Source organism: Paenibacillus germinis, assembly GCF_013141785.1.
Taxonomy (GTDB): domain Bacteria; phylum Bacillota; class Bacilli; order Paenibacillales; family NBRC-103111; genus Paenibacillus_E; species Paenibacillus_E phytorum.
The window spans coordinates 1-115,343 of sequence record NZ_WHOC01000006.1 but is presented as its reverse complement, the minus strand read 5'-3'; the positions used below and the strand labels follow the sequence as shown (position 1 = coordinate 115,343).

At 46.1% G+C, this 115,343-nt stretch carries 102 protein-coding genes, 1 pseudogene and 1 riboswitch (1 of these 104 running past the window's edge); of the genes and pseudogenes, 15 read left to right on the top strand and 88 right to left on the bottom strand.

Annotated elements, in window-relative coordinates:
- Positions 1 to 369: the beginning of a sensor domain-containing protein gene (locus tag GC102_RS00530; protein WP_246320673.1), read on the bottom strand. Its footprint begins 1,776 nt before the window's first position; the window shows 369 of its 2,145 coding nt (coding positions 1-369); its start codon is at positions 367 to 369; its stop codon lies beyond the left edge, outside the window.
- 193 nt (positions 370 to 562) lie between these two features.
- Entirely contained in the window at positions 563 to 1,087 is a 525-nt protein-coding gene (locus GC102_RS00525) for a DUF5317 domain-containing protein (RefSeq protein ID WP_171687753.1), read from the bottom strand.
- Positions 1,088 to 1,561: 474 nt separating this feature from the next.
- Between GC102_RS00525 and GC102_RS00520 the strand changes: the two genes are divergently transcribed.
- Entirely contained in the window at positions 1,562 to 2,638 is a 1,077-nt protein-coding gene (locus GC102_RS00520; RefSeq protein WP_171687752.1) for a hypothetical protein, read from the top strand.
- 160 nt (positions 2,639 to 2,798) lie between these two features.
- Here GC102_RS00520 and GC102_RS40490 read toward each other — a convergent pair whose 3' ends face one another.
- Positions 2,799 to 2,993: a stalk domain-containing protein gene (locus GC102_RS40490; RefSeq protein ID WP_376769338.1), complete on the bottom strand. Its 195-nt coding sequence runs from the start codon at positions 2,991 to 2,993 to the stop codon at positions 2,799 to 2,801.
- Positions 2,994 to 3,085: 92 nt separating this feature from the next.
- On the opposite strand from GC102_RS40490, the gene GC102_RS00510 reads away from it, so the two are divergent.
- From GC102_RS00510 to GC102_RS00500, 3 genes are all read left to right on the top strand, one after another.
- Positions 3,086 to 3,655 (top strand): FAD-dependent oxidoreductase, encoded by a 570-nt coding sequence (locus tag GC102_RS00510; protein ID WP_171687750.1) that lies wholly within the window; start codon positions 3,086 to 3,088, stop codon positions 3,653 to 3,655.
- Positions 3,656 to 3,698: 43 nt separating this feature from the next.
- A complete protein-coding gene (locus GC102_RS00505) occupies positions 3,699 to 3,926 on the top strand; it encodes a DUF896 domain-containing protein (RefSeq protein WP_171687749.1) in 228 nt (75 codons plus the stop codon).
- Positions 3,927 to 4,015: 89 nt separating this feature from the next.
- On the top strand, positions 4,016 to 5,014 hold the full coding sequence (locus GC102_RS00500; protein WP_171687748.1) for a type I glyceraldehyde-3-phosphate dehydrogenase: 999 nt from the start codon (positions 4,016 to 4,018) through the stop codon (positions 5,012 to 5,014).
- 68 nt (positions 5,015 to 5,082) lie between these two features.
- Here GC102_RS00500 and GC102_RS00495 read toward each other — a convergent pair whose 3' ends face one another.
- A complete protein-coding gene (locus tag GC102_RS00495) occupies positions 5,083 to 5,475 on the bottom strand; it encodes a GNAT family protein (RefSeq protein WP_246320667.1) in 393 nt (130 codons plus the stop codon).
- A gap of 279 nt (positions 5,476 to 5,754) precedes the next feature.
- Here GC102_RS00495 and GC102_RS00490 point away from each other — a divergent pair, with 279 nt between their 5' ends.
- A complete protein-coding gene (locus tag GC102_RS00490) occupies positions 5,755 to 6,132 on the top strand; it encodes a hypothetical protein (RefSeq protein ID WP_171687747.1) in 378 nt (125 codons plus the stop codon).
- Positions 6,133 to 6,385: 253 nt separating this feature from the next.
- Here GC102_RS00490 and tgl read toward each other — a convergent pair whose 3' ends face one another.
- The 3 genes from tgl to cysD all read right to left on the bottom strand — a co-directional run bounded on the left by tgl (position 6,386) and on the right by cysD (position 10,256).
- Positions 6,386 to 7,210: a spore coat transglutaminase TGL gene (tgl, locus tag GC102_RS00485; protein ID WP_171687746.1), complete on the bottom strand. Its 825-nt coding sequence runs from the start codon at positions 7,208 to 7,210 to the stop codon at positions 6,386 to 6,388.
- A gap of 381 nt (positions 7,211 to 7,591) precedes the next feature.
- A complete protein-coding gene (locus GC102_RS00480) occupies positions 7,592 to 9,331 on the bottom strand; it encodes a GTP-binding protein (RefSeq protein ID WP_171687745.1) in 1,740 nt (579 codons plus the stop codon).
- Position 9,332: 1 nt separating this feature from the next.
- The gene (gene cysD / locus GC102_RS00475) at positions 9,333 to 10,256 is read right to left on the bottom strand and encodes a sulfate adenylyltransferase subunit CysD (RefSeq protein ID WP_246320666.1); all 924 of its coding nucleotides are present in this window, start codon (positions 10,254 to 10,256) and stop codon (positions 9,333 to 9,335) included.
- Between the two features lie 364 nt (positions 10,257 to 10,620).
- Here cysD and GC102_RS00470 point away from each other — a divergent pair.
- Positions 10,621 to 10,926, top strand: a pseudogene (locus tag GC102_RS00470) (acyl-CoA dehydrogenase family protein); the annotation flags it as partial.
- Between the two features lie 13 nt (positions 10,927 to 10,939).
- Here GC102_RS00470 and GC102_RS00465 read toward each other — a convergent pair.
- From GC102_RS00465 to GC102_RS00410, 12 genes are all read right to left on the bottom strand, one after another.
- The gene (locus GC102_RS00465; protein WP_171687743.1) at positions 10,940 to 11,644 is read right to left on the bottom strand and encodes a PIG-L family deacetylase; all 705 of its coding nucleotides are present in this window, start codon (positions 11,642 to 11,644) and stop codon (positions 10,940 to 10,942) included.
- Complete coding sequence (locus GC102_RS00460) at positions 11,641 to 11,952, bottom strand: DUF1806 family protein (protein WP_056830839.1); 312 nt, start codon at positions 11,950 to 11,952, stop codon at positions 11,641 to 11,643. The genes GC102_RS00465 and GC102_RS00460 overlap by 4 nt, the downstream gene beginning before the upstream one ends.
- A gap of 296 nt (positions 11,953 to 12,248) precedes the next feature.
- Complete coding sequence (locus GC102_RS00455) at positions 12,249 to 12,686, bottom strand: ATP-binding protein (protein WP_171687742.1); 438 nt, start codon at positions 12,684 to 12,686, stop codon at positions 12,249 to 12,251.
- A 2-nt stretch (positions 12,687 to 12,688) separates the two neighbouring features.
- Positions 12,689 to 13,426, bottom strand: a complete 738-nt coding sequence (locus tag GC102_RS00450; protein ID WP_171687741.1) for a tRNA(His) guanylyltransferase Thg1 family protein — start codon at positions 13,424 to 13,426, stop codon at positions 12,689 to 12,691.
- A gap of 408 nt (positions 13,427 to 13,834) precedes the next feature.
- On the bottom strand, positions 13,835 to 13,981 hold the full coding sequence (locus tag GC102_RS40240; RefSeq protein ID WP_216627887.1) for a hypothetical protein: 147 nt from the start codon (positions 13,979 to 13,981) through the stop codon (positions 13,835 to 13,837).
- Positions 13,978 to 14,769, bottom strand: coding sequence for a sugar phosphate isomerase/epimerase family protein (locus GC102_RS00440; RefSeq protein WP_171687740.1), 792 nt, complete (start codon positions 14,767 to 14,769; stop codon positions 13,978 to 13,980). The genes GC102_RS40240 and GC102_RS00440 overlap by 4 nt, the downstream gene beginning before the upstream one ends.
- A gap of 29 nt (positions 14,770 to 14,798) precedes the next feature.
- Complete coding sequence (locus GC102_RS00435; RefSeq protein ID WP_171687739.1) at positions 14,799 to 16,316, bottom strand: CehA/McbA family metallohydrolase; 1,518 nt, start codon at positions 16,314 to 16,316, stop codon at positions 14,799 to 14,801.
- Between the two features lie 12 nt (positions 16,317 to 16,328).
- Positions 16,329 to 17,132 (bottom strand): carbohydrate ABC transporter permease, encoded by an 804-nt coding sequence (locus GC102_RS00430; RefSeq protein ID WP_246320665.1) that lies wholly within the window; start codon positions 17,130 to 17,132, stop codon positions 16,329 to 16,331.
- An 85-nt stretch (positions 17,133 to 17,217) separates the two neighbouring features.
- Positions 17,218 to 18,117, bottom strand: coding sequence for an ABC transporter permease (locus tag GC102_RS00425; protein WP_171687737.1), 900 nt, complete (start codon positions 18,115 to 18,117; stop codon positions 17,218 to 17,220).
- A 72-nt stretch (positions 18,118 to 18,189) separates the two neighbouring features.
- Positions 18,190 to 19,785 (bottom strand): type 2 periplasmic-binding domain-containing protein, encoded by a 1,596-nt coding sequence (locus tag GC102_RS00420; RefSeq protein WP_171687736.1) that lies wholly within the window; start codon positions 19,783 to 19,785, stop codon positions 18,190 to 18,192.
- Between the two features lie 205 nt (positions 19,786 to 19,990).
- Positions 19,991 to 21,085 carry a zinc-binding dehydrogenase gene (locus tag GC102_RS00415; protein ID WP_171687735.1) on the bottom strand — a complete coding sequence of 365 codons (1,095 nt, stop codon included), beginning with the start codon at positions 21,083 to 21,085 and terminating at the stop codon, positions 19,991 to 19,993.
- A gap of 44 nt (positions 21,086 to 21,129) precedes the next feature.
- On the bottom strand, positions 21,130 to 21,891 hold the full coding sequence (locus tag GC102_RS00410) for a DeoR/GlpR family DNA-binding transcription regulator (RefSeq protein ID WP_171687734.1): 762 nt from the start codon (positions 21,889 to 21,891) through the stop codon (positions 21,130 to 21,132).
- A 333-nt stretch (positions 21,892 to 22,224) separates the two neighbouring features.
- Between GC102_RS00410 and GC102_RS00405 the strand changes: the two genes are divergently transcribed.
- Complete coding sequence (locus GC102_RS00405; protein WP_171687733.1) at positions 22,225 to 24,066, top strand: right-handed parallel beta-helix repeat-containing protein; 1,842 nt, start codon at positions 22,225 to 22,227, stop codon at positions 24,064 to 24,066.
- 62 nt (positions 24,067 to 24,128) lie between these two features.
- Here the strand turns inward: GC102_RS00405 and rhuM (GC102_RS39220) are convergent, their stop codons facing one another.
- The 16 genes from rhuM (GC102_RS39220) to GC102_RS00335 form a co-directional block, all read right to left on the bottom strand.
- The gene (rhuM, locus tag GC102_RS39220) at positions 24,129 to 24,341 is read right to left on the bottom strand and encodes a RhuM family protein (protein ID WP_246320663.1); all 213 of its coding nucleotides are present in this window, start codon (positions 24,339 to 24,341) and stop codon (positions 24,129 to 24,131) included.
- Positions 24,322 to 24,510, bottom strand: coding sequence for a RhuM family protein (gene rhuM / locus GC102_RS39215; RefSeq protein ID WP_376769337.1), 189 nt, complete (start codon positions 24,508 to 24,510; stop codon positions 24,322 to 24,324). The genes rhuM (GC102_RS39220) and rhuM (GC102_RS39215) overlap by 20 nt, the downstream gene beginning before the upstream one ends.
- Positions 24,511 to 24,567: 57 nt before the next feature.
- Positions 24,568 to 24,756 (bottom strand): virulence RhuM family protein, encoded by a 189-nt coding sequence (locus GC102_RS39210; protein ID WP_246320662.1) that lies wholly within the window; start codon positions 24,754 to 24,756, stop codon positions 24,568 to 24,570.
- An 83-nt stretch (positions 24,757 to 24,839) separates the two neighbouring features.
- Positions 24,840 to 27,245: a restriction endonuclease-like protein gene (locus GC102_RS00395; protein WP_171687732.1), complete on the bottom strand. Its 2,406-nt coding sequence runs from the start codon at positions 27,243 to 27,245 to the stop codon at positions 24,840 to 24,842.
- Positions 27,217 to 29,964, bottom strand: coding sequence for an MrcB family domain-containing protein (locus tag GC102_RS00390; protein WP_171687731.1), 2,748 nt, complete (start codon positions 29,962 to 29,964; stop codon positions 27,217 to 27,219). Before GC102_RS00390 ends, GC102_RS00395 begins: the two co-directional genes overlap by 29 nt.
- Before the next feature lie 535 nt (positions 29,965 to 30,499).
- Positions 30,500 to 30,868 carry a mCpol domain-containing protein gene (locus tag GC102_RS00385; RefSeq protein WP_171687730.1) on the bottom strand — a complete coding sequence of 123 codons (369 nt, stop codon included), beginning with the start codon at positions 30,866 to 30,868 and terminating at the stop codon, positions 30,500 to 30,502.
- Positions 30,868 to 31,497 carry a Cap15 family cyclic dinucleotide receptor domain-containing protein gene (locus GC102_RS00380; protein WP_171687729.1) on the bottom strand — a complete coding sequence of 210 codons (630 nt, stop codon included), beginning with the start codon at positions 31,495 to 31,497 and terminating at the stop codon, positions 30,868 to 30,870. The genes GC102_RS00385 and GC102_RS00380 overlap by 1 nt, the downstream gene beginning before the upstream one ends.
- Positions 31,498 to 31,562: 65 nt before the next feature.
- Complete coding sequence (locus GC102_RS00375; protein WP_171687728.1) at positions 31,563 to 32,531, bottom strand: nucleotidyltransferase domain-containing protein; 969 nt, start codon at positions 32,529 to 32,531, stop codon at positions 31,563 to 31,565.
- Positions 32,532 to 32,603: 72 nt separating this feature from the next.
- Complete coding sequence (locus GC102_RS00370; protein WP_171687727.1) at positions 32,604 to 33,224, bottom strand: Cap15 family cyclic dinucleotide receptor domain-containing protein; 621 nt, start codon at positions 33,222 to 33,224, stop codon at positions 32,604 to 32,606.
- Positions 33,225 to 33,260: 36 nt separating this feature from the next.
- Positions 33,261 to 36,338: a type I restriction endonuclease subunit R gene (locus GC102_RS00365; RefSeq protein WP_171687726.1), complete on the bottom strand. Its 3,078-nt coding sequence runs from the start codon at positions 36,336 to 36,338 to the stop codon at positions 33,261 to 33,263.
- A gap of 15 nt (positions 36,339 to 36,353) precedes the next feature.
- On the bottom strand, positions 36,354 to 37,670 hold the full coding sequence (locus GC102_RS00360; RefSeq protein WP_171687725.1) for a restriction endonuclease subunit S: 1,317 nt from the start codon (positions 37,668 to 37,670) through the stop codon (positions 36,354 to 36,356).
- Positions 37,660 to 39,156 (bottom strand): type I restriction-modification system subunit M, encoded by a 1,497-nt coding sequence (locus GC102_RS00355; protein WP_171687724.1) that lies wholly within the window; start codon positions 39,154 to 39,156, stop codon positions 37,660 to 37,662. Before GC102_RS00355 ends, GC102_RS00360 begins: the two co-directional genes overlap by 11 nt.
- Before the next feature lie 712 nt (positions 39,157 to 39,868).
- On the bottom strand, positions 39,869 to 41,290 hold the full coding sequence (gene rlmD, locus GC102_RS00350) for a 23S rRNA (uracil(1939)-C(5))-methyltransferase RlmD (RefSeq protein ID WP_246320661.1): 1,422 nt from the start codon (positions 41,288 to 41,290) through the stop codon (positions 39,869 to 39,871).
- Positions 41,291 to 41,548: 258 nt separating this feature from the next.
- Complete coding sequence (locus tag GC102_RS00345; RefSeq protein ID WP_171687722.1) at positions 41,549 to 42,544, bottom strand: diacylglycerol kinase; 996 nt, start codon at positions 42,542 to 42,544, stop codon at positions 41,549 to 41,551.
- Complete coding sequence (locus GC102_RS00340; protein ID WP_171687775.1) at positions 42,544 to 43,329, bottom strand: sirohydrochlorin chelatase; 786 nt, start codon at positions 43,327 to 43,329, stop codon at positions 42,544 to 42,546. The genes GC102_RS00345 and GC102_RS00340 overlap by 1 nt, the downstream gene beginning before the upstream one ends.
- A 151-nt stretch (positions 43,330 to 43,480) precedes the next feature.
- A complete protein-coding gene (locus GC102_RS00335; protein ID WP_029198698.1) occupies positions 43,481 to 43,771 on the bottom strand; it encodes a YerC/YecD family TrpR-related protein in 291 nt (96 codons plus the stop codon).
- A gap of 240 nt (positions 43,772 to 44,011) precedes the next feature.
- Between GC102_RS00335 and GC102_RS39005 the strand changes: the two genes are divergently transcribed.
- Positions 44,012 to 44,650, top strand: coding sequence for an aminotransferase (locus GC102_RS39005; protein ID WP_216627900.1), 639 nt, complete (start codon positions 44,012 to 44,014; stop codon positions 44,648 to 44,650).
- Between the two features lie 32 nt (positions 44,651 to 44,682).
- On the opposite strand, the gene GC102_RS00325 is transcribed toward GC102_RS39005, so the two are convergent.
- The 3 genes from GC102_RS00325 to GC102_RS00315 are packed head-to-tail and all read right to left on the bottom strand — an operon-like array spanning position 44,683 to position 46,270.
- On the bottom strand, positions 44,683 to 45,057 hold the full coding sequence (locus GC102_RS00325) for an Asp23/Gls24 family envelope stress response protein (RefSeq protein ID WP_171687721.1): 375 nt from the start codon (positions 45,055 to 45,057) through the stop codon (positions 44,683 to 44,685).
- Positions 45,058 to 45,062: 5 nt separating this feature from the next.
- Complete coding sequence (locus tag GC102_RS00320; RefSeq protein ID WP_171687720.1) at positions 45,063 to 45,653, bottom strand: hypothetical protein; 591 nt, start codon at positions 45,651 to 45,653, stop codon at positions 45,063 to 45,065.
- Positions 45,654 to 45,673: 20 nt separating this feature from the next.
- Positions 45,674 to 46,270, bottom strand: coding sequence for a hypothetical protein (locus tag GC102_RS00315; RefSeq protein ID WP_171687719.1), 597 nt, complete (start codon positions 46,268 to 46,270; stop codon positions 45,674 to 45,676).
- A gap of 193 nt (positions 46,271 to 46,463) precedes the next feature.
- On the opposite strand from GC102_RS00315, the gene GC102_RS00310 reads away from it, so the two are divergent.
- Together GC102_RS00310 and GC102_RS00305 are read left to right on the top strand one after the other, a co-directional pair.
- The gene (locus GC102_RS00310) at positions 46,464 to 46,790 is read left to right on the top strand and encodes an ArsR/SmtB family transcription factor (protein ID WP_056829088.1); all 327 of its coding nucleotides are present in this window, start codon (positions 46,464 to 46,466) and stop codon (positions 46,788 to 46,790) included.
- Between the two features lie 157 nt (positions 46,791 to 46,947).
- Complete coding sequence (locus GC102_RS00305; RefSeq protein ID WP_171687718.1) at positions 46,948 to 48,666, top strand: SulP family inorganic anion transporter; 1,719 nt, start codon at positions 46,948 to 46,950, stop codon at positions 48,664 to 48,666.
- Between the two features lie 79 nt (positions 48,667 to 48,745).
- Here GC102_RS00305 and GC102_RS00300 read toward each other — a convergent pair whose 3' ends face one another.
- Entirely contained in the window at positions 48,746 to 49,828 is a 1,083-nt protein-coding gene (locus GC102_RS00300; protein WP_171687717.1) for a DUF3048 domain-containing protein, read from the bottom strand.
- A 422-nt stretch (positions 49,829 to 50,250) separates the two neighbouring features.
- Here GC102_RS00300 and GC102_RS00295 point away from each other — a divergent pair, with 422 nt between their 5' ends.
- Entirely contained in the window at positions 50,251 to 50,664 is a 414-nt protein-coding gene (locus GC102_RS00295; protein WP_171687716.1) for a thiol-disulfide oxidoreductase DCC family protein, read from the top strand.
- Positions 50,665 to 50,691: 27 nt separating this feature from the next.
- Here the strand turns inward: GC102_RS00295 and GC102_RS00290 are convergent, their stop codons facing one another.
- Both GC102_RS00290 and GC102_RS40235 read right to left on the bottom strand, forming a co-directional pair.
- Entirely contained in the window at positions 50,692 to 51,477 is a 786-nt protein-coding gene (locus GC102_RS00290) for a DODA-type extradiol aromatic ring-opening family dioxygenase (protein ID WP_171687715.1), read from the bottom strand.
- Positions 51,478 to 51,900: 423 nt separating this feature from the next.
- The gene (locus GC102_RS40235) at positions 51,901 to 52,872 is read right to left on the bottom strand and encodes an N-acetylmuramoyl-L-alanine amidase family protein (protein WP_171687714.1); all 972 of its coding nucleotides are present in this window, start codon (positions 52,870 to 52,872) and stop codon (positions 51,901 to 51,903) included.
- A 98-nt stretch (positions 52,873 to 52,970) separates the two neighbouring features.
- Here GC102_RS40235 and GC102_RS39935 point away from each other — a divergent pair, with 98 nt between their 5' ends.
- Positions 52,971 to 53,099, top strand: a complete 129-nt coding sequence (locus tag GC102_RS39935; RefSeq protein WP_281367107.1) for a hypothetical protein — start codon at positions 52,971 to 52,973, stop codon at positions 53,097 to 53,099.
- A gap of 20 nt (positions 53,100 to 53,119) precedes the next feature.
- Here the strand turns inward: GC102_RS39935 and GC102_RS00280 are convergent, their stop codons facing one another.
- The 24 genes from GC102_RS00280 to GC102_RS00165 all read right to left on the bottom strand — a co-directional run bounded on the left by GC102_RS00280 (position 53,120) and on the right by GC102_RS00165 (position 84,753).
- Complete coding sequence (locus GC102_RS00280) at positions 53,120 to 55,168, bottom strand: methyl-accepting chemotaxis protein (protein WP_246320660.1); 2,049 nt, start codon at positions 55,166 to 55,168, stop codon at positions 53,120 to 53,122.
- 710 nt (positions 55,169 to 55,878) lie between these two features.
- A complete protein-coding gene (locus GC102_RS00275; RefSeq protein WP_171687713.1) occupies positions 55,879 to 57,159 on the bottom strand; it encodes a CehA/McbA family metallohydrolase in 1,281 nt (426 codons plus the stop codon).
- Between the two features lie 27 nt (positions 57,160 to 57,186).
- Positions 57,187 to 57,981 (bottom strand): endonuclease/exonuclease/phosphatase family protein, encoded by a 795-nt coding sequence (locus GC102_RS00270; protein WP_171687712.1) that lies wholly within the window; start codon positions 57,979 to 57,981, stop codon positions 57,187 to 57,189.
- A gap of 21 nt (positions 57,982 to 58,002) precedes the next feature.
- Positions 58,003 to 58,887, bottom strand: a complete 885-nt coding sequence (locus GC102_RS00265; protein WP_171687711.1) for a carbohydrate ABC transporter permease — start codon at positions 58,885 to 58,887, stop codon at positions 58,003 to 58,005.
- A gap of 18 nt (positions 58,888 to 58,905) precedes the next feature.
- On the bottom strand, positions 58,906 to 59,796 hold the full coding sequence (locus GC102_RS00260) for an ABC transporter permease (protein ID WP_171687710.1): 891 nt from the start codon (positions 59,794 to 59,796) through the stop codon (positions 58,906 to 58,908).
- A gap of 91 nt (positions 59,797 to 59,887) precedes the next feature.
- Positions 59,888 to 61,534, bottom strand: a complete 1,647-nt coding sequence (locus GC102_RS00255; protein ID WP_171687709.1) for an extracellular solute-binding protein — start codon at positions 61,532 to 61,534, stop codon at positions 59,888 to 59,890.
- A 189-nt stretch (positions 61,535 to 61,723) separates the two neighbouring features.
- Positions 61,724 to 62,509 (bottom strand): response regulator transcription factor, encoded by a 786-nt coding sequence (locus GC102_RS00250; RefSeq protein ID WP_171687708.1) that lies wholly within the window; start codon positions 62,507 to 62,509, stop codon positions 61,724 to 61,726.
- Positions 62,506 to 64,242 (bottom strand): sensor histidine kinase, encoded by a 1,737-nt coding sequence (locus GC102_RS00245; protein ID WP_171687707.1) that lies wholly within the window; start codon positions 64,240 to 64,242, stop codon positions 62,506 to 62,508. Before GC102_RS00245 ends, GC102_RS00250 begins: the two co-directional genes overlap by 4 nt.
- Before the next feature lie 161 nt (positions 64,243 to 64,403).
- Positions 64,404 to 65,666, bottom strand: coding sequence for a phosphoribosylamine--glycine ligase (gene purD, locus GC102_RS00240; RefSeq protein WP_171687706.1), 1,263 nt, complete (start codon positions 65,664 to 65,666; stop codon positions 64,404 to 64,406).
- Between the two features lie 69 nt (positions 65,667 to 65,735).
- Positions 65,736 to 67,283, bottom strand: a complete 1,548-nt coding sequence (gene purH, locus GC102_RS00235; protein WP_171687705.1) for a bifunctional phosphoribosylaminoimidazolecarboxamide formyltransferase/IMP cyclohydrolase — start codon at positions 67,281 to 67,283, stop codon at positions 65,736 to 65,738.
- 418 nt (positions 67,284 to 67,701) lie between these two features.
- On the bottom strand, positions 67,702 to 68,313 hold the full coding sequence (gene purN / locus GC102_RS00230; RefSeq protein ID WP_171687704.1) for a phosphoribosylglycinamide formyltransferase: 612 nt from the start codon (positions 68,311 to 68,313) through the stop codon (positions 67,702 to 67,704).
- Positions 68,313 to 69,353, bottom strand: coding sequence for a phosphoribosylformylglycinamidine cyclo-ligase (purM, locus tag GC102_RS00225; protein WP_171687703.1), 1,041 nt, complete (start codon positions 69,351 to 69,353; stop codon positions 68,313 to 68,315). Before purM ends, purN begins: the two co-directional genes overlap by 1 nt.
- A gap of 69 nt (positions 69,354 to 69,422) precedes the next feature.
- Positions 69,423 to 70,955, bottom strand: a complete 1,533-nt coding sequence (gene purF, locus GC102_RS00220; protein WP_171687702.1) for an amidophosphoribosyltransferase — start codon at positions 70,953 to 70,955, stop codon at positions 69,423 to 69,425.
- Positions 70,940 to 73,183, bottom strand: a complete 2,244-nt coding sequence (gene purL, locus GC102_RS00215) for a phosphoribosylformylglycinamidine synthase subunit PurL (RefSeq protein ID WP_171687701.1) — start codon at positions 73,181 to 73,183, stop codon at positions 70,940 to 70,942. The genes purF and purL overlap by 16 nt, the downstream gene beginning before the upstream one ends.
- Positions 73,161 to 73,856 (bottom strand): phosphoribosylformylglycinamidine synthase subunit PurQ, encoded by a 696-nt coding sequence (gene purQ, locus GC102_RS00210; RefSeq protein ID WP_171687700.1) that lies wholly within the window; start codon positions 73,854 to 73,856, stop codon positions 73,161 to 73,163. The genes purL and purQ overlap by 23 nt, the downstream gene beginning before the upstream one ends.
- A 26-nt stretch (positions 73,857 to 73,882) precedes the next feature.
- Positions 73,883 to 74,122 carry a phosphoribosylformylglycinamidine synthase subunit PurS gene (gene purS / locus GC102_RS00205; RefSeq protein ID WP_029198287.1) on the bottom strand — a complete coding sequence of 80 codons (240 nt, stop codon included), beginning with the start codon at positions 74,120 to 74,122 and terminating at the stop codon, positions 73,883 to 73,885.
- Between the two features lie 350 nt (positions 74,123 to 74,472).
- The gene (locus tag GC102_RS00200) at positions 74,473 to 75,330 is read right to left on the bottom strand and encodes a phosphoribosylaminoimidazolesuccinocarboxamide synthase (protein ID WP_171645432.1); all 858 of its coding nucleotides are present in this window, start codon (positions 75,328 to 75,330) and stop codon (positions 74,473 to 74,475) included.
- A gap of 68 nt (positions 75,331 to 75,398) precedes the next feature.
- Positions 75,399 to 76,694, bottom strand: a complete 1,296-nt coding sequence (gene purB / locus GC102_RS00195) for an adenylosuccinate lyase (protein WP_047676348.1) — start codon at positions 76,692 to 76,694, stop codon at positions 75,399 to 75,401.
- A gap of 30 nt (positions 76,695 to 76,724) precedes the next feature.
- Positions 76,725 to 77,903 (bottom strand): 5-(carboxyamino)imidazole ribonucleotide synthase, encoded by a 1,179-nt coding sequence (gene purK / locus GC102_RS00190; protein ID WP_171687699.1) that lies wholly within the window; start codon positions 77,901 to 77,903, stop codon positions 76,725 to 76,727.
- A complete protein-coding gene (purE, locus tag GC102_RS00185) occupies positions 77,900 to 78,382 on the bottom strand; it encodes a 5-(carboxyamino)imidazole ribonucleotide mutase (protein ID WP_171687773.1) in 483 nt (160 codons plus the stop codon). Before purE ends, purK begins: the two co-directional genes overlap by 4 nt.
- A 352-nt stretch (positions 78,383 to 78,734) precedes the next feature.
- A riboswitch (purine riboswitch) is annotated at positions 78,735 to 78,836 on the bottom strand.
- A gap of 748 nt (positions 78,837 to 79,584) precedes the next feature.
- On the bottom strand, positions 79,585 to 80,880 hold the full coding sequence (locus tag GC102_RS00180; protein ID WP_171687698.1) for a dicarboxylate/amino acid:cation symporter: 1,296 nt from the start codon (positions 80,878 to 80,880) through the stop codon (positions 79,585 to 79,587).
- A gap of 28 nt (positions 80,881 to 80,908) precedes the next feature.
- A complete protein-coding gene (locus GC102_RS00175) occupies positions 80,909 to 82,333 on the bottom strand; it encodes an NAD-dependent malic enzyme (RefSeq protein ID WP_171687697.1) in 1,425 nt (474 codons plus the stop codon).
- 127 nt (positions 82,334 to 82,460) lie between these two features.
- Positions 82,461 to 83,177, bottom strand: coding sequence for a response regulator (locus GC102_RS00170; protein ID WP_171687696.1), 717 nt, complete (start codon positions 83,175 to 83,177; stop codon positions 82,461 to 82,463).
- Positions 83,155 to 84,753: an ATP-binding protein gene (locus GC102_RS00165; RefSeq protein ID WP_281367607.1), complete on the bottom strand. Its 1,599-nt coding sequence runs from the start codon at positions 84,751 to 84,753 to the stop codon at positions 83,155 to 83,157. The genes GC102_RS00170 and GC102_RS00165 overlap by 23 nt, the downstream gene beginning before the upstream one ends.
- A 116-nt stretch (positions 84,754 to 84,869) precedes the next feature.
- Between GC102_RS00165 and GC102_RS00160 the strand changes: the two genes are divergently transcribed.
- Positions 84,870 to 85,946 (top strand): DctP family TRAP transporter solute-binding subunit, encoded by a 1,077-nt coding sequence (locus GC102_RS00160; RefSeq protein WP_171687694.1) that lies wholly within the window; start codon positions 84,870 to 84,872, stop codon positions 85,944 to 85,946.
- 68 nt (positions 85,947 to 86,014) lie between these two features.
- On the opposite strand, the gene GC102_RS00155 is transcribed toward GC102_RS00160, so the two are convergent.
- The 5 genes from GC102_RS00155 to GC102_RS00135 form a co-directional block, all read right to left on the bottom strand.
- Positions 86,015 to 86,287 (bottom strand): Fur family transcriptional regulator, encoded by a 273-nt coding sequence (locus GC102_RS00155; RefSeq protein WP_171687693.1) that lies wholly within the window; start codon positions 86,285 to 86,287, stop codon positions 86,015 to 86,017.
- Between the two features lie 80 nt (positions 86,288 to 86,367).
- Entirely contained in the window at positions 86,368 to 87,831 is a 1,464-nt protein-coding gene (locus GC102_RS00150) for a catalase (RefSeq protein WP_171687692.1), read from the bottom strand.
- A 255-nt stretch (positions 87,832 to 88,086) separates the two neighbouring features.
- Entirely contained in the window at positions 88,087 to 89,010 is a 924-nt protein-coding gene (locus tag GC102_RS00145) for a polyprenyl synthetase family protein (RefSeq protein ID WP_171687691.1), read from the bottom strand.
- A gap of 8 nt (positions 89,011 to 89,018) precedes the next feature.
- The gene (locus GC102_RS00140) at positions 89,019 to 89,657 is read right to left on the bottom strand and encodes a response regulator transcription factor (RefSeq protein WP_171687690.1); all 639 of its coding nucleotides are present in this window, start codon (positions 89,655 to 89,657) and stop codon (positions 89,019 to 89,021) included.
- Positions 89,654 to 91,972 carry an ATP-binding protein gene (locus GC102_RS00135; protein WP_171687689.1) on the bottom strand — a complete coding sequence of 773 codons (2,319 nt, stop codon included), beginning with the start codon at positions 91,970 to 91,972 and terminating at the stop codon, positions 89,654 to 89,656. Before GC102_RS00135 ends, GC102_RS00140 begins: the two co-directional genes overlap by 4 nt.
- Positions 91,973 to 92,041: 69 nt before the next feature.
- Here GC102_RS00135 and GC102_RS00130 point away from each other — a divergent pair, with 69 nt between their 5' ends.
- The gene (locus GC102_RS00130) at positions 92,042 to 92,242 is read left to right on the top strand and encodes a hypothetical protein (RefSeq protein WP_171687688.1); all 201 of its coding nucleotides are present in this window, start codon (positions 92,042 to 92,044) and stop codon (positions 92,240 to 92,242) included.
- Positions 92,243 to 92,488: 246 nt separating this feature from the next.
- Positions 92,489 to 92,926, top strand: coding sequence for a hypothetical protein (locus GC102_RS00125; protein ID WP_171687687.1), 438 nt, complete (start codon positions 92,489 to 92,491; stop codon positions 92,924 to 92,926).
- Positions 92,927 to 92,997: 71 nt separating this feature from the next.
- On the opposite strand, the gene GC102_RS00120 is transcribed toward GC102_RS00125, so the two are convergent.
- From GC102_RS00120 to chrB, 18 genes are all read right to left on the bottom strand, one after another.
- Positions 92,998 to 93,975: an aromatic ring-hydroxylating dioxygenase subunit alpha gene (locus GC102_RS00120; protein ID WP_171687686.1), complete on the bottom strand. Its 978-nt coding sequence runs from the start codon at positions 93,973 to 93,975 to the stop codon at positions 92,998 to 93,000.
- Positions 93,976 to 93,996: 21 nt separating this feature from the next.
- The gene (locus tag GC102_RS00115) at positions 93,997 to 95,145 is read right to left on the bottom strand and encodes a BMP family ABC transporter substrate-binding protein (RefSeq protein WP_171687685.1); all 1,149 of its coding nucleotides are present in this window, start codon (positions 95,143 to 95,145) and stop codon (positions 93,997 to 93,999) included.
- 8 nt (positions 95,146 to 95,153) lie between these two features.
- Positions 95,154 to 95,639 carry a (2Fe-2S)-binding protein gene (locus tag GC102_RS00110; protein ID WP_171687684.1) on the bottom strand — a complete coding sequence of 162 codons (486 nt, stop codon included), beginning with the start codon at positions 95,637 to 95,639 and terminating at the stop codon, positions 95,154 to 95,156.
- Entirely contained in the window at positions 95,632 to 97,995 is a 2,364-nt protein-coding gene (gene pucD, locus GC102_RS00105) for a xanthine dehydrogenase subunit D (protein WP_171687683.1), read from the bottom strand. The genes GC102_RS00110 and pucD overlap by 8 nt, the downstream gene beginning before the upstream one ends.
- Positions 97,979 to 98,893 carry an FAD binding domain-containing protein gene (locus GC102_RS00100; RefSeq protein ID WP_171687682.1) on the bottom strand — a complete coding sequence of 305 codons (915 nt, stop codon included), beginning with the start codon at positions 98,891 to 98,893 and terminating at the stop codon, positions 97,979 to 97,981. The genes pucD and GC102_RS00100 overlap by 17 nt, the downstream gene beginning before the upstream one ends.
- Before the next feature lie 569 nt (positions 98,894 to 99,462).
- A complete protein-coding gene (locus GC102_RS00095) occupies positions 99,463 to 100,098 on the bottom strand; it encodes a nucleotidyltransferase family protein (RefSeq protein WP_171687681.1) in 636 nt (211 codons plus the stop codon).
- Positions 100,099 to 100,103: 5 nt separating this feature from the next.
- Positions 100,104 to 101,093 (bottom strand): XdhC family protein, encoded by a 990-nt coding sequence (locus GC102_RS00090; RefSeq protein WP_171687680.1) that lies wholly within the window; start codon positions 101,091 to 101,093, stop codon positions 100,104 to 100,106.
- Between the two features lie 34 nt (positions 101,094 to 101,127).
- Positions 101,128 to 102,723, bottom strand: a complete 1,596-nt coding sequence (ggt, locus tag GC102_RS00085) for a gamma-glutamyltransferase (RefSeq protein ID WP_171687679.1) — start codon at positions 102,721 to 102,723, stop codon at positions 101,128 to 101,130.
- Positions 102,717 to 103,961, bottom strand: a complete 1,245-nt coding sequence (locus GC102_RS00080; protein ID WP_171687678.1) for a (S)-ureidoglycine--glyoxylate transaminase — start codon at positions 103,959 to 103,961, stop codon at positions 102,717 to 102,719. Before GC102_RS00080 ends, ggt begins: the two co-directional genes overlap by 7 nt.
- A complete protein-coding gene (locus tag GC102_RS00075; RefSeq protein WP_246320659.1) occupies positions 103,948 to 105,240 on the bottom strand; it encodes a M20 family metallo-hydrolase in 1,293 nt (430 codons plus the stop codon). Before GC102_RS00075 ends, GC102_RS00080 begins: the two co-directional genes overlap by 14 nt.
- Complete coding sequence (locus GC102_RS00070) at positions 105,230 to 106,624, bottom strand: allantoinase (protein WP_171687677.1); 1,395 nt, start codon at positions 106,622 to 106,624, stop codon at positions 105,230 to 105,232. The genes GC102_RS00075 and GC102_RS00070 overlap by 11 nt, the downstream gene beginning before the upstream one ends.
- A 48-nt stretch (positions 106,625 to 106,672) precedes the next feature.
- Entirely contained in the window at positions 106,673 to 108,496 is a 1,824-nt protein-coding gene (gene pucL, locus GC102_RS00060; protein WP_312883127.1) for a factor-independent urate hydroxylase, read from the bottom strand.
- Between the two features lie 731 nt (positions 108,497 to 109,227).
- Positions 109,228 to 109,713 carry a nucleoside deaminase gene (locus GC102_RS00055; protein ID WP_171687676.1) on the bottom strand — a complete coding sequence of 162 codons (486 nt, stop codon included), beginning with the start codon at positions 109,711 to 109,713 and terminating at the stop codon, positions 109,228 to 109,230.
- Positions 109,714 to 109,742: 29 nt separating this feature from the next.
- On the bottom strand, positions 109,743 to 110,672 hold the full coding sequence (locus GC102_RS00050; RefSeq protein WP_171687675.1) for an ABC transporter permease: 930 nt from the start codon (positions 110,670 to 110,672) through the stop codon (positions 109,743 to 109,745).
- A 57-nt stretch (positions 110,673 to 110,729) separates the two neighbouring features.
- On the bottom strand, positions 110,730 to 111,806 hold the full coding sequence (locus GC102_RS00045) for an ABC transporter permease (protein ID WP_216627889.1): 1,077 nt from the start codon (positions 111,804 to 111,806) through the stop codon (positions 110,730 to 110,732).
- Between the two features lie 41 nt (positions 111,807 to 111,847).
- A complete protein-coding gene (locus tag GC102_RS00040) occupies positions 111,848 to 113,353 on the bottom strand; it encodes an ABC transporter ATP-binding protein (protein ID WP_171687770.1) in 1,506 nt (501 codons plus the stop codon).
- A 376-nt stretch (positions 113,354 to 113,729) separates the two neighbouring features.
- A complete protein-coding gene (chrA, locus tag GC102_RS00035) occupies positions 113,730 to 114,263 on the bottom strand; it encodes a chromate efflux transporter ChrA (RefSeq protein ID WP_171687673.1) in 534 nt (177 codons plus the stop codon).
- Positions 114,260 to 114,850 carry a chromate efflux transporter ChrB gene (chrB, locus tag GC102_RS00030; protein ID WP_376769336.1) on the bottom strand — a complete coding sequence of 197 codons (591 nt, stop codon included), beginning with the start codon at positions 114,848 to 114,850 and terminating at the stop codon, positions 114,260 to 114,262. The genes chrA and chrB overlap by 4 nt, the downstream gene beginning before the upstream one ends.
- Positions 114,851 to 115,343: the final 493 nt, after the last annotated feature.

Genomic DNA, 115,343 nt, shown 5'->3' with positions numbered 1-115,343 from the left:
TGTTTGTTTCAGAAAATGGTACAAAAAAATGGCTACGATGGCTAAAGAAGCTTGCACTTTAACTATCTTAATAATTGAAATTTCATTTAAAAAAGGAATTTTACTTACAAATTTCATGATTCCCGCACGTATGAATAAGTTAACATTCTCAAAAACAAAGGTCATACAAATAACTTGAAGAATCAGTGGTAGCTTGGTTGTAAACTGCAGAATCGCTGCTGCACACACCATACTAATAAAATACATGCCTACCGTTGAAAATAACCGATACCAGTTAATCTTATAAAATGGTTTGGTAGCTAACAAAAAAAACATTATTGTGCTTACAAGGATAGGAACTGTACTTGCTGAAATTCCCATAACATACATCAAATAAAGAATTCCTAACGTTGATCCATTGTACAAAAGTCCTTTAGACATTTTAATTGGAAATATATCAACTATAATTGTTAAGACGCATATAAGAACTATAGGTTCCCAAAATCTATTAAATTCAAGAAATTTCAGACAGATAAATGTTGTGTAAATGCCAGTTAAGAATAATATCAGAGTGTATAGATTTTTATCCTTCATGCTGCTCCCTCTTCGAAGTGGTTCCTAATAGAAATCTAATAAATCCGAAGCCTACACTAATATCTCCAATACTTATCACATGTTTGAAAAAAGGAATCCAATCTCCCAACCACCAATAACTAGAAGTATTCATTAGTTGATGTCGAGGATCGTCTGTAACAAAAGCAGAACCATTATACCCAGACATCATCAGAGCTTTTTCTGATACTGGCATTAAACCACCGTGTATACTAATGGCAATTAAATTAAACAAAGCCCCAAAACAAATAAAAATAATTCCTGGTAAATGCCTGTTCATCCATAAGCCTAAGATCATTATAGCAAACGAGAGTTCAAGTAGAATAGGATAATCGCGCCCTGTTCTATGACTCAACCAATAAATAAAAATCTGAAACGCAAAGGTACCTATCAATAAGTAAGGCATTCTGAAAGCTGCAAAGGAATCAACAATTGTCAATAAATTGCGTTTCAGGATGATACAAAGTAGAAGACCTGTAAGTATGAAGTAAATCATATATGTTCATTCCTTTATATAAAAAAATGAAAGGAACTAGGTTTTGCCTAGCTCCTTTTTTTGGGATTAAGGCCCCCAAGGCTGTGTTACAACGGATGAATAAACCATAGCTGTCAAAACCAGTGCCATAAGTACCCAATTCTTCCAATTTTTCATTTCATTTCCTCCCCTTTGATTGAAAAGAATGTCTAGTCAAATGGAAAAATCCATTAAAGAAATTATACTTTTAATGGGTTTTTTATACAATGAAATTATTCGAAATATTCAAAAATTCGCTATAAAATGACATATTAATTCGGAAGCTCCTGGTATTCACTTGAACATATAGTCGGTCTTCTAGTAGCTATAAGTTCAATTCCAATGCTTTTCCCGCTTTTCTTAATGCTTTTGTCTAGGCTTTCGGAGCCTTCTCAATTGAAAATGGAAAATATTTGGTAAAATGTGCTAATATGGTTAGGGGAGGAGTGTTAACTTATGTTCAAATTGAAAAATATAGTATTGATTATTACGGCTAATGCGTTGTTATGTACTACTGCTACTGTTTATGCGGATTCAACATCGAACTGGGATTACCCAACCAGTAGAATCGTGAAAGCTGTAAAGATTGAGAATCAACTGCTTATGACAACGAGCACGATTCAATGGAGTGCTGATCAATTAAAGTTGTTTCAAAGCGATGATGTTTTTCGTCAATTTTTTCCTGCTCTAGTGTATAAAGTGACTGACGCCGATGAATTAAGATCGAAGCTTATGTTCACCAATGCACCTGGAGCGAAATTTACCAGGAAACTTGCCACCTATGATGATGGGGAAGAAATTAAATTATCAATTAGGGATACTTCTCGTTTAAGCAATGATAAATCTTATGTATTCTATACAGCATGGCTCCATACCGTGGAAGGCGATTCCCAAATATCTTTCCGTTCTTTGCAAAGATATGCTCAACCAAATGGAACTCTAAATGACCTCCACAAAACTGACGATGAAATTGCAACCATTACGTTCGACAAGGCAGAAGTGATAGATAAGAAATATAAAGATTATTACCTTCCCGAATCGTTCAATAGTCCCTTCAAGCAATATACGTGGAGAGAAGAAACAGATGATACTAAGGTGAAGAGCTACGCCTTGATTAATTCCAAAGAAGAACTTGAATCCTATAAACACGCAGCTGCACAAAGCTTGAAATTTGCTCCTTCCGGGAATAAGGTCAGATTTGCTGCTACTTTTCGGAATAACGGACCCTCCAGAGTGGATATGCTTGTCGAAAAGTACAACTTGACTCTTTCTCAAATCTATGCGGCTGGTATCAAAGAGAATAAGGAAGAATATACGGTGAGTTGGTATGATACCGGGCTGGAAGTGATGTCTTTGATGGGCCTGCAGCAATCTGGATTTGAGAAATTCGCAATTACGGAATTGGAGGGTACGGCATACGTAGAGGATTTACAGAAAATGAGCCAGATGTCCAATATTGATGTCATTGAGATCGAGAGCCTCGGGCAGGTCCCTTCTGGATTACACTGGCTGAATGAACGTTACGGGAATTAAGCCACAAACGCAGAGCTGACTGCTTAGTTGTTGGACAAAATTTTCCCTGGACCCAGAAAAGGCGGCTAATCCCACAGAGGATTGGCCGCCTTTTCTGTTGCGGAAACACACATCGTTCGGATGCCCTCTATCTTGAAAATGCCAAAACGTGGTGACACATTCAATTGAATGCCGCGACCACAATGAAGGCTTCATTAGAGTCAATCTTTAAATTGATTTTACTACTCCCTTTACTCTCAGTAAGCGTCTGTGTTTCACCATCCCACGTAACATCTTTCCCTACGCGAAATTCCTCATCCTTTTCCTGATGATAATTGGCCCCTTCTTGTTGTCCATAAATGGAACATCGACACAACAAAATACATATTGACTTTTCACTTTATGAAGCATATTATTATCTCATAACTAAGAATCTTAATTTAAAGATATTTTTAAGGAGTTGTTGATATGTACGATATCGCAGTGATTGGCGCAGGTCCCGCAGGAGCAAGTGCAGCATTATTTGCAGCAAAAGCAGGAAAGAACACTTTACTCATCCATAATGATAAAAGCATGACAAAAAGGGCGTGGCTTGAAAATTATTATGGTATTGAAGAAATTTCCGGCCCTGATCTTATAGATATTGGTAAGAAACAGGCAGTTAAATTTGGCGCCGCAGTAAAGGATGAGAAGGTTCAAAATATCGTTAAAATAGATGTCGGTTTTCGCATTGAAACCAATATCGGACAATATGAAGCTAAATATATCATTATTGCTACAGGAGCTTTAACAGAGCTTGCGGAACATTTGGGCTTGAAAATAAAACCGGCAACCGAACCGCGAATTAAGACGGTCATTGATGTTGATACAAATGGCCAAACAAGTTTGGATGGCATTTGGGCGGCAGGTACAGCAGCTGGCGTTAGCGTCCATGCCATCATCACCGCTGGTGACGGGGCTAGAGTTGCAATAAATGTCATTAGCGAAATAAATGGGGAAAGATACGTTGATCATGATATTTTGAAAACTTCCGAATAAAAATTTACCATCTATACGCAAACCATAAAAGGAGTGGTTCACTATGCTTACCATTTTAAATAAAATTAATGTGCTTTCAAGAAAAGAGAAAGAAGTCGGATTAACTGAGATTGAAAAAACAGAACAAGCCAATCTGCGTAAAGAATATCTTCAAATATTTCGTGGTTCAATAGATAGCTTGCTCTTGAATTCTACTATTATTGATCCGAACGGAGATAATGTTACCCCTGAAAGATTAAAAAAAGAACAGGCCAAAATAGCTGCAAAATAAATGCTTCCTGAGTGATAGGAACCAAAATATGTTAAAATCGAGGCGTACCCGTAAGGAATTCATATTTATCATTCAATGGAGGTTATACCATGGGCAAAATAGGAATATTCGGATTTGGTCGTATTGGCAGACAATTATTAAGAGTGGCTTTACAGGATCAACTATTCGTTCCCGTGTCCATCTCCGATATTAAAGACGCAGCAACACTTGCCGCTCTGTTCGAAGTTGATACCAACTATAAGCGTTGGCACGAAGCCGTATCGGCACTAGAAGGTAGTATGGTGATCGGTGGACGTGAAATTCAGTTTATCGATTCATCAAAGGAAGTTCCTAATTGGAAAGAATTAGATGTAGATCTGGTAATTGACTGTACAGGCCGAGCTGTCACCCGAGCTGTTGCTCAGGTCCATTTGGATCGCGGGGCAAATAGAGTATTAGTTAGTGGGCCTAGCAAGAGCCTTGACGATTGTGATGCTGTCTTGCTGAAAGGGATAAATTTGGACAGTTTTGATCCGGAAAAGCATAAAATTATTAGTATGGCGAGTTGTACGACCAACGCATTGGCTCCAGTGGTCAAAATAGTTAAAGAAAACTTCGGGATTAAGTATGGTCTCTTCTCCACCGTTCATTCTTACACGAACACCCAGTCGCTAACGGATCAGCCTATGAAGGATCGCCGAGATTCGTGGGCGGCAGCTGAGAATATCATTCCTTCTTCATCAGGAGCTGCAAGAGCCCTTAAATTTATCTGGAATGATTTGCAGATTACTGGAAAGGCATACCGGATTCCAACGCGCACCGGAAGTATTGCTGAATTAAACCTTGTGACGGAAAAGCCATGTACGGTACAGCAGGTAAATGATATTTTCCGCAGTGCTGCTGCAGATGGTCAACTGAAGGGTGTTCTTGATGTTCTTGAAGGTGAATGGGCATCATCTCGTATCGTAGGCGACCCCCACTCCTCCATCATTGACCTTCCTTTGACCCAACTGCAGGGTGAAATCCTATCCGTTGCAACTTGGTACGATAATGAATGGGGCTACGCTTCGCGATTAGCAGAAGTTGCGGCTTTTCTGGTTAATAAGTAAAATCGCTACCTTTGAATAAGTAGGATCTCCTCCGTTTATATAGAGGTGATCCTACCTCAACTCGAGAATTAATTATACGACAACCATACGGTATTACCCACAACCTCAAAACCCTGCTTATACCAAAAATTACGCGACTTTTCTAATGAATAAACATACATTTTCTTATTAGGGTATTTCAGTTTAAGCCAATCCATGAAGAAAGCTGCATAGCCCTTCCGTTCAAATTCTTTCAGTACATCCAATGCTTCTATAAATACATAATCTGTTTTGTTCTTGATATCAATATAGAAGTCTTGTTCTAAGTATTTTTCATCATCGTTAAAATAATCTTTCTCCGCTTTCTGAATTAACTGTTTCGCACTCGTGTATTCCCAAACTACGGCATAACCCACCATCGTGTTTTCAACCTCAATGAGATATATATCATTAGGCAGTTCCGAGCTTTCCTTCTTACTCAATTCCCCTGCAGGTAGCCGGATTGCAATTCACTTAATATCGTTTGGAACTCTTGATCGAATGGCCTTGTCGTAATCGTAGGCATTATAAATCTCCTTTTCACAATGTCGCTAACGGAAGTATAACATATATCTACACCACATCCCTTATGTTGGTTAATAGTGTTAACTATAGCTAAATGTATAGTGGTTCGAGTGAAAACAAGAAAACCTAGAAGCAACAGCTTCTAGGTTTTTGTTTTAATATTTATTTACATGTACCTTGTAGGCTGCCTATAGTGGGTGGTCGGTGACTGCATTAGTTTGATTGTGAATGCGTATGATGCTGTTGGTGATGATGATGATGAGTTTGCCCAGTATGGTGGTGATGTTGTGTATGGTGAGGATGCTGAGTATGGTGTTGTGTATGGTGAGGATGCTGAGTATGGTGTTGAAGATGATGCATGGGATGATGATGCATGTAATGATGATGTGGGTAGTAGGCAACGTGGTGATGCATCGGATGGTACGCAAGATGATGCATGGGATGATAGGGATGATGGTGTTGTGGGTGATAGGCGTAATGATGATGCGGGTGGTAAGCATGGTGAGGCTGTGTATAATGAGCATGTTCGTGGTGTGGATGCGTTGGATTATGCGCTCCCGGTGCTGCTGCTATAGGCTGCTGATAGATAGGGAGGTTATCTCCCGTCAATGTCGGAGTTTGTTGAACTGGATGGTAGGCCTCCGGCAATGTCGGAGCTTGCTGAGCAGGATGGTAGGTCTCCGTCCTTGTTGCAGCTTGATAAATAGGGAGGTTATCCTCCGTTGATAAATTGCGATTTGTCATTTTCTTTCCCCTTTCTGAAGTAGGCATACGTCATCATATGCAATGTATCTCAAATAGGGCATTGTCTATATAAATTGGGCTCATTTACCATGTTTTGTTAAAAATCCAGCTTTTTCGAACATAAATCCAGTCTCCTACTTTCGCAATAATGGGTTTCTCCCGTAAACGATGCTGAAATTCTGCGAAGTAGGAGAAATCCGGATGAACATAACGATCTGTCAGAAATGCTGATTTTATACTGCCAAGCATTCTGTTTTTATTCAGGACTTTAATGACTTCTTCCCCTGAAATAATTCCGAGGCCATGTCCATGTCCATAATAAAAGTCGTTTTCCATCAGGACGACGTTTTCTCCTTTCCACCAGGGTACCGAAGGTACAAAGTCGGGGTTCTCAAAATAGAGCACATCACCAATCACAGCTTCCTCATTATATGTCCGGTCGATTAGGTGCAATTTGCGGTTGGAATGCCAATCAAATAATAAAAGGTCCGCAAACAATATATCGAATTGTCTAGGATCTATGGATTCTAATAGGGCTTTGTACAAGACGACGACGACAGCCATTGAGCATTCGAATGCGTATGAGCTGCCATTTGTAAATATATCCCGTATCGCATCTTGTGGAGCACAACCGCTATTCAGCTGGAACCTCCCTTGATTAGTTAAGTGCCAATACATCGGGTTACATAACGTTTTTTTGAAATCTGCAAAATAGACACCAGCTTTACTCAGCTCTTTCGCGGATTCCATAATCTGCGTTCGCATGTACAGTTCAAACAACAGGGTATTAACGGAATCATACCGATACTCAATAGGGCTTTTCTGCTTCTTTTGATAAATGGTTAGTTCTAACTCAGTCAGCGTACCTTCTCCAAAGGCTACTTTGCTGGTACCTTCGATTAAGATCATGGACTTCTCCTCATTATGAAAGATCTATAAGCGTGATTCACCTATTTTTATATGTGGAATTTCGAAGTTATGTGAATGCGTTAATCTCGTTAGCCGTCTGAATATCAATTTTTTACGACATTCCATTATCAGAGTGTATAAAAAAAGAGACTGCCTCTAAAAGCAGTCCCATTAAAAACTTGTTTAAACCCAAATCTCTTCCTCACATATGCAGCTGTTCCAATAAACGATACAGCAGCACAGCGGCTATGTAAACGACAGTTGGATTGATAATGGTTCCGATGCCGCGGACACAAAAAAAAGTCCCTACATCACTATTCACGGTGATGTAGGGATACTATTTTTCAAAGACTATTTCGCCTAAGTCGATTTGTTTAAGCATTAGAAATTAAGGAATTGTCCACGACTACTCTCATTGATTAAATATTTGATAATTCGTTTCACTACATAATTTGCAGCTTCTTCGATTGAAAACTTGCTTATATCGATTTCGATTTCCGGGTTCCCAGGTGTATCATTTGTGCTCGAGCTGCCTGCAAGCGGTCTGTTTACATAAACTTCAATATATTCTTTGCCAATGATGTCTCGCACGGTTTCTCGGTCGTTTTCGATCGGGGAATCATTCGATACCAATGCAATAAGTCCAGCATCGTTCATCAATTTTGCAACTTCTGCTAATCGCTGCAACGACTCTCCGTGGCCATTCCCCAGTAACATGGTATGGTGACCTGTCGATACCAAACGCTTTTCGACTTCCTTCGCAAGGGTCGATTGATCTGAAACCGAACCAGTGAACCAAAGGGTCAAAGGATTCTGACCTTTTTGCTGAGCACGAACATCTCTGGTGATTTCCGTATCTAACTGTACAGCATTGTCGGAGCTTTGAAGGATTTGCTCAATCACTCCGCAAGCAGATGTCATATTGGTGACACGATCGATCAGAATAAATCCGCCGATGCTTTTATTTTGTTCAAAAGAATCAATAACGATAGCGTCAGATAATGAAAACTCACATTTGGCCAATTCATTTTTGACAATATGATCGATTGGAACCGTTTTTCCAGTATTAACATCGATTTTATGCGTAATCGCCGTTACGGTACCTGGCAGGATTTTCGTCCCTACTTTGACCAGATAGTTTTTGCCTGGCGTCAGCACAGAATCATCCATCCAAAGAATCGTAGCACTAAAACTGTCCGCCTCTTGAATCTCACTATCCTTCGTGAATACACAGCCCCGCGAAACGTCGACTTCCCGATCCAATTGAATGGTTACTGGCTGTCCAGCATAAGCATAATCGCGATCTTGGTCTCCCACGAGGATCCGTTTGACTTTCGCCTTCTCATGACTAGGTAACGTTGTCAGTTCATCACCAACCGCGATACGCCCAGCCTCAATTTGGCCTTGGAAACCGCGGAATGTATGATCCGGACGGCATACACGCTGAATCGGCATCATAAATTGCTTCGCATTGTCGTTCTGATGAACGTCCACATTTTCCAAATATGGCAGCAAAGCAAGGCCTTCGTACCAAGGGGTATTTGGCGATTTTTTCGTAATGTTATCCCCTTCTGTGGCAGAAACAGGGATCACCTGAATGCTTTCAAAGTGAAACTCAGAGGTCAATTGCAAAAATTCTTGTTTGATCGCATCAAATGTCTTAGGATCAAAACCCACTAAATCCATTTTATTCACAGCTAAAACAAGATGTTTAATACCCATAAGTGCGCAAATCCGAGTGTGGCGCTTGGTTTGGGTAATAACCCCTTTCTTTGCGTCCACAAGAATGATAGCCAGATCCGCAAAAGATGCGCCTACGGCCATGTTACGGGTATATTCTTCGTGTCCGGGTGTGTCCGCTACGATGAACGAACGGTGGTCCGTCGTAAAATACCGATAAGCCACATCAATGGTAATCCCTTGTTCGCGCTCCGCCAGTAACCCATCTAGAAGCAAGGAATAGTCAATTTTGCCGCCGCGGCTGCCCAGTCTGCTATCCAGCTCTAACGCTCTTTCTTGGTCGGCGAATAATAGCTTGGCCTCATATAGCATATGTCCGATTAAGGTGGATTTTCCGTCGTCTACACTTCCGCAAGTAATAAATTTAAGCAGACTTTTCATTTTAGAAATAACCCTCCCGTTTACGTCTTTCCATACTTCCCGCCGCTTCTTGGTCAATTACCCGTGTTGTCCGTTCGGATGAGACCGCACCAAGCGTTTCTTCAATAATGGCATCTATCGTATCCGCCTCCGACTCGGCTCCGCCAGTAAGGGGATAGCAGCCTAATGTACGAAACCGCATCTTCTTCATTTCAATTTTCTCATGAGCTTCGAGTTTCATGCGATCATCGTCAACCATGATGAGATGTCCGTCGCGTTCGAGTACAGGTCTTTCTTTTGCAAAATAGAGTGGCACAATATCAATGTTCTCTCTGCGAATGTATTGCCAGATGTCTTTTTCCGTCCAGTTGGATATTGGGAATACGCGGGTGCTTTCGCCCTTATTGATTCTTGTATTAAAAAGCTTCCACATTTCTGGTCGTTGGTTTTTCGGATCCCAGGCATGGTTTTTATTACGGAAAGAGAATATCCGCTCCTTCGCACGCGACTTCTCCTCGTCACGTCTTCCGCCGCCGAACGCAGCTGTAAAACCGTATTTGTCCAATCCTTCTTTCAAGGCTTGGGTTTTCATAATATCCGTATACGCGGAACCATGATCGAACGGGTTGATCCCTTGATCAATCCCCTCCTGATTGGAGTGAACAATCATCTTAATTCCGAATTCTTTGGCTTTGCGATCGCGGAATTCAATCATTTCTTTAAATTTCCACGTCGTATCAATATGCATGAAAGGAAACGGCGGCTTCTCCGGATAAAATGCTTTCAGCGCCAAATGCAGCATCACGGAACTATCCTTCCCGATCGAATACAGCATTACGGGATTTTCACATTCCGCCGCTACTTCTCGTATAATATAAATCGCTTCAGCCTCGAGTTGATCCAGATGCGTCATTTCATCTATAGAATCAAGCATCAATTTTTCCATGAAAAGGTGCCTCCTTTTAATTCTTACTAAAACTATCGTCTTTCTTTATATCCTATCAGATTCTAGCTTTAATGCAAAGTGGAAGAAAGTGAAAAACTTAAGATTTCTGGCATTTCGGTCGAATTCTGTCGGACTTTTTCCGAGACTGTCACTTTTTTGTCGCAATAATCACTGTGTGACATTAAAGTACACTTTGTCTCGCCTGAACAGTGGGTTCTTTACGTTTGAAAAAGGATTGGGTCGATAAGGATTACTTTGAAGAGCTCGTAATGTAACAAAAGCATGGATCGAACCCCTGTTCATTTTTCCATGCGAACCTTAAACATTCTACTCGAAATAAATTAAAGTTTCTTCACAATAAAGAGAGATGGAAATCGAATTACGAACCGCACGCTCGCTCCTTTATGCGGTGGCGGATCGCTGGGATCGTGAGAAGGAAGACCGACCCGCGTTGAAACCAGAGCTCGGCTTGGCCAAGTATGTTGCCACCAACAACGCCATCAAAATCGTGGACTTGGCGATGAGAATTGTCGGTGCCGCGAGTTTATCCCGCAATCGGCCTTTGGAACGGTATTACCGGGATGTTCGTGCAGGCCTGCATAATCCGCCAATGGATAATACAGTACTTCATACCTTGGCTAAAGCCGCTTTAGCCGAGACACCCTTGTGATCCGAGAGAGACGCTAAAACAAATCATCGAGAGCCCGCGTCGGAGCCTCCCTATCCGCCTTCAAAAAGTATTCATATCTGCCGAATCTCGCCAGCGCCTCTTGGGTGGGCAGCCATACCCATTCGTCGATTTCGGTCTGGCAGCGGTGGGCCCGAAACGCGGCGAGCTTTGCTTCCAGATGAACATGTACGTCGATTTTAATGACATCCTTTCGGGAATACCCGTACCGCTCCGGACGCTCCATTGCGTCACCGAACGTAATGAAATATAAAGCACCCCTATGTCCTGTTCGCCCAAAAGCGTTCGTCGTCGCTTTTCCAATTGCGCAATGATCTGGGTGTCCACCTAGCGTTTCGTGAAACGTAAGCACGACATCGGGATCCACTTCATTAATGAGGGCAGCAATCCGTGCTGTCAAGCTATCCTCATCGGAAAACTCAACTGTTTTATCGCGGATATCCAAAAATAGGAGCTGTCGGATGCCCAGGCTCTCGCAGGCCTGCCGTAGTTCCATTTCACGGGCAGCCGCCATCGATTCCCGGTTAAGATAGGGTGGATTGCCCATACGTCGTCCCATTTCACCCCGCGTGGCGCTCACCAGTGTAATGTCCACCCCCTCACTGGCATATTTGGCGAGAGTACCTCCACAAATAAACGACTCGTCGTCAGGATGGGCAAACACCGCGAGCAGCTTTTTGGCTTTATCGATATTGTTCATTCTGGAAACGGCTCCTTTCCCAAGTGCAGAGCAACATTCATCCGACCTCTGTCATCATAGCCAGCCAGCAAAAGACGACCATTCCCATCTACCTCATAATGTGTGAGCGCCTCCATTCGCAGCCAGCCATGCCCATCGAATCGTAGAGCGGCACGAAAAGGGCCTTCCCCCGCTATAAAGACATGGGTAACCTTGACCTTGAAATTGCGAACGAAGACAAATGATGTCGCTTCGCTGTGGATATAAGCGTCAGTCCCGACGAATGCCTGAAGCTCGGCTTCTACTTTCGACCTGATTATTTTGATCATCGCGTTTGGCTCACTTTTCTGAAAGGATTTAATTTGGCAGTCCCATTTATCATTTCTAGGTATAACCCAATTATCGCAACTTAGTCCGTATCAAACAACACATTACTGTCATGAAGAGTCAGATTACTTACGGCTTCAAAAAGTTAAAAGTAAAGCTTTTAAAAGTAAAAACACCTGTTTTAACAACAGGTGCTCTCTAAATCTAATGGCTCCATTTTGCAAGCCTTCTATCACTTTGTTCATAACTCAACTCACTTGTACCACCGAAAAGCTTCTTGAGTTAACTCTTGTTTTCCTTAATAAAAATCCTCAACATAAAACTTCCCGTCTTCCGTTCTTACTCGATATAACGTATCAAATCCTTCACTGAAATCAGGTGTCTGTAATCTTTTCATTATACTCTTAATTCCAACCTCCGGTACTTTTTCACTCCCTGAACGCACTTCATTTCTTTTTACAGACTCAGCAAAATCAGGTTCAAAATAATAACCCACTACTCGGAACTTGTGTTCTTTGGCGAGTGATATATACTTACTCCTATCCTCAATCGTTGGATTCGTGTTGTCCACAACAAAAGGCTGCTTGGCTTGGAAGGATGCGGCTAAATATATGTTTTCCCTGTGCCTGGTTTTAAGCATATCCATGTTGATTCTGATGTGGGAATTGAAAAATCGCTCTTTAAAGAAGGTTGATTTGCCTGAGGCTTGAATACCGACAAAGATCACACACTCCATAATTACTCATTCCCATTCAGATAGACGTATTGATTGATATACTCTCTATTTTGCGAAAAAATCGGAGTATCCATATCAACATCCCACTTATTTCTTTGTGCTTCTCCTTTTAAATAGGACTGTTTTGTTATGCAAACCCCTCGTTTTTGCCATACAGGAAGATCATTCCAATTCATTCCCTTTTCCACGAATAGCTTGTCCTGAAGCTGTTTTCCATCAAGACCTTGCAGCACTTTTTGCGGGAAGTGCGCCTGAGCAATCATAGAAATGCTATTCTTCGTCGCATCCTGCTGGCGCCAGAGAAAGTAGTTCGTGACCTCATCATGCGGTAATACCCATGCTCTGCTATCAAATGTCGCCAGTTCCTTATCGGGATAATACTTTCTAATCTCCTCATTGAACTTAGCCGTGGCCATTGATGAAGACACAGATACCATTTTTTGTATGTTATTATCAAACCACGATTGAGTGGTCAATTTATCATAATTCGTGAGCAGGATTGAAATCTCGTCACTTTGGTGGTAAACCAATTTACAGCCCATTATATTTTGAGCGAGATACTTACAGGTCTCCCATAACGCTTTGGTTAACAGCTCATCAAACGGTTTGGCCATCCCTCGTGTAAAGGTGTGAAAGTGGCACCCGTCAATTCTCAGGATTACAGGCAGACGCTGCGGTAAACTGTGCCGGAACGTATTCTCGTAATTCTTCATTCGATTTCCGAAATCATCCTTATTCATTGCTGCGATCTCCTTTCCTGAGGGCAATAATGGTACTAGTTTAATCCAATTTCTCGAATATCATAACCCTGATACTCTTTGCCCTGAGAGTAGTCAACATTTACTTGGACAATAGCCATCGTTATCTTCCCCTTGGATATCAAAGCATAAAAAAAAGGCCATGGACTCAAAAGTCCATGACCGTGTAAATACAGCTCACACAGAGAAACCAGCTTTAATGACTAGTTGAATCCACGCGTGCAAACCATATTGAATATACTTTGTTCACTATGCTTGGAATTAAATAACTGTACGAATTTCATCTTTTCCTTAAGCAATAAACTCAGCCATAATCCTACTGATATCAAAAGGAGTAATCCCCTCATTCACCGCAAACACCGTCTGCGCGCTATCCACATCTTCCACGATTCAACCTCTGGCCACCGCATGCAGCATGAATAAATCGTACGGGGTAGGCTTTGTTAACGAGGTCATCGCTTTCCCCATTAGGACCATACCTTTTTCTCTGTGCTCGGCAACGATCATCAAGTTGTTCTGCCCAAGCCGAGCAATCATTCAGGATTCATCCCAAGCTTTCTTCCCACCATCACCGCATGCTGCAGAACCGTTTCCACCGGCGTATCGTGCTGATACTCCAATATAGAACGGAACGGATGCTGCATTTCCTTGAGCGCATCCCAAATCGGCTGCCATTCGATCGTTCCTTCACCGACCGGCTGATGCAAGTCGTCGATGCCGTCATTGTCGTGAAGGTGAACCGCGCTGAGCCGTCCTCCCAATGCGCGAAGGAGCTCTGGCGTATTCCAGCAATTGATATGTGCGTGCCCCACATCCACGAGCGCCGTGATCGTCGGAATATCTTCGAACAAGCGGGCAAACTCTTCCTGATTGAACAGCGCTCCATCGCGGAACCCTACATTTTCCACAGCGAGGTCGATACCAAGCTTCTGTGCCTCGTCGCCAAGACGCTTCAGGTTGTCGATCGACCGCTGCTGGGATTGCTTCCGCAAAAATAGCGGTGTGGAGTACAAACTCGGATGCAGAACCATTTGCTCGGCCCCGATATGCGCTGACCAGGCTAGACATTCCTTATACACATCGCAAGAATACTGTGCGAGCAGGTCGAACCGCGCCGAGGCGATATTAAGCTCCCAGATCGGCGAATGCACGCTTAACGGTCCCGGACGGCCTTTGAAACGACCGAATTCCGCATGCCAATTGATAGGCTCAAGCCAGTTCGGCCCGTCCATCGAAATTTCTATACCGCCGGACCACCTGTCAAGAAGCTCCTTGCAGTCTTCGATCCGGTTCATATACGGTAGCATATTGATAAAAACAGTCATGAGATTTCCTTCCTCCCTCATTCAAATAGTTATACGAGCGAATCAAGCGCAATTCCTGCTTTGTCCAGCAGCTGCCCCCATGTCAGGAGCTCATGCTCCTTCGTTCCGCTCGAAATCGGGTTCGTAAAGCAGAGCAGCTTGTCATCCGCATCGCGAATCTCCAATCTTCTCCACACATAATCCAGACCTTTCCATGAAAAGGTTTGATCGTGCACCCAGCAGTCCGTCTCAATCGGCTGTGTGTCGATAACGACGCCGTTCTCGATGATGCGCAGCTTCGCTCCCTTGGCGTCCGTCACCGTCAGTCGATAGCGAACGATGCCGTCACCGGAGCCGGCCAGCGCCTCGGTCAAATCATCCCCGAACGTAAACGTGCATCCTCCAGCTTCAATGGATGCCTCAAGCTCAGGACCGCGGGACACATACACATGCCCGGCGCGCAAACCGCTTAAGATGTCCTGTGGCGTCAGCCGGTCTGCCAGCACATAGCTTGCTGGATCACCGATCGTATCCGGCGGGCAACCCTCTTCGTAGCTCTGATCGGGCCGAAGATGCGTGTCCGAACCGCCGACGCCGGGCACGCGATATCCGTCGTTCCACAGCAAATTCCACAGCACCATTGTCTGCTCGGTCAAACCAGGTGTCGACCTCCTCGTCGGGCTGTTCCATATTTCCAGCAAATCAATGAAGCGGAGCGGTGATTCCGGATACCGCCATGCAAACCGTCCGGCCAGCGGATGGTTGAACGTACGAACCGCACCGCACGCGGCCGCCTCCTCCATCATCCGGTTCTGCCCCTCCTGCGTATGCATGCCTCCATCCTGAAGACCCGTTCCCCAACAATCGATCCAGCCGGGCAAGCCGAGAGCGTTCCAATCTCCCTTGCCGAACGAGGTAAACTCCATACCCGGGATGACCAAGGGCTTTCCCTTCGGCCAGCTTGACGGGAATACGTTATGCTCGGTAACGAAAAAGAAATCCAGCTCCCGCGCTTCCGCCTGCCTTGTCATCTCGCGCGGCGACAGCGACCCGTCGGACAGCGTCGTATGACCGTGCAGATCGCCTCTGTACCAGCGGCGTCCGGTCCCTTTGCACACGTTCCAGTCGTAACGGTTCAAGTCCCCATTCCGTCCGGCCCCTTCGCCCTCGCTCCAAATCTCGCGGTCTTCATCCCGGACGAATGCCTCGTCAAGAACCTCTCCGTCTCCGATAACCCATTCCAGTTCGAACTCCCCCGGGAAATTGCGCAGAAATTCGATCGTCCAGCGGCCCGGGATTATATCACCGGCCACGGCCGTCGCCGTCGTCAGTTCGGCATTCCGGTGCAGCAGCGCGTTCCGCGGCTCTACAACATCAAAATGCATAAAGCGTAAACGGTCGGCAGGATCGCGAATGACGAGCTGGCGCCAAGTCCGGGGCTTCCCGTAATCGAATCGCAGCCGCATCCATTCCGCATGCCGCTCCACCTCGAACGAAATCGCGGAATCGGGCGCTTCTACCCTTAATTTCGCTTTCACGCCATTCTTCGGCGATTGCTCTATCTCCATCTCATCCCCCTCCTATTCCTTCAGCGATCCGAGCATGGCGCCTTTTACGAAATATTTTTGCAAGAACGGATAGACGAGAACGATCGGCGCCATCGAGAATATAATGGCGGCAGCCTTGATCGTCGCGGGGCTGGACAGCACGCCGGAATCGACCGCGATGCTGTCCAATCCGGAATCGGCTGCGTTCGTCGCCACCATATTTTTGAGCAGCATCTGCAGCGGATACAGGTCCTTCGAGCGAAGATAAATCATGGCCCCGAAATAGCTGTTCCACGTCCCCACGGAATGGAAAAGTGCAATTGTCGCGAGAACCGGCCCGGATAACGGCAGCACGAGCCTGATGTAGATGCCGGCTTCTCCGCTGCCATCTATTTTCATCGCTTCGACGAGCTCGGACGATATGCCCTGGAAGAACGTTTTCATAATGAATACGTTATATGCTCCCACCGCTCCGGGAATGATGAGAGACCAGAGCGAGTTGATCATGCCTAGTTCCTTGACCATCAAATAGCTCGGAATAAGCGGCACCGGAAAGATAAACGTGACCAGTATCAGCTTCAGCAGCAGCTTCCGTCCCGGCATCGCCGGGCGCGTAAGCGCGTAGGCAAGCGCTGAAGTCATAATCAGGCAAAGCAGCGTCCCCAATATCGTGATATAGAGGCTCACCCCCATCGCCCGCCACATGGTTTTCATGTGCAGGAGCGATTCGTATACGTTCATCTGAAACCCTTTTGGCCATAGCACGACCAATTTGTTGTTAGCAAATTTCGGATCGCTGAGCGAAACGGATAGCAGATGAATCAGGGGGGAGACCATCGTAAAACACAACGCGGTGAAAAAGGCGGCGTTCACCCATTGAAACCATTTCTCCGAGCGTTGAATCTTCATTATGCGTATCCTCCTAGTAAATGCTTTCCCCGGTCGTTTTGCGGCTAAGCGTGTTCAGACCGACGACGAGAATGATGCCGACAAACGCCTTAAACAATCCGATCGCTGTCGTATAGCTGTATTGGCTGCCCATCAACCCGACGCGGTACACATACGTATCGAATACTTCGCCTGCTTCCCGGTTGAGCGGATTAAGGAAGAACAAAATTTGCTCGACGTTGGCATCGAGGACGTGGCCGATCCGCAGCAGCAGCAGTACGATGATGGCGGGCATGATCGAGGGAAGCGTAATATGCCAGGCTTGCTTGAAGCGCCCAGCCCCGTCCACCATCGCCGCCTCATACAGATTCGGATTAATGCCGGAGAGCGCCGCCAAATAAATAATCATCGACCAGCCTACTTCCTTCCAGATGCCGAGGCCGACCACCATCCCCATGAAATAACGGGGCTCCGTCAGGAAAGAGACAGGCTCCATGCCGAACAGGCCCAGCGCCCGATTGATGACTCCTTCATTGGCAAGCAGCTCGGTGAAAATGCCGCCTACGATGACCCACGACAAAAAGTGCGGCAAATACACCAGCGTTTGCGTCATGCGCTTGAACCAGCTTTTGCGGATTTCGTTCAGCAGCATGGCCAAAAGCAATGGGGCCGGAAAGCCGAAGAGAATGGAATACAGGCCGAATTTCAGCGAGTTTTTCAGCACTGTCTTGAATTCGGCATACTGAAACATGAATTGGAAGTGCTTAAAGCCGACCCATTTGCTTTCGAATACGCCTGCGAATATGTTATAGTCCTGGAATGCAATGACATTGCCCGCCAAAGGGATGTATTTGAAAATAAGAAAATGGGCAAGCGCCGGCAGCGCAAGCAGCAGCAGCACGATCGCATCCCGAGAATTGGCTTTTCGGAACAAACGGAAGTCTCCCTTCTGAAGAAAAGGGCCCTTTGCCTGCGTTCGCCGGAGGGCCCATTCCTTTATTTCACCTTATTTCTTGTTGAAGCTGTTGTACCAGTCTGTCGCTTCTTTGATAGCCGCGTCACCACCGCGTTTCTTCCACTCGGCAACGAAGGTGTCGAAGCCTTTGTCCAAATCTTCCTTGCCGACGACCATCTTGGCGAACCAGTCGTAGAACAAGCTGCCCGCCACAAACCCGGGGTTCAGCTCAGGACGGCCGTCCATTGCCTTGAGCGGCGGCATATACATCGCATCATTCTTCATGAGAACCGATTTGGCGTCGTCATAGCCCTTCAAAATTTTATCGCTGTTCGGCAGTACCTTAAGCGCAAGCGGATTGTTCAAGCCGTTCTCGCGGACGTTGATCGAGAGCTGGAAAAACTCTTTCTCGTTGAGCTGAGAGTTATTCGGCCCCTTCGGATCGAATTTGATCTGGCCGTTCTCTTCCGTGTAGTTGAAATCCTTGATGCCGTAAGCGAAAAACTTGTCGGCTTCCGGCGAGCTCCAAGCCCACTCGAGGAACTTGATGACTTCCTCCGGATTTTTCGTTGTCGCCGGAATGGTCCAAACGAAGTAGACCTGATCCGTCTCGGCCTGCAAGAAATTTTCCCCGCGCGGCCCCTTCGGCGGAACGGCCATCGTGATGGCGCCTTTAGGCTGGTTCGTGAACTCCTGCGCCGCGACGGCGGCGTATTGATACGTTGCGGCTCCCCACGCGGCGACAGTGCCTTTGGCGATGTCCGTTCCGCGGTCGCCCTGCTTCTTCGTAATAAAGTCCTTCTCGATGTAGCCTTTGTCATAAAGCTGCTTGTAGAACGCGATCGCTTCCTTCATTTGCGGCTGGATGATATCCGGCTCCAGCTTGCCGTTCCGCATATGCCACGTCCCCGGTCTGAGGCCGAAGGAGCCGGTGAACACATCGTTCCACGACATACCGTCCGTCAAGGAAAGCGCCCACGTATTGTTCGGGATGCCGTCGTTGTTGACGTCGGTCGTTTTGACCGCCTCGGCGAATTTCAAGAATTCGTCCAGCGTCTTCGGCACGGACATATTCACCTTGTCGAGGAAGTCCTGACGGTAGAACATGATCCGGTCGGCCGCCGCGCCGTTCAGTACCGGGATGCCGTATATTTTGCCGTTTTTGGTTACCTTCGGGCTTTTCCAGGCAGCCTCCGGAATTTTCTTCTTTAGGTTAGGCGCGTACTTGTCGATCAGCGGTCCTAGATCAAGAAATACGCCGCGATCGACGGCCCCTTGATGCACTTCCCAGTCAACGCTGGCGGTTCTGACCAGATCGGGCAGCTCGCCGGACGCGAAACGAAGCGCCAGCTGCTGGCGGAAATCGATGTCATGGCCCAAGAATTCATAGCTGACATTATACCCGGACAACTTGCTCAGCTCTTGGTAATACTTGGTTTTCTTGTCGTCCGGGCCTTTGGAGGCGAATCCCGAGTTATTATGGGATAACAGCACCTTGATGTCCTTGTTTACGGGTTTGGTGCTTGCGGCTCCTCCCCCAGAAACGGCGGGTTTGTCGGAGCTGTTCCCGCACGCCGCCAAGACGATACTCGAAAGTAAAACCGTCACAACTGATGTCGTTATCGTTTTCTTCGCTTTGTAAGCCACTTTGAATCCTCCTATTTTCATCTTTCTTTCAATAACCTTTACAAAATATTAATAAATATAAAGCGCTTTCTTCATTGCCCGCGAAAACATGTGACATCTGGAGTCACATGTTCTTGCGGGCAGTGTTTCAAATTTTCTCTCTATCGTGTACAATATAAGTGCATATATTTTTTTCTCTTGGGTACTGTGCTGTTTCATTGGTTGCTTACCATTGAAACGCCAGTACCGTTTTTTTCCACTGACGATGGGCGCTAGCCTCGTTCATGGCTTCAACAAAATGCTCGACTGCCGATACCCGGTGCCACTGCTCTGGCAGCAGCTGCCGCAGCGTAGCCTGGCAAGCCGGATTCCGCATAGCGTTTAATACTTGGATGAAATCCTCAGAAGAGCTCCGGCTGCTGCCGATTAACGTAATCCCTTTCTCCAGAACATCCCGCGTATTGATCGGAACGCGCTCCTCGGTAACGCCCATCATCAAAAGGACGCCTCCCGGATTGAGCAGCTCGATCGCCTGGTTAACCGCACTTTCGCTAAAGCGTCCGCCCGTGCATTCCACCGCAATGTCAAAGCCCGCTCCGTTACCGAAATCATAATTTTGCACCATCGCCCTGCTGGCAAACGAAAACTCGTTCAGCTTCTCTTCCATCGCGCCGAATACTTGAAGCCGGTCGCTGTTTAGCCCATAAACATGATGCAGCATCGCTGCGGTCAGAAAGCCGACCGGCCCGTCGCCGAAAACCGCTACCCGCTTTTTGGAAAGCAGGTTTTTTACCCGGCTCAGCGCTTGGCAAGAAACGGAACACAGCTCGGCCAGCACCGCGATGTCGTCAGGAATTTCGTCCGGTACCGGAATCGCGCATGCCGCAGGTATGACGAGCCGATTTTGGGCGATGCCGTCGGTTCCGCTGGCGAGAAAGTGTCCTCTGGTACAATATGTACTGCCAAGACCCTCCCGGCAAACGGGACAGCAGGTTTCCGCCGTCTTCCCGTCAAGCAAATAACCTGGGACGTTCGGTACGATCACGATCCGCTGTCCGGGAACAAGCTCTGCCGAATCACTGCGAACGACGTACCCGATTCCTTCATGGATGAGTGCCATCGGCAGCTTGCTCGCCATTGCCTCCTGCCTTCTCTGGCCGGTAAAATATCGTAAGTCCGCGTGGCAGATGCTGCCCAGCGCAGGCTCTATGACAACATGGCCTTTCGGAACCGGATGCTCCAGAATTGTCTCCTCTACTACCCCCGCTTTAATCAGCCGATAGGCCCGGGATCGCACGGTGTTATTTCCTTCCTCAAGCAACTATATCACCTCCTCTCATGCCGCCCGAGGAAATCATCCTTGTCTTACACCGTCACGACCTTTACTCCCTCATCGCGGAACGCTTTTACCTGCGCATCGGAAGACTCGACCCCCGTAATGAACTGATGCACCGAGCCGATCGGCACAACCTTGTGCAGTGACACTTTGCCGATCTTCGTATCGTCCGCTACGACGATAATTTCCTGCGCTGCTCTGATCATGCTTTGCTTGGTCGGCACGAGCTGTGCTTCCGGATGCGTAAGCCCGTATTTGGGATGGATCGCCGGCGTCCCGATAAACGCTTTCTGCACATGGAGCGTGCCCAGCGCATGGTCGGTGAACATCCCGTTCAGCATGAAGCTGGAGTGATACAGTAGCCCTCCCGTTACGATGACGGTAATGCCCGGCGCTTCCCGCAGCTCCGCGGCAATGTTGATGTCGTTCGTCACGACGGTTATCCGCGACCGGTTTTGGAGGTACTGGGCGATGTACATTGTTGTCGTTCCCGAGTCCAGAATGACATGATCGCCATCCTCGATTAAGGCAGCAGCCGCTTTCCCGATCCGCTGCTTTTGGTCAACTTGTTCATAGGCTCTTTCCGAGAAGGAGGCTTCTATGTTCGCCCCTTGATCGACCACGACCCCTCCGTGCGTTCTCCGGAGCAGCCCTTCAAGCTCGATCTCCGCAAGATCCCGTCTGATTGTCGCCTCATGAACTTGAAATTCCTTTGCCAGATCCGCTACTGTTGCAACCCTCTTCTGTTTAACGAACTCTACGATGCGCATTTTACGTTCGACAGCCAACATCGGCTTTTGCTCCTTTGCACAATAAATCGAGCCGTTTGTTCATTTTCACTCATTATTGTTCGTTTGTTAACATTAGATTAGCTTAGGGAAAAAGCAGTGTCAACAACTTTTTCCACATTGAACGTTCACTGAAATGTTTACATTTCCTTTATAAATCAAATACTCACACTCATTTATGCAAGCTTTACAAACATTTAAACCGAAGATCAACAGGAATATCTTGACAAATAAACGCGCAGAATATTAACATTATATTCGTATACACGAGCTAAAATGAGTAAATATTGTACTTTTTCGCGCAAAATATACTTATACTGAGGAGGTAGTTGAAGAATGAGCAACGAAGTCCATTCTCCACAACCAGAACCCGCAGCAAATCGTTCGATTAGCAGAAGAAAGCTGCTCGCAGCTATGGGGATGGCCGGCGCGACCGCAGTCTTGGCAGCTTACGGGAGAGGCGACAGCGCCCAGGCGGAAAGCGTGACGGAGGCCACTTATGGAAAATCCGGCAATCCTTCTCTGAAACCGAAAGATTTGATGAACTTATCCTATTGTATTCCTACTACGATTGCCGAACTCAGATTGAACGATCAACCGTCCACTTCCTTCACTTACTACGTCACTGACCAGGAGCAAGAAGGCTTTTTCTACTACGACCAAGCAGATATGCAAACCGCGGATAATACCGGTACCGTTCTCGTAAGCGTTTCAGGCGCAAGATACAAACGCGCGGTCGACGCTTATACCGTCAACGCCAGATGGTACGGCGCCAAAGGAGACGGCACGGCAGACGATACGCTCGCCCTGCAGTCAGCTCTGAATGAAGCGCTTCGCTGGCCTGCCGCGAACGTGATCGTTCCTGCGGGTACCTACCGAATGACGGCAGAGCTGTACATATTCAAAAACACCCATCTGAAAATGGATGCACAAACGGTCATTTTCCGCGGCCACGATGGCAACGTCATCCGCAACTACCGGAAGGACGATATTTTCTACGAATATGGCGGCAACGGCAATATTACGATCGAAGGCGGGATACTCGACTGCAACGCGACCAAGCAGCCCCGGGTTTGCAACGGCATTGCGCTTGCTCACGCAGAGTACATTACGCTCAGGAACTTGACAATCAAGGATACGCAAAGCGGACATGCTGCAGAGCTGACTGGCCTCCGTCATGTACTGATCGAGCGCTGCAAATTTATCGGCTGCATGTTTACGACCCAAACCTACGTCGAGGCTATTCAACTCGAGCCCGCATTGAAAGCGGGATTCGTAGGTCAAACGGCCGACCATACACCCACCCATCACGTTACGGTGAAGGACTGCTATTTCGGACCTAGCGGTACGCCCGGTACCGTTCCGTGGCCTTGCGGAGTAGGAGCGCACGGCGCTTATCCCGACGCCTATTTCGATCACATCATCGTCCGGGACAATGTGATGGAGAAGTCTACCTACTGGGCGATCCGTCCATTCAAGTGGAGAAAATCCGTCATTGCGGGCAACCATTTGAAAATGGTGGCCGGTGGCATATTCGTTTCCACGCCATCGGCAACTTCTGCCTCCTCTAAGGACGACAACGGCGTATTCCATCCGGTTCAGCCGGCCAGCACGATCATCATCGAGCATAACATCATCGACACCGCCTCCAATAACGGCATTTATGTCGAAGGGTTTCCGGAAGGCTGCGGCGAGAAAATCATTATCGCTAACAATATATTCAGGAATCTGGATGGCCAAGGAATCAGCTTGCGTTGCAATCACTGCGTTGTCACCGGCAACATTATCGAAAGCGTTAAAAAGAACGGCATTTATATGACGGACAGCAGCAATGTCATCGTCACGGATAACATCATCCGGGATACGAACTTCTACGGCATCCAAGCGAACAATGCGAAGCTGGCCGTCATCGCAGACAACTCGATCACGAATTCCGGACAGAACGGCGACAGTACCTACGACGGCATCGCGCTTACAGGAACGTGCGCGGAAGCCCGGGTCATCGGCAACGTCTTGCGCACCGAATCCGGCAAAAAGAAGCTGCGCTACGGGTTAAACGTCGCCGCAACCGTCAAACTGCTGACGCGTCTGCAGAACGACCTTCGCTGCGGGGCCATTAGCGGCAACCTGCAGGACCTGTCCGCCTCACCGAATACGTCATACGTGGATTTGGCATAGTCGGGTACGGCCCCACAAAAACAAAATGGAGGGCGGATGCCCTCCATTCTTTTGTTCAAAACCTACACACCCCTGTCAAGCAGACAGATGAAAAAAGCTACGCTGCCAGCGCGCACCGATACTTTCCCTGTGACTTGTCGTCTTTTATTGCATTTTTCGTATTCACTGGTTGCCAGCTTTTCGGCTATATCCTGAGAAATACTCCCTGCGTTAGTCAAAATCTCACGCTCATTGAACTTTAGAAATGAGTTCAGCTTATCTATCCAGTCCTTCATATACACTGGAGATTGCCGTTATATCCTTTAAACGTTCATCATCCATTGTAATCCCTTTAACAAGATACTCGTTCAGTCGCTCAGTAGCCCAACTCCTAAATTGGGTACCCCTATGGGAACGGACACGATAGCCAATTGAAATAATCATTTCCAAGTTGTAGTGTTTGATGCTTCTTTTTATTTCTCTAGATCCTTCAACTTGAACTTGTAAGTATTCCTTACAAGTTCAATCCTGATGAAGTTCGTGTTCTTCATAAACGTTCTTTATATGAAGGGTAATATTCTGCGATGTCGTTTGATACAACTCCGCTATGGCTTTCTGGGTCATCCATACGGTGCCGTTCTCGAGCTTGACATCTATTTTGGTGTTCCCATCTTCTGTCTGATAGATTAAAATGCCAGTCTTATTATCCACTTCCCAACAGCTCCTATTCCCATATAGCATCATACGTTCCCATTTTGCCATATAAAGAATCCGTGTTGTTATTTATCAAAAATCTACTCCAACCCAATCCCCAAAACCGAACTACCCAAATCCAAATGCTCCCGATCCAGCCTCACCTTCACCTTACCCACACGCCGCTTCTCACGCCAATCCCGCAATTCCTCCTCCGTCTCCAAACGCAGTTCAGAAACTTCCTTCGCCCTGCTAAGCATATAATCCGTCGTATACAAAATCCGATAAATCCCATGCCCCGCGGGTACTATAGCACTTTCTCTTCTAACCCACTCCTCCACCTCAAACACAACATAAAGCTCATCCGTCGCACCTCGACTAGAGGGAATTGCCGTTATCTCAGAGCGTGGAACAACCTTCCACGCCTTCACTCTTCCATACCATGAAATACCCGCTTCCTCCGCACCAAACAAACGAATTGACTGATACAAAGCGACGAATTCCAATCTCGTCAGGACCTTATGATCCGTAATATTCCGAAGTGGCGTATGGTAAAATCCATGCTCCAACGCAGCATCCAGTTGCGACTTCTTACTCAAAGCCCCAACCAAAACATTTTTCCCAGACAATTTATTCCCGTAGTACTCCTTCGTCCCTCGCGGTCTCGTCGTCCGTTCATAGGCTTTCTCCGGACTATCCATGATAATTTCGTCCAGGAACTTCTCCATCAAGCTCGTCGAATTCGGCAAAAATGGAAAAGCCCCAATATTAATAAGCTCCACACTTTTATAGAACTTATGCTGCTGGAACCGCTCCTCATCATGATAGGGAAACAACACATACGCCCCAAACATGCTCCGCTCGTACTCTTTCCCCTGACCCTCTGAATACACAATCGCATCCCGGTAGCGGTGCATCGTATTAATATCATCCTCTTCCGGCCCTGGCATCCGGTACCTCTCGAAGTAAGGCGTACCCTCATAAGCAGGATTAATGCGATATTTGGCATCGAAAATGTATTTATACTCCGCCGCGGCGTCGTTCTTTTTCAAAGTCAGGACATTATCTGGCCGCTGGGACAGAGTCGGACTCCGATCCCCTTTAGGCAGCGCATTATAAAACAGCGTAAAAATCTCCCCGTTCAACGGGTTTTTATACACCATCTTCGCCTGCTGGGACTTATCCAGTGTGACGAACAGTCCACTCCGATTGATTTTGATAATATCTTGTTTGAGCAGCTCATACTTTTTGCTTAAAAGATGATGAATCTTCAAGAAACACCAGTATTCATAGAGCTGAGCCAAGTCTTTCATCGATAATCGGAAAAGATCATTCTGAATCGACAAACCTTTTAACAACATTAAATAATAACGGTATACCTCTCGGTACCCCGAAGCCATTTGCAAAACCAGAGATATAGACAGCTGCCTCATTTCGCCAACATCCAAAAAATCATGCTGTAACAACCGCTGCACCTGACTCTGCATAAGATTAAGCTTCTTCGTAAGATTAGGATCTTCCACACGACTTTTTTGAGCTAAACGCGTTTTAACATCCTTAAGCTTCTGCCCAATGCGTACAAGCACCCATTTCACGAAGCGATTCTCAGCTGTATCATAATGAACATGGCGTCTAGTCTCAAGCAAATGAGTCGGTGTAAACCGCTGGCCCTCTACCTGAACGACCCCGTTCACCGGATCCTTGACTAATAGATGTGGGCGCTTGTTTAGGAAGGCAATGTTCTCTTTTCCGGCTCTTTTGACACGTGCAGCATCGACCAGACGATTCTCACTTTGAAGCTTAGAATGAGGAGATAGCTTGATTCTCTCAACAGCCTGCACAAGCTGCGTAAATACATGCTGCAAAATCGTAAAATACTCCGTCAAACTCTGGTGATTCGTTTCTTTTAACCCTGTCAGGTTGTACGTTTTACGTAGAAAATCGAAAGAAAGATTATAAATCTGTTCATTAACATCGTTAAGGATCATCTGATAGTCGTTCTTATAATCTATTTTCGATGGAAAAATCTCTAACTGGAGACGAAAAATAGCCTCACCATTCAATCGAAGCTCAAGTTCAGAGAGTCCCACTTCATTTTGAAAATTAAGAATCCCTGATAGAATCATCTTCCCCAGCGGCTTAATCGCCTGTCTCACATGGATATTGTCGTGGAAAAAAGTTAAGGCAATATCCGCCTTCTTTTCAATGACCAGTTCATAGGCCTGTGTTTCATAAAAAGTCGGCGAACACACATCGCCCGAACTCCAACTTGTCATCGCCCTGTGTCCATGAGAGAAAATAGAAATAGAATCTATGACCAACGAATCCACCAGCGGCGCAGCGTGAAAATGGGCATCTACCCACTCCTCATCCACATCACGATGGAGATTCAATGTTTCAACCGTGGGATGGAACGGCTTGCCCTGAATATAGAGATTGAACAGATTCGTCTCGATTCGCAGCAATTCCGTACTTTGATTAAGAGAGCCAGTATGAGGTAAAGCCATCTTCTTCTAACCTCCGTAGCATGAAGGCGATTTTCCTTGCGCTTTGTGGAGATTTGGACACTGCCAACGTCTCTGGAGAAAGATAGAGCTTAGAGGCATCCTCCATATACTCCGTAATAGGTAAGCTACGATCCTGAGCCACCTGCATCAATTGAAGCAAAGCTTTTTTCACAGACGAACTACTCCCTTGAATACGAGGCAAAATCTTCTGCAACAACTGCATATCGAATGCCGCTTCCTTACTGAGCAAAGCAAACCGATCATTATAAATCATGTAAAAACAGACCGCATCCCGGATCCGAAACCCTACGTGCGAATGAATCTGCTCCAAAATCCCATTGATCTTCACCAATAACTCAGTCGTCTCTTCCGTTAATTGCTTATAGTCACGATAAACATCAACCAATTGCAAATATTCGCTTCGCAATAATGAATTAGGAGGAACAGCAGCCCCTTCACTAGACGGTATCCCTTCACCCGTTGGATATTGACCAAGATCAATGTAATTAAACTCGATCGTATTGGCACGGTCTAATACCTTTTTGCTAAAAGGATGCGTCGTCTCATCCATATTCACCGTTCCAACGATGTACACATTATCTGGCAGATGTAGGTTGCCGTACACTTGCTTATCTGACTCATTTTGCAGGGAGTCTCTATGTATAAGCGGCGTAGTTACAATTCGATGGTTATCCCACTCTTGCGTCTCAAGCACACTCAGTAAATCACTGAAATAATGCTCAACCCTAGCCAAATTCATCTCATCCAAGCATATAAAATAGGGCTTATGCTGATTACTCGGCTTTGAAGCCTCAACCAACACCTCCGTTAACTTCCCTGGTCGAAAAACACCAGATAAATCCTTGTAACCCAATAGATCAGAAGGGTCGCTCCAATCCGGTCTGACTGGGATTAATGAGAATTGGCCGTTACTCGCCGTTGCTCCTACTGCCTCAGCGAATAACTTCACGAGCTTTGTTTTGCCAGTGCCAGAGACACCCGCTAGAATGACGAATGGCTTTGCTTTTAGGGATAGGAAGAAGTTCTCGATCCAGCGATCGGGATACATGAACCCTTTGCTTTCGATGAAGTTCTTGATCGTGGTTACTCGCTCGCTTACCGTTAGTGAATCCACAAGAGGTGTCTCCTCCCACTCTGTATACGTGTACTGCTGACCTGATTTGGTAATAAACTTCAAAATCTCTAGCCAGTTGAGCATAAAAATAGATCGTTGTTTTTGGGTAACTTCTCCCCAAGTCTGGAGCATACCTAGAGCATTGATAAACATTGGAGTGAAATGATCTAAGGTGAAAGATCCTAGCTCCTTACAAATCTCAATAGCTTTATTGATGCTTCTAGTAAGAGGAGTTTGTCCTTCAGCGTTATTTAACTGGTCGCGAACTAGTTTGATTTGCGTATCGCTTAAGACCCATTTATTTTCGTTAAAATGGTTTGCATACTCCTGACCTAAATCAGTTAATGAGAATTGGTTCTCATTTATAGATACTAAACCTAAATCTTGTAAGGCTCGTCCCAGATGCCTGACTCTCTCCTTTGGATGCTTTACATCATCTCCAGATAGCAGAACACTGCCCTGATTGGATATTAACTCATCTAATAAGATATTATTAGGCCCGTGATCATGTAGGTATTTTAAAATGCCTTGCCCGGCATATAAATGACTTATCGTATAGTTGAAACTGATGGATGACTCGGGCTCATCACTAGTGTTGAGCACCTTTTTTACATATTCATTGTAGTTAGTAACTGCATTGTTTAAGTCTGCAATTAGCTGTTCATCGTCAGGAAGATGCTCCAGATCGTAACGGTAATAAGCGACGGTGGATACCTGATAATCTTGGCCTAACCCACCAGGTGTTAAGTAGATGGCATCATCTTTGGTCATTCCCTCAAGTGGGAGTAGGCCACGTATTTCTTGAACTTTTTGTTTGAAATATTGGTAGGCTGCTGCTCTACCTTTTGTCTCATTAGGGATAGTTACCCCTTGATTGAATGTAAGGTAAACCGATTTCATATCTTCTGAGAATAGATAGACCAAATATTCCCCTTGGCGTGTTGTCTGGGTGATTCGTTTATCCATGACGGCAATCCACGGAATCGTAGCCCAATTGCCTTGTCCCACGGAACCGGTGATCTTTAATTCAGAGTGGATAAATGGTAATTTCCTTAGCTCGGTTGGTATCTGTTGTCTTACGAGATTTCCAAGTCTATGTCCTGCAAACGTTTCTCTTTTTGATGTTAGGTAGCTGGATAAAATATCGGAAAGTGCTTCTTTTATAGAGATGCTTTCTATCTGCTGATTATAATAGTTCTCTAACTCAGCTTGAGCGTAGGTATAAAGTTCACCTAATACATCTTCATTCCATGATTCGTATAGTTCTTTCCTAAAGCCGATAGATTCATTAGTTTGATCCAAAATGGAGGAGAGTGCTGAAATCGGTGTGGAAATAACTGACTGCACGTTATTAACAGTCAAGCTACTCCAACTCGTTCCCGCTTTCTCAGGTGGCTGGTCGATAATCAGGCCGTTTGACTCTCTCTCTTGAAGTAGCGAGAGGAAGCGTTGTTTTAAATTTAGTAGATAGACATCTTTCAGTCCGGTTGCTTGCATCTCAGTTAATAGTGCTTGAATTACCACCATTTTATAGGATTTTTGTTTGTTAGAAAATACGCCTGAAAGTTCTATAGGTAGAGTCAATTTGATCACCTTTTTGTGAAGTAGAGTTTCGAAAGAATTTATCTTAAACCTCGATGTTAGTTTTACTCATTCGACAAAAAGGGAATGAATGCCTGCTTTTCTAAGATTTAAACGATCCAGTGTAACAAAAGAGACTACCCGTTATGGTAGCCTCCTTTGTTATATTGGATTGTTTGATGACTTCAAATGAGTTATGCACTCCACATGTGTTTAGAGGGTAAAACGAATATATCGGTTATTACGGTTGGTGGAGAATAAGGGGCCTGCCCCCCTGACCTCATCGCTGCCAGGGTTTATCACCACGGTATCGCTGATTATCTAAAGGACTCGAGAGCTTTGACCTGTATGGGTTTTTGGCTATTTGCATTATTTCTGGTTTCCGCTAAATCTCGGTTAATATCTCAATTATGTTACCGGATTATTTCCGCGCACCACTCATAATGTGCAAGGGAACCCCCTGTGGAGATGAGAACGGGGAATAGGGCTTCATTTTTTGTAAATATAACTAACTCAAAGAACATTGCTTAATTATTTATTAATTGATTATGCTAAAATCCCCATTATATAGTGCTGCAGTATTCTTCCCATTTGATTTAGCATACCTAAGAGCAAGAAAAACATCACAAAGGCTAGGACCTACACCCATTGAAAAGTTAATATCATTACTATACTTCCTTATTAGTTCGAATAAATCTCTAGCACCAATATTTTGTTTTTTACAAATGATTCCGTCTGCACCACTAAAAATAATATCAAAACCATTAACAATAAGTTGATTGGATATAGAGTTTACAGCGTCCTTTACATCGTTATTGATTTTTTGCAAGCTCACCTCATCATTATTCATAAAACTCTTTTCAATCTTCAAGCCAATGTCATCACCATCAATATAGGCATACATCATTACAGAACTCCTCCGTTTGCTTTTAGTTTAGCCTCTTCAAAAAACTCTAGATACTCTTTTGAAACATTCCTTAACCTTAGTTGACCAATTGTACCGGTGTTTGTCCAAAACTTCCCATAGAACTCAGCTCTACTTTCGTTCAATGTCAACTCTAATTCTGTAGTCCCTTTTCTAATAAATTGATCTATGGTATTTACTTCCTCTTGAGAATATACGTAAACCAACTTGTTTTTTTCACTTCTCTTGTCGAGACTTAGGATTTCACTGTAAGAATTATTTTTGTATCTTTCAGTATAAGAGGTAATATGTAGATTTAAAAAATTTTGTTTAATCACTAAGGATATTTCTCCAATGTAAGTCTTATTGCTTTTAATATCTACCGACTCATAAGTCCCAAACCAAGTGCCGCTAATATTTTCTTTGTATAAAATCTTATTTAATCTGGGAATCTTCCATCCAAAGTGAAAATAAAATGCCCACCATAGAGTCAAAAAGGTGGAAATAGAGAATGCTGTTTTTACTCCGTGAATAGAAAGTAGTCTAATATTGGTAAATAAAAGCACCAACACACTAATTAAACTTAATATAAAAGTTATTAAAACAATTCTTTGCTGCTCTTCTTTATCCATATTCATTCCTCGTAACTATTATTATTAATGATATTCTCAAAACTCAAACTATAAAAATGCACAAATCAAGCCTCGGTAATATCATATTGATAATACTCACTTAACATTTTAATAAATGTTGCGTAGTCATCTTTTTGTGCGGTAGAAGTAAACAATGGCTTTACTCCATTAGCTTCTTTGTAATTCTCGAGATTTTCAAGATCATTTTTTAGATAGATAAGCAATTCATGAAATGTGTATCTCAGAAAACTATATTTTGCATAAACGGTATTTGGAATATTCCAAAGTAAAGATTCTAACCCGAAAGAGGAGATGCTTGTAGGAAGTGAATACCCTGACTCCTTTATTAAACTTTTCATTTTCTTTATTATTCTTACATGCTTCTTAAACTTGTGGTTTGTTTCATTGTTTTTTCTTTTGCCATTTTTAATATGCTGTTCTGGAAAGTTTATTATTTTTCCACCTGAATCCGGTCGTATTTCGATACCACCTACATAATTTGTTGTACTAAAATTATAATCTCCACGATAATCTCTGTATCGATATGAAGGTACTACATCTGAGTCTACTCGATAACTATTCCCATGAACCTTGATTGATTTATCATTACGTTCAATACCTTCGTTGTTAAACTTAGTTTTAAGAGCAGATTCAACTTCATCCTTTAATTGTTTAACGGTAAATGTAGCATCTGTGAAACCATAATTTTCACTTTTAATAGTTGCTCTGTACTCAGGAATAAAAGTTGATTCTAGTATAACAGCTACATCAACATCGCTCTGAGTACGAACATTTGTGTTATTCGCATATGAACCCTGTACCAAGAGAAATATTTTCCTACCACTTGTAGCATTTAATTCTAATGCATATGCAGTTGTTTCACCTTCATATTGATAGATTTCTTTGTCATTATCAGTATATCCAATTAATTTCATAGCGTCTCTAATCATTCGAATTGCATTCTTACAGCGTTCTTCCTCTGACTCACTAAGAGGAGCGGCATAAGTTAGTAATTGCTTTTCTGTAAATTTCATTTTATTCCCCCCGATGCACCATCCACTGATTCAACTTTAATATCTTTGTAATAGTAAAGTGGTGCACTATGTTTATCTTACTATGTTTTTACTTACACGTTGTAACTCAATCGTGCCAATTGTTTTTCTTAGTGTCCAGTAATCACCTTTTAATTTTATTGATGAGCCAGAATGTATTTCTAATTTAGCTGTTCCATCATGCCATGGATTATTTGCTAAAGTATCAGCAAAAGCCCTACTGCTGTATGTATAACAAAGCTCTTGTGTCTGGGTTTCCCCATCTGTTCGTATTCCGGCTATGTAGCTTTTACTTACCATTTTTGTAGTATGAATTTCCACACTAATTGATATAAAACTTTGTCTTATGAAAGCCGTGATTTCAGTTGAAGGAATTTGATTCCCTGATTCTGGGTCAACCCAACTAGATTGTAAACTTCCTTTCCATGTGCCATGAAGATTAGGCACTAGAACGATCATCGGATTTAGAAATGGTATCCAATGATATTTCCAAATCCATTTTTTAAAAGCAACATGAAAGAATAGAGTGAGCATTGTAGCGGTAGATATGCTTTTAAACACGTCTTTTAGTGTGATGTTACTAAAATCTACTCCTGAAATAAGAAATAAAAGGCAGAATACTATAATTCCCAGAGTTACTAACACTCTCGTGTAATTTTCTTGATTATACAACATATTGCTTACGTTCACTTCTTCCCTTAAGAAAGTTGATTAAATTTCATATACGCCCTTATTGTCAGCGGCTATTTGATAATTACTACGGTCAGGTTGTGTTGAATACAGATTATACTTCATCTGTAACTCCGCTTGTTTTATGACAAGTTCAGTCGCTTCCGGGATTTCATCAGGCGGGTACTTATATTTTTTAAGTAAGCGTTTGATGAGTGATCGCATGTTTGCTTTGGCATCATTTCGTTTGTACCAATCTGGTGTCTTGTTCTCAGATATAAGTTGAATAAGGTTCTTAGCCATCTCCCGAAGCACATCCGATTGATAGTGCTCCTTAACCAATTCAGGTTTTGCTAGAGCATCATAGAAGGCTTGTTCTTCTGGTGATAGATGCATATCGATACCCTCATTGATTGCTGACTCGATTTCTTGAGCAATATCAATCATCTGCGTAATCAGCACATCAATGTCTTCAGCCTGATTGTACCGCTCAACAATGTTCTTCAATTTCTCAGAGAAGAAGCCAGAGCGAACAATGTTGGTTTGCTCGAACCATTTAATTTTATCGTCGATTAACTTTTTTAGTATTGTAGCAGCGACATTCTTCCGTTTCATTGCCATGATCTTTTCTAAATTTTCGACAGACAGAAGACTCTTTTCCTTTTTAGCGGAGATGGATACAACTTCATCACCGTCTCTAATAATTGCTTGCTCAATCATCGCTGTAATTTTCTTCTTAAAAGCTTCTACATCTGGCATTCCATCACGTTCAACCTTAACGATAAACGATTTTACTGCCATGAAAAAGCTTACTTGTACACGAACGGCAAAATTCAAAGCAGTCGCACAGATGTTATAAGCGCTTTGGAGCCTCGCTACATGTTTAAGGAATACTTCCTTCGCACGCTCTTTAAGCACATGCTCTACGCCGTCTTGAATCAATTCAAACCGCTCTTTGGATGTTGAATTCATGTACTTACTGAAATCAAAGCCATGGAACATACCCTCAAGTATTTCTACTTCTGTCATGAGAATTTCCTTAGCTTTTTCAATTTCAGGAATACTGTTTTTATCACGGCTTGTATACGTGTTAAGTGCTTCTTTCAAATACTTACTAAGCCCGATATAATCAACAATCAGTCCAGCTTGTTTATCTTTATATACACGATTAACCCTTGCGATCGCTTGCATCAAATTATGTTCTTTCATAATTTTATCGATGTACATGGTATCAAGGCTAGGAACATCGAAGCCGGTTAGCCACATATCAACGACTATTGCGATCTTCATATCACTGTTATCATCTTTGAACTGATTTGCGAGCGTCTGGCGATGTTGCTTATTGCCGATGATATCTCTCATTTCCTGATTAGTGTCTTTGTTGCTATCGCTCAGCACCAACCCAATTTTGTTACCAATTTCAGGAGACTTTTCTTTGATAAGTTGATACATGCGGTATGCGATTTTGCGTGAATAGGCAACAATCATTGCTTTACCTTTGAGCATATCTTTGCGGATATCATAATGGGCGAGAATATCATCTACGACAAGATTAAGCCGGTCTTCGTCACCAATGACTGCCTCCATTGTGACAAGGTCCTTTTTCAGCTTTTCAATCTTTTCTGGTGTAAGTCCTTGTGCCTCAATACTGGCAACTTCCTTATCAATTTGATCGAGAATGCCTTCGTCCAAATGCACTTTAGCAAGGCGATTCTCGTAATGCAAATCGACGGTCGCACCGTCAAGCTTCGCCTGTGTCATATCGTATACATCAATGAGTTCTCCAAAGACACCAATGGTTGACTTATCATTAGAATCAACCGGCGTACCCGTGAATCCGATAAATGTAGCATTCGGCAGGGCATCTCGCAGATATTTGGCATAACCATAGACGAGTTCGGCTTCAAGTGTCTTTTTGTCAATTTTGATATCGGGGTCAATCCCATATTGGGAACGGTGTGCCTCATCGGCTATTACGATGATATCGTGACGATTCGATAGCAAGCCGGTTTCTTCAGTAAACTTCTGAATTGTAGTGAAAAAGATGCCTCCTATGGAGCGATGTTCCAGCAATTCAATTAAATGTTCTCTGGATTCAGCACGAACAGGGGCTTGCCTAAGAAAATCCGCTGCGTTGCTGAATGTACCATGTATTTGCTCATCGAGGTCATTCCGGTCTGTTACCACAACGATAGTAGGGTTATTCAGACGAGCAATAAGACCCGCAGATAGAAATACCATCGAAAATGACTTTCCTGAGCCTTGCGTATGCCAAACAACACCGCCGCGTTTATCACTATCAACCGCACGAACAACACTGTCTATCGCTTTATTCATGCCGAAGTATTGATGATAGCCAGAAATAATTTTCGCTTTGCCGCCAGCAAAGAAGCTGTAGTTACGGATAACATCAAGAAGCCGTTCCTTATGCAGAAGCCCTTTCATTAATGTGCCAATCTGAGCGATATGAGGTTCATCTACAATTGGAGAATGGCGATCTACCTGCTTCCATTGCATATAGCGGTCATAATCAGCCGTAATTGAACCAAATTTCGCGTTCACACCATCGCTTATGATACTAAAGGCATTATAGTGAAAGAGGGGTTTGATAATATCCTGATACGTCTTGATTTGCAAATAGCCATCCTGTATAGTCGCATCCTCGCGTACTGCTGATTTTAGTTCAATAACGACGAGTGGTAATCCATTAACGAATACTACAACATCCGGTCGTTTCTCAGCTTTGTGAATGACAGTATACTGATTGACGGCTTTAAACGTGTTGTTCACCGGATGGTCGAAATCTATTACCTTGACGATACGAGAAGGGATGCCTTCACCATACACTTCAATCCGAACGCCTTCGATGAGATATCGGTGAAACTTCTGATTGGCAGCAACCAGACTGGCATCGTCGATGTATAAAAGCTTGCGAAGCGCCGCTTCTATAATTTCATTTGACAAGTCAGGATTGAGTGTAAATAGCGCTTCACGAAGCTCCTCTTCCAGCACAACCGTATGGAAATCGCGTACTAGATCATAACCGTTCTGAACAGTATAGTTTAGCTCATCCTTAAGTAGTTCAAGAACGATCGATTCTAAGCTATCCTCGTTAAACATAGTATCACCGCCAATCTATAGTTCGATGTCAGACACGTCGAGTTCTCCTGACATAAGCTTAGGGAGGAGGGTGTCTCGGAGGCTGGAAAGTCGTGCATTTAGTGCGATATTAACCTCGTATTTAAGTCTAATACTACTAATTAATTTCTCATAATTTTCGAGAATATAATTGGAAGGTATTATAATTTTCATTTTTTTTAAACCTTGTATTGTTATAGCTTTTTGAGTAGAGCCTATGGTTATACTATCAATTTGTTTTTTTCCATCACCAAACAGCAGCCAGTAATATATAAATTTACTAAAGAATGGCTTATTAAAATTTCTAAACCAAGTAAGATTTCCATCTTTGAAGTAAAAACGTTCTTCCTTAACCAGATAAGGAACTCCCAATGTCCCTACAGAAGTTAGTAAAATGTCACCTTGTTTTGGAGAACCGTGTTTCTCTTTTATCTCATTAAACTTGTTTTCTGAAATGAATAATTCGGTTGATATCAAATTACCTTTAAACTTTTCAATAATCTCTTTAGATCTAAAAAAAGGAACACCATGGTTCTCATAATCCGACATGAAAATTCGTTTACTTGAAGTGATTTCACACAATTCATCAAGTTCCCCATATTTCCACCCTTTTGGAATTTGTTTACCAAATTCCTCGCACCATTCCATTTCACCGCTACTCGACTTGTAAGGTTCACAGTTTTCATTAGGAAACTCGAAATCAACAAACCATTGCTTGAAGATTGCTTGAGCCATCAGCTCCAAAACTTTGTTCATACGATTGTTGAGAATAATTTTATCGTCGAGAGAAGAAAGGAGTGTTGCTATAACTTTTTGTTCATCTAAACTGGGAAGCATTAAATCTATATTTTTTATCTGATTAGGACTAATATTAGCTTGGTTAGCACTCCCTCCAGCACTTGCAGCCAGATTATACCTTACTTCATCTTGAATTAAATAATAGTACAGAAAATCATGATCGCAGCTATCAGTGTCTGTTATGAATAGTTTTCCAACCCTTTGATTTAACAGTAACCTAACATTGGATAATTTAACTCTTCCAATTTTACCAACAGCTGAAGCAATTTGATTTACATTTGACCCTGTCATGGAAATCAAGATATCGTTATAATTTAAAGCATATTTATTTCTTTCAATAAATAGCTCTTCTGTAACATACTGAACATCTGTTAAATCAATTATTGGTGGCACAATATTTTTGATTTTAACAACAGGAATACCTTCATCTACAAAATCGTTGGATTTAAACGCAAAGCCACTAAGTACATCTGCAACCTCACCAAGTTTTACTTCTTTCCATCCCTCAAAACTCATACCCAATAGCCCCCAGACTCTTCTTAATCTTCTCGTCCAACAGAGAAGACTCCGACATTAAATCTGCAAGCTCGGAAACCAGCTTTTCCATTTTTTCCTCAAAAGGTTCGGTATCCTCAATCTCTTTAACGCCGACATAACGCCCTGGTGTAAGCACATTATCATGCTTCTGGATTTCTTCAAGACTAGCAGACTTGCAGAAACCGGCTTCATCCTCATAGCCGTCATTCTTTAGCCACTTGTGGTAGGTTTCCGAAATCAGTGAAATATCCGGTTCTTCCAACTCACGTAACTTGCGGCTTATCATCGCTCCCTTATCACGAGCATCAATAAAGAGAACTTCACCTTTACGCTTCTTACCCCGACGCAGGAACCATAAGCATACAGGAATACCTGTTGTGAAGAACAGCTTATCGGGCAATGCAACGATGCAATCGACCAAATCTTCTTCAATAAACTGGGCACGGATGTTACCTTCACCAGCTGTTTGAGAAGACAAAGAGCCGTTCGAGAGAACAATTCCGGCAATACCTTTAGACGGTTTTAGCTTAGTAAGCATATGAGATAACCATGCGTAGTTGGCATTACCTCTAGCCGGTACTCCCCATTTCCAGCGCGAATCCGTCAACAGACTGTCCTGTCCCCAATCACTGATATTGAAAGGAGGATTAGCAAGAATATAATCAAATTTCTCATCTTTAAATTGGTCAGCATGGAAAGTATCATCGTGAATGCTGCCAAGGTTCGCTTCAATACTGCGAATAGCAAGGTTCATAGTTGCAAGTCTGCGGGTCTCAGCATTCAATTCTTGACCGTATACAGACAGGTTAAAGGCATTACCGCCATGAGCCTTAACGAATTTTTGAGCTTGAACGAACATTCCGCCGGAGCCGCAGCATGGGTCATAGATTGTACCCTCGAATGGCTCAATCATCTCCACAAGCAATTTAACAATACTGCTCGGTGTATAGTATTCACCGCCGCCTTGACCGAGCATAAACGCAAATTTCCCAAGGAAATATTCGTATACGCGACCGAGAGCGTCTTCTTCAATAAGAAGTGTATCCGAGTTTTCAAATACCATGACGACTTCGCCAACTCTTCGTTGATCGATATCTGCACCGGAATAAATTTTTGGCAATACACCTGTCAGAATTTTATTCTCTTTCTCAATCGCGATAAAAGCTTCATCTATGACTTGACCGATATTCGGCTTGGTTGCCTGCTCAATAATGAATTTCCAACGTGCTTTCTCCGGGACATAAAACACATTGAAGCGTTCATATTCATCACGATCATCTTCAAATCCGTCACCTTCGGCAACTAGCTCGTTAAAGCGTTGGTCGAAGCGATCGGAGATATATTTAAGAAAAATGATGCCGAGTACGACATCTTTATATTTAGAGGCAGCAATACTGCCTCTGAGCTTATCAGCTGCTGCCCATAATTTGTCTTCCATACTGGTAACTAAATTTTCTTTTGCCATTCGTGTTTTGCCTCCGTTGTTTACTTCTCTGATTATAATAAAGTGCTTCGACAAACATTTGTCAGGAAATATTCGTTCTGATTTCATTTTTTCTTGTCGAAAGCTGTCTTCATAAAATAGCTTCTTCATACATTCGACCCATAAATTCTAGTTTCCTGCATTCATAGTGAAAAAGCCCTACAAAGAGAGGGCTTTAAGTCACATAAGCTCTATATGATAAGAGATGTAGTTGACATTGTAACCTGCTTATTGAGATTGGAAGTTTTTATCGGATCCTTTTAGGTCATTTAAGTAGTATTTGTAGAGCTTTTTCATACGTACTAATGCATTTTTTTCTACATATTTCGGAATATCAAAAGCTGCTGTACCCCATTTGAAATCCACATCCCCAGCAAGAAAAATTGGAATGTTCCTTTCTTCAATCTCACTCCAGACACCATAATAAGCCTCTTCATCGATAAATTGGGAGAATAGGTATACTGGCGATCTACATTTTAATATAGACTCATCCTGTCCCTATTGGGCTAGTTTTTTGTGTAGGGAACAACCCCAAAAAATATTGGCGGGGCATTACGAGCATTAATTTCGGCTAAGTAGTAATAGCTTTTTCGCTAGCGACTGGGTACAGCTGCCCTTATTGAAAAAAATGGTCAAAAGAAAAGAAGCGGGACTTATCCCGCTCCGTTGCTTATACGCCAATGCACCTCAACTATTAGTCTTTCCGAACTAACAGTGAGCAACACTCCACATGCACTGTATGCGGAAACATATCCACTGGCGTCACCTCCGCGACGCCGTACCCGCCATCGACGAGCACGCGCAAGTCGCGCGCGAGTGTCGAAGCGCTGCACGACACGTAGACGACGCGCCGCGGCTGCAGCTCGAGGATCGTCGCGAGCAGCGCCGGATCGCAGCCCTTGCGGGGAGGGTCCACCACGATCACGTCGGGCCGAACGCCCTGACGTGTCCACTCGGGGAGGACCACTTCCGCTGGGCCTGCCTCGAAGTGCACGTTCGTCATGCCGTTTAACTCGGCATTCTTCCGTGCATCCGTGATCGCCTCCTCGACGATCTCAACCCCGTACACCTGTCCCGCCTTCTGGGCGAGGAACAGGGAGATCGTACCGATGCCGCAGTAGGCATCGACCACCGTCTCGCCGCCTGTCAGCGCGGCGTACTCAAGTGCCTTCCCGTACAAGACTTCCGTCTGCACGGGGTTCACTTGATAAAACGATCGCGCGGAAATTGCAAATTTTACATCGCCGATATAGTCATAGATGACCTCGCTGCCCCATAGGACGCGAGTTTCATCCCCAAAAATAACATTGGTCTGTTTCACATTAATGTTATGGCAAATGCTCTTCACGCCGGGCAGTGCAGCTCGAATGCCCGCGACCCACTCGGCGACGCGAGGAATCTCCACACCATTGGTCACCAAAACCACCATGATCTCTCCCGTGCGGAAGCCGACTTTGACGACGACGTGGCGAAGCAGTCCGTCATTGCGCTCTTCATTATAAGCGCGAATTCCGAGACGCGCGCCGATCTCTTTTACACGAGCAACGACTTCGTCGTTCGACTCATGTTGGATCAAACACTCATCCATATTGATGATGCGATGGCTTCCCTGCGCATAGAATCCGCCGATGAGGCCGCCCTGCTCTTCCCCAAAAGGAACCTGAGCCTTGTTCCGATACCGCCACGGATCGGTCATCCCCAGCGTAGGATGAACAATGATCCCTTCATCTGAAGCACCTGCATCAAGATGACCTATTCGCGGCTCCCCCACAACCTGCAGCTTCCCAATCCGCTGCAAATTATCCACAACCTGCTGGCGCTTCACACGAAGCTGCGCCTCATAACTGAGGTGCTGCAGCTGACAGCCGCCGCATTCCTCATATATCCCACAATCCGGAACAACCCGATCCGGACTCACTTCCAGCACTTCCATAAGCGCAGCATAACCATACTGCTTCTTCAAATGCTCGACCCGCACAAGTGCACGCTCACCTGGCAGCGCACCAGCGACAAAAAGGGTAAAGCCGTTCACACGGCCTACCCCTTCGCCATCATGGCTGATCCCAATGATCTCAGCCTCATATTGCTGCCCAATCTGCACCGGCAGATCGGCCATCCAAGCCGGAGCCGCTTTCGCGACGGAATTCCCTATCTTTCCAGAACTCCCTGTATTCCCAGTCCTTCCGGAATTCCCTGTCTTCCCAAAATTTCCAGTTCCTCTATGTTTACCTGACACTGAGCCAGAACTACCTTTTGCTTTCATATGACCCTCACTTTAATCTATTAAATATTCAAAAAGGGGCAGGAGGGGGGTTGGATCGCGGATTAGAGTTAGGCTTAATCTTGCACTTAGCTTTTCCCTTTAACCTTATCCCTACTCTAGCTTCTCCTGCTCCTCATCCCCATGACTTTGCCCATTCCCTCTCAAATGAAACGGCGTAGTCAACGTCTCTAGGAACGTCTTCTTATAAATCGACTGCCCCGACTCATCCACAATAATCTGTAAATGACTCTTCAAGTTCGTCATCACACAAGGCAGCGTGCCCCCGAATTCCCCATCCAGATTCAACTGGACGTAGTCCGGCGAATTAATCTCAATATGATTCGTTTGGAAATAAATCAGATTCGGATCGCTCAAATGCTCGCCGCGCAGTGCGAGCGTAACCACTCTTATGAACTCTGCAAGATTACACTTGCGCAGAATCAGCACATCGAACAGCCCATCATTCATACTCGCTTCCGGAGCCAGCTTCTCGAAGCCGCCGACAGAGTTGGAGTTGCCGACGAGGAACATCATGACTTCCTCATGAAATTCCTTGTCGCCTGCCTTGACGTACAGCTCAATCGGCTTTAGCCTAGGCAACTTCTCGAGTCCCTTCATATAATAGGCCAACTGACCGATCATGGTCTTGAGCTTGCTTGGGACTTCGTACGTCAGCTCGGTCATCGAGCCGCCGCCGGCGATATTGATGAAGTAGCGGTTGTTGATTTTGCCTACATCAATGTCAGTTGTGTACTGCTGAACGATCAGGTCGCAGGCGTACTCCAAATTCTTAGGAATGCCTAGCGCCCTGGCAAAATCGTTGGTCGTTCCCAGCGGCAAAATGCCAAGCGGGGGCCTGCCCTCCCTCTCGGCCATGCCGTTGACGACTTCGCACAAGGTGCCGTCTCCGCCTGCGGCAATAATTAGATCAAAGCCTCGACTAACGGCATGTGCCGCCGCGAGTGTTGCGTCGCCTTCACCGATGGTAGCGTGAGTGGATGTTTCGAAACCACCGCGCTCCAGGCGCTGAAGTATTTCTGGCAAACGCTTTTTCATTTCTTCCCGGCCAGAAGTCGGATTATAGATCAGTCTTGCTCTTTTGACCATTACGTCTCATCACCTGTTTCGCCTTCTGCGATTTCTGAAGCAATCTGCTTCTCGATCCATTTGGAAATTAGCGGACTAGGCAGCAGCGCCCGTCCATTGTACCGATATTCGAACCCTTCCATGCGGGACGGGATGACTTGCGTCGTGAAATAGCCTTCACTTAGAAAAAGCGGCGCAACGACGACGGTATGATCAGGCTTCTTCTGAGCCCACCCTGTCATCTTCTGTTTCACTTGATCCGGCAAAAGCATAGCGACATCCGCCTCGTCATAGCCGCCTAACACTTTCAACCGCTCAGCGAGCAGCTCTAAGCCTTGGCGCCACTTGAGATGGAAGCCCTTCTCTTTACTTCCGTGACCGATAAGCAGGACGATTTCCTGGCTTGGCGATTCGGAAAGTTCTTTGATTTTCGCATAAATAATCTCAGCAATCACTGGGTCGTCATCAATTGGTGATGTGAAATGAATGCGCGCCTTGATATCAAAAGGTTCCATATCTGTCTCGAGCAGTGGCTGTTCAATCACACCTAGGGCGTAGCTGATTTCATCAATATGTGTACTCCCAGAGGACACGAACAGTGGAACGACGATAATATCCGTCACGCCTTGCGCCTCTAAACTGTAAATACCATCTTGAATTAATCGGCCTTCCACCAACTCTAAATATGAAGCGTAGATCGGAACATTCATTGGCATCCTGACGGCAGACACGGCATCATCGACTAGCTGAACCCAGCCCTCATCCCGAGATCCATGGCTTATGACTAGCACACCATACTCACTCATTTTGTTTTCCCCACCCGTTCTAACCATGCCTATAAATCCTATGCTAACGAATGTGTTCACACATGTCAATTGACCTGCAAATAAACAGGAAAAATCCCGCATTACGCAAGGTAACGCAGGATCTTAAATTCTTTTTCGAAAAGCGACTTCATTAACGACCTAAACGATCCAGCGTCAGCACGTAGCCGTCGTTTCCGTAGTTCAGGCATCTTTTGACACGAGAAATGGTTGCTGTTGATGCGCCCGTCTCGGCTTCGATCTGGTTATAGGTACAGCCCTTGCGCAGCATGCGAGCAACTTCAAGGCGTTGGGAAAGCGATTGAATCTCGTTCACGGTGCATAAGTCGTCAAAAAAGACATAGCACTCTTCAATATCTTTGAGCGTCAGCACGGCTTCAAAAAGCTGGTCTATTGCTTTATCATTTAATTTTTTTAATTGCATAGATTGTCAACTCCCGGTAGAAAAGCATGTTAGCTTATAAGATCTGTTTAAGCTCCTGTGTATCATTCGACACGTCACGTATAAATCCTTCCTTTAGGATTGCGAAACGTTAAAATTTCTATGCGTTAATGAGGTGAATTGTGACATTTAACTAGACCCGTGACATTCGTCCATACCAACGGTAGGCAAGTGACATATCCTGTAGGAGACAAATCTGATAATAAAGGATCGTGAATCCTAGTGAGCAACCAAAGACAAATCATTGGAAATGGCGGTAATCGTCCTGAGGTGTACACAAGAAGCTTAACTTTACCTCCGCAAATTGGTGAGGGCGGCTTCGGGCAATATCCGGGCTTAGGCGGTGGCGGTGGCGGTAATCTGTTTTCACAAGGCGGAGGAGGATTTCCTACTCCTTTCGAAGGAGGCGGCAATCTCTTCGGTAGCCCTAGCGGCGGTAATGCTGGTGGCGGATTTTTTGGTGGCGGTGGTGGAAATCCTAGCGGTGCAGGTGGTGGCGGCGGTGGCGGTTTCCTTAGCAACCTCTTAGGAGGTGGCGGTGGTGGAGCTGCAGGTGGTGCCTCGTCTAACCCACTGAGCGGCTTGAATTTGAAGCAAATCTCCGGCTTCGTTGAACGTATGGGTGGTATTGACGGCATCCTCGGCACAATGGGCAAGGTCCAGAAGTTCATGAGCACCTTTCAACAAATGGCACCTATGGTGAAAACCATTTTAAGTTCGATTGGCAAAGGAAAAGTGAATTCATCGGCTGACTTGGAAAAAATAATTAGACCCAAACGCAAACGCCGGAAGAAATCAAGCTCAGGCCCTAGAGGAAAAGGAGCTTCCAAAACCTCCTTAACCAAACGCAAGCGCCGATAAGATGATCGAAAAATGAGCAGACTGCGAACTGCTCATTTTTCTTTATATAACAGGTCCAATTCTTTCTTAACTGCTAGACTCTCTACCTTTACGTTTACTTCCACAACTCGTAGCCCCGTCATGTTTTCCACAGCTTCCCTAACGTTTTCTTGAAGATCCCGGCATACATCCTGAATCATAGTGCCATAATTGACGATGACACGTAGATGGATGGCGGCTTCTGACTCCATAACCTCGACAAACACGCCTTTTTTCGCATTTTTTCCGCTCATGCGCTTAGCAAGGCCTTCGGAGATGCCGCCTGACATAGAAGCAATCCCAGGTGTATCTAGGGCGGCGAGCCCAACTATTATAGAAATAACATCGTCAGATATACGTATAATTCCGGATTGCGCTTTCTCGAACATATGAATCACTCCCACTTACTTGATGTATATTCTTCGATCCCCTTTTCCAACTGCTGACGATAAGTTTCAAGAGCTTTGTGAAATCGGTAAAACTCGCTCGATAATGCTCCTAAATTACTTTTAATAATAGCCCTTTTATCTGGATTTTCCCCGTCAAACAGAAGATCCAAGTTACTATCGATTCTTTCTCTTAAAACAAACATATAACCTTGTTCAGGATAATTTTCAGATAATATTCTTAAATCCTCTGCAAGTTCGTGGCTAAGAAAGCGAAGGTCTCGTTTTACTAAAGTTTTTTGAAATTCAAAATAATCTGGCGTATAGTCTTCCCGATAATCCCGCCCAGGCACTTGTTTCCAAAATGAATACCATTCTTCAAGAAGATCTACTTCATAAAGAAAGTACCTGAGAAATCCACATAACCATGCCGTACAACTCGTGTTGCGAACTCTACAACCACTTTTAAAGGATAAGTTTCTGCAGCCTTTACAGCATGATCCTCCATTAGCTATACAAATGTTACATAGTTGGTCTGATCCAACATCTCTTAAGTAATCAAGACCTAGCTCAATAACCATCTGTCTAGAAGTAGTCATTAAATCAGAATCCCTCCTCTTTACACTTGAGTCGTTTTCTCTCCCCATTTGTGTAATTCAATGTTTTTTATGGCTTGCTGAAACTCATGAAAGTCTTTGATTAAATAATTGAGCCTCTTTATTAATTGAGTGGAGATATCTGAATTCCCAGCAAATTCAATCTCATCAATAAGCTCATCCAAATCACTAGCCAATACAATGAAATCGATATTATCCTTATCTCTACTCAACTTAAGTTTAAGATCATTCGCTAGCGCTTCGCCCAGTTCTCTCATCATAGGAACTTCAAGATGTGTCGTCATTTTCACCAACGGAGGGGTAAAATCCTTTCTAAAATCAATACCAGGAACTTCATCCCAAAATGTATGCCAATTTTTAATCAATCCTGCTTTGTAAAATAATAATTTTAAGTATCCGCATAACCAAGCCGTGCAGCTTGTATTTCTATTCTGACAGCCCACACGGTCTACTAAGTGATTACAACTGCGACAACAAGAACCGCCATTTTGAATGCACACTTTACAAATATGGTCTGCTCCTAATCCATTTAAATGTCGCATTCCATAGTCGATAAGATACCTTCTTGTAGCTATATACAATTCGTCACCAACGAGCATTCAGACCCAACCCTTATTCTCATAGTTTCAAATAACAATATATTTGATTTTTTAAATATTTATAACTTATACTATAACTGAAAAGTATTTAAAAACGCAAAGGATTTTGAAACTTGCTTCCATGCTTTCCAGCTTGTGATATGATATTCTATATATTCAAATGTTCGAATATTAATATTTAGGGGAGAACGCTATGTATCAAGAAATACAGCATTTTAAAGCCGATTTTTTCAAGGCGTTAGCACACCCATTGCGCATAAGAATCCTTGAAGTTTTAGTCGAAGGCGACAAAAACGTTAATGAGATACAAACGATATTGGGCAGTGAAGGTTCTGCCGTTTCACAACAGTTAGCTGTATTAAGAAATAAAAACGTAGTCCGTGGGATTAAAGACGGAACCTCTGTTGTATACTCTCTAACAGACCCATTAATTAAAGACCTGCTAACGGTTACCAAGCAGATTTTTGACAATCATCTTGTGAATGCTATTTCAATGTTAGAAAATATAAAAAATCAGTAGATCACAAAAAGGAGTGAATCGGTTGTAATTCTCGATTTGCTTCTTTTTTGTTTATTTCGCTTGTTTAACTAGAAATTTCAAATTGACACTAGATTATTTTAGATATATGATTTTATATATATTCAAATAATCAGATATTTAGGTCGGTGAATCAGATATGAAACTCTCTTTCGGTGGCAGATTCCAAGGCTATAATGGAAAAAAATTTCAAAAAGACTTGATTTCAGGTCTGATCGTAGGTATTGTCGCCATTCCATTAGGAATGGCGTTTGCAATTGCTTCAGGCGTAAAGCCTGAATACGGGTTATATACTACGTTTGTAGCAGGAATACTAATCTCATTATTTGGTGGTTCAAAGTTTCAAATTGGCGGTCCGACCGGAGCATTTATACCCATTCTATTTGCCATTGTGATGCAGTATGGGTACGAAAACTTGCTTATCGCAGGTTTTATGGCAGGAGTCATTCTGTTATTCATGGGGATTTTTAAATTAGGTGGTGTAATTAAATTTATTCCACGTCCTGTCACAATAGGTTTTACCACAGGAATTGCCGTTACCATCTTCACAGGACAAATTGCCAATTTCCTTGGATTGCATAATCTTGAGAAACACCAAGAGTTTCTTGCCAATATGAAGGAATTAGGCATTCACATTTCAACAATCAATATGTATAGTATCTTAACTGCTGTGATTTGTCTGGTTCTTATCATTCTGACACCAAAGCTGTTACCTAAAATTCCTGGCTCATTATTGGGATTATTGATTTCTACGGTTGCAGCATCCATATTCTATCCTGACAAAGTTGCAACCATCGGTTCGATCTACGGTGCAATTCCAAATAGCCTGCCCAGCATACACTTACCTGCACTCTCCATTGAACACATTCAATCTTTAATAAAACCCGCTTTTGTAATAGCCATGTTAGGTGGCATTGAATCCTTACTTTCAGCCGTAGTTGCTGACGGAATGTCAGGAAGCAGACATAACAGCAATCGTGAATTGATTGGTCAAGGTATCGCTAATATGATAACGCCATTGTTCGGGGGTATTCCAGCAACAGGGGCTATTGCACGAACCGCAACAAATATTAAAAACGGAGCGGAGTCTCCCCTCTCTGGGGTCATTCACGGTATTGTCGTCCTGTTGGTTTTGTTCTTATTTGCTCCTTATGCTTCGAACATTCCGCTTGCGAGTATGGCACCTATTTTAATGGTTGTTGCTTGGAATATGAGCGAACGCAAGGAGTTCGCGCACGTTTTAAAAACCAAAACTGCGGAGTCATTCGTTTTGCTTATTACCTTTTTTCTTACTGTGTTTACAGATCTGACAACCGCTGTTGAAGTCGGATTAGTCTTGTCAGGTATTATTTTTGTGAAACATATGAGCGGCCTGCTAATTACTGCAAAAGTCTTGCCCGACCCTTCGGATAAGAATGAAAAAGTAGCCGCACATATGGTTAATGAGCAGCATAATTGCCCTCAAATCAGTATCTACACCGTCGAAGGAGCCTTGTTCTTTGGGGTTGCGAATATGTTTGAGAAGTCCATTATGGACGAAATCCATTACAAACCCAAAGTGTTACTATTGAAAATGGGCAATGTTCCCTATCTGGACACCACAGGGGAGTCCAATTTATCAAGTATCGTCAAGCACTTTAACAAGCACGGTGGCACCGTAATCTTTTCCGAACTACAAAACCAACCACGCGAAATGCTTCAAAAAACAGGATTAGACGAATTCATTACGCAGGAACACTTTTTCGAACAAACAGGTGACGCGGTTAGCTTTGCGTTAACAAAACTTAACCCCTCTCAATGTCTTGGGTGTAAGCATTATGCGTTCCGTGAATGCCATCAACTATCAAGTTCAAAATAATTCCAAAAAAGCGCACGAGAAAGCCGCCTCGTCTTGGCTCTAAACCCAAGCAAGGCGGCTTCTCTGCGCCTATCTATGGCTATTCCATTTTCACCGCTGTGCCCTCCGGTACGATCTGAACCCAGGTGTTGCCCGGCAGCAGCGGCACTTCCTTGCCACCCTCCGCATAGGCGCGAAGCATGCCATTTTTGCGTTCCCACGTGATCTGCTGAGATTTACCTTCTTGCAGAATGAGACCTTTACCAGGTCCAAAAACATCCACCGTCCGGCGCCCCTCTTTGTCCACAATCTTATGCTTGCTCTCGAGTACGAGCAGATTTTTCGTTTGCAGCTGTTTGCCGGTCTCCTTGTCGAGATGCGGCTTGCCCTCCATGCTGCGCTTGTACACACCTTCAGCCGCATTATATTCATAGGAAGCGAAATATCCTTGAATATAAGGAATTTGAATATAATTCACGGCTGCGCCGGTAAGTTGACTTTGACCCTCCTTGGCAAAAGTGAGCAGCGGCCCGTTCCATTCGGAGCGGAATTTGCGCGCCTCGGCGCCCTGCTTCATTTTATCCACAGAGGTATAGAGATTGTGCGGTGCCTTACGATCGGTCGCGCGCCAATAGTAGGCGCCATCGCCGTACACCTCATCGAGATGGGCCAGCTTGCGGCCTGCCATCATATCCATCGCTTCCTGACTCCAGCCGGCATGAACGATAACCGCATCGAGCGCGTCGCCGATCTCCACGAAATAAGGGCGTATGCTGCGCACGGGACCAATGGTCTTCGCTGCTTGGCTCTGGAAAACGGAGACGAATCTCGTAATCTCGCCCTCTGCGAGAATCTCATAGACGATGTCTGCTTGATCTAGGCCGGTTTGAGGCCTGGCTTGCGGGGCATTTTCGACCATGACCATGAAGGGCCGGCTCTTCACTTCTTTATCGGTAGGCAAACCCGTTAGCGGGAATTTGTACGGCAGTTCTGTCTCCACAGCTGTGGCAGCAGGTTTGGTAGCTGGCGGCGATGCGGCGGCAGACGTGGCTTCAGCCGCATTCGGACTGGTCGTTGGTAAGGAGGCAGGCGTATCGCTGCAACCGACTATGGCTATGACAGAGCATCCAAGGACGAGCCAGGCGCTAAGGTTTTTGGGGCGGAATGAAGGCAATGATTTCAACAGGGCTGCACCTCTTCTCTTAATCGTTCTAGTAAATATATATGCTAGTGATGCGATAGGTAGAAGACTTTTTGTGCTAGCGGGTCAAAAGGTAGTTGGAGCCGCGACTGTGATTAGGTATAGTAGGGAGAGATATGCGTGATGGACTAGGTTGCTAGGATGCTTCTTTGGGCGCGATGGACGTGTTTAAACAAGTTAATGCATTTTGTGCATCAAATTGAGCTCAAAAAGGCGTTTTAAGCAGATTTGCTGCAAAAACTACAGCTAATTTCTTCAAAACAAGTTGAATTGGCTAAAATGGGCCATTTTTGCTGCACTATTTGCAGCTTCTACCTTTATAGACGGTCTGACCACCGGAATTAGATGCACTTTTTGCATCAACCACTCAACTATTCTCTACTCGCCAAAAAGGAGGCAATTCCATGACCAAGCTCACCGATGACCAAGCCATCGTATTGTTCGACGGGGTCTGCAATCTGTGCAGCGGTGCTGTTCAGTTCATCCTGCGGAATGACCCGAAGGGGATTTTCCGCTTCGCTTCCTTACAGTCGGATAGCGGCCAAAAGCTGCTCGAGCAGCACAGCCTGCCTACGGATATCATCAGCACGATCGTCCTGATCGAAGGCGGCCGCTCCTATACCCGTTCGACCGCTGCGCTGCGCATTGCCCGAAGGCTGCGTGGAGCTTGGCCCCTAGCGTATGCAGCCATCATCATTCCCGCTCCACTGAGGAATCTAGGCTATTCGTTCGTCGCACGCAACCGCTATCGCTGGTTCGGCAAAGCGGAGCATTGCATGCTGCCGAAGCCTGAATATAAGGCGCGATTCCTAGATTAGCGATCGGCATGGTTTTTCGATATCCGCCTACGACTTCCTCATCCCACCAAACATCCAACAGCACAAGCTCAGCGTGCCCATCTGAAAGCTATGATGCAGCAGCTTAGCCCTGCGTGTAGTGTCTGCCGCACCTAGTGCAAGCAGCAAAGGCACAAAATGCTCCGGCGTCGGAACCGCCTCACGCGCGTTAGGTGCTCTTTCATCATATCGTACGAGCGCATCCAAATTCCACGTCTCCAGTTGCTCCGCCAACCACTCATCGAATTCCACCGCCCACACCTGCGGCACAGGATTATTCTGATCTAGCCTGCGCAAATTGTGAACCGTCCCTCCGCTGCCGAGGATGAGAACATCCTCATCCCGCAAGGGGCCTAATGCCGCGCCGATGCGGTAATGCTCTTCCGCCGTCAAACGCGGATTCACAGAGAGCGCCACCACCGGAATCTGCGCATCTGGATACATAATATACAGCGGTGCCCATGCCCCGTGATCCAAGCCTCGCTCATCATCGAGCTCACAACGAATGCCCTCTTCCTGAAACAGCCGCTGTATATGCAAGCTTAGCGTCAAATCCCCTTTAGCTGGGTACTTAATGTCATAAAGCTTTTCTGAAAAACCCGAGAAATCATAAATCGTTTCCAGATGAATCGCCGAGCTAATCTTCTGCACAGGACCTTCCCAATGTGCACTGAACAGCACGATAGCTTTGGGCGCGGGAATGCTCTTGGCCAGCTTCTGCAAAAACTCGGTGTAAGCATGCTGCTCGATCGCCAAACTCGGTGCTCCATGGGCAATGAAAAAAGATGGCAGCATGGCAGATCCCCCTTCTTCCTAAATGGTAACTTTTTACCAATATACTATACATTATACGCCTTTGAGCACAAATAAAACCTGGCCGATGGCCAGGTTCTTGTCTAAAGCCTATGTTTGAGCATGGGGAACGAACTTCTCTTTGCTATCACTCGCTCGTTTAGATACCAATCCGCCAGCTGCTCGTCTGTAAAGATGAAATACATCGTTAGAGACACGATTCCACATCCCCTTGCATCTGTAACGATGAAAAATATCATTACAGCTTCGCTCAGTGTATAAAAACTGCTTTTTACTCGTCGGTAAGAATGTAAAACATCGTTACAGACATAATTCCACATCCCTTCGCGCCTGTAACGATGAAAAACATCATTACAGCTCGTGCACTTGCTATAGGTTATTGCTCGCTTTGCAAGGTATAGGGGCTCATCGGCTTTTCAAAAACTGCTCAATCCCATCTGCAATACCTAGGGCCAGCTTCTTCTGATATTCAGCTTCGGACATCAGCTCATCTTCTTCCGGATTGGTCATGAAGCCAAGCTCGACCAGCACGACTGGCACTTTGGACCAGTTGAAGCCTGATAAGTCGCTGCGTGCTGATAGTCCTCTTCCAGCCGTGTCCGTTGCAGATTTCAAATGCTTTAGAATAAAGCTAGCTGCTTCATGGCTTTCTGCTGCGATAGGCTTCACCGCTGCTGAGGTAGCCGACGGATACAACACTGAAAACCCTTTGGTCTTCGGTGAACTATCGCCATCCGCATGAATACGCACAGCCAGCGCTGCTCCTGCTTCATTCGCCATATCCGCGCGCTGCTTGTTGCTAATATCGACCTCATGCGACTCGCGGGTCATCGCAACTTCTATGCCACGGCGGACCAGCTCGTCCTTGATCAGGAGTGCAACTTCCAGATTGAGCACGTATTCCGGTTTTTTCGTTCGTACACCGACCGTGCCAGAGCTGACCTTTGGCTTAGTTTCCCGCGTGTCCGGACCTACCGACTCAGGAGCATTATTCCCATGACGCTGATGTCCGGGATCCAGCATGACGAGCCTTCCTTGTTTAGGCATGGCAGCGGTTTTGGAAGCCGCGGTCTCTGCTGTAGACTTTGTTGTAGCCTCTGCTGTAGGCTTTGTTTTAGGCGCTGGTGCAGCCTCTGTTCTAGCCTCTGCTGCAGGCAACTGCAATGATGCCTCTGCGGAAGGACTTTCCGCTACCGGCTGCATGGTCGCGCTACTCGTAACCGCAGGCGTTTCCTTGCTTACAATGGGCGATTCCTGCGGTATAGCCGATCCTTCCATTACTTGAGCCGAACAACCAGCCACGACCAGAACTAGGACCATCCATACAACAACACTCATGAAAGCCATCCACGGCTTCCGGTTTTTTGTTACCTTCACGGTTCTCCGCCTTTCATGTTGTTGCTAGCCCGATGCATGAAACAAACATCTCCTGCCAAAACTATCCTTAATGCAAAAAAATTAGAGGAGGTACTCACATGAATACCCTCTGGAGCTTCATTTCTCACCACTGGTTATCGATTGCTTTAATCGTTGGTGTACTAGTTGCCTTTTGGTACGTTTACAAAAACAAAGACAAGTATATCAGGGGCACCGATGACAAATAACTTCGGACTGTCAAAACTTATTATACCTTAAATACTTTGACGACCTCTTGGAGCTCGTCAGCCATTTTGGACAATGATTGAGATGCTGCGCTAACTTCTTCCATGGAAGCAAGCTGCTGCTCTGCTGCTGCGGCTATGCTGTGTGTGCTCTCTAGCGATTGACTGGAAATGGCACAAATCTGCTCGACAACCTCAACCATATGTTTCGAGTCGGATTGAATGAAGACAGCCGATTGAGACACTTCTTTCACATGTCCAAAAACATCCTCTACCGCTTGGAGAATAGCCAGAAAGGCCGCCTTCGCACTTTCGCTCATTAAGGTTCCATCATTGACTGCTTGAGTACCCTTATTCATGGAATCTACCGCACTGTTAATTTCAGATTGGATGTCACCGATTAAGCTGCGAATACGGTCCGCTGCTGTCGCGGATTGTTCGGCCAGCTTGCGAACTTCGGTCGCAACTACGGCGAAGCCCTTACCGTGCTCGCCAGCTCGTGCTGCTTCAATCGAGGCATTGAGTGCTAACAAGTTCGTCTGACTGGATAACGATGTAATCAACGTGATCATTTCCCCGATTTGCAGCGATTTCCCGCTGAGCTCATCTACAATCATTGAGGATTGCTCCATGTTGCGATGAATGAGCTTCATTTGTTCGGTTACCTCGCCTACTGCTCTATTCCCTTTTTCAGCTGTCTCAGCCGTTTTTTCTGTCGAATCATTTACCTTCTTAACGCCGTCCACAATCGATACAAGCCGCTTGGCGATATCGGTAACTGTCTTTTTCGACGTATCATTCATGTGACTTTGCTCATCGGCACTTGAAGCGACTTGCTGGATGGAATCTGCAATCTGCTCCGTCGCTCTCGAAGTTTCCTCTGCGCTAGCCGATAATTGCTCGGACATAGAAGCAACGGTGTGCGTGTGCATCGAAATCGATCCAAGCATCGTACGAAGCCTCTGAATCATTTCATTGAAGGAATGCCCCATTTGTCCCAGTTCGTCACTTGTTTTGACTTCCATATGCTGCGTTAAATCACCTTCCGCAATGCGACCTGCCATTGCTTTGGCTTTTCGTATTAGGTTAATAAGGTATCGACTGAATAAAATAATCACAAGCACCATAATGACTAGCGCGATCAAGCCGCCTATGCCCAAAGATATGACAAGCTTTTTAACTGGCTCTAGCAGCTCTTTCTCTGGCATAACGAGCGCAATCGTCCAGCCTGTTTCCGGTATCTTTTGATAATAAATACGATTAATTCCCTTGTCATCTGTAATGGTGGACTGGCCATTCGGCTGTGAAAGCAGCGTTGGCGCCAGCGCACTTATCGACGGGTTCGGGTCCTTATTCATACTGACCTTCATCACCTTGGACTTATCCGGCAAAGCTAGATAGTTCCCTTTGGCATCGACCATGAACGCCCAGCCTGTGCGGCCTACCTTCGTTTCTTCAACAAGCTTTTGCAAGCGAGCTAGGTTAAAATCACCGGTGACAACAGCGAGAAATTGCTTCTTTTGATCATAGACGGGTACGCTCGCCGTCACCATGGTGACTTTCGTCGGTTCGTCATAGTAAGGATCCGAGTACGCAACCGATTGCTTGGTGTCCTGAGCCACTTTGTACCAATCCCAGTGCGGATAATCATAATCGGCTGCGTTATAGTCTTGCGTTAAGTTAATTTTATCCCCTTCTCGGAACGCGTAAGACGAAAAATATTTCGTTTTGGCATTGTACTTGAACGGTTCAAAGAAAATTCCTAAACCAAATGTATCTTCACTCGTGTTCAAATCACTACTTAGTATTTTATTATAGTTGTCCAAAGTCAACTGGTTAGGTGCAAACTCAACTGTCCTTGCAAGCACTTCTCCCACTTTACGATGCACAATAAGCTTTCCATTAATGCTGCTGGTCACACTTTCTAGCTGCTGCTGCATTTTGAGCCCAATCTCGTTATTAATCAACCCCTTGCTCTTCACGTATGCGAACGCAACGATGCCAAACAGAGTAACAACAATTAGAGGAACAAGCAGCAGCATAAATTTACTTTGAATACTTTTTAGCTTCATTATCGTCATCGCCCCCACTTATCTCTATGATTACAGATTATCACTAGAAATTCCGCATTTTTTCGCCAAATACCTCTTATTTTCGACATTATTTGAGTAAATTTATTGTTAAGGTCATTCACTAGTAATCGACCTCATTAGAAGTGGTTTATCGCAAGATAAACCTAGTCTGTGACTAGGTCCTTTAAGTTTTTTGATCACCGGCTTTGAAGCACACAGACCGCTCTCTCCAATAGGAGATGAGCGTTTTTTTCTTTACAATAGAGGCATTACGAATCAAAATAAGCTTACTCAGATGAAGCTATTACGACCTGCTTCCGGTACAACTCGCATTCTCTCTTACAAGCTGTCTTGCACAACCTGGGCCTTCTACGAAAAGCAGTTTAGCTAGAAATGAATAAGCAAGCTTACCTTGCTTATTCGTTCTAATATCGGAGCATCTCGTCAGATAAGACCACAGCGCATGCTTATTAGCTGATAAACGAGACTTCCATGGTGTATTAGCCAACAATAAGCAAGCCTAGCTTACTTATGCAATCATAGCCGGGGTCATTAAGACAAATAAGCTACTTCAGTTGCCTTATCCGCACAATGAACTGCATAGATTACTCCAAAACCCAAAACATATAAATTCTTATCTATTGAAAAAACAAAAAACACAGCCTTTTAACATGCAAAAGGTTGTGTTTCTGCTTTCATTTTTTTCAAAGCTAGTCAAAATAAATCGGGTTCGTTAACGCAGCCATAAGCGTCATGTTGACCTCATCGAAATGCCGCCATACTTCGGCGCGTACAAACGTTGTTCCCTCTGCGTCAAAATGGATGGAAAGCACCCCGTCTGAGGACACTAGTACTTCCTTTTCCAATCTGATGTTGCTGAATAGTTTGATCATATCTCCGGCCATCAAATCCTCGGCTTGCAAATACACTTCTCTGCTCCGCTCTCCTGCTGGAACGATGTCTCCAACCCGATAAGAGCCGCAGTTCAGCTCCACAAAAGGCCCGTTTGGCGCATAAGTAATCACCACATGACCCAGCCCAATAGCGCTCAAAATGCCGTCAACGGTTTTCTCAGAAGCGTACACCCATGTGCATGGCATCGCATGCTTGACGTACGGATCCGGACGATGGGTATCGCTGCCGCCAACAGCTACAAGCCTTCTGCCGGAGACGAGTTGACTATGCCACCAATTCAGCGCTCTAACATTCCGCTCCGTAAAGGGGCCATTCCATACTTCTACCCAGTCATGATCTACATTGAAATCCCATTCCCACGGACAATACTCGCAGTGCGGATGATTGATCACGATTTTGGCTCCATTAGCACGGGCTTCGGCAATCTTGGCATTGACGTCTTCCTGACCCTTCACCCGAAAATCACGGATCGGATCGGTAACACCCAAGAAATTGCTGTGTCCGAAATTCGTTGTGAATTCCATTCCCGGTATCATAACAACGCTTGTATGGCGCGGATAGGTTATGTTTTGGCTGACCGTATTGTGATCCGTCATGGCGATGAAATCACAGCCGAGTTCCTCCATCCTTGCCGCATTCTCTTCCAGCGTAAAAGTGCCGTCGCTGTTCACGCTGTGCGTATGTAGATCGCCTTTCAGCCAGCGAGGTATCTTATAAAGAAATTCGATAGTCACGGTTACGGAACAACCTTCGCTCGGAACTTTGTAGGCGTTATGCAGAACCGCCCAGTTTCCAGGTGTTAAATCACCCGATAAATAGCCGGGAGTTGATTGTTCCTTTCCAAGTCGAAATGCTTTGCGAGCTCCTCCGCTCCAGCCTCTCACTCTGGCGGTGTCCCTCAGGCCCAAGTCGATTACAGCCTTCTGTTCACCGTGTGATTCGATCACGTAATTGACTACAATTTCCTCAGCATGCTTGGGCATTTCAAAAGGTACTTCGATATAATTGCTTTGCTCCGAATGAGCAATTCTTCTCGTAATTGTTGTAACTGAACGTATTCTTTCCACATGTTTCATCTGTCGCTCTCCTTGATCTGCTCCGTTTTAAGACAAGCGCAAAGAAGCAATAATCGGATAATGATCCGATGGGTAGCCCCCTTCAACCTGCCTTCTATCGACAGTCGTTTCCAGCAGTTCCACCTCGGGAGATACGAAAATATAATCAATTGGCGCCTCGTCTGCTCCACCTTTGAAGTCGTGCGCAGTTCTGCCTACATTTCCTTCTATAACGGTATAAGCGTCTTTTAGCCACCCTTTCGGACCTTCGTCCCCGTATTCCCCCCTCAAATAACGGATAGGCGGATAGCTCGGATGACTGTTCATGTCCCCCATTAAAATAACGGGTAAAGAAAGCTCGGACTTATGCGAACGAATATAATCCCAAATCACTTTAACACCAATTTCTCTAGCTTCTTGACTGTGATGATCCAAATGGGTGTTGTACACGATAAATGCTTTCTGACTGTGTTTGTCCAGGAATCGAACCCACGTGCACATTCTAGGGAACATGCTATCCCAGCTTTTGGATGCCGTTACTTCAGGTGTTTCCGAAAGCCAGAAATGACCTTCCTCCAGCACCTCAAGCTCATCCTTCTTATAAAAAATAGCGCAATGCTCATTTTCGTGTTCGCCAAACCTGCCCATGCCGATCCAATTGTATGCATCCAGCTCCCCGTGAAGCTCGGTCAGCATGTCATAATAGCCTTCCTGCGTGCCAACTAGAATAGGGTCGTGCTCTTGGATTGTATGGGAAACGCGCCTCACACGATGAGGCCATGCGTTGTCTCCATCTTTCGGCTCATTGTATCGCAAATTGAAAGTCATGACCTTCCACTCCATCGGATATGCACCTCTTTTTGTCTATTCTTTTACCGAACCGAGCATGATTCCATGTATAAAATACTTTTGCAGAAACGGATAAACGATCAGAATCGGCACCATCGAAACTACGATTTTGGCAGCGTTGAGTGTCTTATCCGATACTTTCATCAGCAACTCAAGCTTAGTCGAATCAAGTTCCAACACGTTCTGGTTGACGACGAGCTGCTGAATATACGTTTGCAGTGGATAATTTTCCGCACTGCGCATGAAGATCATACCGTCAAAGAACGAATTCCAGTGACCGACAATACTGAATAAAGTAACAGTAGCCATCGCTGGCAGCGAAAGCGGCAGATAGACTTTGACCATCATATACCACGGTCCTGCACCATCCATGTAACCCGCGTCGCTCAGCTCCTTCGGCAAGTTCCGGAAGAAGTTCATTAACAAAATAACGTTAAAAACCGGCACCGCACCCGGCAGTACCAGCGCCCAGATGGAGTTAAACATCCCTAATGATTTGACGGTCAAATATAACGGAATAATCCCGCCACTGAACAGCATCGTAAACAGCATGAACCACATATACACGTTCCGGTATGGGAATTCCTTGCTGCTTCTCGACAACGGGTACGCCATCATAACGGTCAATACGAAATTGATTCCCCCGCCCAGCAAAACCCGTTTGACAGAAACTAAGAACGCATTGAAAAAATGCGGTTCTTCCAAAATTTTGCGATACGATTCCAAACTGAAGCCAACAGGCCAGAACTTAACGAATCCCCCTGCCGCTGCCGCGTTGTCGCTAAACGAGACGGAGAACACGTGCACAACGGGCGCGAGCGACATGGCTGAGATGACTAGCATCACTAGGACTAGAGCTGCTTCGGTTATACGAGCCGAAATCGTCTTATTACGTACCACTGGCATTCACCTGCTTCATTAGAAAATTCTGTAATTCGCGTACGTATAGGCAACTCTGTAAGAAATAAAGATGAGAACGAATCCGATTGCTGATTTCAACAAACCGACGGCTGTAGCTAAGCCATATTGAGCCTGTACAAGTCCTACCCGGTACACGTACGTATCGATAATATCTCCTGACTCGTAGACAAGAGGATTATACAAATTGAAAATTTGATCAAAACCTGCATTCAAAATATTGCCTATGCTCAAAGTAGCCAGCAAAACGACAGTAGGAACCAAGCTCGGCAGTGTAATATAATACAACTGTTTCAATCTATTAGCTCCGTCCATTTCGGCCGCTTCATAGAGGGATGGGTTAATGCCAGCTAGTGCAGCTAAATAAATAATGGCAGCAAATCCGAACTCTTTCCAAATGTCTGTACTAACGACAATTCCTGGAAACAAGCTGTTTTTGGCCATAAACATAATCGGCTCGAAACCTAACGCTTTCAAGGCATGGTTGATAATGCCGTCGAGCGACAGCATATCCATCACAACACCCGCCAAGATAACCCAGGAGATAAAATGAGGCAGGTACACAACCGTCTGCACCCATCTTTTGAATATCCGGAATCTAATCTCATTGAGTAGAATGGCAAATGTAAGCGGAATGATAAGGTGCGCAATAATTTTACACACGGCAATAAATACCGTATTAAAGAAAATAACTTTACTGTCTCTCAGTTGAAACATGTACGTAAAATTTTCTAAGCCGATCCAAGGGGAGTCCCATATGCCCAATCCGATTTTGAAATCTTGGAACGCAATCGCGATTCCAAACATCGGCACGAGATGAAAAATAATGAGAAGCAAGATACCCGGCAGGAGCATCAAATGGTAGTGTTTGTAAAACGATTTTATGTTCATAAGCGATACACCTCTGTTCAAACTTATCCATTTTGATGGTAGAAAAAGCGCACCACCATTCGGTTAGGTGATGCGCTCTTTTCATTACACGTTACTTTTTGGACTTGCTGATTTCATCCGTAACTTCTTTCGTTATTTCATCGCCGCCTTGCGCTTTCCAATCGGTAACGAACTTATCAAACGAATCAAGGGGTTTCTCACCCATTACGATGCCGAAGAAAGTTTCATTCTCTAATTTTTGTAGATTAACCCATTTTCTTTCCATCGTTTTCGTATTCGCTGTAAATTCGCTGTACACCTTATTCATGTTCATTTTCAGCAAATCTGCTGGAACAGTGTACCCGAAATATCCTGACCAATCTTTCAGATCTGCTTTCGGATTAGCCTTGTCGCGAGTTGCCTTCGCAAGCAATTCTTTCATTTCCGGATTCAGCTCTTCAGGCTTGATTTGTCCGCCCATCGCCTTTTTCAATGTATCGGACTTTCTCTCCACAGCATCCGCATAATCGTAGGTGGAATTTCCGATTGGCCAGTATTCTGCGCTTACCGTAAAGTCTAAGTTCAGAGCGTCTGGATCTACTTTACGCTGAGCATTGATAAACGTGTTCGCGTAAATCATAGCCGCTTCAGGATTCTTCATCCCTTTCTTCACAACAATAAACTGTGTACTTACCGGCACCATCATCGTGTTCACAGTCCCTTTGGCATCAGGGATCAAATAAGGCACGAAATCAGCCTTCGGATTGAGCTTCATAGCATCAGCAGCCAACCCGCCGGACCACCAAGGTCCGAAGAACATACCCGCTTTACCGGATACGATATTCTCGTTCGGATCTTTGCGCAAAGCAAATTCCTTATCAATGGCACCTGCTGCATACATGTCGCGCAGCTTGCCAAGTGCTTGCTTCGTTTCGGGAAGTATCGAAGCGTAAACGACCTTGCCAGAGCTATCCTTGATCCAGTTGGAAGGATAAGCGCCGAACGCTTGGAAAATACCTTTGAAGTCACCACGTTGCGCTTTACCGCTTACCGTTAATGCTTTCTCGAATCCGGCGATTCCAATTGTATCCGCTTTGCCACTACCGTCTGGATCTTTCTCTACGAAAGCTTTGGCGATTGCAGCGACATCGTCCATCGACTTTGGCGGCTGAAGTCCCAACTTATCCATCCAGTCTTTGCGTACCCACGCCATACTTGCAGCATCCGCTTGTACGCTAATATTCGGAATACCCATCAATTTACCTTTATAGGTTGCTTTCTCGATCGCTTTGTTGTTCGTTGATGCATACAATTCCTTTGCTAATGGGGAAGCATATTGGTCATATACTTTGCTTAAGTCCTCAATTTGTCCGGCTTCGGCGAGGGAAAGGAAGATTTGCTCATTTACAAGCATGACATCCGGCAGATCGTTGCTCGCGATGGCCAGTTTCATCTTTTGCTCATAGTCCTGTGAAGCTGCATACCATAAAATTTTAAAGTTGATATTTGTTTTTTGTGAGATATATTTCATGTATTGGTTACTTTCTACGGTATCACCAGCAGGTAATTTTGCGCCTGGGCTTAAGCTTTTGAAGGTGGTCACTTCAATCGGATTCGGCATCTTAAACGGGTCCACCTTAACGTTCGGACTAGCTGCTTGCCCGCCGCCATCCTTGCTGGTCCCTACGTTATTGCTTGAACATGCCGTCATCAGAACAACCAATGCAATCATAGAAATTAGCGTTGTTTTCTTTTTCATATTGCCCCTCCTCATTAATAACCCTGCACTTACATTTTAAAGAAAATGAAAGACATTCGGGTCAGTTAATGTCTTACGTTTAGGAGCAAATCGTCTCCTAATTAGCATTCAGGGAACGTTTCAGGAGACAAAAGTGCACTTCTTTGGAGACGATTTGTGTTACTATGATCATTTTGTGAAAGCCCTAATTTAACTATGGCTCTTCCTATACTCACCGGGCAGCATCCCCGTCAACTCACGGAATACTTTGCTAAAATATTTTTCATTTGGATACCCAGCCTGTGTGGCGATCCAACTAATCGTTTTCCCTTTTTGACAAAGCAGTACTTTCGCGTGATTCACCCGCACTTCCCGGATATAATCGTTAAACGTTTTCCCGGCAATATCCCGAAAACAGCGGCTGAAATAGCTCCGACTCATATTCACCCTTTTTGCGATGTCCGGCAGAAGAAGCTCATTTTGAAACTCTTGATGAATAATGTCTACTGCCTTCCAAATACTCGCTTTCACTTCTGGCGAATACGGTCCTTCATCCTCTTCGGCAAACGTAGGAATTCCCTGGATCTCCGCTTTCGTTTCCCTTGTTCGTACATGCTGCTCCTGCATTTTACCTACAATTCTTCTTAGTATTTCGTCCATCTGCTCATGTTCAAGCTCGACCTTGGTCATATAATCCAGCGCCCCTAGGCGAAGCGCTTCCTGAATCAGTTCAAAATCCTGATGAAACGTCAATACGACCATGCTAATATCCCGATAACGTTCTTTCACACACCTCATCAAATCAATACCTGACATGACAGGCATCGCTAAATCGGTAATGAGCAAGTCCACTTGATTATTCTCCAGAAACTCCAACGCTTTTTTGCCGTTACCAGCTTCTCCAACGACCTCTAGATTATGCTCACGCCAAGGCATCATCGCGATGAAGCCTTTACGCACCAAGTGATCATCATCCACAACCATAACTTTTATCATCCGAGTAAACCTCCTATTGGAAGACGAAGTATGATCGTCGTCCCTGAGCCGATTGTGCTTTTAATTTGAAAACTCGCGGCTGCTCCGAATTGGAACTTCACCATACGGTTTACATATTGCAGCCCGATTCCCATACCTACCTTCTTTTTCTCTAACGTGTTCTCGCTCATTAATTGGTCAATTTCTTCCTCAGTCATCCCGTCACCATTGTCTCTAACTTCAATAATGACATGCGACTCGCCATCTTCTATGACACTGACTTCGATAATGCCTTTATCCTCCAAGCCGTGATACAACGCATTTTCAACAAGCGGCTGTAGAATGAACCGTGGAACCGGCAGCTCAAGCGCCTCGGAATCGGCATGGATTTTCACATCAAATTGAAAGTTATAGCGGATCCCCTGCAGCTCAACATAATTTTTTAAAGCCTCAATCTCATCTTTAATTCGGGCAGGTCCGCCTTTACCTAGATTATAATAGAGCACTTTGTTTAGCGTCGAAACCAAGCGGTCAATATCCTTCTGCCCATTGGCACGAGCCAGCCAACGAATCGTATCGAGCGTATTGTGAATGAAATGAGGATTGATTTGCGTCATTAATTTCTCGACTTCGAGAAATGCTTTGCCTTGCTCCTTCTGCTCCACCTCGCCGATTAATTCGAAGATGCGGCTTCTCATTTCTGCAAACTCTTTATAAATAACAGCAAACTCCAAGATCTGAGATTGTCTTCTCGGGAAAACCTCGTTGTTGCTTTTTACATTGCGAATATCCGTACTCAGCAGCTTGAGCGGACGGTATACCGTTCGCCAAATCAACCAGGCAATGAAGAAACTTGCAATAAGCGTTAAGACGGCAAAGAAGGCGAACTGCTTTATCCACCTATTTACTTCGAGGTTATATACCGATTTGGGGACAGCGGCCAATACTTTCCAAGATTGATTGCTGGTCTCCTCAAACATCATATATTTGCCCGAAGTGTCTTTATTCGATTGGTTATTGGCATTATGCAGCATGCCGACAGGAAAATCAGTTGAATTCTCGCTATAAACAATTTGGCCATGATTATCGACGATAAGATGTATCAAGTTGCCGCCGAATTGCTCGTTGTCTTTGAGTATGCTTTCGGCCAATTTAAAATTAGTTTCGATATAAACATACACATCGTCGCGATCCGGCAGCTCGACTTTACGCAGGATAGACAGCACTTCATTGCCGTCGATCGGGTTTAAAGAAAGATGTGGTCCCATATAAGTAAGTTTATCGAATTTGATAAGGACAGGCAGCTGCTTAAGGTCATAATCGTCACGAACATTAAAATTCTCAAATAATACCTGCTTGTCTTTCTCAAAGTAATAAAACATTAATCCAAGAGTCGGGTTCGTAAAATGAATCAAGCCTAACTCGCTTCTAATCTCGTCGTTCAATCTTTTCTTTTCATATAAATCAGCTGATAAATAGCTCTCTAGGCTTTTGCCAACCCTCCCGTCAAAGGCGAGCTGCTGAGAAGTGTGGTTTAACTGACCGAGCGTATCTTCAAGCAAAAGCCTTACCTGATGCAAATTGCTTTGGACCCCGCCCTCTGCTTTATTTTGTAATATCGCATACATGGAGAAATAGGAAATGCTCCCAATGATAATTAAGGGTGCGAGTGAGCTGATAAACAGGATCAGGATTAGACGATATTTCAACGAATGCGGCTTCGGATGTAACCCCGCAATTTTAAGTATTGTCATGATTCAGCCTCGCTTTGCTACTTACCTAATACTGCCTAGTATACAAAACATAAAAAACGCTTACAACGGTCAATTAATTACATATTTTTTACAAACGGACTGAGAAAAATGAAAAAGCACAACCCTTTGATGAACAAAAGGCTGTGCTTTATAGGCTTACGCTATTTCAATGCTTTCATTGCAATATCCGTACGGTAATGCTTCCCGTCAAAATGGATCCGGTCCGCATCCGCGTAGGCTTTCTGACGAGCTTCAATGATATCTTTGCCAAGGCCTGTGATTCCTAGAACGCGTCCGCCATTGGTGACGATTTGGCCATTCTCGATGGCTGTCCCCGCGTGGAACACAAGTGAGTCTTGCACTTGATCCAGTCCAGTAATCGGCAGCCCTTTCGGGTATGGACCTGGGTAGCCCGGTGAAGCTACAATCACACAAACTGCCGCTTCCTCGCTCCACTCGATCGGCTGGTCCGCCAACGTTCCGTTGTTGATAGCTAAGAAAATATCGAGAAGATCGGTTTTGAGGCGAGGCAAAATAACCTGCGTCTCTGGATCACCGAAACGAGCGTTAAACTCAATGGTTTTCACGCCATTCGGGGTCAAAATCAAACCGGCATACAGGACGCCTTTGAAAGGACGGCCCTCTTTTACCATCGCATCAGCTGTAGGCTGAACGATGTTCACAAGCGCTTCCTGTACAATTGACTCAGGGATATGCGGCAGCGGTGAATATGTACCCATTCCGCCCGTATTTGGCCCTTTATCGTTATCAAAAACAGGCTTATGATCCTGTGATGGCACCATGAGGCGAACCGTGGATCCATCAACAAAGGCTAACAACGACATCTCTTGTCCTGTTAGGAATTCCTCGATCACGACGCTTGCGCCAGCGGATTTACCAAATACTTGATCCACCATAATATCGCGAAGCGCTGCTTCCGCTTCCTCCATCGTTTGCGCTACAGTAACACCTTTACCAGCAGCTAAGCCATCTGCCTTAATCACGATTGGAGCCGATTGACTTCTTAAGTAAGCAAGCGCTGGCTCATAAGCGTCGAAAGACTCGTAAGCAGCCGTAGGGATGCTATATTTCTTCAAAAGCTCCTTCATAAACACCTTGCTGCCCTCAATAATCGCCGCGTTAGCGCGAGGTCCGAAAGCCTCGATCCCCTTGGACTCCAAGTGATCAACCAAACCTGCTGCTAATGGATCATCAGGTGCTACCATCACGAGGTCAATCACCTGCTCCTTCGCAAATGTACTGATCTCCTCGAATTGCAGTTCCGTAATCGGCACACATTCCGCCAATCCAGCAATCCCGCCGTTCCCCGGTGCACAGAACAGTTTGCTGATCTTCGGGCTTTTGCTGAGTGCCCAAACAATCGCATGCTCGCGCCCGCCTCGTCCTATAACTAATACACGCATCGCTTTGGTAACCCCTCTCATGGGGAATGCCCACGGTCCTGTTAATGATCGTGAGCATTCTCAATTGTTTTAGTGTTTAAAGTGACGAACGCCTGTCATGACCATAGCAATGCCATTCTCGTTCGCTACTCGGATGGATTCTTCGTCTTTGATGGAGCCGCCCGGTTGAATCACCGCTGTGATTCCCGCTTTTGCTGCCATTTCAAGCGTATCGCCCATTGGGAAGAAAGCATCGGAAGAAAGGACGGAGCCTTTCGCCTTGTCGCCAGCTTGCTCAATGGCGATTTTGGCTGCGCCAACGCGGTTCATTTGACCTGCGCCAACGCCAACTGTCATGTCGTCAGCAACGAGTACGATTGCGTTAGATTTAACGTGCTTAACTACTTTCCATGCGAAAAGTAATTGTTTCATCTCTTCAGCCGTCGGTTGACGCTCAGAAACGACCTTCAAGTCAGCTTCTGTCAGCTGGTAAGCATCGCTAGCTTGAACGAGCATTCCGCCTTCAACTGTTGTAACCACTGGCTCTGATTTACGACCAGCTATTGTATCTAAGCCGCTTACTTTGAGTAGGCGAATGTTTTTCTTTTTAGAAAGGATATCGAGTGCTTCCGGTGTAAAATCAGGCGCAATGACGATTTCCAGGAAAATCTCATGCAGCAGTTGAGCTGTCGCTTCATCAACCGCGCGGTTCGCAGCCACGATACCACCGAAGATGGACGTTGGGTCTGCATTGTACGCTTTCGTGTAAGCTTCAAGCACATTTGTACCGATACCTACACCGCAAGGATTCATGTGCTTAACTGCCACGACAGCAGGCTCGCTGAATTCTTTGACGATTTGCAGAGCTGTATTCGCATCATTAATATTGTTGTAGGATAATTCTTTACCATGTAATTGTTCAGCCGTTGTAATGTTGCCGGCAGCCGCATTCGGCTTACGATAGAAAGCCGCGCTTTGATGCGGGTTCTCTCCGTAACGAAGCTCCTGCATTTTCTCATAAGTCACTGTATAGCGCTCTGGGTAAGGCTCGCCTTGCAGGCCAGTTAAGTAGTCACCAATCAATGCATCGTAAGCTCCTGTGTGACGGAACACTTTGGCTGCTAGACGTTTACGCGTTTCCAGCGTTGTGTCGCCAGTCTCTTGGACTTCTTCCAACACCTTGGCATAGTCAGTCGTGTCAACGATAACGGAAACGAACGCATGGTTCTTAGCTGCGGAACGAAGCATCGTCGGCCCACCGATATCGATGTTCTCAATCGCATCCTCGTAAGTCACATCAGGCTTCGCAATCGTTTCGGCAAAAGGATACAAATTCACGACAACCAGATCAATATACTCCAAACCGAGCTTCTTCATGCTCTCTTGGTGCTCCACGTTGTCACGAACGGCCAGTAGTCCGCCGTGAACATTCGGATGAAGCGTTTTGACGCGGCCATCCATGATCTCTGGAAACCCTGTAACCTCGGAAATACCGATAACCGGCACCCCTTTATCCTTCAACAAACTAAGCGTACCGCCCGTAGAAATGATCTCAACGCCCAGCTTCGACAGCTCGCTCGCGAATTCAACAATTCCCGTCTTATCGAAAACGCTGATCAGTGCTCTTTTGATTGCCACTATGCTTCCTCCCAGAAAATTATATTTGTAACTTCTCCCGCTCAAGCCACCCTAGTGATGAAAAACAGCCTTAACTTCGATCAAGCTCACTCATATAGGGTAAAACCGCTGCGGTAACGATGTAAAACATCCTTAAAGTAACTATTTCCTCCGCTCAGCCCTACTTAGCGATGAAAAACAGCCTTAACATCGACCAAACTCACTCATGTAGGGTAAAACCGCTGCGGTAACGATGTAAAACATCCTTACAGTAGCTACCTCTACCGCTCAGCCCAACTTAGCGATGAAAAACAGCCTTAACTTCGATCAAGCTCACGCAATTGGCGTAAAACATTGCTACTTTAAGTGATATAAAACAGCAGCGCGCACAGCCGAGTTATCCACAAGGAACCTTAATCTCAGGAGTTACGGCACCAACCTACGACCGCACGCTAACCCTGCGGCCATCCAAGCTCACGCGGTCCTCGCGCAGCCAGCGAATCACCTGCGGCAGCAGCACATGCTCAGCCGCATGGATGCGCTCGGCCAGCGAGTCCGCAGTCTCGTGCTCGTGGATCTCCACGGCCCGCTGCGCGATGATCGGCCCGGAGTCCAACCCGCCGTCCACGAAGTGAACAGTCACGCCGGTTTGCTTCACGCCGTACTCGACGGCTTGCTCGATCGCACGCACGCCGGGAAACGACGGCAGCAGCGAAGGATGAATGTTGATCATGCGCCCGAAATACGGCTCAACAAGCACATTCGTAATAATCCGCATGTAGCCGGCCATTACGATCAGGTCAACCTGACGATCGTGCAGCTCCTTAAGGATAAGAGCCTCGTAAGCCTCACGACTCTCGTATTCCTTCGGAACAAACGTGAATACAGGCACCTTTGCCTCTATAGCACGCTCCACCACATACGCTTGCGGGCGGTCACAGACAAGAAGCTCGATGCTGACATCAAGCTTCCCCTTCTGTACCTGATCTACGATGGCCTGGAAATTCGAGCCGCTGCCCGAAGCAAAAATCGCAATTCGGTAAAGCTGCATTAAACCTCAGCTCCTTGGAACGTCACTACACGCTCGCCTTCTGTAACAACGCCTAAACGGTAAGCTTTCTCGCCTTGTGCTTCTGCTGCTGCAATAGCTTTCTCTGCATCATCCGCGTTCACGATAACAACCATCCCGATGCCCATGTTGAACGTACGGAACATATCATTGTTCGAAATGCCGCCCTCACGCTGCATTAACTCAAAAATCGGAAGAATCGGCCACGAGCCATATTGGATTTCGACGTTCACGCCTTCAGGCAGAACACGCGGAATATTTTCGATGAAACCGCCGCCTGTAATGTGTGCCATCCCTTTAATCGCAACGTCTTCAAGCATTGCCAGAACTGGCTTTACATAAAGCTTCGTTGGCTCAAGCAGTACGTTACCAAGCTTATCGCCCAGCTCATCCACATGCCCTTGAAGCGTATAACCGCCATCTTCCAGCAAAAGCTTACGCACAAGTGAGAACCCGTTACTGTGCACGCCGCTCGATGCCAGACCTAGAACCACGTCTCCAGGACGGATCGTTGTACCATCGATGATCTTTTTCTTGTCGACGATTCCAACCGTAAACCCGGCAATGTCATACTCCCCTGACGCATACATGCCCGGCATTTCCGCCGTTTCGCCACCGATGAGTGAGCAGCCAGACTGCGCACAACCGTCAGCGATCCCTTTAACGATAGCTTCGATTTTCTCTGGAATTACTTTGTCACAAGCAAGATAGTCGAGAAAAAAAAGCGGCTCCGCGCCTTGAACGATAATATCATTCACGCACATCGCGACAGCATCAATCCCAATCGTATCATGCTTATCCATTGCAAAAGCGATCTTCAGCTTCGTGCCCACGCCGTCCGTACCAGATACGAGCACAGGCTCCTCGTACTTGTCTTTGTTCAAGCTGAACAGCCCGCCGAAGCCACCGAGGTCAGTTAACACTTCAGGACGGAAAGTCCGTTTGACGTGCTTTTTCATCCGTTCTACTGCTTCGTTCCCTGCCGCGATATCGACTCCAGCCTTTTTGTAAGCATCCGACACTTCGCTTCCACTCCTTAGTTTGTCTATGTATCGGGAGGTCCTAAGACCATCCCGTTATTTCAAATCATTTTAATCGCAAGCACAACCAACCTTAGTAACATCCACAATTTCTGTTGGATAAGTATTATCGAAGCAAGCCGTACAGTAGCCGCTCTCCGCCCCTGCCGAACCTTGACCGATCGAATCCAGCAGACCTTCTTTTGTCAGAAAATGCAGGGAATCCGCATTGATCGCCTTACGAATCTCTTCGATCGAATTCATCGCAGCGATCAGCTCTTTCCGATCCGGTGTATCAATCCCGTAGTAGCATGGGTTCATAAAAGGCGGCGAAGAGATACGCACGTGCACTTCTGTTGCCCCAGCTTCTCTAAGTAAATTGACGATTCTCAGTGACGTTGTCCCGCGAACGATGGAGTCATCAATCATGACAACACGCTTGCCTTCGACGACTTTGCGAACGGCGCTCAGCTTCATTTTAACACCTTGCTCACGAAGCTCTTGGCTTGGAATAATGAACGTCCGGCCTGTGTAGCGGTTCTTGATCAGACCCAGCTCATAAGGGATACCCGTTTGTTCCGCATAACCAATTGCAGCCGATATACTCGAATCCGGCACTCCAGTCACAATATCAGCGTCAACGAATGCTTCCATCGCCAGTTTTTTACCCATCCGCTTACGTGCGGAGTGAATATTCACCGTGTCAATGTCACTATCTGGACGAGCAAAGTAGATATACTCCATCGCACAAATCGCGCGTCGGCCGCTTTCCGTGAACCGCTCCGAGCGGAAGCCGTTGCGGTCAATCACGATGATTTCCCCCGGCTGCACATCACGGAAATACGTAGCTCCCACCGCATCGAAGGCGCAGGACTCAGAAGCGAACAAGTACGCATCTCCCAGACGGCCGATCATGAAGGGACGAAGTCCGTTCGGATCGAGCGCAGCGATCAATTTGTCCTTCGTGACGATCAGGAAGGCAAAGCCGCCGATAACTTGATTCATCGCATCTTTAACCGCATCCACAATATCGTCGTGCTCCGAACGGGCAATCAAATGCGCCATAACCTCGGTGTCACTTGTTGTTTGGAAAATCGAACCCTTCCGCTCAAGCTCCCGTTTAATAATGTTTGCATTATCGAGGTTACCATTCGTCGCAATCGCAAGATCGCCCTCGCGGTATTTGAAAACTAGGGGCTGCGCGTTCGCCAGCTTGCTCTCGCCTGCTGTGGAATAACGCACATGCGCAATTGCTGTTGAACCTGTCAAAGGCGACAAATTCTCGTTAGTGAACACCTCTTTGGCAAGTCCCATCCCGCGATAGTAGTTAAACTTTTCATCTTCTACTGTACATATACCAGCGCTTTCCTGTCCGCGGTGCTGCAGGGCATGCAGCCCGTAATAGCACAGAGAGGAAGCGTCGGGATGACCATACACCCCGAACACCCCGCACTCCTCATTCAGCTTATCAAACAATCCGCCTTGGCCGCCTACACCTTCGTTGAAATACTCTCCTGTCCAAAGCTCATGCTGCCCATCGCCCACTTGGACAATAGGAGCAGCAGGAAGCTTAAGGGCCTTGGATTGTTTTACGCCATTAGACATGGAATCGCATCCTTCCAGACTTTCGCCAGCTCGCTTACCGGAGACTGGAGACGCTGTTCGTTATTGATTTTAACGGTCAGATCTGAACCTGTTACTGTTCCAATTTCTTGATAAGGTACGCCTTGTGAAGCAATCCAGTGTTTCAAAGCGTCCGCTTTATCAGGGGAAGCACTAAGCAAAATACGGGATTGTGATTCACTGAATAGCGTGAAGTCAGGACGAAGGTCAGAAGCTACATTAACATCTGCGCCTACTTTGCCACCGATACAGCTTTCAGCCAAAGCAACGGCCAAGCCGCCTTCGGATAAGTCATGCGCAGAAGCAACAAGACCTTCTTGAATTGCTTTTAGTACTGCATTTTGCAGGCGTTTCTCTGTAGCCAAGTCCAATTCAGGAGGACGGCCTTCAGTTACACCGTGAATCACATATTGGAATTCGCTGCCGCCGAGCTCCGCTTTCGTCTCGCCGAGCAGGATGATGATGTCGCCTTCTTTTTTGAAGCTTTGCGTCGTGATGTGGTCGATGTCATGAACAAGACCAACCATCCCGATAACCGGAGTTGGGTAGATCGCACCTTTGGCGTTCTCGTTGTAAAGCGAGACGTTACCGCCGATAACCGGTGTATCCAAGAAGCGGCAAGCTTCTGCCATACCATCTGTGGATTTCTCCAGCTGCCAGAAAATTTCCGGCTTGTCTGGGCTACCGAAGTTCAGGTTATCCGTAACTGCCAGCGGCTCAGCGCCGGAGCAGACAACGTTACGCGCTGCTTCAGAAACCGCGATCCGTCCGCCTACTTCCGGATCCAGGTACACATAACGTCCGTTGCAGTCGGTTGTCATAGCGAGGCCCTTACGGGTACCGCGAATGGTCACAACCGCTGCGTCCGAACCCGGACGCACTGCCGTATCTGTACGAACCATGTGGTCATACTGGTTGTACACCCACTCTTTGCTCGCTACCGTCGGAGACGCGAGCACCGATTTCAGCGCATCCGTCAATTTCGTTACCTCAGGGTAACGAGTCGTGTCGATCGATGCGCTAGCTTCGTAATAAGCCGGCACTTTGCTCGGCTTATTGTAAACCGGGCACTCGTCGACGAGTGCGCCGACAGGCATGTTCCCCACGACTTCACCGTGGTGGATTAGCTTCAGGTAACCGTCATCGGTTACCTTGCCGACTTTGGCGCAGTGGAGACCCCAGCGCTCAAAAATGCCCTTAGCTTGCGCCTCATGCTTCGGCTCAACAACGAAAAGCATACGCTCTTGAGACTCAGACAGCATCATTTCATACGCTGTCATGCCTTCTTCGCGCTGCGGAACTTCATCGAGGTAAAGCTCCATGCCGTTGCCCGCTTTACTAGCCATCTCTGCGCTGGAGCAAGTAAGACCCGCAGCGCCCATATCTTGAATTCCGAGCACGATGCCGGAATTAATTAACTCTAAGCACGCTTCCAGCACGAGCTTCTCCATGAACGGATCGCCCACTTGTACCGCTGGGCGCTTCGCTTCGGACTCCGCCGTAAGCTCCTCGGATGCGAACGTCGCACCGTGGATACCGTCGCGGCCAGTCGCCGGTCCGACGTAGAACACTGGGTTGCCAACACCTTTGGCAACACCGCGTTGAATCATGTTGTGGTCGATAAGACCCACACACATCGCATTAACGAGCGGGTTCCCCTCGTAGCTCTCGTCGAACATTACTTCGCCGCCGACTGTTGGAATCCCGATACAGTTCCCGTATCCAGCGATTCCGGATACAACGTGCTCGAACAAGTACTTCACGCGGTCGTTTTCCAGCTTACCGAAACGCAAGGAATTCAGAAGCGCTACCGGGCGCGCGCCCATGGAGAAAATATCACGAATAATACCGCCCACACCTGTCGCCGCGCCTTGATAAGGCTCGATCGCTGAAGGGTGGTTATGACTTTCAATTTTGAAAACAACCGCTTGGTTGTCTCCGATATCTACAATCCCTGCGCCTTCGCCAGGTCCCATCAGAACGCGAGGTCCTGTAACTGGGAATTTACGAAGTACTGGTTTGGAATTTTTATAAGAACAGTGCTCGGACCACATAACGCTGAAAACACCGATTTCTACATAGTTCGGATTGCGTCCAAGGAAGCCGCAAATTTTGGCAAACTCTTCGTCCGTTACGCCCATTTGCTTGTAAATTTTCTGCTCCGCGATTTGCTCGGCTGTTGGTTCATTAACGGATAGCTGCTGCGTCATGTTTTTCCCTCCAAGCGCTTAGAATTGATGTAAAGATTTTCTTACCATCTGCGGAGCCAAGAATCTCATGAACGGCACGCTCCGGATGAGGCATCATACCAACGACATTACCAGCTTTATTGCTGATTCCAGCGATATCATCAAGTGATCCGTTCGGGTTGTTGCCCGCTTCATAACGGAATACGATTTGGTTGTTTTCTTGTAATTCTTTTAGCGTAGCTTCGTCACAATAGTAGTTACCTTCGCCGTGAGCGATTGGAATTTCAATCAACTCGCCCTCCGCGTAATCACGCGTGAAAGCCGTATTGTTGTTCTCCACTTTGAGGATCGTTTGGTGGCAGCGGAATTTCATTCCGTTGTTGCGCAGCAAAGCGCCTGGCAGTAATCTTGCTTCCGTTAACACTTGGAATCCGTTACAAATACCTAGAATGTACTTGCCTTCTTCAGCAGCCTTAACTACAGCTTTCATCACGTTCGTAAATTGTGCAATCGCTCCGCAACGCAGGTAATCCCCATAAGAGAATCCACCCGGCACGAGGATGCAGTCGTATTTGGACAAGTCGCCATCTGTATGCCAAACATAATCAACCGGCTGACCAATGGTATCTTCGATCGCTTTGTACATATCGATGTCGCAGTTCGATCCCGGAAATACAAGAACCGCAAAATTCATGACGTTTTCCTCCTTCTTCTGGTATGTTACGCCAACTCGTAGCGGTAGTCTTCGATAACCGTGTTCGCAAGCAGCTTCTCGCACATTGCTTTTACGCGTGCTTCCGCTTCTGCTTTATCCGTCGTATCCAGTTCTAACTCCAAGTATTTCCCGATGCGCACCTTGCCAACTTCGTCAAAACCCATGGAATGAAGCGCTCCTTGCACCGCTGTTCCTTGAACATCCAATACGTTCTGCTTGATCGTTACGTAGACCGTTGCTTTCATGTTTAATCTCTCCTTAGCGTTATTCGCCAGAGCAGCTGGCATGGACTGGAGCCTATTTAGAAGTCCCTAAAGGCTCTTATTTCTCATTTTTCTTACTATATCCGGGGAATAGCAGCTTCTAAAGACTCTTATTTCCCAAAAAAACAACTATCTTACCGATAATCATGGAAATAAGAGGCCCTAAAGACTCTTATTCCGTAATTCACTGCTCTTTCCTTAGAAATAGGAGCCTCTAAAGACTCTTATTCTCAACCTGGGCAGGACTTGGGGAGGGGGAAGTAAGTGCCGCCATCCTCCCCCTTCATCACTACAGCTAATTTCTCAGCGAGTATTGCCCCATCATTTTTCTGCTAATCCACCAAACGGTGCAAAATTTCTTTATAACGGTTCGATGTTTCTTCCACAACAGAAGCTGGAAGCTCATCCGGCTCACTATTTTTATCCCAGCCCGATCCCGCTAGATAGGTACGTACGGGCTCTTTGTCCATCGAATCAATCTCGATATCCAGGGCGTATTTATCTTCTGACCAGTACCGCGAGGAATCCGGCGTGAAAATTTCATCAATAATAATAAGTTCACCCGCATAAAAGCCGAATTCAAACTTCGTATCTGCTAAAATAATGCCCTTTTGCTCACAAATCGCATGAGCCAACGTGTAAAGCATAATGCTTCGCTCTTGCAGCTCATAAGTCAACTTCTCGCCGACTAATTCAATCATTTGTTCCACGGAAATGTCTTCGTCATGACCGACATCATTTTTAGCCGCAGGTGTGAAAATAGGATCTTGCAAGCGCTCGTTTTTACGCAGGCCTTCAGGCAGTTTGCGACCATTAATCTCGCCGGTTTTCTCGTACTGTCTCCAGCCGTTGCCTGTGATGTACCCGCGAACCACGCATTCAATGGAGATGCGCTCCGCTTTTTTCGCTACAATAATACGTTCCCTTAGAAGCTCTCTATCTTCCGCACTCGGAATAATCGCGTGGAGCTTTTCCACGTCCGTGTGCACAATGTGATTACTCATGTAACCGCTCGTCACACCGAACCAGTATTTACTCAGCGCGTTCAGAACGTACCCCTTATCGGGAATACCAGGCTTCAACATGTAATCAAAAGCCGAAATCCGATCCGTCACCACGATAAGGAAATGTTCGCCCAGATTATACAGTTCACGTACTTTACCCTTATGAACCAGAGGAGCGTTAATCATTTCAACGGCTGAATCCACGATATTGCTTGCCACGAACCACACATCCTTCCTGCTAAAAATGTTGTTTTCTATTTCAAACCTAAGCGGTTAAAGATCGTATCAACATGTTTCAAATGCCAGCTTGGATCGAAGCAATCTGCGATCTCTTCTGGGCTAAGCACTTCTGTAATCACGGAAGCATTCTCCACGATTTCACGGAAAGAACGCTGCTCTTCCCATGCTTGCATCGCTCTTGGCTGAACCGTATCGTACGCTTGCTCACGAGCAAAACCTTTGTCGATCAGCTTCGTCATCACGCGGCCAGAGAAAGGAACGTCATAGGTGCTGCGCATGTTGCGCTTCATATTTTCAGGGAACACAGTCAAGTTCTTGATGATGTTGCCTAGACGGTTCAGCATGTAGTTAAGCAGCTGCGTCGCATCCGGCAGGATAATACGCTCAACGGAGGAGTGCGAAATGTCGCGCTCATGCCAAAGCGTTACATTCTCGTAAGCGGAAACCATGTGCCCGCGAATTACACGGGACAGACCGGAAATGCTTTCGCAACCAATCGGGTTACGCTTATGCGGCATTGCGGAGGAACCTTTTTGACCTTTTGCAAAAGGCTCTTCAACCTCGCGGAACTCACTCTTCTGAAGTGCGCGAATTTCTGTAGCGAATTTGTCTAGGGATGTTGCAACCAGTGCTAGCGTCGCCATGTACTCAGCGTGACGGTCACGCTGCAAGGTTTGTGTAGAGATCGGAGCTGCTTTCGTGCCCAGCTTGCCGCACACATACTCTTCAACGAACGGATCGATGTTCGCGTAGGTGCCAACTGCACCTGAGATTTTACCGAATTGTACGCCATCAGCGGCAAAGCGGAAACGCTCCAGGTTACGCTTCATTTCCTCGTACCAAAGAGCCATTTTCAAACCAAAAGTCGTCGGCTCTGCATGCACACCATGCGTTCTGCCCATCATAGCTGTATCTTTATGTTCGATCGCTTTATTGCGAAGGATTTCGATGAAATTCTGAATGTCTTTGTCCAAAATCTCGTTTGCTTGTCTCAGCAAGTAGCCAAGTGCCGTATCGACAACGTCTGTCGAAGTCAGACCGTAGTGAACCCATTTGCGCTCAGGTCCCAGCGTTTCGGAAACTGCTCTAGTAAAGGCGATTACGTCATGACGCGTCTCTTGCTCGATTTCATAAATGCGGTCAATGTTGAAGCTTGCGTTCTCGCGCAGTACTTTCACATCTTCCTTAGGAATAACTCCGAGCTCTGACCATGCTTCGCAAGAAAGAATCTCGACTTCAAGCCAAGCTTGGAATTTATTTTCCTCTGTCCAAATGCGTGCCATTTCTGGGCGTGTATAACGTTCAATCATGTTAGCCGTTCCTCCAATGAGTTCTTTTACTTACTTTTCCCAAATGCTTGTCTGTTCTATCCAAGTCAGTGCTTTCGCTACTTCGCTTGTCAGGAGATTGATGTGTCCCATCTTGCGCTTTTCTTTCGCTTCTTTCTTACCATATAGATGAACCTTCGCGGAAACGCCTAATTCACTGTGTTCCAGGAAATCAGGTCGGTCGATCAGTCCTTGCAGCGGTTCGATATGCTCACCAAGCAAATTGACCATCACGACAGGTGACAACAGCTCCGTAGAACCAAGCGGCAGGTTGCAAATCGCGCGAACATGCTGCTCGAACTGTGATGTCCGGCATGCTTCCATCGTGTAATGACCTGAATTGTGCGGGCGTGGCGCAAGCTCATTGACGTAAAGCTGTCCATCCTTCGTCAGGAATAACTCCACTGCGATCAAACCAATCACACCAAGCGAGTCTGCGATGCGTACTGCAAGCTCTTCAGCTTCCTTTTGCACCTGAGCAGGGATTCGCGCGGGAACGATCGATTGATGCAGGATGTTATGTACATGTATATTTTCAGCAGCGGGAAAAGCCTTTACCTCGCCACGTGGACTTCTTGCCGCAATCACGGATAATTCTTTGTCAAAATGAATGAATTGTTCGAGAACCAGCTCTGTTTTGGCGCGGCTGAGCGTTTCATAAGCTTCTTCCACCTCGTCCAGCGAGCGAAGAACCCATTGCCCTTTGCCATCGTAGCCGCCAGTTGCGGTTTTGAGCACGCACGGTGTCCCGAAGCATTCTGCCGCTTCACGCAAATCAGCTGCGCTGGTGATTTCAGCATATGGAGCCACAGGTACGCCTGCTGCTTCAATCGCTCTCTTTTCACGCAGACGATGCTGGGTCGTGTATAAAAGCTCACTTCCTTGAGGAACATAGGACTCATTCATTAATATGTTGGTCACATGCGCATCAACGTTCTCGAATTCGTAGGTGATGACGTCCGACAGGGCTGCGAGTTTTCTCGCCGCTTCAACATCGTCAAAATCCGCCTGAATTTGCTCATCCGCGACTTGACCGCAAGGCGCGTCATCCGTGGGGTCGAGCGTCACGAAGCGATACCCCATGTTGCGTCCGGCCAAGGCCAGCATTCGGCCTAGCTGCCCACCGCCTAAGATGCCGATGGTGCCGCCTGGCTTGATGACCTTATCGCTTATGTTTGATGCTTCACTCATAACAGGTCACTGCTTTCAATCACGGTCTGAGCAATTCGCTCGCGACGCGCTCTGACCTTCGCTTGCAGCTCAGGCTCGAATGCGCCCAGAATTTGCGCTGCCAAGAGGCCTGCATTCGTTGCGCCCGCATGTCCGATTGCTACCGTCGCGACTGGAATCCCGCCTGGCATTTGCACGATCGAGAGCAAGGAATCAAGTCCGTTCAGCGTGGACGTTTTGACTGGAACACCAATAACCGGAAGCTCCGTTTTGGCTGCTACCATCCCTGGTAGATGCGCCGCCCCTCCTGCTCCGGCAATGATTACTTGAATGCCGCGGCCTGCCGCCGAAGCTGCATATTCGAACATAAGGTCCGGCGTTCTATGCGCAGAAACCACCTTTTTCTCATAAGGCACTCCCAGCTCTTCCAACATGTCGCATGCGTGCTTCATCGTTTCCCAATCCGACTGGCTTCCCATTATTACACCAACACGTACCATCCTCACAAACCCACTCTCATATGGAAGTTTTAAAAGCCAACTTTGATAACGTAGTAACACAGGAAGTAATCTCAGCATCGAATCTTGAACGAAACCTGGGAAGTCCGGTACTCTCGTAGCCAGCTACGCTCCGTTCCTCCTTCACCATGTTTCGTCCAACCTTCTCGGTTCTGAAAGCTGACTTTTAAAACCTTCATTAATATAGAATCACTAAAATCAATTCAATAAAATCAAAAAACCAACCTTACTATCATGCCCTCGAACCCAAAAAACGCCCAGAGCTAGAATACATGATTCTATCCGCTGGACAGCAAAAGAACCGAATGCAAAAAGACCATCGTCTTCCTATGGTTTCCCTCATTCGCTTCCTCGTAGTCCAAAAATTCATGGTTTTTGGGTAGAAACTTTCAGGCCTTATCCCTGATTTTATACGAGTTGATTCGACATTTTCAATTAGTGCGGCTTCATTTCCCGCTTCCCTAGTTTACTACCAACTAACGTGCGATGTCAATTTCAAAAAACGAACAATTTTCGTCTAATTCTTTTGGATAGTTCGCTTTTTGGTGCATTTTCTATCATTTAAACGGTTTGCGACCTAAGATGAGATTCTCATCTTCTCTGAGACCACTTCTGTCAGTATAAATACATTCGAGAAGATGACGTTATATTTTTCGACAAGACCTTTATATATTACTTTTCTGCATAAAAATAAACAGCATACGCCCTCTTTGGGTGTGTTGTAAAAAGTGCAACAATTTCTGCCTAAATCTCGCCTATCTCCCTTCGTTGTTGCACAATGTACAACAATTTGGTCCTATTCAGGCCATTTCGTGACAAATCGGCTGAAAATGTTGTACAAACTGCAACTTCAAGTTGCAAAACAGCCTTATGGCATGTGAATTGTTGTATAAAATACAACAATGATAACCACTATAGCCCATTTGCCATCACGAAAGTTGAATGACTCTAAAACCGAATTTCAGAGTCCTGAATACCAGTTGTGAGGAGGCATAATGAATCAATCGACAGTCTCCAGGATACAACATACTTAGCTTGCCCAGAAGAAATCAAGGAAATTGTTGTATCACAAATCATTATACATACATCCACAATAATAAAAGAGGGCATTCCATTAAATGGAATTACCCTCTTTAACCCATTGTTTTTCAGGCAAATTTATCAGCCATCCTCAAAGAGTCACTCTACAAAGCCGGTGCTTCTTGTGCAGATGAAGTTTGAAGAGAAGTATCTTGATCTTTGACTTCTGGATTTGGATTAAACTGATTTTCACTTTTTGCAATGACAATTGTCGCTACGCTATTACCAATGATGTTCGTAATCGCTCTCGCTTCCGACATGAATCGATCTACCCCAATCAGAAGCGCCATGCCTTCAATGGGAATGACATTGTTCGGAATTGCGGCTAGTGTAGCCGCCAGTGTGACGAAGCCAGATCCGGTAATGCCCGCAGCACCTTTCGAAGTTAGCATCAGAACGCCCATGAAGGTCAATACCTGAATCCAATTTAGTTCTACACCATAGGCTTGTGCAATGAATAACCCTGCCATAGATAAGTAGATCGATGTACCGTCAAGGTTGAACGAATAACCAGTGGGAACAACGAGACCTACAACCGGCTTGGATGCGCCGAACTTCTCCAGCTTTTCCATTACGCGCGGCAATGCAGATTCAGAAGAAGATGTCCCTAATACAAGCAGCAGCTCTTCTTTAATGAATCTCAAGAGCTTAATTAAGCTAAACCCATACATTCTACAAATGGATCCGAGCACAATAAAGATGAACAATGCCATGGTTATATAGACGGACCCCATCATTTTACCGAGAGAAAACAATGAGTGTACACCGAATTTACCGATCGTATATGACATTGCACCAAAAGCAGCAATTGGAGAAAACTTCATAATGATTCCTACAATACGGAAGAAAATTTCATTCATTTTCTCTAAGAAATTCGTAACCGGTTTCACTCTGTCCCCAAGACCAGCCATCGCGAGGCCAAACAAGATAGAGAAGAATAGAATCGGCAGCATATCACCTTTGGAGAAGGCAGCCATCACATTATCCGGAACGATACTTGTAAGGAAATCGACAAAGCCGTGACTGCTTGCTGCCGCGTCTTTCGTATACTTCGCAACATCTGCAGCTTTCACACCAGCCGTGCTCATTCCTGCGCCAGGGCGAATGATGTACATGACAGCTACCCCGATAACCATTGCAAACGTAGTAATAATTTCAAAGTACAGCAGCGCCTTGCCGCCGATTCGACCTACTTTTTTCATATCCCCCATACCAGAGATCCCGATTACAATGGTAAAGAAAACAATTGGAGCAATGACCATCTTGATCATTTTCACGAACACATCGGAAAGAACTTTTAAGCTTTCCCCCTGGTGAGGGAAAAACTGACCGACCGCAATCCCGAGCACAATGGCTAACAGTACCTGCAGTGTTAGGTTTTTTCTAAGTTTCATTAGCATCGTATATCCTCCTTCGTCTCTATCTAAGCTAGGCTTGGACTTTCTCTTTGCGTCTTCTGGCGACCCCGTCTTCATAAGCCGCTTCTATAACTGCATCTCTCACTCGTTCCGCGACAGATTGATTAAACACACTTGGAATAATGTAATACTCATTCAACTCATCTTCTTGAACAACCGATGCAATCGCTTTGGCTGCTGCTAGCTTCATGTTCTCAGTCACTCTGGATGCCCTGCAATCCAGCAAGCCCCGGAACAAGCCTGGGAAGCACAGCACATTGTTGATTTGGTTCGGGTAGTCCGAACGGCCAGTAGCCATAACCCGCACATAAGGCTCTGCCTCTTCGGGGAGTATTTCAGGCGTTGGGTTTGCCATCGCAAAGACGATCGGATTTTCCGCCATCTTGGCGACGTCTTCTCTTTTAAGTACACCGGGACCCGATACGCCGATAAAAATATCTGCCCCTTCAATAACATCCGACAGCGATCCTTGAATCTGCTTCGGATTCGTATGTTCCGCGTACCATTGCCAAAACGGATTATCGTAAACGCCATCACGTGTGATAGCACCCTGTCGGTCGACACCGATAATATTTCGAACACCTGCAGCCATCAGCATTTTGGTGCAAGCCGTTCCTGCCGCGCCAACGCCGCAAAGCACGACTTTGCAATCCTCAAGCTTCTTGCCCACGATCTTAACGGCATTAAACAATCCTGCCAAAAGCACCACTGCTGTACCATGCTGATCATCATGAAATACGGGAATATCCAGTTCCTCGATAAGCCGTTGTTCAATCTCAAAGCATCTTGGTGCAGATATATCCTCTAGATTGATTCCGCCGAACGTCGGCGATAGCGCTTTCACGATACTTACAATTTCGTCAGTATCCTGTGTAGCCAGACATATTGGGAATGCATCAACACCAGCTAACTGCTTAAACAACATTGCCTTTCCTTCCATAACAGGCATAGCTGCTTCAGGTCCAATATTACCCAGACCAAGTACGGCAGTACCATCCGATATGACCGCGACTGTGTTGCGTTTGATTGTGAGTGTATGAGCAAGCGACGGCTTTTCGTGGATCGCCATGCACACCTTGGCAACACCCGGTGTATACACCCTGGAAAGGTCATCTCGATTTTTTATGGGGTACTTGGGACTCATTTCAATTTTCCCGCCCAAATGAAGCAGAAACGTTTGATCCGAAACATGAACGATTTTCACTCCCGCCAATTTGCGGATGGCCGCAGCAATCAATTCCGTATGCTTGTTATCGTATACATTGATCGTGATATCCCGAACCGTGATGTTTTTATCCGTTCTAACGACGTCAATCGCTATAATATCTCCACCTGCATCACTAATGGCCGTAGCCACACTGCCGAACGACGCGGTATCCTTATCCAATTCTAATCTCAAAATAATACTTGTATTAACTCCCGATGGGATTGACACGTTCTTCACCTCAAGCGATATTAGACTTTGTTGTATCTATTTCTGTTCTCATGATATCGCTTTCAAAAGAAGGCGTGAAGAATTTGACCATATTGGTACTTATGGTCTTTTTGGTCTTCACTTTGACTTATGATCTTTTATCCTCTGCCATCCATACATACCTGTTAATCGGGCGCCCAATCCCGCCATATTCAAGGTCTAACTTCACCTGCTTGTTCTTCTCTAGAAAGTCCAGATACCTACGTGCCGTAACTCTTGCCAATCCCACGCCCTCGGCTACTTCCTCAGCGGATAAGGATTTATGCTGCTGCATTAGAAACAGCATGACTTGTTTCATCGTCAGTGCTTGCAGACCTTTAGGCAAATCCATTTGCACACTAAACGTAGCTGATTCAGGAATTGGTTCTCCCCCGTTGTTACCATGTAATAATTGATCCAATTCAACTTGTGATAGTGTAGATTCTTTACCTAATCTACTCTTCATCATTCGGTAATTTTCCAGCGCCTCTCGGACCCGTTCAAACTTAAAAGGCTTCATGATATAGTCCACTGCTCCCTGATGAAGCATCCGCTGGATCGTTGGAATGTCATTAGCGGCCGTAATTACAATCGCATCTGTATTCAACTGTTCATTTCGAATCTGCTGCAGCAATTCGGTTCCATTTTGCCCCGGCATATAAATATCAAGAATAACGAGGTCTGGCTTCAAATCACGAACTTTCTCGATACCATCTATGCCATTGGACGCTGTCCCTATAATTTCAAAGCCGGGAACCCTCTCAACAAATTGCCTATTCACTTCAAGAACCATCGGATCGTCCTCAATCAGTACGACTCTGTACATGAGTTTCTTCCTCTCTTGTGTGCATGGGGAAAGTGAGAATAAAGCTCGTCCCCACGCCAACCGTAGACTCCACTTCCAGATGAGCCCTGCATTTATTCACAATATTATGGATTAAATACAAACCAATGCCCCTGCTTTCGCCTACATTTGTGGAAAAGCCTCGCTCAAACATGCGTTGTTTGGTTTCCTCACTCATGCCTTTTCCATTATCCTCGACCAAAATTGATAAGATATCATCATCCTGTTCAATGCTGATAAAGACCTCTTTCGTGCCTTCCTTCTGCTTCAGGGCATCAAACGCATTCTCAATCAGATTCCCCAAGATGACCACAATGTCGTGCTGATCCAAATTATCTGGAAATCGTATCAACCTGCTTGCTCGGTCCAAACGAACTTCAACGCCCAACTCTCTGCCGCGGCTTATTTTCCCTAAAAGTAAGCCAGCAGCGCTCTCATTGGCTATCTTGCTCGAGACAAAGCTGCTAAGCTCAGATTGCGCCTCCATCGTTTCGAATAAATAATCCAACGCCTTCTGCTTATGATCAAGTTGGATCAAACCACCGATGGTGTGCAGCTTGTTCATATATTCATGATTCTGTACACGAAGTGCATCAACAAATGCCCTTACTCCGGTCAACTCTTCAGCGATTTTCGTCACCTCAGAGCGATCCCGAAAAATAGCTACTGCGCCAACCGTTTGATGGCCTACTTTAATAGGAACCCGATTACTCAAAATATGAGCCGGACCAACATGCAGCTCTTGGTTGTAAATAGCATGATTGAGCTGTAATATTTCTGGAAGTCTCGTATCTGGCAGCACTTCCCGAATATGGCGTCCGAGTACTTCCCCTTCGACTTGAAGCATTTTTTTGGCGTTATCGTTAAATACCGTAATGTTTTCACGGCTGTCTATGGCAATAACGCCTTCATGCATCGCATTGAAAGTGGCGGTTCGCTCTACGAGCAGCTGGGCGATTTCCTCGGGTTCCAAGCGAAACATCTGCTCCTTAATGTGCCTAGAGAGCATCCACGAACCCAAAATACCAAAGAGCAAAGACAAAAATACCGTCACATAAATTTGCCCCCGCATGTCGAGAATGATCCCGGTAAGTCCCGGCACCAGCTTCCCCACCAATACGACACCTACCTGTTCGTGCTGCTCATTCATGACCGGAACGAAGGCTCTAAGCGCTGTCCCTTGTTCTCCTTTTGCCCTGGAAAGATACGTATGCTCGGCAAACGCAGCATGCTCGTCCTCCCCCTGCGAATGCTCTCCGATCCGGGAGGATGAAGGATGAGACCAACGAATACCGTTCATATCCATGACAACAATATAATCAACGTCATTAATGATCCGTAGACGTTCAGTGATCGGATTAATTTCCTGCCTTCTGCTCTGTTCCGTTAGCCCGCTGATAATTGAAGGCAATTGGGTAACCGTGCGCGCAGTAACAAGCAGTCTCTGTCCAAGCTCTTGTTCCTGTAAGTGAATCACACGGCCTATTAAAATGATACCGCCGATACATATCGCAAATAATACGATACCGAACGACAGGATCGTAATTTTCCAATTCATACGAAGACCCTTAATCTTCAAAGCCGATCACTCACTTTCTAGCTTATCGTTTATTTCTAAGATCCTCCTACATTATGTTACACTGAATTTACGATATAAAACAGCTGGGGGTCCGTATGAAAACGTTTGTCGGTATCACTATGTTTCTTTTAATCGGCCTCCTGACAGCGTTGGGATTCGGTTTCTCCTGGCAATTTAATAACGGGCCGCTCGTGGGTGATGATGAGCAGATCGGACTCGGCCGACAAACGGTCATTCGATTCAGCTTTAGTGTAGCGGAGAATACACCCAAAGGTTTAGCCGCTCAAGAGTTCGCCCGATTAGTTAAAGAAAAAACAAATGACACCATCAAAGTAGAGTTGTTTCCGAACAGTACTTTATACAATGAAACGGAAGAAGTTGCGGCTTTGCAGGGAGGCAGCATTCAAATGATTGCGCCAAGCTTCTCAAATATATCCGAGGTCGTACCTGAGTGGATGGCGATGGACCTCCCATTTGCTTTCCAAAATGAAGAGGCTGTAGAAAAGGCGTTCCGAGGCAAGATCGGAGATATCCTAATGCGCAAACTTGAAGAAAAAGGCATTATCGGTCTAAGTTTTTGGGCAAATGGCTTTCAGCAGATGACCTCGGGCCGCGGCATGCTCGTCCATCCGGAAGATTTTCGAGATTTGACATTTCGAATTCTTCCTAGCAAGGTTATTGAATCCCAATTTCGTCATCTGAATGCAAAGACAGTCCCCATTCCTTTTAACCAAGTTTACCGCAGTATGGAATCCGGTCTGGTAGACGGTGGAGAGAATACGATTTCGAACATCTACTCTAAAAAGATGTATCAAGTCCAAAAATATCTAACCATAAGCAATCATGCTTATCTAGGTTATGGCGTGCTAATGAATAAGGTATTTTGGGAGAAGCTATCCGCTGATCAGCAAAAAACGATTAATGAGGCCATGCAGGAAACGACGGTTTGGGCTAACCAAAATGCGATCGAGATCAACCGTAAACAATGGAACGAGCTGCAGAGGATTGGCCAGATGAACGTTCACCTCCTATCCAAAGAGGAACGGGATGAATGGCAGCAAGCGCTTGAACCTGTCTATGAAGAAGCTGGGTCCTATCTTAGTAAAGATCTTATGGATGCCGTGAACGAACTCAGACGCGAGAGCACTAAAGAGCAATCGGGGTTATACTAAAAAAAGGCGCTGCAGCGTGAGAAGAGACAATCTTATCTCTACTCACACTGCAGCGCCTTATCTATTATTTATGAACAAATTGCCGCTTCATATCGTAAGGAGGCACTGATAACAGGCAATTCATTAACTAAACCAAGCTGTTTAAATACATGCAAGCTGCTGTTAACCGTCATCGCATTCATATGAGGATACTTATCGATCAATGCTTCACATATGTCTTTGACCGTTGTGTAACTGCCCTGCTCATATAGAAACGTAAGTATTGCACACCGCTGCGGTGTTAAAGGTATGTTTTTGGCGCGCATTCGCTGCAGCGCTTGATTCAGATCATGTTGTACCATGATGGGAACCTCCTCTTCGTTTTATTGGCATTTAATTTATTTATTTATTTATTTATTTATTTATTTATTTATGATGACCATTAGCGGTTCAAATGTTGTAAGTAACCTGAAATATCTACGTTCAAGCCTGCTGCCAAGCTTTCTCCCAGCCCGCTATCGGCTCTGTAGAAATTGCAGATCGCCAGCAGCTTCGATTTCTCGTGAACAGAGGAGAGATCACCTACTAGATTCGAAATGAAATTGGCTTGCTCCTGCTCGCTGAAGCTGCGGAATGTGTCTCCGGCTTGTGCGAAATCATTCGTTTTCGCGATTTTTTGTCTAACAACAGTTCCATTGATGGGTGCTGTGCTGTCGCGGAATTCAGGCGCTTCTTTCGGTGCATCGGCATGACGAGTCGGCTCATAATTCACACTGCCAGGCTGCGGCTTCATTTGCATAGCGCCATCGCGCTGGTTATTTTGCACGGTTGCATAAGGGCAGTTCACCGGAATTTGCAGGTAGTTGGCACCGAGACGGTGTCTTTGTGTATCTGGGTAGGAGAAAAGCCGTCCTTGCAGCAGCTTATCTTCTGAGGGCTCGATCCCTGATACCAATACACTTGGCGCAAATGCTGCTTGCTCCACATCAGCAAAAAAGTTCTGTGCGTTGCGGTTTAACGTCATCGTCCCTACTTTTTGCAAAGGTATCAGATCTTCTGGCCACACTTTTGTTGGATCCAGCGGATCGAAATCGTAAGCATCCAAATCCTCAGGCTGCAGCAGCTGCACATGCAGATCCCATTTCGGGAATTCGCCGCGATCGATGTGGTCGTACAAATCTCTTGTCGCATGGCTGAAATCCTCGCCCTGAATGGCTGATGCTTCGGCTTTGCTCAAATTGCGAACGCCTTGATGCGGTTTCCAATGATATTTCACATACACATAATTCCCTACGGAATTAATCCATTTAAACGCATGAACACCGAAACCATTCATTTCACGATAATTCGCTGGTGTGCCATAGTCCGAGAATACCCAAGTCAGCATATGCGTCGATTCTGGTGTCAGTGACATGAAATCCCAATAGCGGTCGGGTGTCTGAACATTCGTGTCAGGCGCTGGCTTCAAGGAGTGAACCATATCAGGGAATTTCATCGCGTCGCGGATAAAGAAAACAGGCAGATTATTGCCGACTAGATCGTAATTGCCTTCTTCTGTATAAAATTTAACCGCGAAACCACGTGGATCCCGTGCTGTTTCAGGTGACCCTTGACCATGAATAACGGTGGAAAAGCGTACAAATACCGCCGTTTCTTTACCCGCTTCAGCTAGAAAGCCCGCTTTCGTATAGCGTTTCATTGAGTTCTCAACCGTAAAAGTTCCAAAAGCTCCCGCTCCACGCGCATGAACCACACGCTCCGGAATACGCTCCCGATCGAAATGAGCGATCTTCTCTAATAAGTGGTAATCCTCCAAAAGCGTCGGGCCATTCTGGCCTGCTGTCCGTGAGTTCTGGTTATCGCCTACAGGCGCACCCTGGTTCGTTGTTAGGTGGTTATGGGACATCTGCATTCTCCTTCGTAGGTAAGATTGTAATAAAATAGCACATCGCTTATTTATAATAATTATTATGTAATACCTATTTTATTTTAATTGAGAAGAGTTGTCAATAAGACTTTCTTTTCTAAGCAGTTGAAAAAAGGCCATTAAGTACACCGCACATGCAGGGAACTTAACAGCCTTCAAAACCATTTAAGCCAAAGAACCAATTGTCCACACTGCTCCCCATCAGTAATACATGAAAAGCGTGCGTTTGACCACCTAGTCCGCATCCAGAAAATCCTGATACGTCATTTGCTTAAACCTTTCTTTCCAAGGAGAGATAGCTTGCAAATTCTCATAAATCTCTTCCGCCTTTTGAATGCAAACAGATTGGACAATTCGGGCATATTCCATACATCCGGAATCATGAATCATTTGCAAAAAATCCTCTTTCTCTTCCAAAAGGAAATCTACGGTAATTTCACCCTCATAATAGGCCTTCAATTGGCTGAATGCCGTATCTTCAATGGAAAGTAAATACAACACAGGAAGCGTTCGTTTCCTTCCAATCAAATCGTTTTTCACATCAAACCGAATTAGATCTCTCATATCATTTTGAATTTGATGAATAAGGCCGATACAGTCAGCTAATTGATGAATCTGTTCAATCGTTTCTTCCGAGCATTCTAAAGAGGAATAGCCCATGAAACAGGCAAGCCGGTATAAGGAACCTGATTTCTCTTGCGTCATCATCAGATATTCATCTATGGTTGATATTGTATTGGTTACATCTTTTTGTTGGCCATTAATCGATCTCGAAATGATCTTACTTACCTCGACCAGCATCATATCTTTGACCTGTAAGTGCCCCAATTCACCTAACACTCCCATGAATAACGCCATAACAGCATTCAACGTAATGGCTTGTGGACATTGCATCCATGGCTTACTCCCTTGATCTTGATCCTGCAAATCATCCATAATATCCAAAGTGAGAATGACCAGTTCCGTCACCGCAGCAAGTCGATGAATGTGAGGCGAGTCTCCTCCTAACATCTTGTGCATGCAAATCGTGATCTTAGACCATGTACAGTTTTCTTTTTCTTTGTCATCTATAAAAGATTTAAGCAGAGTATTTAAATCTTCTACATAAATATAGTCATCAATAACACGATGCATATGCTGCTGGATGTCCTGCATCATTTCCTCCCCTAAACTTGCGTGTAATACTTGCTTTTAATAAACTTTTCTAGTGCTTCTGTTCTTGATTTGGCGCCCCATTTGTCGTAAATCTTACGTAAATAATTATCGACAGTTCGCTTGCTCATAAAGATGCGTTCTGCAATTTGATCGTGCGTCGCTCCCTTGACCAGCATGTTCATCATGAGTACTTCTTCCTCTTGTAACACACAGTCATCCTTCGTATATTCTCCACTTATTTGCATCTGGTGAAAGAAAGATAACGGCAGCATCGTATGGCCATCCAACATACAATTCACCATATTTTTAATTGTTCGTTCGCTCGACTCCTTCGATAGAACGCCGCTTACTTTGATTTCGATTAATTTATTTAAGATGCCCGTCACATCGATTCCCGTAAAAATAACAATATGCATATTCGGATAAATGTCCTTTAACTGAGCAGCGACTTCTGTGCCGGATAGATCAGGAAGTTGATAATCAAGAAATACGAGACCAGGCTGATGCAGCTCCACTTGTTCCAAGCATTGTTTGGCATTAGAGACAACGCCGATCACTTCAATCCCATCGATCTCTTCTAACAAAGATTTGGTCGCACGTGCAAATAAAGGATGATCGTCGACAACCAATGTCTTAACAACTTCAATCATGCGGAAATCACCTCCTCAGTGGGTATCGTAATGATAAACTTCGTTCCGTTTCCTTTTTGTGTATTGAGCTCAAAATGTCCACCCACGTGCAAGACTCTGCTTCTCATTTGTTCGATCCCCATGCCTGATGCGCCAATCTCCAGGTGAACTTCGTTACTGTCGTGAAATCCCACTCCGTTATCCTCATAAAATAACCAGAAACGAAAATCTATTTCCATGATATGGAACTTCACTTTGGAAGCCTGCGAATGTTTTTTTGCATTATTAAGCAGCTCTTGGACGATTCGGAATATATGCCGTTTCGTAAGCAAATCTTTGGTTTCGATGACAGCAGCATGTCCTGCTTGAAATTCAAGCTCAAATGGCGTTGTATATGACTCCTTTTCCAAGTACATCTTCAGTGTTTGAATCAGACCTACCTCTTTTAGCAAATGGGGATTTAACTCAAAGCAGCTTTGGCGAAGGCTGGCATTAATCATTTCCACAAAATTATTCATGTTTTTCAACTGTACCTGATCTTCTTGATGCATCGTTGACTTATCTGCGAGCGTGGATATTCTCCTTTTGAGAAAGAAAAGATCCTGCATCGTCGTATCATGAAGATCGCTAGCAATCCGAATTCGTTCCTCTTCCTGAAGTTCAAACATCACCTTACGAAACCATTGAATATCCTGCGCTGCGCTTTCACTAGGAAGCTGGGAAGCAAATTGGTGCAACCTGGCTGTTAACTTGCGAATCAAGTGGACATTCTCCAAGCTAACTTCCAAATAGGTCGTAATTAGCTGCAGCCACTGCCGCTCTTCCTTCGCAAGCAATGTGTTCGTCTTTTTGCGCGTCATAATCAAATAACTCGTATACTCTTCATGGCTATTCATCTCTATGCATGTATAAAGTGGATGATCGAGCAAGGATGACGAGTTTACAAGCTGCTGAACTTCTGAAGTATCTATTTCCCCTTCGTAAATGATCTCGGTATCGTTCTTATACTGGAACACAATAGCTCCACCCATCACCTGAAGTGTACCAACAATATCCACGAGGATGATCTCTTTCAACTCACGGAAACTGGAAATGGTCCCAAGATTTTTGGAAATTTTCTTCAAAGCAAATTGCAGGGCGTATTTTCTTGGGAACAAAAACGGTTCAAGCCGCGTTGTCCAATACTCGGCTGCATACAGAACCGACGAAACAAGAATAATGGAACCAATGAATATGAATAAAATTTGTTTATCATCTACTTCTTGGCCAAATAAGAAAACATACGCCCCTGTAAACAGGCTGACGGGAATGATCGCCATTAAACTAGCGAACATAAAACGCCTGATAACAAGCCCGATATCATACAACTGATTGGAAGCAATCAAATAGGCAAATGAAATGGGGAAAACCAAAATAAGCCCGCTTGTATACCTTCCATTTAAAATTTGTTGTCCCGTAATTAGTTGAGGAAGTAAGGAGAAGCAGATGGCCGGTAAAAAAGAGATCAACAATGACAACCATACACTCTTAATAATGCTCGACACGTAGGATTGTTGTTTTCGAACTTTAGCATGCAGAAATGTCAAAACACTCATATTGAAAACAAAGCCAATAATGAAAAAGACTAAGGTTACGGAGCCATCATAACGAAACACCTTGGCCATCGGAGGATAAAAGTATAGGCTTCTTATAGCAAGTGCTATGATTACGATGGCATACAAATATTTTAAAATTCGAGTTGGCAATTCCATATTGCCTTTTTCCTTGAAAAAGATAACTAAAAAATGCAAAAAGATAATCGGCAGAGCCATCATAAAGCTGGCGATCAACAGCTTTCCAATAACATCTCCCCTTACAGAGGCACCCAGACTCATATAAATGATAGCCATGGTTAGAAAAACAGCAGCGAGCAGCTTGGCTGATGGAGAACGGCGCATTTTCATAAAAAGCAAAACAGCCATGAACAGACAAACGCCTTCCTCTACTAACGGAACCATATCGTAGAAGGTAGTGCTATTCCTGTTTACCACTATTTCGTACTCAAGCCCGTCTCTTGAAATCAGTAACGAGCGAGCTTTCTCTATCGCTTTCCATTTTTGAATGGTCGGAGATTCATCAGGAAGCTTGCCATCCACTTGCTTGACGATATCCCCAAGCTTGAGGTTTAGCTTTGCACTCGCGCTTTCCGGAGTCATCTCCTGGATCACCCATTGTTGTTGTGGAGTCAATTCGACATAAACCCCGATATAAGGGAAATGAAAGGTAATGAACGAGCACCAAATCTGCAATACAATGAAAATTGACACACACAACCCTATTGCATATTTTTTTCTCATCCACCATCATCCTCCATTTATTTGCTATAATACATGTGTAGTCCAATCGTATAAGAAAGAAGTGATCCTATGCCGGTCATCCAGTTAACCCCGAAATTGCAGCAAGCCGTTCACATGTTAAAACGTAACGAATTGCGCGAAGATGCAAGCCCTTTCTTAACTGAGCTATCGTTATCTAAAGTAGAATCTGCCGCAGCGGTTAGAACCTTTAATCGTCCAGCAGAGGCTAGGCAGAAAGATCTAGTAAAACTCGCAGGTGATTGGTGGTAAACTCTAGTATTATTTTACCAAATTAAAAAAGGATTGTATAATTAGCCTCCCGCTAATCATGCAATCCTTTTTTTCGTCTTCATGCATTTCTTTTTGCATGTTTTACACAAGTACGAAAAATAGGTTGAAATCAGTGAAATGATTTATGTGATGCCCTCGAAACAAGTTAACTTTATGATAATAAGTATATATATGGAAAACCACACTTGATTCTTTGTATGGATGAGAAGAAAGGAGTTCAACGGTATGAAAGATAAAATAATGAGCCGATGGAGTACCTATGAGCCCTTCTATATCGAACTAGCTGATAAAAAGATCGTCGATATTGTCATCACAAATCATGCCCATAGTCGATGGACCACTCGTGTGGAAGGTGAACAAACAAAGCTTGAGGATATATGTAAGTATTTGTGGGATAAGCTTAAGAGTGGCAAAATAGCACCGTACTACCGCAAGGAAGAAGAAGTATACGTTATCGACGATGATTTACTAATGGTCGTACAATTTACTGAAGTAGAGAATGAAACCGATCTGACTGGCAAACCCTTACATAGAATGATTGTCATCACCTTCCTCGGATTTATGTCTAAAACCATGGAATTGCGTGACTTACGAACCTATTATTCTTGGCTGCGCCATTCCAGAAGAATGACGCTAATGAAGAATAATAGGAAAAAAAGATAATCCGGAAAAAAAGCGCTGCGACGCAGGGGAGAAGAACTACTCCCATGCGCCGCAGCGCTTTAATTTAACCCCTAAGCCGTCCCAAAGGTGACGCCCAGCTCCCGAAGCCGCTTGCGGTACGCGATGCTCAAGCGATCTGTATTCAGATGCAGCTCCGCCTGAAGATCGAGCGGAAGCAGCTCTGGCTTCTGGTTTTCGACCATCTCACGATCCTGCTCAATGAGCAGATCCTGAAATTGAACGAAAACCTCGTCAGGTTCCTTATAAGCATAGTTCCTCTGCTTCAACATGAACGCTTTGCTCATCTGCTCCGTTTCAGGCAGCACCATCAAGAACAACCGAAAGATATGATCCGTATCGCGATCTCTTTTGGTAAATGCGACACAGAGCGGACCGAACACTTCATATACATATCGACTATGTACGCCGCGCCCCGTTCCATCCGGATCGGGTTGATAGACGACGATTTCCTCTGAAGTAAGGACACCGTCCTCCTCGTAAACCTGATAATCCCCAATTTCGGCAAATTCACTATTACCAAGCAGACCTTCATGTACAAACATCAAGTGGGATACATCGAGGAAGTTCTCTATGATACGAGGTCCTGCAGCTTGCAGAATGTAAGGTCCCATGATGACTTCTTTGAAGCCGTCAGGGATATACGCACTCACTTTTGGCAGAGAATGAACCGGTGTACCTAAGCTAACCCAGATGAAACCGTGTGCCTCTACACATGGGTAGACGAACGCTTTCGCCTTGGAGGGAATTGCTCGATCCGCGGGCAGAGACGGAATTCGCGTACAAGTACCGCAGCCGTTGTAGGACCAACCGTGGTAAGCACAGACGAGTTCATCCCCCTTCACTTTGCCCAGCGATAACGGTACTCCCCGATGAATGCATAAGTCCTTGAAGGCGTGAACACCTTGCGAAGTACGGAATACAGCCACTTTTTCACCTAACACGATGACAGGTATAGGCTTTTCTAACAGATCTGACGACAACAACACCGGATGCCACTCGTCAATCAAAGCAATATCTTGTATCGTCATCGTCCTAACGTCCTCTCCTACTTATTTAGGAATGACACCTTTAATGCCCTTAACAAACCAGGTTGTACCCAAAATCTCTTCGTCTGTCATCTTTTTACCCTGTTCAAAACGCGTCTTGCCATCTTGATCCACGATAGGTCCTTGGAATACTTCGAAGGTACCGTTCAAGATATCTTGCTTCTTCTTCTCAACAAGAGCTTTAACGTCGGCTGGCACATTTTTACCTAGAGGCGCTATATTTGTAATGCCTTCTTTCATGCTTCCGAAATACGAGCTGGATTTCCAAGTCCCATCCATGACACTTTTAACAGTCTGCACATAGTAAGGTCCCCAGTTCCATTTCGGGTTAGAAATATACGTCTCAGGCGCAAATCTGCCCATATCCGAATCGTTTCCGATCCCCCACACCTTGCGTTCCGCTGCCGCTTGAATACTTGCAGGTGAATCTTGGTACGCAGCCAAAACGTCAACACCTTTATCCAGCAAAGAAATCGCAGCTTGCTTCTCTGTCGCCGGATCGAACCAAGTATTGCTCCAGACCACAGACACATCAATGTCCGGATTAACGCTTTGTGCGCCAAGGGTAAAAGCATTAATGGTATAAATAACTTCTGGGATTGGGAATGCACCGACATAACCCATGTGATTGTTCTTGGTCATTTTACCTGCTGCCATACCTACGAGATAAGCACTTTGGTATTCGCGCCCCATATATGTTCCTAGGTTAGGCAGTGTTTTATAGCCAGTTGCGTGTAGGAAAGTGACCTTCGGGTGCTTTTGAGCTACATTATACATCGGGTCCATATAACCAAAAGACGTTCCGAAAATAATATCGTTCTTCTGTGCTAACTCTTCAAAAACACGCTCCGCGTCAGGACCTTCAGGTATATTTTCAACCGTTGTCGCTTTGATGCCGAGCTCTTTTTCCAACATTAAACGGCCTTGATCATGCTCATAGGTCCAGCCTCCATCACCGGGAACTCCGATATAGACAAAGGCGACTCTAGGCAGCTTTTTTTCCACTGATGACGGTGTTGCATTGGCAGCTTGGGTTGAAGCAGGGGATGCATTAGGTGCGGTCGTGGTGCTAGTCGTAGTTGATTGTCCAGAGCAAGCGGTTAGGATCATAAGTAAGATAGCTGTTAAGGAAAACGTCCATTTTTTTGTCATAATGGCTTCTACCCCTCTCTTTTTATCGACAAACCACATCTTTCTACAGCTCTGAAAATGCCTTCATAGCCCGTGCATCGGCATATATTGCCGCACAGCGCCTCTTCGGCCTCCGCCCTAGTCGGGGTAGGATTCTTTTCCCATAAAGCCGTAAGAGTAACGATCATACCCGCCGTACAATAACCGCACTGCAGCCCTCCTTCCTCTAACATAGCTTGCTGAACGGGATGCAGTTCTTCTCCTGCCGATATTCCCTCAATGGTCGTTACTTCCTTACCCGCCGCTTGATAAGCCATGAGCAGACACGAATTAACGGGTTTACCATCAAGCAGTACCATGCAGGCGCCACATCGTCCAATCTCACAAGAAACTTTGGTTCCTGTTAAAAGCAAGTCATCGCGCAGAATATCCGACATCCGTTTGGAAGCAGGAACCGGTACCGCGACAGCCTTACCGTTAATGGAACATTCAAGCACATAAGTTGTATTAATCAATGGCCTCCACCCCTTCTAACCAGTCGATGGACTGCACGATGTTTTCCGGTGAAATCGGAAGTCGATTTACCCAAATACCCGTTGCTTGCCGGACCGCTGCGGTAATGGCCGGGGCCAAACCGACGGAACCGATTTCGCCAACCCCACGCGGGCCAAATGTATCACCCTCTGGCAAATCTTCGATCGCTTCTACCCGAATGGTATGAGGGCTATCCTTGAAGGTAGGAACTAGGTACGTGTCCAAGTTATGCCGGACGTAATTGCTGTCCTTCATGACGGCATCCTCGGTCAACGTATATCCCAGCGCCATCACGCTGCCGCCCTCGATCTGTCCGAGGAACCCCATCGGATTAATGACAGGACCTGCTGCAATGACGTGATCGGTTTGCAGCACCTTCACTCGCCCCGTCAGCATGTTCACTTCCACTTCCACGATGACGGATGCGTAGGAGTATAAATAATGAGCGCCGATCAGGCCTTCCGGCGTCGTCGGGTAGTCGAACTCCGTATGCGCGACGATCGGCTTGGCTGCTGCCTCTGCAGCCTCCGCCAACTCCGCATACGTCACAACCGGCATGCCCGATTCATCGCCCTTGCGATGAATCCCGCCTGCGCCGGTTGCCAGCTCTTCGGCTGCGAGGCCGACGAGTGCAGACGCCTGCTGAAGCAGCGCCTGCACGAACGGCGGCTTCAGCCGCTGCAGTGCGCGCCACATCATCGTGGTGGCGCGTGAAGCGGTGCTGGATCCGCTGCTCGGCACGCGATCCGTATCGCCGATGACGATGCAGATGTCCTCGGCGGCGCAGCCGAAAAAGTCTTGCAGCATCAACGTGAGCGCTGCGTAGAGCCCTTGCCCGAACTCCTCGAAGCCGAAGGAGGCCTGGATCTTGCCCTCCGGCGTAAGCTCGATGCGTCCGCCGGAGTGATCCGGGATGCCTAGGCCGAGCCCGGCGCCGTGCATCACCATAGCTGCGCCGACGCCTCGGCGGAGCCACGGGGCTTGATCCTCGCCCTTGTCATCCCGCTCTTCAGCCTGCAGCCTCTCCGCTTGATCTCGCTGCTTCTCTCCCTCGCCTTCCCGCTCCAACTTCCCGCGATTCGCCCAGAGCGGCGACTCCTTCACCTTGCTCCACACTTGGTTCGCGCCCTCGGTTTGCACAATCTTCTGCCCCATCGGTCCCGGGTCGCCTGAAGCGCGCAAGTTCAGCTTGCGCAGCTCCCAAGAGTCCATGCCTAACTTCTCAGCTAATCGCTCGATTTGGCTCTCAACGGCAAAAATCACCTGATTGCCGCCGAAGCCCCGAAACTCACCGGATACACCGTTATTCGTATATACACTCATCCCCTGAACATCTACATTCGCGATGTTATAGGGTCCTATCGCATGTTCCGTTGCAAAATTCAAAACCTCACAACCCAAGGTTGCATAGGCGCCTGTATCAGCAAGAATGCTGACTTGATGCGCGACGAGACGTCCCTCTTGATCCACGCCGGTCTTCATCCTAATCCGCATAGGATGCCGTTTGATGCCAGATATGACCGATTCACGACGTGAATTGTGCATTTTGATCGGAGATCCCGTCTTTAATGCCATCAGGGCACCGAAGGGCTGCACATTGAGCTCATCCTTACCGCCGAACGACCCGCCAATCGGACTAGATACTACCCGAATTTGCTCCTCAGCCATCCCTAGAATCCTTGACAGCTGCATCCGATCCTTGTAACCATGCTGCGTCGGCGAGTAAACCGTCAATCGGCCGTCATCCTCTGGGATAAACAAGCCGCCTTCCGTTTCCATATAGGTGTGCATTTGACGAGGTGTAAAATACGTCTCCTCAACAAGATGTGCACATCCCTCGAACGCCGTTTCTGCCTCCCCATGCTTTAAGCTGGTTCGATGAAGCAGATTGCCATCGGGATGCAGCCTAATCGCACCCGCATCTAGCGCCGTTTCTGGATCATCTACAACAGGCAATGGCTCATAAACAACCTCAATCAGGCTAAGCGCATATTCAGCGATCTCTTCCGTGTCCGCAGCTACCGCCGCCAAAGCGTCCCCAATGTAACGAACGCGATCATGACAGAACACAGGCTGATGCGGGAAGGCAATGCCGAATAAATTCATCCCAGGCACATCCTCTGCCGTTACCACGACGCGCACACCCGGTGTCATTATCGCCTTGCTAATATCGATGGAAAGAATCCATGCATGAGGGTAACGACTGCGAAGCACTTTCCCATGCAGCATGCCGGGTGCTGTTAAATCCGTGAGATATCGGAGCTTTCCGGTTACCTTCTCTTCACCGTCAGGTCGGATAATCCACTTTTTTGCATACGTATCACGACCTAGGAGCATCCGCTCCGCCCCCTTTTTGCCACGCTTTATAGCATTCAGAAACGATGAGATTAGCCGCTGTCTGCTTGCGATAAGTAACACCAGCATAATCATCAGCCACAGCATCAAATTCCGCGAATACTGCCTTATGCAGATACTTCAGAAGCTCCTTGGATAAAGGCTGGCCGATGGCAGCGGCTTCCTGCTCCTTAAACCTTGCTGGAACAGCGCTTCCTCCACCCGCAGCTATCGCAATGCTAGTAAGGGTTCCATCCTTTCCTAGAGACAGCCTTCCAGCTACCGTTACAACCGATGGGGTGAACGCTTCTCTTCGTCCCACCTTCAGATAAAACTCATACTTACTCTCCTCTTCCAACGGAACCGCCGATGGCACCACGATACCTGTCATTACCTCGTTCTGAGATGAAATAGGACTTTCCAGCCACTCGGTCAGCGCCAGTGAACGTTCATTCTGTCCATCCGAGCAAATGATTTGGGCATCCATGACAAGTAATACAGGAATGAGATCCCCCGTTCGTGACATTACGTTACCTCCGATAGAGGCTAAATTCCGTACAGAGGGCGCTGCGATCTCAGAGCAGGCTTGCACTAAGAGTCCGCATCTTTGCCTAACCAGCTCATTCTTCATCAAATCTGCTAAACAAACAGCTGGCCCTATATGAATGTGTCCAAGAGAATCCACCGTTAATCCCGATAGCGATGAGATATTACCAAGGCTAATCAGATGCTGTGGGAGCGGTGAAATACCGTTTTCCCAGCGAGTGCGGAGCCAGGTGCCCCCAGCAATGAGTACCGAGTCATCTCCCCATTTATGCTTCATGCGCATGGCTTCCGCTACACTCGTAGGCTGCCATACTGAAGGCTGCTGCTCTGGCAACTGGTAGAAAGGAACTGACATGTACAACCCTCCTTAAATCACAATAGATACGAGGTTACTGGATGAATCTATTCGCGGTTGTATGATGTTGTAAAAAGTGCAACAATTTCTGCCTAAATCTCGCCTCTCACTCTTCGTTGTTGCACTATGTACAACAATTTGGTCCTATTCAGGCCATTTCGCAACAAATGGGCTCGAAATGTTGTACAAACTGCAACTTCAAGGTGCAAAATAGCCTTTAGACGTTTGAATTGTTGTAGAAAATACAACATTGGTAACCACGATAGCCCATCTACCCTCACGAAAGCTGAATGACTCTAAATCGAACTTTGGAGTTATACCTACGTATGGCAATTCACTTGATTGCTACTTCACGCTATTTCGTTTTATTTAGACATCCTTACTTAAGAAGCGTTACTGAGTTTCCCAATACTTCGTTTTTCAAAAGCCATCCGTATATAAATTAGATATACTATAAACAATTTTCAAAAACTACGTCAACTTTCTTGACATGATTTTGTGTGTTTGTATAAAAAAATAGCACATTATTAGTAATAATGCACTCACTCCGTTTTTTATGTTATTTAAGTTCACATATATTGGTGCGAAAATAATATTTTAGCCTGTTCATACCGATCCAAGGTATCAATATCCATAAACTTCAACTGGTTTTCCTCTTCTACAACTTGACCGCGGTACGCTGGCAAGTGAAACAAGGATCGCGCTCCGGCATCCCCTTCCAATGCAGCCGCCGCCGGCCACATCCCTCGCCCCAAAATAACAGGAGGCTTCGGCATCCCCTTATCCCCGCTGGCGATATAATCATAGCCCGCTTCCTTATTAAACATATTCGTAAGGCGAATTAACATCTCTCCATCTACGAAAGGCTGATCTGCCAACAGGACTAAGATGCCATCTGCACTCATCTCTTCCGCCGCCTGGATCCCCGTGCGCAGCGAGTGTGCCATCCCGCTTTCGGCGTCCGCACATATCTCAATACGGCATCTGCCTAATAATATATGCATATGAGCTTCTTCCGGTAACCAATCCAAGGAATCACCAACACGCACGACAACAACCACACTATGCAGTTCGGAATGAAGAGCTTTCAGCAAAGCAACACCGCCAAGCCGTACGCCTTCAGCCATTTCTAACGACTGCTTCGCTGTCCCCATCCGTCTGCTGCTGCCTGCCGCCAAGTAAACACCAACGACCTTCTTCTTCACAGCGCTCACCAAGGGCGGCAGCTTTGGATATCTCGCCCCATGGCTGCAGAGGAGCCCCACTCTCCAGTCGTGCGAACACCACGCTTAATACGTATCAATTCAGCTACTATGCTGACTGCATTTTCAACAGGGCCTTCCGAGCCAATATTTAAACCAACGGGATAGTGCAGCCAATCCGGCCGCTCTAATCCTTCAAGCATCTTCTCCGTTCGATCCCTCGAACCCATGATACCGAGGTAATGCAGGCTTGATTCCATAACTCCTCGTACGAATGCTGCATCCTTCTCAAACTGGTGACTCATGACAATGACATAATCCTGCGCATTCAGCTTCAATTGTTCCACCAACTGCTCTGGAAAAGCCACGACCGTCTCCGATTCCGGAAAACGCTCCGCATTGCAGAAAGCTTCCCGCCAGTCCGCTACGACCACGCGAAACCCAACACTTACTGCCATTTGGGCAAGTGGAATTGCATCTGGATTCGTCCCAAACACAATTACCCTCGGCTTCGGCGTAAACAATGAGGTATACACAGAGTGTCGGTCTGTAGACACATCATCATTGGGATCACACAACGTATACGTTATATTCGAATACCCATCCGAGAATATGCGCAGCAGCTGCACGGCCTCCCCGCGGTCCAAGCTAGCTTTTACCACCAGCAGGTTAACAAGCAGCTCCCCGGCAACAGGCTCCAGCAGGATACGAATCAACCCGCCGCACCCAATCGTTTCACCCCAGCCGAAATCGTCTGCCGGTCTCATGTCGTACTCCACCATTTGCGGTTTTTGCGACTCCCATACAGCAGGTAAGTATGCGGATAGATCCGCTTCCAAACATCCAGGAGAAATACTGCCTAGCGAGCTTTCATCCGCCATCAGCAGCATGACTGCCCCTTGCTTGCGATAAGCATGGCCTTCTACATGAATAACCGTCGCTAATACACGCGCCTGCGCATTACTCTCCACCGCTTGCAAAATGTCATAAGCCTCCATCACTCATCGCTCCTCGCCTTATGGATTTATCGTCCTACCAGCCGATCGCTAAACCGTCACCCCGAGGATCCGCAGCGCCGCTCATGAAACCTTTCTCATCAATCACAATGCCCTGCGCTTGCCCCATAATCCCATCCCAAGGGTTCACAGGTTCAACACGATGTCCCCACCTTTTCAAACGTGCATATACCTCGCCATCCAGACGGTGCTCGAGCTTCAGCGCATCTCCATCTTCCCCCCACGTACGACCGTATACCCAACGCGGTAGCGATATGGCTTCTTGAATGGACAAACCATAATCCAGCACGCCTGTCAGTATGGAAAGCTGTGTTTGGGGCTGACCTTCTCCACCCTGTGTGCCGAAAAGCATGTAAGGCTTCCCCGCTTTGCTCACCATGGCAGGCATTAAGGTATGAAATGACCTTTTATTCGGCTCTAAGACGTTCACGCATGCGGGATCCAGTGAGAAAAAAGAGCCCCGATTTTGCATAATAATGCCCGTATCGCCTGGTACATAAGCAGCACCGAAGTCGAAATACAAGCTTTGTATAAACGAAACCGAATTCCCTTCATCATCGACAACAGCCGCATAGGCCGTATCCTGCCCGATCGCTGGTGACAGGTGCTCACTCACCTTGAGAGGTTCCGCTTGAATTTCATTCCAGAGCTCAGCAGCATAGGCTTTAGAAATCAGACGCTCCAACGGAATTTCCCGAAAACGGGGATCCGTCAAGTAAAGATCACGGTCTTTGAACGCCTTTTTGATTACTTCAGACATCATATGATAAAAATTCGCTGAGGCCCGCGGAACCGCACTAACCTCTATATTTTCCAGCATATTCATCATCATTAACGCTGTGAATCCTTGTGAATTCGGCGGCATTTGATAAATCTCATACCCACGGTAGGTTGTCGAAAGCAATTCCACCCATTCTCCGGAATAATTCCGGAAATCATCTTCCTGCAGCAATCCACCATCTCGCTGAATGCTACCAACAACCGCTTGCATCAAAGAACCCTTATAAAAAGCATCTCTACCTTCACTTTGTACTATACGCAGCGTATGAGCCATGTCTTTCTGAACAAGACGATCCCCTTCCTTCAAAAGCTCGCCGTTCGCCATATATAGGGTACTCAGCTGCTGAGAAGCCCGAATGAAAGCCTCATCCTTGCGCATCCAAAAAAGCAAATTACGTGAGATAGGAAAACCCTTTTCCGCATAAGCAATGGCTGGATCGAGCAGCTTCTCCCACGGCAGCTTTCCGTACTTCTCCCATACCTGCCACCAGGCATCGACCATGCCCGGAACGGTTATCGCGCTTAGAATTCCTCTTTGGGGAATCGCATGTAACCCTTTATTCTTGTAAAAATCAGGCGTCGCCTGCGCAGCAGACTTCCCGCTTCCATTAAAGCCTGTAAATGTGCCCGTCGCAGCATCGTGCATGAGAAAAAAGGCATCACCACCAAGCCCTGTCATATGCGGGTAGACGACTCCAAGTGTCGCACTGATCGCAATCGCGCTATCAAACGCATTGCCTCCCTGCTGCAAAATGGCACTTCCCACACTGCTAGCCAAATAATGAGGCGTAGCAATCATGGCACGCTCGGCTCGCGGCATGATGTTTAACATGGCAGCTCCTCCTCTTTACGAGCATATAACGTTAACGCTGCTTGCAAAGCTTTGCCGACTGCAATATCAGCGCCGTGCCAGAGGAGAACTGCTTCCAGTGCACCAAGCACGTGGAGCACGTTTTTCTGATTGCAGCTAAAGCCCATCGTGCCGATTCGCCAAATTTGACCTTTCAGCGGTCCGAAAGAACTGGCGATTTCAATGCCGAAACTGTTTAACAGCATCGAACGCACAGATTCGCCAGCGATTCCATCTGGAATACAGATGCAAGTCACAACGGTCAGCTTACAGTCCGGATTCCCGTACAGCGATAAGTCCATTGCCTTCAAGCCTGCAACTAACGCAGCCTCATGGCGTTTATGACGATAGAATCTTTCCTCTAGTCCCTCTTGCAGAACAAGACGCAGGCCCTCGCGCAAAGCATACAACATCGAGGTTGCCTCCGTATGATGATTGAGCCGTTTCGGACTCCAGTAGTCCTGAAGCTGGCCGAGGTCGAAATAGTTGCTCGCGACTGGCTTGCCAGCTGATACCGCCGAACCTTTCTCACGCAGTCCCCGTTCAATGGTTTTGCGTCGCAACACCTTGGCTTCGACTCGCTCGTTATAGGTGATTGGTGACATGCCGGATGGGACGGATAAACACTTTTGCGTCCCACCAATAACAGCATCCAGCTGCCATTCGTCTGTCTTAACCGGGACTCCGCCAATCGTAGCGACGGCATCAACAACAAGCAGTGCATCTACTTCACGGCAGGCTGCTCCGATGCCATCAAACGGTTGGATACAACCCGTGGATGTTTCGCCATGAACGATCGCTACGATGCTCGGTTTTTCCCGGTGTATGGTAGCGATGATTTCCTCTGGATCGAACACCGTCCCCCATTCTCTCTCTAGTAGGACAACCTCTGCACCGCAGCGCTCCGAGATTTCGACAAGCAGATTGCCAAAACGGCCATAGATCGGAACAAGCACCTTGTCCCCTGGTTCAATTACACTCACTAGAACAGCCTCAATACCCGAACGCGAGGTGCCATCTATTGGATAAGCCCATTGATTTTTGGTTTGAAATACATCGCGAAGCATTTCCATCGTCTCATTCATCAGTTCAGTGAATTCAGGATCGAACTGTCCCAGAATCGGATAAGACATCGCCCGCAGTACCCGCGGGTCGACCTCCACTGGTCCTGGGGTCATTATCGTTCGCAGCGAGGGCGACAAGTCTTTATAAGATTTCATCTACTTTCCCCCCATAGCCATATTGGTATAACACATGAATCAATGCTTGGAACCCAGCAACCAGATCGGCTGGTTCCGTAAACTCGTCAGGACTGTGGCTAATGCCCGCGCGACTTGGAACAAAGATCATCGCTGTAGGACATATCAGCCCGAACAACTGAGCATCATGCCCTGCCCCGCTTGGCAGCCGCATACTCTCGAACCCATGGGCATCACAGGCAGCTTCAATTTCTGCCGAAATCCCTTCATGCATAGCCACAGGCGAAGCATGTAAATTTAAGGTCGTATCTATATGAAGATCTCTTCGCTTCGCGATTACTTCAAACTCAGCTAGCAATCTCGCACGAAAAGCATCCATCTTCCACTCGTCAGTATGCCGAATATCCAGCGTAAATTCAACTTCCCCCGGTACCACGTTCGAGGTTCCCCGCTTCACTTCCAAACGACCAACGGTAGCTACAAGCGGTTCCCCCTCCTCCAGCGCCATCCGCTCTGTCAGAGCCACCATTTCCGCGGCTCCTGCAAGAGCATCTTTTCGCATCGTCATTGGTGTCGTTCCGGCATGATTTGAAATACCCGTTACGGTAACTGTTAATCTTATTTGACCAACAATCGCTGTTACTATGCCAATCTGTTTCTGCTTATACTCCAGAACAGAGCCTTGTTCGATATGAATCTCAATATACGCTCCAATATCTTCGCGCTTCGCAGGGTGTTCACTTACACTTGCAGTGTCGAATCCAGCTTGCTGCATTGCCTCAAGCATAGTCACACCTTCAAGATCAGCAATCTCTGAAGCTCCAGTCAGCGATCTCACACCGGTCACATGCCCAGAGCCCCAGTAAGCTAGTGGGAAGCGACTTCCCTCTTCTTCACAAAATGAAACCACTTCAAGAGTTCGCCTCGGTGTCCCATAAACCGCCTTCAAATAACCAAGTGCCATCATGGAGGCGACTACGCCGTATGCCCCATCGTATTTACCGCCGTTTTTCACGGTGTCTACATGAGAACCTGTGAGAACTGTCTTCAAAGCAAGGTTCTTCCCTTGCAGTTTTCCAAATACATTACCAACGGCATCGAAGCCTGCTTCCAGCCCCAACTCGTGCATTTTCTGGGTAAGAGCCTGCTGCGCCTGCAACCATGGCTGCGTATATAGTAAACGGGTGACTCCCCCCTCTGGGTCAGCGCCATAAGTGGAAAGCCACTCCAGTCCTTCGAGCATCTGCTCTGCGTATTGTGAAATCAAATCCAGCGAGTTCGGTGTCATTTTAACCACCATCCTCACCTCCGATCACTGCAGTGTGACGCATCCAAATACCGTCTGCTTTCTCCGCTCCCCCTTCACCAAGCTCATACACCTTAGCACCTCGTAAGAAGGTCACCTTCACCCGACATCCAAACTCTTTCCCTATATAGGGGCTATGTTTATGACGGTAAAGTAGATCACTCTCTTGAAGTGAATAGCTCAGCTTCATATCTACTAAAGCAAAATCAGCGTCCGCACCTAAAGCGATTTCACCTTTGCGCGGATGCAGCCCAAAACGCTTGGCTGGCTCAAGGGATAGCATCCGCGATAACATAGGCAGCGGCACCTCTCTGCGTAGGTGGCCTTCGTCCAGCATAAGCTCCAGCGAGCTTTGCGCGCCGGATATCCCGCCCCACGCCTCGAAGAAATCCCCTTGCTTCATATGAGTTGGGCAAGGCGAGTGGTCCGAGGCGAGGATGTCCAACTGCCCATCTGCCAGCGCTGCCCACAGCTGAGCTTGATCCTCAAATGTGCGCAATGGAGGCGCACATTTGGCAACTGGACCTAGCCGCTCCAAATCAGCGCTAGTTAACACTAAGTAATGCGGACACGTTTCCACCGTGACGTCCAGCCCTTTGGCCTTCGCCTCCGTGATGGCCTGCACAGCTTCTGCGCTGCTAATATGCACGAAGTGCAGCTTGCAGCCCGTCTCCTCGGCGTAGAACAGTGCGCGGTTCACCGCTTCCAGCTCCGCTGCTATCGGTCTCGTCGCAACGAAGTCCAGCGCCCCGCACTTGCCTTCTTTCACAGCTTTCGCAGCCAGCTTGGATACGATCTCCTCGCTTTCGGCATGAAGCGCGAGCACCAACCCCAAGCGGGCAATTTCTTTCATCCCTTCATAGAGGGTCAGGTCGTCCACTTCAGCGAAAATATCTTCCCCTTCTCCGCCAGGACAAGACATAAACGCCTTAAACCCAATGACGCCTGCTTCCGCCAGCTCTTGAAGATTACCCACATTTCCTGGAACAAGTCCGCCCCACAGGGCATAATCGACCAAGGAATGTCCATCTGCTGCTTCCAGCTTCCGCTTAAGCGCACTTAGCCGAACCGTAGGAGGTACGCCATTCAGCGGCATGTCGATATAGGTCGTGCAACCGCCAGCCGCTAGCGCTGCTGATCCGGTAGCAAAACCTTCCCAGTGACCGAGTGCTGGTTCATTGAAATGAACATGAGCATCAACCATCCCCGGCATAATGTGCAAATACTCCGCATCATAGACAGGTGTATCCTCCGAGTATACGAGGTTTTCGCCTAGCGCAGCAATTTTGCCACCTTGAATACCGATGTCTAACTGGCGTACTTCATTTCTCAGGACTACGGTACCCTTCCGAATTACGAGCTCAAATTGGTTAGTCATACGAATCCCTCCCTCGGAGTCTTTCATGCTGTAGCCATCCTGCCAGCGTTAACTTCCTCGATATGTGTTATAACCCCATGGCGCAATTAGTAGTGGCACATGATAATGAGCATCTTTAGCCGATATGCCAAACCGAACCGGTACTTGATCCAGAAATGCAGGCTCTGCAAGGTTAGTAGAGATCCCGCTGAAATAATCTCCTATATGAAAGACTAGCTCGTAAATTCCCGGTATAAAATCATCCCCGCTAAGCATCGGTCCCTGAAGGCGACCATCCGCATTCGTAATCTCCGAGCGAAGCAGTTCTGTACGCCCGTCTTGGAGACGAAACAAATCAATCCTCACTCCACTAGCCGGACGTCCACTGCTAATATCCAGAACGTGCGATGTTAAACCAGCGCTCATAGTCCCCCCCAGGTCACTCTTTGTCATGGAAAAGCCTTGGAAACCATACGGCGGTCTAGGCTCTGTAAACACCTTACCTTCACCTACGGAAGCTTGCTCCAAAATCGTTTCCCACGTACGATTGTTAGATTCAAAGCGAATTTCTTTTAATTGAGGAAAACGAGTGAGCGAACGCTGCCCGATTCGATAAATAAGATTTTGAATCGACGGTGAATGTTGTTCATGGAATACGGTATGCGCAATATCACGAATTTGCTCAGCAGCCACATAGCGACCGAGGTCAGAGTCTAGTGCATCCGCCACTTCTTCATAACTCCAAGCAATATCTAAGAAAATAAATAAAGGACGGTCAAAAGATTCCGGAAGCGTCGTATACTCATCTCGAACGAAGCCCGCGAAGGAACTTCCTTTTACTTTAATCAGCTTCAAATCAGCGATACCGCCTGCATGTTCCTCGATTGCAATCCCCTCATCCGTGCGCACGACTTCAACCAGCGCGGTCGGATGTTCATTTTGCGAATAACGGTATACAAGGGCACTACCTTCAAATCCTTTTGAACCAGGAACCGGTAACACTTCAAAAGATACTTGATCAGCTGTCATTTTCACACCTGTCATCTGTGGGTACGTCTCTAGAAAGTGGCGACTGGTGAACTCCAGGAACCCTTCAGCTGTTGCGCCTTCATATTCTCCGGCTTTGCGCAGGATGAAATTTTTCATCGAGTCTGTGGCAACAACCATCCGGTTGTCCCCCTCTGTGAATGAAGTAAAGAACTTCTCTCCGCTAACCGCCACCTTGATATTCATCCCAAACAGCACATTATCTCGCCCTGTAAACCCAGATTCCGGTATTAACGTCAGATTCGTCAGCGGCTTCGCATAAGAACGATACACCCATACATCACCTTTGCCGTAATACATGATTCTCTCTGATCTGTTCGCTTGCTTCATCGCTTTCGCCTCCGCTTCATTGACTAACACAGCCTCTAGGCGAAACCGCCCGATTTTACAAACCTCCTGCAAAGCTTTCCCAAGCTCTTCTTCCTTATCTCGATGTATCCTAGTGCGAATTGCTTCTCGAATGGTCTCTTTGGTCTGGCCTTTGACCGCCATGATAAAAGGAAACTCAAAGGCATCCGTATACTGCTTGTTGCAGGCTAGAAATTGTTCATATTCTTCAGCTGTTAGTTGGTTTAAACCGGCCCCGGACTGCTCCTGCACAGAATGATCTGTCATCCGTACTCGCGTCCCTAAGTCTGGATGCGCTCGAAGCAGCGCTAGCTGCTCCAGCCGATCAGCACGCCAAACCTCTCGTTCCAGAGCACTGATTAAATCCTGCTCCGTTGCAAAAGGCCGCGAACTCCATGCCCGCTCTGCCACCCAAGGTGAGTGCTCAAATAGAGGACCGAACTTATCGATGAAATCTTCCTGATTCAATTCATTCACTTTATGCAGCGTAAGCTTCACTACCCATCACCTCTATTTATCTGAAAATTCCAACCATTCTTTATCAAGATTTGTTTCATTGTAAATGCGCCATCCCTATGGGTCAATTTATATGAAAGAAGTTTGTAAACTTTCATAACATCGGCAACTTTTTTTGTATGATTGCAAAAAATCGGCATCTCATGGGTTCTCAACCGATGTTTTTGCCTCGGCGTCAACTAACGGATAGGTTACTTTATTAATATTCAACTGTTGCCTATACCGCCTCTCCCTCCGCCCCCCCTCTTCGATGTTGCATATGTACAACAACGCCGCCCTTATTCCCACCTCTCCCCCCTAACACCCCCTTGTTCTCACTTCTCGCCCCTCGTTGTTACATAAAGTGCAACAATTCAGCCCTTAATCCCACCTTTCTCCTCTCAATGTTGCACAACGTACAACAATTGGGCCCCAAAACAGCCATTTCGCAACAAATGGGCTTAAAATGTTGTACAAAATGCAACTCCATCATGCAAAACAGCCTTTGAGCGTGTAAATTGTTGCAGAAATTACAACATTGGTTACCCACTACAGCTCACTTACCCTCAAGAAGCTGCTGAACGACTTTTAAATCGGATTTTGGAGTGTACTCGCCGCTTGTAAGGAGGCTTAAACAACCTCCTTTGTTCAACGTTAGGCATGCTGTCCTCAATCCCGGCGAAAAAGCAAAAAGCCACCAGGAATCAAAAAACTTCCCCTGTGGCTCTCTATTTTTATGACCAATACCCCTCGTGCGCCGCTACAGCCTCCGCCTCTACCTCAGGAATAGGGCCAATGACTTCTATCGGCTTATTTCCTCTGGCAAATACCACCCGACAGGGTAAGTCCAACGTCGGATTCTGTTCATCATCTCCTGTAAGCTCAGCTAATCGTGTTTCTGAAATGCCATAGACGACACGTCCCACGTTCCCCCAATAGATGGCGCCCGAGCACATGGCACATGGTTCGGTAGATGTATACAACGTACAATCCCACAGATCTTTCTTACTGTATCTTTTCGAGGCAACCTCCATCAACATAGTTTCTGCGTGCCCCGTGCAGTTTGATTGCGTAATTTCAACATTTCCATGCTCCAACAGGATCTCCCCGGTCGGCCCCACCAGCAGCGCACCGAAAGGCGTATTACCGGATTCTCTGGCCAGCACAGATAACTCTATGCATCTTTTTAAATATGGAATGTGGTTAGCATACTCGCTCATCTTGGTTCCTCCAATGACTTAGACTCTTTTTAAAATCTTTGCTCCCGTATGTAGGGAACGCCTAGTGCTTCCGGTGCACCCGAAGGCTTATTGCGATTTCGCCAGCCGAGGAACATCAGCACCAGAATGGTCACGATGTACGGAATCATTTTCAGAAAATAAGAAGGGATATGACTGCCAATAAGCTGCACGCGGAACCCCAGTGTATCCAACACACCGAAGAAATAAGCGCACACCAAAGCACGAACCGGATTCCATCTCGCAAAAATAATGAGCGCCACCGCAATCCAACCGCGTCCAGAGGTCATGCCTTCGTTCCAAGTTGGCGTGTACACGAGTAGCAAATCCGCACCCCCAAGACCGATCAACATAGAGCCAATAATGATACAAACATAGCGAATCGCGATAACAGGAATGCCCATAACATCAGCTGTTGCCGGGTTATCCCCCACCGCTCTAAGATGCAGCCCCCACGATGTACGATGGATGAACAGATGCATGACAATAACCAGCACAAAGCTAAACCAAGTAAAAAGATCCAAGTGCGCAAAAATCTTCCCAACAAACGGTACATTCTCCAGCCATGGCAAATCAACCTTCGGTACCGCTCCGGGTAATGGGATGCCGCTAACACGCTTTCCCAGATAAGCGCTAAGTCCTGCGCCGAATATCGTCATCGCCAGACCACTTACGACCTGATTGGCGTGCAGGGTTACACAAAGAAATCCATGAAGCATACCCAGAACACCGCCCACTGCAAGTACACAGAGAAGAGTCAGCGCCAAGCTCCCGGTTTGAATGAAGACAAGACAGGATGTCACTGCCCCCATCAACATAAGTCCCTCCGCACCCAGCTGTGTGATGCCGGATCTTTCGATAAGAATTCCACCCAATACAGCTAACAGCAGCGGCGTACCAGAAGAGATAGCGGAAACAATTAATTGTGTGACGATATCCATGAGACTCCCTCCTTTTTCAGCATGATTTCAATCCAAGCTCACCCATCAGCTCACCTATCAGCGATTGCGGCGAATGCGGATTTTCCCAGCCATGCCACCCGCAATGAGGAAAAATAGGATAGCCCCTTGAATCATAGAAGAGGTCGATGATGGAAGACCGATCGTCTGCACACTGTATCCTCCCACAATGAGCCCTCCGAAAAGCACCGATGATATCACAAGCCCTGCTGGATTCAGCTTCGCAAGCCATGCCACAATAATGGCTGTGTATCCATAACCTGGCGAAATACCATACATAAGTCGGTGCGCCACACCGGAAACTTCGCTCATTCCCGCTAATCCAGCTACCCCGCCACTAATGATCATAACAAGGAGAACATGTCTGGAAATACGAATTCCTGCGTTCCGCGCAGCTTCCGCATTCGCACCAATGAGCCGCAGCTCAAAACCCCAACGCGTATATCTGATCATGAAGGCATAGAGCAGCACGGCAATAATAGCAAAAACGATCCCAAAATGGAGTCGGGTAGTCCCAAAAGTAGGTAATGACTGCGCCGCGGTAAACATGGGGGATCCTGGGAAGTTAAAGCCTTTCGGATCTTTCCATGGACCGAAAACCGCATAATTCAAGGCAAGAAGAGCCACATAATTCAACATTAAGGATGTAATTAGTTCGTTAACTTGAAAATAGTTCCTAGGAATCGCCGTCAACAATCCCCAGAGCCCGCCGGCTACGATGCTCGCCACCACCATAGATGGAATCGAAATGTACATTGGCAGCTGTGGAAAATAAACCGTAACAGCGGTAGCCGCCATCGCTCCAGCCAAAAACTGCCCTTCGGCACCGATATTCCATACCGAAATCCGGTACGCGATCGACACGCCAAGACCGCAAAGCAGCAGCGGAATTGCCTTCACAAGAGTCTCCGTAATGCCAAAGGAGGAACCAAAGGCACCTTTCAGCATTTTGGCATAGACCATAATCGGATTCATGCCATTCAAAGCTATAAAAATACTGCAGGCTACAAGCGCTAAGACAATAGATACTATCGTCACCCACCACGGACTTGTTGGCCCCGCAGGATCAATCTCAAAACGGTAAGGCAAACGAAAGCTAGCTTCTCGCTTAGGCATCTTTCTTTCTATCGGAATGGTTCCCGCCGTTTGTTGTTCGCTCACCCTGCATCCTCCTCAGACCCCGCCATCAACATGCCGATATACTCACGATTCGCTTCCTCTCGGGAAATATTGCCTACGATGCGTCCGTCGTACATGACCAGAATTCGGTCAGCTAGCTGCAGCACCTCATCCAAATCCTCTGATATAAGGAGAACTGAACTCCCCTTGCTGCGCAATTCCTCTAGTAATTGGTGCACACCCTGAGTGGCGCCAACATCTAACCCCTGCGTTGGATGTACGGCTACCATCAGCTTCGGGCCTTGATCAATTTCCCTGGCAAAAAGCAGCTTCTGCTGATTCCCCCCCGACATATACTGAACAGGTGCATCAATCCCCGATGTCCTCACATCGAATAGCTCAACAAGCTTCTGCGACCAGCTTCGATTGCTTCCTGTGCGCAGTAAACCGAATCGAGATCGTTCCGGAGAACGATACGTCTTGAAGAGCAGGTTATCTACAGCGCCCAAACTGCCGGCTAGACCGCTCTTCATGCGATTTTCCGGCACATGGGCAATCCCCAGCTCAATAGCCGCGCGCACCGAACTGTTACGCAACGCCTTGCCGTCAAAACGGACATCACCTTGTTTCCATGCGCGAAGTCCTGTTAATACCTCCGCAAGTTCCTTCTGCCCGTTTCCAGACACCCCGGCAACACCAACAATCTCACCTTCACTCACTTGAAAATGAAGCCCATCCAGCACCTTGCGTCCATGATCCGCATACACATCCAAACCACCCACCTCAAGCATTGGCTTTCCTTGCGGTTTCTCTCTAACAACCGCGCGGTTTTCTAGGCTCATCTTGCCGACCATTAGCTGCGCCAGATCCCTCTCACTCGTCTCTGACTTCGCCATCGTAGCGATCATCTCGCCTTTGCGCATGACCGATATGCGATCCGAAGCAAACATAACCTCCTTGAGTTTATGCGTCGTCATAATGACGGTCTTGCCTTCCTTTTTCATGCGATTCAGTGTCTCAAACAACTGATCTACCTCACCTGGCGTCAACACCGAGGTAGGCTCATCCAGAATAATTAAATCCGCTCCCCGATAGAGCGTCTTCACAATTTCAACTCGCTGCTGTTCCCCGACTGACAGCTGCCAAATGGGCCGGTCCACCGGAAACGGTAGCCTGAAATGCTTGGATATCGCCTCGATCTCCTCGGACTTTTTAGCGAGCCATCGTGGACCGCGCCAGAACGAAGACGACTCCCCAAGAACAATATTCTCCGCGGCAGTTAACGTTTGAACAAGTCGAAAATTTTGAAAGACCATACCAACCCCTAGATTCATCGCATCCTTCGGCGATCGAATTCTCACCTTTTCACCGTGAATGAGAATCTCTCCGCTTGTTGGGCGATAAACACCTGAGAGCATGCACATCATAGTGCTTTTACCTGCGCCGTTCTCACCTAACAACGCATGAATCTCTCCAGCTTTTGCCCGGAAATCAACATGATCATTGGCTACAACAGAACCAAACTGCTTGACGATCTGGTTCATCTCAACTGAATAACCCTCCGTTTTATGCAATGAGCCCCCTCCTTCTCGTCCTTTATTACACCCCTATATATTCAAAACAGCATCTCCCATTTCGGGATCTGCTGTTACTGGAAACAATATGTTGGATATCACATAAGTCCATACTTTTGGGAAGTTAATTGATAGGTATCTTTCCTCACTATACTGTCGAGCTAACTCTTACGTCAATTAACATGACATCGAATTAGAGTAACTAACGAAAAACGAGCATTCATTTGTGCTTGATACCAAATTCTAAAAACTCCTCCTCCCGATAATGTTATATTAAGTTACGCGGACAGCAAAAAGAAGCACTCCTCTATGGAAGGATGCTCCTTTTACTATCCAAATCTTTTCATCAGGATAGAAATATACCGCCATAAATGAAACCAGCCAAAATCACAAATGCAGGGTGAATCTTCCTCTTTTGAATGAGATAGAAAGCAACTGCGGCAATACCAATAAACTGCAAGTATCCTATTGTTTTCGTTGATTCCACCATGCTGCTCCATGTGACCAACACCATCATGATCGCAATAACAGGCTGCACAAGCAGCGTCATTCCTTTGATTATAGGAGATTGCTTATATTTCTGCAGTATATTCAGCAAAATGATGAGTGCAATGATGGAAGGAACAACCGTTGCAGCCACTGCAATTAGAACACCGACCCAACCACCGATTTGAAAACCGACATACGCGGCAATTTTCGTAGCAATCGGTCCAGGCAGCGCATTCCCCAGCGCTAACATGTTCGAGAATCCACTACTGGTCATCCAAGCATGATTCGGAACAATTTCTTGATACATCAGCGGGATCGACGAGGGTCCTCCTCCATATCCGAACACGTTTGCTAAAAAGAAGCTAACAAGTAAATGCCACCACTCATTCATACGTCCTCACCTTTACCAAGCTGCTTCTTGTTCTTGTTCCTCTTGTCCTTTAGCTTATGATGGAAAGCGCCATATAGTAAAAACATAAAAATAACGATAGCCGGATGCACAGAGAAAGTCTGCAACAGCAAGAATGAAATAACAAAAAAAGTGAGGCCTGCCGCCCAACCCAAACCTTTAACCGCCTTCTCACCGAACTCATACGCCATCACGCCTAGCATCACCGCGACAATAGGCACTACCGCCGCTATCATGCCTTTAATCACTTGAGAAGTACTAAAGAAATTAATGAACGAATACAACCCAACCATGGCTACACAAGTAGGAACGATGTGAGCTAAAACACCAATCGCTGCTCCCCATCCCCCTTTGAGCCGATAACCAAGATACCCTGCTAGCTTCGTTGCTATCGGTCCGGGAAGTGTATTAGCTATCGCCAGTACTTCCATGAATTCCTCATCCTTCATCCATTGAAACCGCGTAACCGCCTCGTACCGTATCAATGGTACAATCGACGGCCCGCCGCCATATCCCAATATCCCCGTCCGGAACATCGCCATACCTATCTGAACATAGGCATTCCCCACTATCTATCACTCCTGTCTCTGCAGCACCATTAACTAAAAAGTAAACTAAGCTTTATTGTAATATAAGTTGAAAGGATTCATTCGATTCTTTTCTCATCTTTGTAAAAATAACAAAGATTTTTCAGTTTCTTGGGACTTGGCTTGAAAATAGATAAATGACCTTGTATGGGCGGATTGTGCTTAGTGTGGGTATGCTTTGAGCAGAATAAGAGTTTCTAGAGACTGCTATTTTTGAATTTCTGATGCTTTTCGTGGAAATAGGAGTCATTGGAGACTCTTATTTGTAGGATAGGGCTTAATTTGGGTAGACTCTGAGCCAAATAGGAGCCTTTAGGGACTGCTATTAATGAATTTCTGGTGCTTTTCGTGGGAATAGAAGTCTTTGGAGACTCCTATTCCTAGTATATCGCTTGATCCGGACAAACTTTCTGGCCGATCCGAACACATGGAAATAAAAAAAACCTTACGAGGATTTCTCCTTGTAAGGTTTTTT

Excerpts from the sequence above, each read along its gene's own strand:
- GC102_RS00525 (WP_171687753.1), bottom strand. The coding sequence starts at position 1,087 with ATGATTTACTTCATACTTACAGGTCTTCTACTTTGTATCATCCTGAAA.
- GC102_RS00520 (WP_171687752.1), top strand. The coding sequence starts at position 1,562 with ATGTTCAAATTGAAAAATATAGTATTGATTATTACGGCTAATGCGTTG.
- GC102_RS00510 (WP_171687750.1), top strand. The coding sequence starts at position 3,086 with ATGTACGATATCGCAGTGATTGGCGCAGGTCCCGCAGGAGCAAGTGCA.
- GC102_RS00505 (WP_171687749.1), top strand. The coding sequence starts at position 3,699 with ATGCTTACCATTTTAAATAAAATTAATGTGCTTTCAAGAAAAGAGAAA.
- GC102_RS00500 (WP_171687748.1), top strand. The coding sequence starts at position 4,016 with ATGGGCAAAATAGGAATATTCGGATTTGGTCGTATTGGCAGACAATTA.
- tgl (WP_171687746.1), bottom strand. The coding sequence starts at position 7,210 with ATGATCTTAATCGAAGGTACCAGCAAAGTAGCCTTTGGAGAAGGTACG.
- GC102_RS00480 (WP_171687745.1), bottom strand. The coding sequence starts at position 9,331 with ATGAAAAGTCTGCTTAAATTTATTACTTGCGGAAGTGTAGACGACGGA.
- cysD (WP_246320666.1), bottom strand. The coding sequence starts at position 10,256 with ATGGAAAAATTGATGCTTGATTCTATAGATGAAATGACGCATCTGGAT.
- GC102_RS00465 (WP_171687743.1), bottom strand. The coding sequence starts at position 11,644 with ATGAACAATATCGATAAAGCCAAAAAGCTGCTCGCGGTGTTTGCCCAT.
- GC102_RS00460 (WP_056830839.1), bottom strand. The coding sequence starts at position 11,952 with ATGATCAAAATAATCAGGTCGAAAGTAGAAGCCGAGCTTCAGGCATTC.
- GC102_RS00455 (WP_171687742.1), bottom strand. The coding sequence starts at position 12,686 with ATGGAGTGTGTGATCTTTGTCGGTATTCAAGCCTCAGGCAAATCAACC.
- GC102_RS00450 (WP_171687741.1), bottom strand. The coding sequence starts at position 13,426 with ATGAATAAGGATGATTTCGGAAATCGAATGAAGAATTACGAGAATACG.
- GC102_RS40240 (WP_216627887.1), bottom strand. The coding sequence starts at position 13,981 with ATGATTGCTCGGCTTGGGCAGAACAACTTGATGATCGTTGCCGAGCAC.
- GC102_RS00440 (WP_171687740.1), bottom strand. The coding sequence starts at position 14,769 with ATGACTGTTTTTATCAATATGCTACCGTATATGAACCGGATCGAAGAC.
- GC102_RS00435 (WP_171687739.1), bottom strand. The coding sequence starts at position 16,316 with ATGGAGATAGAGCAATCGCCGAAGAATGGCGTGAAAGCGAAATTAAGG.
- GC102_RS00430 (WP_246320665.1), bottom strand. The coding sequence starts at position 17,132 with ATGGTCTCCCCCCTGATTCATCTGCTATCCGTTTCGCTCAGCGATCCG.
- GC102_RS00410 (WP_171687734.1), bottom strand. The coding sequence starts at position 21,891 with ATGTTGGCTGTCGAACGTAAAATGCGCATCGTAGAGTTCGTTAAACAG.
- GC102_RS00405 (WP_171687733.1), top strand. The coding sequence starts at position 22,225 with ATGAGCAACGAAGTCCATTCTCCACAACCAGAACCCGCAGCAAATCGT.
- rhuM (WP_246320663.1), bottom strand. The coding sequence starts at position 24,341 with ATGAAGGACTGGATAGATAAGCTGAACTCATTTCTAAAGTTCAATGAG.
- GC102_RS00395 (WP_171687732.1), bottom strand. The coding sequence starts at position 27,245 with ATGGCTTTACCTCATACTGGCTCTCTTAATCAAAGTACGGAATTGCTG.
- GC102_RS00385 (WP_171687730.1), bottom strand. The coding sequence starts at position 30,868 with ATGATGTATGCCTATATTGATGGTGATGACATTGGCTTGAAGATTGAA.
- GC102_RS00380 (WP_171687729.1), bottom strand. The coding sequence starts at position 31,497 with ATGGATAAAGAAGAGCAGCAAAGAATTGTTTTAATAACTTTTATATTA.
- GC102_RS00375 (WP_171687728.1), bottom strand. The coding sequence starts at position 32,531 with ATGAAATTTACAGAAAAGCAATTACTAACTTATGCCGCTCCTCTTAGT.
- GC102_RS00370 (WP_171687727.1), bottom strand. The coding sequence starts at position 33,224 with ATGTTGTATAATCAAGAAAATTACACGAGAGTGTTAGTAACTCTGGGA.
- GC102_RS00365 (WP_171687726.1), bottom strand. The coding sequence starts at position 36,338 with ATGTTTAACGAGGATAGCTTAGAATCGATCGTTCTTGAACTACTTAAG.
- GC102_RS00360 (WP_171687725.1), bottom strand. The coding sequence starts at position 37,670 with ATGAGTTTTGAGGGATGGAAAGAAGTAAAACTTGGTGAGGTTGCAGAT.
- GC102_RS00355 (WP_171687724.1), bottom strand. The coding sequence starts at position 39,156 with ATGGCAAAAGAAAATTTAGTTACCAGTATGGAAGACAAATTATGGGCA.
- rlmD (WP_246320661.1), bottom strand. The coding sequence starts at position 41,290 with ATGGCCGATCTGCCGGTGCAGATTGGGCAGCAATATGAGGCTGAGATC.
- GC102_RS00345 (WP_171687722.1), bottom strand. The coding sequence starts at position 42,544 with ATGGTCAAAAGAGCAAGACTGATCTATAATCCGACTTCTGGCCGGGAA.
- GC102_RS00340 (WP_171687775.1), bottom strand. The coding sequence starts at position 43,329 with ATGAGTGAGTATGGTGTGCTAGTCATAAGCCATGGATCTCGGGATGAG.
- GC102_RS00335 (WP_029198698.1), bottom strand. The coding sequence starts at position 43,771 with ATGCAATTAAAAAAATTAAATGATAAAGCAATAGACCAGCTTTTTGAA.
- GC102_RS00325 (WP_171687721.1), bottom strand. The coding sequence starts at position 45,057 with ATGTTCGAGAAAGCGCAATCCGGAATTATACGTATATCTGACGATGTT.
- GC102_RS00320 (WP_171687720.1), bottom strand. The coding sequence starts at position 45,653 with ATGACTACTTCTAGACAGATGGTTATTGAGCTAGGTCTTGATTACTTA.
- GC102_RS00315 (WP_171687719.1), bottom strand. The coding sequence starts at position 46,270 with ATGCTCGTTGGTGACGAATTGTATATAGCTACAAGAAGGTATCTTATC.
- GC102_RS00310 (WP_056829088.1), top strand. The coding sequence starts at position 46,464 with ATGTATCAAGAAATACAGCATTTTAAAGCCGATTTTTTCAAGGCGTTA.
- GC102_RS00305 (WP_171687718.1), top strand. The coding sequence starts at position 46,948 with ATGAAACTCTCTTTCGGTGGCAGATTCCAAGGCTATAATGGAAAAAAA.
- GC102_RS00295 (WP_171687716.1), top strand. The coding sequence starts at position 50,251 with ATGACCAAGCTCACCGATGACCAAGCCATCGTATTGTTCGACGGGGTC.
- GC102_RS00290 (WP_171687715.1), bottom strand. The coding sequence starts at position 51,477 with ATGCTGCCATCTTTTTTCATTGCCCATGGAGCACCGAGTTTGGCGATC.
- GC102_RS39935 (WP_281367107.1), top strand. The coding sequence starts at position 52,971 with ATGAATACCCTCTGGAGCTTCATTTCTCACCACTGGTTATCGATTGCT.
- GC102_RS00280 (WP_246320660.1), bottom strand. The coding sequence starts at position 55,168 with ATGAAGCTAAAAAGTATTCAAAGTAAATTTATGCTGCTGCTTGTTCCT.
- GC102_RS00275 (WP_171687713.1), bottom strand. The coding sequence starts at position 57,159 with ATGAAACATGTGGAAAGAATACGTTCAGTTACAACAATTACGAGAAGA.
- GC102_RS00270 (WP_171687712.1), bottom strand. The coding sequence starts at position 57,981 with ATGGAGTGGAAGGTCATGACTTTCAATTTGCGATACAATGAGCCGAAA.
- GC102_RS00260 (WP_171687710.1), bottom strand. The coding sequence starts at position 59,796 with ATGAACATAAAATCGTTTTACAAACACTACCATTTGATGCTCCTGCCG.
- GC102_RS00255 (WP_171687709.1), bottom strand. The coding sequence starts at position 61,534 with ATGAAAAAGAAAACAACGCTAATTTCTATGATTGCATTGGTTGTTCTG.
- GC102_RS00250 (WP_171687708.1), bottom strand. The coding sequence starts at position 62,509 with ATGATAAAAGTTATGGTTGTGGATGATGATCACTTGGTGCGTAAAGGC.
- GC102_RS00245 (WP_171687707.1), bottom strand. The coding sequence starts at position 64,242 with ATGACAATACTTAAAATTGCGGGGTTACATCCGAAGCCGCATTCGTTG.
- purD (WP_171687706.1), bottom strand. The coding sequence starts at position 65,666 with ATGCGTGTATTAGTTATAGGACGAGGCGGGCGCGAGCATGCGATTGTT.
- purN (WP_171687704.1), bottom strand. The coding sequence starts at position 68,313 with ATGCAGCTTTACCGAATTGCGATTTTTGCTTCGGGCAGCGGCTCGAAT.
- purF (WP_171687702.1), bottom strand. The coding sequence starts at position 70,955 with ATGTCTAATGGCGTAAAACAATCCAAGGCCCTTAAGCTTCCTGCTGCT.
- purL (WP_171687701.1), bottom strand. The coding sequence starts at position 73,183 with ATGACGCAGCAGCTATCCGTTAATGAACCAACAGCCGAGCAAATCGCG.
- purQ (WP_171687700.1), bottom strand. The coding sequence starts at position 73,856 with ATGAATTTTGCGGTTCTTGTATTTCCGGGATCGAACTGCGACATCGAT.
- purS (WP_029198287.1), bottom strand. The coding sequence starts at position 74,122 with ATGAAAGCAACGGTCTACGTAACGATCAAGCAGAACGTATTGGATGTT.
- GC102_RS00200 (WP_171645432.1), bottom strand. The coding sequence starts at position 75,330 with ATGATTAACGCTCCTCTGGTTCATAAGGGTAAAGTACGTGAACTGTAT.
- purB (WP_047676348.1), bottom strand. The coding sequence starts at position 76,694 with ATGATTGAACGTTATACACGCCCAGAAATGGCACGCATTTGGACAGAG.
- purK (WP_171687699.1), bottom strand. The coding sequence starts at position 77,903 with ATGAGTGAAGCATCAAACATAAGCGATAAGGTCATCAAGCCAGGCGGC.
- purE (WP_171687773.1), bottom strand. The coding sequence starts at position 78,382 with ATGGTACGTGTTGGTGTAATAATGGGAAGCCAGTCGGATTGGGAAACG.
- GC102_RS00180 (WP_171687698.1), bottom strand. The coding sequence starts at position 80,880 with ATGCTAATGAAACTTAGAAAAAACCTAACACTGCAGGTACTGTTAGCC.
- GC102_RS00170 (WP_171687696.1), bottom strand. The coding sequence starts at position 83,177 with ATGTACAGAGTCGTACTGATTGAGGACGATCCGATGGTTCTTGAAGTG.
- GC102_RS00165 (WP_281367607.1), bottom strand. The coding sequence starts at position 84,753 with ATGAATTGGAAAATTACGATCCTGTCGTTCGGTATCGTATTATTTGCG.
- GC102_RS00160 (WP_171687694.1), top strand. The coding sequence starts at position 84,870 with ATGAAAACGTTTGTCGGTATCACTATGTTTCTTTTAATCGGCCTCCTG.
- GC102_RS00155 (WP_171687693.1), bottom strand. The coding sequence starts at position 86,287 with ATGGTACAACATGATCTGAATCAAGCGCTGCAGCGAATGCGCGCCAAA.
- GC102_RS00150 (WP_171687692.1), bottom strand. The coding sequence starts at position 87,831 with ATGTCCCATAACCACCTAACAACGAACCAGGGTGCGCCTGTAGGCGAT.
- GC102_RS00145 (WP_171687691.1), bottom strand. The coding sequence starts at position 89,010 with ATGATGCAGGACATCCAGCAGCATATGCATCGTGTTATTGATGACTAT.
- GC102_RS00140 (WP_171687690.1), bottom strand. The coding sequence starts at position 89,657 with ATGATTGAAGTTGTTAAGACATTGGTTGTCGACGATCATCCTTTATTT.
- GC102_RS00135 (WP_171687689.1), bottom strand. The coding sequence starts at position 91,972 with ATGAGAAAAAAATATGCAATAGGGTTGTGTGTGTCAATTTTCATTGTA.
- GC102_RS00130 (WP_171687688.1), top strand. The coding sequence starts at position 92,042 with ATGCCGGTCATCCAGTTAACCCCGAAATTGCAGCAAGCCGTTCACATG.
- GC102_RS00125 (WP_171687687.1), top strand. The coding sequence starts at position 92,489 with ATGAAAGATAAAATAATGAGCCGATGGAGTACCTATGAGCCCTTCTAT.
- GC102_RS00120 (WP_171687686.1), bottom strand. The coding sequence starts at position 93,975 with ATGACGATACAAGATATTGCTTTGATTGACGAGTGGCATCCGGTGTTG.
- GC102_RS00115 (WP_171687685.1), bottom strand. The coding sequence starts at position 95,145 with ATGACAAAAAAATGGACGTTTTCCTTAACAGCTATCTTACTTATGATC.
- pucD (WP_171687683.1), bottom strand. The coding sequence starts at position 97,995 with ATGCTCCTAGGTCGTGATACGTATGCAAAAAAGTGGATTATCCGACCT.
- GC102_RS00100 (WP_171687682.1), bottom strand. The coding sequence starts at position 98,893 with ATGTCAGTTCCTTTCTACCAGTTGCCAGAGCAGCAGCCTTCAGTATGG.
- GC102_RS00090 (WP_171687680.1), bottom strand. The coding sequence starts at position 101,093 with ATGGAGGCTTATGACATTTTGCAAGCGGTGGAGAGTAATGCGCAGGCG.
- ggt (WP_171687679.1), bottom strand. The coding sequence starts at position 102,723 with ATGTTAAACATCATGCCGCGAGCCGAGCGTGCCATGATTGCTACGCCT.
- GC102_RS00080 (WP_171687678.1), bottom strand. The coding sequence starts at position 103,961 with ATGAAATCTTATAAAGACTTGTCGCCCTCGCTGCGAACGATAATGACC.
- GC102_RS00075 (WP_246320659.1), bottom strand. The coding sequence starts at position 105,240 with ATGGTGGTTAAAATGACACCGAACTCGCTGGATTTGATTTCACAATAC.
- GC102_RS00070 (WP_171687677.1), bottom strand. The coding sequence starts at position 106,624 with ATGACTAACCAATTTGAGCTCGTAATTCGGAAGGGTACCGTAGTCCTG.
- GC102_RS00055 (WP_171687676.1), bottom strand. The coding sequence starts at position 109,713 with ATGAGCGAGTATGCTAACCACATTCCATATTTAAAAAGATGCATAGAG.
- GC102_RS00050 (WP_171687675.1), bottom strand. The coding sequence starts at position 110,672 with ATGGATATCGTCACACAATTAATTGTTTCCGCTATCTCTTCTGGTACG.
- GC102_RS00045 (WP_216627889.1), bottom strand. The coding sequence starts at position 111,806 with ATGCCTAAGCGAGAAGCTAGCTTTCGTTTGCCTTACCGTTTTGAGATT.
- GC102_RS00040 (WP_171687770.1), bottom strand. The coding sequence starts at position 113,353 with ATGAACCAGATCGTCAAGCAGTTTGGTTCTGTTGTAGCCAATGATCAT.
- chrA (WP_171687673.1), bottom strand. The coding sequence starts at position 114,263 with ATGAATGAGTGGTGGCATTTACTTGTTAGCTTCTTTTTAGCAAACGTG.